Below are 93294 nucleotides of genomic sequence, written 5' to 3'. Positions count from 1 at the left end.
GGATGTCCAACGACGTCTGGGGCACGCCCGTCGTCGCCGACGACCTGCTCTACGTCACCTCCTTCGAGGTGCACGCGCTGGACGTGGCCTCCGGCCGCCGCCGTTTCAAGACGCGCGACGTCGCCTGGGCGATGTCCGTCTCGGACGGCCGCATCCACGCCTCGGACGGCCCGACGCTGTACTCGCTCGACGCCAAGGACGGCTCCGAGCTGTGGCGCAAGCCCACCGAGGGCTGGGCGTACACGCTGCGCACCGACCACGGCACGGTCCTGACCGCCACCCGCGGCGGCGGCGTACAGGCGTGGGAAGCGGGCAACGGCGAGCGGCTGTGGGAACTGACCGGCGCCCAGACCGACTTCGAGACGCCGGAGTCGGGCCCGCAGCTCCACGACGGCGTGGTCTACGTCTGGGCGGACGGACGGCTCCGCGCCCACGAGGCGCGCACCGGCGCCGAGCGCTGGTCGTACCCGGTGGGCGACGCGGCGTCCTGCGGCGGTGTGCCGGTGCGGCTGCTGGCCGCGCCGGACGGCGTCACATACGTCTGCGCCGGCACCCGGGTGCTGGCGATCGACACCGCACGCGGGGACGTGTGCTGGCGCTTCGAGGCGCCCGCCGCCTTCCTCAGCCCGCCCGCCTTCGCGCCGGGGCCCGCGGTGACGGGCGGCGGCGTCTACGTCGCCGACTATCTCGGCACGGTCTACGCCCTGGACCCCGCCGACGGGCGCGACCGCTGGCGGATCGCCACCGAGTCCCGGCAGTCGATCGCGCCGGTGCTCGTCGCGGACGGCTCGGTGCACGCGGGCAGCGGCAGCGCGCTCTACACCCTCGACGCGGTGACCGGCACCCCGAAGTGGCGCTTCGCCGCGCAGGGCGAGGTGATCGGGGCGCCCGTCGTCGCGGACGGCCGGGTGCACTTCGGGTCGGCGGACCACTGCCTCTACACGCTGGACGCGGGCGGCGGGCAACTGCGCTGGAAGCTGGCGACGGGCGGGGAGATCACCGGCAGCCCGGTGGCGGTGAACGGTGTCGTCTACGCCTGCAGCAAGGACCGGTGCGTGTACGCGCTGGACGCCCTCAAGGGCACCGGGCAGGCCCGCCCGCCTAGGTGACCCGCCCCGGGCTCTCCCCGGGTGCCCCGGACGCCGCCGGGACCGCGCAGGTGGGCCCGGTGGCGTGGCCTGTGACAAGGCTGTGACGGGCCGGTCCCCGGAGCATGACCACCGGCCCGTGCCCCGTTGTTAATGTGACGCGCACTCATCAAGTCGGCCGTTTCCGGCCGTTCTCGTCATCGGGGGATCACCATATGAAGCTTCGCCATGCCCGCGCCGTCGCCGTCTGCGCCGTGGCACTCGTCGCGCTCACCGGAGCCCGCGGTTCCGGTGGCGGAGGATGCGACGGCGGCAGCAGTTCCAGCAGCAGCGGTTCCCACCGGGACAGCGACGACGGTACGGACAGCACGTCCGGCGGCAGCACCGGCGTCACCACGGGAGGCGGCAGCGGGGGCAACAGCGCGCTGCGCGACGTGAAGATCAAGGAGTGCGGCTTCGACGCCGCCGGGAAGAACATGACCGCCACGCTGACCGTGGAGAACGACAGCGCCCTGACGGACTACGAGTACGACATCACGGTCGCGTTCAAGGGCACGGCCGGAGACACCGGCTCCGCCACGGCGACGGCCGGGACCGCGACGGTCACCGACTTCCCGGTGCCGTCCGGCGAGAAGGCCGAGACGGAGGCGACGACGCCGTACACCGGGACGGGCGACGGCTCGGAGGTCACCCGCTGCGAGGTCCGCAGGGCCGGCAGGACCAGCACGGGCTGACGGCCCACAGGAGATGCCGACAGCTCAGCGCTCGCGAGCGCTGAGCTGTCGGCATAAGCCATGCATTCCCATCAGGCTGTGCTGCCTATGGCTAGCACGAAGTCAACGGAAAGCCAGCAAATGCTTCGCGCATGCCGTGCCCGCCTCACTTGGGGAGGGGAACGGGGCGGCTACGGAGTATCGCCGGTCTGGTGGTTGTCCAGAGGCCTAACGTCCCCACCAGTCTGGTGGTTGTCTGCCATCGCTGGAGCAGCAGATCCCAGGGCTGCTGCGATTACGGCCAAGGTGACAACGGTACGCCTGTTCGCGTCATTCCAGCTCCACTTTCCGATCGTTGGGCTCTTGCAGTAATGACTTTACTGATACACGATTCGGCGCACGCAAGCTTCTGGCTGATAACGAACAACATTCGGCGAAATCGCGTAGCGTAAATGGGACTCAGTCCAGATTCGCCACCTTGAGTCAAATTGATATATCGGGCAAGTCGACCAAGAAGTGTCAGAAACACCAGTGACTGACCGTCCACGGCCTTCATGGCGCAGCCTCCGTCGACCTGACAGCCTCGAAGCTGGTCACGTTGTCACTAGCCGTCGGCGCATCTTCCAAGACCGGGAGTCACACCGAACGACGCACAATCCCAAGGGCGCTGATCAGCCTTGACGGGCGGTGACAGTAGTGGCTGCGGAAGGGAGCCTTCGACCGGCGTGCAGGGCTGCGCGATCAGGCCGTGAGCCAGTGCAGTCTGTCCCGCCAAGGCGGGACAGACTGCACTGGCATAGAACAGCCGCAGAGCGTGCGAAGGAGCAGTTTGGGCAAGTCTCTATCTGCACCATCGCGCGGTACGGATGATCACCGGGTACGGCAGGAGTGCGCCCTCGGGTGGGCTACAGTGACAGCGGCCGCCGTAGAGGGCGGAATCAGGTCCTTGCACGATCGCAGGTTGCAGATTTGCAAGCCGTCCACCCACCACCGGATTAACCGATGAGACCGGCTGCGTTCAGCTCTGCCAAGCGGAGACCGTACCGGTGATCGCCTGTCCCGTCCGTTGCCACCGCTCCAGCCCTGTCAGCAAATCCGTCCGAGATTTCCTCAACGAAGCAGCGCAAGGCTACGTACCCGCAAGACGTACAGGACACCACCCTGCGGGTACAGCTGGTTCTGCATCAGCCGTGCGAACTCGGCAGATCCAGGCCCAAGCCAAGCTGGGTCACCACATCGATCACGCTTCAACAGGCGGTGGCATCGCATCGAGTTACAAGCTGTCGCCTAGCTCTGCCGTTCCCGCTACTCCGCTGTTGTCGGAAGGGCTGCGCGGTCAGCAGGCTCGCTGGTGACGTGATGGTCCTGCGTCGAGACATTTTCCGCTGACCCGGAGGGCGGGCCGGCCATCGCGACGGGCATCGCCAAGGCTGACGCGGCTATCGCCACAGCGGCAGTTGCGAGTATTTTCTTGGCGCGAGACAAAGGGACTCCCAGGCGAAGGTCGGAGAACGGTTCCGTGCGGGCAAGCGGATGACTTCCGTCCGGATTGCGCCCAGTGTACGGAAGCCTCCGGATAATGACGTGATTTCCCGATGATCCGGATGCCAAACGGCCGCGGCGGCTCCCCTCCTCGCCGCCGCGGCCACGTTCCCCCTCGTGTCGGCTCAGGGCCTCTCGGTCGTGGCGTGGTGGTCCTGCGTGGTGATCCCCTCCGCGGAGCCTCCGGTGGCGTGGTGGTCCTCGGGGTCGAGGTCCCCACCCGTCGCGTGGTGGTCCCCCTGCGTGGCGAGCTTCTTGACGGTCCCGCCGGTGGCGTGGTGGTCCTCGGGCGTGAAGATGTCGGGCTCACCGGTGGTGGGCGTGGACTTCTCAGTCATGTTCGTTCTCCTGTGGCCGGTTTGGGAGCCGATCAGAAACCGTCCGGCGGCTCCCCCGTGGGCCGCCGGACGAACTCTGCGGGCCGTCACCTTAGTGGCCCGGTGTACTGCCGGATCCGCTAGCCCCCCGACGCGGCGGATCGACAACATGAGAGTGCCGGTTACCGATAAACAACTGATGAACGTCCACGGGACGGCTCAGGCGGCCTGGGCGGGCTCCAGCAGCGACCGGACTTCTGCGGCCTCCGGGGCATTCTCTCGCTCATGGATCACCAGCGCGTCCGACCAGCACGCACGGGCACGGTCCGCCTGACCGAGGCAGGACAGCGCCTTCCCGAGCACGGTGAGGACGTTGCCCCGCCGCCACTCCCCGCCGATGTTGCGCAGTTGCGCCAGCGCCTGCTCGGAATGGGCCGCGGCCTCGGCGGGCCGGCTGGCGGCCAGATGGGCCTCCGCGAGCCGGAAGAGAGTCATGCCCTCCCACAGGCGCTGCCGGTTCTCCCTGAACAGCACCAGGGCCTGGGTGAGCTGGTGCAGCGCCTCGTCGTGCCGGCTCAGCTTGGTCAGCGCAAGCCCGAGCGCGTACTGACCGTTCGCCAGCCGCAGTGAGACGCCGAGGTCCCGGTATATGTCGAGGGCCTGCTGCGCCAGTTCGGCGGCGGCGGTCGCCCTGCCCATGTTGAGCTGCACCCGGGAGAGATTGCTCAGCGCGCTCGCTTCGCCGGGCCGGTTGCTGTCGGCACGAAAGGCGTCGAGGGCTTGGCTCAGGTAGGCCTCGGCGTCCTTGTGCCGTCCCTGGTAGATGGCGATGATGCCACGGTCGTTGGGCGCGAAGCAGAGCGGGAACGGATCCTCCACGCTCTGCCCGATCAGGAAGGCCCGTTTGGCCTCCGCGTCGGCCTCACCGAACCGGCCGGCCACACTGTGGCCATGGGTCAGCACGGTGCGGGCCCGGCCTTCGGCCCTGGCGTCCTCAACTGCGCGAGCGGCGGTGATCACCGTCCGGGCGACCTGTTCGTACTGGTGCGAGAAGGCGCCCGACTCGGCGAGGTCCTGGGTGGCCACCAACAAATCGGCAGCTCTGCGCAGGGTGCTCCGTTCGGAGGCCGTTTGTCGCGCCGTGGCGAGAAGGCTCGCGGCCTCCGAGAAGAGCCAGTCCAGCGCCGAGCCGCTGTCCGCGAACGACAGACCGGTCCGGTGGGTGGGCGACAAGTGATCGACAACCCGGTCGCCGGGCCTCTCCAGCGCGTAGATGCCCGCGGCCGTCGCCAGGTAGAAGTCCAGCAGCCGCGACATCGCGGCATCCCGCTCCGACGGCGGCTGTTCGTCGCGCTCGGCGCACGCACGCGCGTAGAGGCGCACCAGGTCGTGGAAGCGGTACCGGCCCGGCGCGGCGGACTCCAGCAGGGAGGTGTCGACCAGCGACTCCAGCAGCTCCTCCGTCTCGTAGGGGTCCAGGTCCAGCACCGCGGCGGCGGCCGCCAGCGAGATGTCGGGGCCGTCGGCAAGGCCCAGCAGCCGGAAGGCACGCGCCTGCTGCGGCTCCAGCTGGGCGTAGCCGAGTTCGAAGGTGGCGCGGACCGCCAGGTCGCCCGCCTGCAGCTCGTCCAGCCGGCGGCGCTCGTCGGCGAGCTTGGCCGCCAGCACCGAGACCGTCCAGGTGCGGCGCGAGGCCAGGCGGGAGGCGGCGATGCGGATGGCGAGCGGCAGGAAACCGCAGGCGCCGACCACGTCGAGCGCGGCTTCGCGCTCGGAGGCCACCCGCTCCACTCCTACGATCTTGCTGAAGAGCTGGAGTGCCTCCTCGGGACTCATCACGTCCAGGTCGACGAGATGCGCGCCGGCCAGGTCCACCATCCGGGCCCGGCTGGTGACCAGGGCCGCACAGCCCTCGGTGCCCGGGAGCAGCGGGCGGACCTGGGCAGCGTCGCGCGCGTTGTCCAGCAGGACGAGGATGCGGCGGCCGTCCAGGACCGAGCGGTACAGCGCCGCGCGCTCATCAAGGGTGTCGGGGATGGAGGCATCGGCGGTGCCCAGGGCGCGCAGGAAGGCACCGAGAACGGCCTCCGGCTCGGCGACGCGCGAACCCGCACCTTGCAGGTCGACGTAGAGCTGGCCGTCGGGGAAGCGGTCCCGGGCGGCGTGCGCGACGTGCACGGCGAGTGTCGTCTTGCCGACGCCGCCGATGCCCGCGACGGCGGAGACGGCCATCACCCGGCCCTCGGCGGTGGCCAGCTGATCGCTCAGTTCGTTCACGAAGGCGGCACGCCCGGTGAAGTCTGAGACGGTGGCGGGCAGTTGGGCCGGACGGACCAGCGTGAGGGCGCTCTCACCCGTCGGCCCCTCGCTGGGCACGGCGAGCCCGGCGTCACCCTGGAGGATGCCCTGGTGCAGCTCCTTGAGTTCGGTGGAGGGGTCCACGCCCAGCTCGTCGGCGAGCAGCCGCCGGGTGTCGGCGTAGACGGCGAGGGCCTCGGCCTGCCGGCCGCTGCGGTAGAGCGCGAGCATCAGCTGGCCGCGCAGCCGTTCGCGCAACGGGTGGGCGGCGGTGAGGGCGGTCAGCTCGGAGACGGCCTCCGCGTGCGCGCCGGTCTCCAGGTCGAGGTCGAGACGCGATTCGAGGAGCTGGAGCCGCCATTCGGCCAGCCGGTTGCGCTGCGTCTCGGCATACGGTCCGGGAACGCCCGCGAGCGGTTCGCCGTCCCACAGCCCCAGGGCGGCGCCGAGCAGGTCGCGGGCGGAGCGCCGGTCGCCGTTGTGGCGGGCCTTCTCCGCCTTGTGCACGTACTCCTCGGCGATCGCGAGGTCGAACATGCCGTCGCGGGTTCGCAGGGCGTAGCCGCCGGACTCGCTCAGGAGGGTCGTCGAGGCGTCCGGGCCGAAGGACTTCCGCAGCCGGGAGGCGTAGGTGCGCAGCGCGGCGAGCGCGGCGTCCGGCGGCTCCTCCCCCCAGAGCGCGTCGACGAGTTCGGACGCCGTGGCCGTGCGTCCCTGCCGCAGCAGCAGCGCCGCCAGAAGCGCGCGCTGTTGCGGGGAGCCGGTGGGCAACTGCTCGTCGCCGCGCCGGATCCGTACGGGACCGAGCACCGTGAAATACAGTGCGCCCGGTCCGCTGCCACCGTCCATCGCTGCCCCCTGCTGTCGGATACCTCTCGCGCACAGGCCAGTTTGCCTTGCCGGTGACTTCGGCGTCAGTAGTGCCACCTTGTCTCCACAAGGCCCGTACAGGCGTCAACTGTCCGGGCAGGGTCGAGGCTACGTCGGATCGCGGCCCCGGTCTGTGCCATGGCGAGCATTCGTAGGGCGAAAACCGGTCGCACCCGGAACGGGCCCGACCGGATCGTGACACGGGATGCCGTACCGGGGTCTGATGGGGCGTATGAGCGGACTCAGGCGCGAGGGATACGACGGCACCGGACCGGGGGCGTTCACGCCCGACGGGTGCGCGGTGGAGGTCTACGTGCGGATGCCGGCGGGCGACGAGCCGGACATCGTGGAACGGGCGGTGCCCGCCGGTGCGGGCATTCTCGAACTGGGCTGCGGTGCCGGCCGTGTGACGCGTCCGCTGCTGGAGCGCGGCTTCACGGTGACGGCCGTGGACGAGTCGCCCGAGATGCTGGAGCACGTGCGGGGCGCGCGGACGGTGTGCGCGCCGATCGAGACCCTGGATCTGGGCGGTGAGCGCTTCGACGTGGTGATGCTCGCCTCGTTCCTCGTGCACACCGCGGACCCGGAGGTCCGCCGGGGGATGCTGGGCGCCTGCCGCCGCCATGTCGCGGACGACGGAGTCGTGCTGATCCAGCGGGAGCCCGCGGACGCGCACGACAACGTGCCCCGGGAGCGGAAGGTGGCCGGCGGCACCGTCCGGATCGTGTCCGCCGACCCCGTCGCCCCCGGGGTGAACGCGGTCGTCTGCGAGTACGACTTTCCCGACGGCCGGTGGACTCAGACGTTCCGGTCCCGTCCGCTGACCGCGGAGGCGTTCGAGCGGGCGCTGGCGGACGCGGGGCTGGCCGTCGAGTCGTATCTGACCGGGGACCGCACGTGGGTCCGGGCGGTCCCGGTACCGGTGGCGGGTGGCCGGGGTCCCGTCCCGGGCGGCCAAGGTCCCGTTCCGGGCGGCGCGGGTCCGGGCGGGGTTGCGGGCGGCCCGGGCGGCGCCGGGGGCGGGGACGCCTAGCGGCCCGGCAGGGACACCTTCCGGGTGACGGACCGCCTGCGGGCCGGTCCCGTCGCCCGGGCGGTGCGGCGGACCAGGACGGCGTCCCGGCGGGCCCGCTGCGCGGCGTGCTGGGCGGCGTGCTGGGCGCGCCAGTTCAGCGAGGGCTTGCCCCCGGTGTCGGCGGCGGCGATCAGCAGACCGCCGAGCAGGGAAGCGTTCTTGAAGAAGTGGATCTGCTGCTGGGCACGCTCCCCCGGGTCCTCCGCCTCCCAGAACCGGTGCCCCGCGAGGGTCGTGGGGACCAGCGTCACGGCGAGGGCGAGCGCGGACAGCCGCGGCAGCCTGCCGAGCGCGAGCAGGCCGCCCGCGACGACATGGACGGCCGCGTTGATCCGTACGGCCTGCTCGGTGTTCTCGAGGGAGGGCGAGACCCGCTCCGCGATCGGTGCGACCACGGATTCGGCGGAGTCCGCAACGGCTTCGGGATTACGCAGCGTCTGGGCGCCGCCGGAGATGAACACGGAGGCCAGCAGGGGCCGGGCGATCCGTCGCAGTGCAGTCATGCGCTACCCGGTGCCCACGATCGGGCACCTCATGCCCGGGAGGGGCGCGCCCGGCCCGTGCGGCTGGTCCGTGCGGGTGAACGGACGGGGCGGGCGGACGGAGCGGGCGGGCGGCTGGCACGGACGGGTGCACGGGACGGGCGGGTGCACGGGACGGGCGGGTGCACGGGACGGGCGGGTGCACGGGACGGACGGGGTTGCCCCGGACGGGCGGGGTGGGCGGGCGAACGGGGTGAGGCGGGACGGCCGGGACCGCCGGCCCGTGCGATGTGCGGGCGGGTGGACAGGCCGGCCCGTGCGGCGTGCCGGCGGGTGCGGACGAAGTGGGCAGGCCGGCCCGTGCGGCGCGCGGGCGAAGTGGGCAGCCGGGTCCTTACGGCCCACGGGCCGGTCCGTACGCCGTGCAGGCCGGTCCGTACGCCCTACGGGCCGGTCCGTACGGCGTACGGACCGGCCCACCCGCCGTGGCTCCGGGCCCCGGTCAGTCGTCGCCGCCGAGGAACACCGGGTTCGTCATGGCCGCCATCGCCCCCGGCAGGCCGGAGGCGCCGCCGTCCGCCGGGGCGTGCCGCACCTCGGCCCGTACGTACGCCGCGTAGCGGGGCGTGGTCCGCCACTCGGCGGTGCCCTCACCCGATGCGGGCAGCTCCGTGGCGTACAGCTGCCCCTGGTCGGTGACGAACCGTACCGAGCAGCCCGGCGCGCCGGAGACCTCCAGCCGCACCGTCACCGGCTCGTCCCGCTCCGCCCGCAGCCGGCCGCCGATGCCCGCGTGCCGTCCCGGCCCGCCCACGGCGGAGAAGGACAGGCCGACGCGCGAGGACTCCGCGATCCAGCTGCGCCCGGCCCGCAGCCCCTCCAGTACGGACTGCCGCGACAGGTCGTCGGCCAGTACGACGGTCTGCGGCAGGCCGACGTCCTGTCCCTCCCGGTGCGCGTCGCTGTTGCCCATGGCGGGCAGCCAGCTTCCGGGGCGGCTGCCCGCGCGGGCAGCCGCGACGAGGGTGTTGTCCCACTCGGCGATCGAGACCTCGTCGTCCGGGGTGTACGGGCCGTTCCAGACCTCGACGGCGTCGGCGTCGTTCAGGCCGAACTTCCAGTTGCAGCCGATGCAGGTGGCGTGCGGGTGCGCCGGGACGACGAGGCCGCCGGCCCGCCGGATCCGCCGCGCGTAGCGGCCGAAGGCGTTGTCGCGGGCCCGGTAGCGCCAGTCGACGAAGGTGCCGGGGTCGGTGCCGAGGGCCAGCACGTGGCCGTTGCGGGTGGTGACCTCCTCACCGGCGAGCACCAGCAGGTCGTCGCCCCACAGCCCCTCCCAGGCGGCGTGCCCGGAGGACGTGTTGTGCTCGGTGGTGACGATGAAGTCCAGCCCGGCGGCGCGGGCCGCCTCGGCGACCTCGGCGGGGGTGCGCCGGCCGTCGGAGTGCACGGTGTGCAGATGGCAGTCGCCCCGGTACCAGGCCCGGCCCCGGCCGCGCGCCCGCTCCGGCGGGTACACCGGCTCCGGCGTCTCGCCGCCCGCGCCGTACCGCAGGGTGACCGTGACCTCGTAGTCGAGGCCGCGCGGTGCGACGGTGTACGGCGCGACGACCACGTGCCAGGTGCCGGCGCGCACCGGCCCCGCCAGGTAGCCGGGCGTGGCCCGCTCGGCGCTGATGGCGAACTCGGTGCGGAAACCGCCCGACCAGCCCCGGAAGCCGGGACCGCCCAGTTCGGTGCCGCGTTCGTCGAAGATGCCGATGTCCAGGGCGTTGCCCTGGGTGCCGGGCGGCACCTGCGGCTTGTCGTAGCTGTAGGACACGACGATCTCGCGGACGCCTCGCGGGATCTCGACCGGCAGGTACACGTAGTCCGGTGACCCGGTCGGCAGGTGCCCGCGCAGGACCTGCGTCTTCTCGTCGCCGTCGGCGGCCTCCGCGAATCCCACACCGTTCAGTGTGAGCGCGGCGGCGGCGCCCGTCATCAGCAGTCCGCGCCGGCCGAGGGGTCGGTCCATGGCAGGTCTCCCGGGGTCGGGTTCGGGTGGCGGTGCGGACGCTATTGAGGCGCGGTCGCCGCGACAAGGGAAAAGTGGGAGACGTCCGGGTGGCCGGGAGACGTCGCGGGGGCGGGGCGACGCCGTCCGGCACGGCGGTGGGCTGCCCGGCGTCCTGAGCCCGGCGTGGGGCCGCCGGACTCCCGGCCGCGGTGCCGTCACCACCCGCTCACGGAGCACCGTCACCGCCCTGACGCGGAGCACCGTCACCACCCGGCTGCGGAGTGCCGTCACCACCAGCTCACGGAGCACCGTCACCGCCCGGACGCGGAGTGCCGTCACCGCCCGGACGCGCGGCCGCCCGCACGGGTGTCCGGGCGCCCCCGCGCCCCTGTCCCCGGGCGGCGGGACGATACCCTCATGGTCATGCACATGACCGACAACACCCTTACGTCCCCCGTGTACGTCATAGGCGGTGGCCCGGGCGGTCTCGCCACGGCCGCGGCGCTCGGCCGGCTGGGCGTGCGCGCCGTGGTGCTGGAGAAGTCGGACGCTGTCGGCGCCTCCTGGCGCAGGCACTACGACCGGCTGGAGCTGCACACCACCCGCCGGCTCTCCGCCCTGCCGGGCCTGCCGGTCCCGCGCCGGTACGGGCGCTGGCTCGGCCGGGACGACGTCGTCCGCTATCTGGAGGAGTACGCGGAGCACCACCGGCTGGAGACGGTGACGGGTGTCGAGGTGTCCCGGGTGGAGCCGGTCGAACGTGCCGGTGTGCCCGGCTGGCTGCTGCGTGCCACCGGCGGCCGCGAACTGCTCGCCCGGGCGGTGGTCGTCGCCACGGGCTACAACCACACTCCGTACGTCCCGGACTGGGCCGGCCGCGACGCCTGGGGCGGCGAACTGCTGCACGCCGGGCACTACCGCAACGCCGAGCCGTACGCGGGCCGGGACGTGCTGGTCGTGGGCGTCGGCAACACGGGCGCCGACATAGCGGTCGACCTGGCCGAGGGCGGCGCGTCCCGGGTACGGCTCGCGGTCCGCACGCCGCCGCACATCGTGCGCCGCAGCACTGCGGGATGGCCCGCACAGCGCAGCGGCATCCTGGTGCGCAGGCTGCCGCGGCCGGTGGTGGACCGGGTGGCGCGGGTCATGTGCAGGCTGTCGGTGCCGGACCTGGCGGAACACGGGCTGCCGCGCCCCGAGAAGGGCCTGTACACCCGGGTCCGGGAGGGCGCGATCCCGGTGCAGGACGTCGGGCTGGTGGAGGCGGTCCGCTCGGGCGCCGTGGAGCCGGTGGCGGCCGTGGACTCCTTCGAGGACGGCAAGGTGGTGCTGACCGACGGCAGCCGCATCGCGCCGGACGCCGTGATAGCGGCCACCGGATACCGCCGGGGCCTGACCGAACTGGTCGGGCACCTGGGCGTACTGGACGAACGGGGCCGGCCCCGCGCCCACGGCCGGCGCACGCTGCCCGGGGCACCCGGCCTCCACTTCACCGGCTACACCAACCCGATCAGCGGCACGCTCCGCGAAATCGCCCTGGACGCCCACCGGATCGCGAAGGCGGTGGCCCGTACGACGGGCACGGCACGCTGACGTCCGGCCTGCGGGCCGCCACCGGGGCGGGACGCCGACACCAGGACGGCACGCCGCCACCCGGGCCGCACTCTGAACCCCGGCCGGGGCGCCGACACCGGGACGGCACACCGACTCCCGGGCTGCACGCCGAACCCCGGCCGGGGCGCCGACACCGGGACGGCACACCGACATCCGGGGCGCACCCTGACAGCCGGGGCGCACGCTGACACCCGGCCGGCGGGCCGCCACCGGGGCGGCACACCAACACCCGGACGGCACACCGACACCTCCCGGCCTGCGGGCCGCCACCGGGACGGCACACCGACACCCGAGCCGCACGCCGACACCCGGACGGCAGCCCCGGCTCCGGGGCCACGGGGGCGGCGCCCGAGTGGCGGCTCCGGTCCGGCGAGGCGGGCCGGGGTCCGGATCTCCCCCCGCGAGACCCGGACCCCGGCGGCAGCGCCCTCGCTGCCCCGGAGGCAATGTCGCCGCCGCCCCGGAGGAGGCGTCCTCACCGCCCCGGAGGAGGCGACCTACCCGGCCGGCCAACCATCCCCGGCCGGAGGGCGACGTACCGTCCCGAACGGGCCGCCCGGACCGGAAGGCGACGGCACCGGCCCGGACACGGGGCCCTGGCAGGGCGCGGCACCGGACCGGGCGACGGTCCCGACCGGACGGCGGGCCCGACCGGACGACGGTCCCGACCGGACGGCGGGCCCGGCCGGAGGCTCGCCCGAGCCGGACGACGGTCCGGAGCCGACGGCATGCCCGGACCCGACGGCACGCCCGGACCCCACGGTGCCCCGGGGCCGAGCAGCGATCCGGGCGGCCGCCGCACCCGGGCGCCGGGCGGGGCCGGACCGGTGGCGCGGCCACCGGCCCGGCCCCGCGGTACCCGTCAGCAGTCCGGGATGCCCTCGATCTTCTGGCCGCCCTCGAGATAGAGGTTGCTGATCCAGAGGGTGTCGCTGCCACCCGGCTTCTCGACCTGCGTCCACCAGTTGTTGGAACCGACGGCCGGGTCGTTCACCAGGTCGCCCTGCGTCTGGCAGAAGCCGATCAGCGTCTCCGGGCCGACCTTCGCGGGGCTGGGGGCGTTCAGCTCGGGCTCGACGCGGACGTTGACCCCACTGGCCCAGACGTAGACCTCCTTGGCGGCGGCCCGCTCCGTCCCGGCGGCGGCCGGCCCGGTCCCGGCGGCCGCCCGCGCCGGAGCGGCGCCGCTGTCCGCCCGTGCGACCGGGCCGGTCGTGAGGGCCAGGCCGGCGACGGCGATCAGCGCGGCGGCGGTCCTGGTGGCGTTGCGCAGTTTCATGTTGCTCCCCGTGTCTCGTTCTCGGTGTTCCGGCGCCGGTACCGCGCCGGTGTGATGGGCCGGGGGCCGGGCAGGGCCCCCGGAACCGCGGTTGCGGACGTCACGCTCAGGCGCCGCAGACCGGGACGCCCGGCAGCTGGTCCTCGGCGACGTCGACGTAGTGGCTCGCGACAAAGCCGCGGCTGTCGCCGATCGAGGCGTAGACCCACCACGGGTTGCCGCCGACCGGCTCGCCCTGCTTCTGACAGGCGGCCTCGAAGCGGTCGCCGGGCTGCAACTGTCCGGCCACGACCGGGCAGTTGGCGACCGACGGGTGGCTGTCGCAGCGGGCCGGGTCGCCCGGGTTGTCCCGCATGTTGACGTCGGTCGCCCAGACCGTGAAGCTCGCCGCGGCCTTCACCGGGCCGCTGGTCACGGCCTTCGCCGAAGCCGTGGCCGGCGCCGCGGGCGCCGTGGCGTCAGCGGCGGCGCCCGAAACGGCGTCAGAGGCAGCGCCTGAGGCGGCGTTCGCCGTCCCGGCGACGCCTCCGGCCGTCAGTGCGGTCGCGGCCAGGGCGGCGGCAAGCAGGGCACGTACGCGCATGGTGGTTCTCCCCGTTGTCGTGTGGCGTGCGGTCCTTTCACCCGGCACACGACCGGCGGCACCCCGCTGTACGACACCGCGACGGGTGACCTGTGTCACACCACGGGATCAGCCCGTGCCCCGCCGCCGGGACTCCTCGGCCGTACACGTGCGGACCTCGGCCGTGTTGCGGGTGCGCACGCCCGGCAGCCAGCCCTCGACGCCGTTCTCCGACACCAGATACCAGCGGCTCGACGAGACCCCCTCCTCGTCCTCGACCAGCGTGCCGTCGGCGACCACGCAGAGCGCCGTCATGCTGTCCCCGTGCCACACCCGGCCCGCCCGGTTCCCCTCGGCCGCGTAGACCGCGTACGGATCCTTCGCCAGCCGCAGGGAGCACTCGACGGTGCGCAGTTCGCGGCACGCCTCCTCGGCGTTGTGCACCGTGACGGTCACCGGTCCCGGCCCGGCCGGCGGCCCGTCCGCCCGGTCCGGACGCGCGAGCCACCAGGTGCCGAGGACGACCAGCGCCACCAGCACCGCGGCGGCACCCGCCACCAGCGGCGGCAACCGGCGCGGCAGGGATGGCCGCCGGACCGGGGCGGCCGGGGCGGTGGCGCCGACCCGGTCCCACAGGCCCGCCGGTGTCCCGATGGACTCGTCGGCGGCGCGGAGCCGTTCGCGCAGTGCCGCCGCGGTCTCCTCGTCCGGCAGGTCACCCCTCATGACGCCTCTCCTTCGGAGTTCCGGTCGGCCCGGGCCGGCGCGGACGGTGCGCCGAGTTCCGCGCGCAGCTTGCCGAGGGCCCGCGCCCGGTGCCGGGCGGCGGTCCCCCGGTGCACGCGCAGGATGTCCGCGGCCTGGTCGATCGTGTAACCGTCCAGGTCGACGAGGATCACGACTCCGGCCTGCCGGGGCGTCAGCCGCCGCAGCAGCCGTACGGTTTCCAGCTCCGCGCGCCGGTCCTCCATTCCGCCGTCCCAGTGCCCTCCGCCGGGCGCGGCAGCGGGGGCGGAGCCGTCCACGTCCTCGACCAGCACCTGGCGCCGCTCGCGCCGGTGGGCGTCCCGGAAGACGCTCACCAGCGCGTTGAAGGCGTAGGCGTACGGCTCGGGATGTGCCAGGAAGCGGCGCGGGCGGCGCGCGAGCTTGAGATAGGCGTCGTGCACCACGTCCTCGGCCGACTGTCTGCCACCGGTGAGCATGACGGCCCGCCGGTAGAGTCTCGGCAACAGCGCGCAGAACACCTCGTCGATCGGCGAACCCGTCTGCGCGTCAGGCGCGTGGTCCACTGAGTGCTTTCCCTCCCGGACGACCGGCGGCCAGGGTAACCGCCCGCTTCCGGACGACGATCACGGGCCGCACGGAACCGGTGCCCCGCCGAACGGACGGCCCGAACGCAGGGCCTTACACGCGGCCGTACGCACGGCCGAACACGCGACCGTACGCGCGACCGAACGAACTGCCGGGTTGACGGGCCCGCACGGCGGGTTGGCCGGCGGACCGGCGACCGGGTGACGGGCCGGGCGGCCGGTCCGCGGACGGGCGGCCTGGCGAGCCGACCGGCCGACGGGACGGACGGGGGAGCCGGACGGCGGATGACGGACGGCCGGGCGGTGGACGGCCGAGCGGTGGACGGCCGGGCGGACACAGGGCGGCCGTCGGGCGAACGGACGGACGGACCCCGGCGCCGCCGCCCTCACCCGTGGAACGCCGCCGCCCTCACCCGTGGAGCGCCGCCGTCCGCTCCGGGCTCCGCCGGATGACCAGTGCCATGAGCGCCGCCACCGCGCACAGCGCCCCGGACGTGTACCAGGCCGTGTCGTAGGAGCCGGTGACGTCGCGCACCAGACCGGTCAGGAAGGCCACCAGGCCCGCCCCGACCTGGTGGGCCGCGAGCACCCAGCCGAAGACGATCGCCCCGTCCGCGCCGAAGTGCTTGCGGCACAGCGCGACGGTCGGCGGCACGGTCGCCACCCAGTCCAGTCCGTAGAAGACGATGAAGAACAGCATCGGCGGCTGCACGGAGCCGACCAGCAGCAGCGGCAGGAACAGCAGCGAGACGCCGCGCAGCCCGTAGTAGACGGCGAGCAGCCCGCGGGGGTCGAAGCGGTCGGTGAACCATCCGGAGGCGATCGTGCCGACCAGGTCGAAGACACCGATGACGGCGAGCAGCCCCGCGGCGGTGGTCACCGGCATGCCGTGGTCGTGCGCGGCGGGTACGAAGTGGGTGCCGATCAGCCCGTTGGTGGAGGCACCGCAGATCGCGAAGGTACCGGCGAGCAGCCAGAAGGCCTTCGTACGGGAGGCGTCGCGAAGGGCACCGAGGGCCCGGGCCGCCGCACCGCCGCCAGGTACGGGAACGACCGGGCCGCCGGCTCCGGAGACGGCCACCGGCCGTGCATGCCGCGGGTCGTGCGCCTCCTGCGGATCGTGCACCTGCCGTGCGTCGTGCGCCCGCTTCGCGTTGGACGCGTTGTCGGGGCTGTGCGCGCGCTGAGAGACGTGCACGGGCGGGGCACCGGGCGCGGACCGGGAGTCGGGCTCGTGCTGCGGGTTGGGCCCGTGTTGCGGAGTGGGCCCGTGCCGCGGGTTGGACTCGTGCTGCGGGGTGTGTACGTCCCGCGCGTCCCCGTCGTGGCCGCTCGCGCCGTAGCGGGTGGTGCCGACGTCCTCCGGCCGGTCGCGCAGCAGCCACAGCACCAGGGGGACGACGGCCAGTGCCGCGAAGGTGACGGACAGGGTGGCGGGCCGCCAGCCGTGGCGCTCGGTGAGCCAGGCGACCAGCGGCAGGAAGACCAGTTGGCCCGCCGCGCCACCCGCGGTGAGGACCCCGGTGACCAGACCCTGCCGGGCGTCGAACCAGCGCCCCACCACCGTGGCGACGAACGCGAGCGCCATGGACCCGGTGCCGAGCCCCACCAGCACGCCCCAGCAGAGGATCAGCTGCCAGGAGGCGTTCATGAAGACGGTCAGTCCGCTGCCCGCCGCGACCAGCAGCAGGGCGGAGGCCACCACCTTGCGCATCCCGAAGCGCTCCATCAGCGCGGCGGCGAAGGGCGCGGTCAGTCCGTAGAGCACGAGATTGACCGAGACGGCCGCGGAGATCGTGCCGCGCGACCAGCCGAACTCCGTGTGCAGCGGATCGATCAGCACGCTTGGAGCGGCCCGGAAGGCGGCGGCGCCGACGAGCGCGACGAAGGCGACCGCTGCCACCCACCAGGCGCGGTGCACCCGGCCGGGGCGCCGGGGTGCCGGGACGGACGATGGCTGCTCCGACGCGGGCGGGGCGGCGGGCGGGACGGGCGCCGGGGTACCGGAAGTCTGGGTCACCGCTCCAGTCTCGGGGGCGGGCATTGCCTGTTCGAGTGGCCCGGAGGACACTGTTCGCCAGGATCGGGCCATGGGCTCCGCGCGCCGGCCCGGTTCCTCCGGCGGACACGGTGACGACCCGGACCGGCGGACACCCCGCCGACCGGACGACGGCCGGCAGACGAGAGACACGGCACGCGGCGGGAACAGCACGCGAGACGAACGGCAAGCGGCAGGAGCACAGCGACGGGAACGGAGCCCGGGCGAAGCGGCGCACGGGCGGACCGGCGCGGCGGGCGGACCGGCGCGGCGGACGGACCGGCGCGCGGACGACGGCGGACGGGAGCAGGCGATGAGGACGGACGGAAACGAGCCGTGACGGCGCACAGCGAAACGGACGGGGCCGACGGCAACCACCGGACCAACGGCACCCACCCGACCGACGGCGGCCGCAAAGGCAACGACGCACCGGCCGGACGCCGAAGACCGGCCGGAGGCCAGGAACAAGAACAGGAACAGGAACCAGCCGAGGGCCACGGACCGGCCGGAGACCCCGGACCGCCCGGAGGCAACAGACCGCCCGCAAGCCGCCGACCCGCCGGCGGCCGCGGATCACCCGGAGGCCCCGGCCCCATCGGAGGCCGCACTCCCACCGGAGGCCGGAGCGTCCCGCACCGTGTCGTCGTGCTGGCACTCGCCGGGGTGATCCCCTTCGAACTCGGCATCCCGCACCGGATCTTCGGCAAGGCCCGCTCCCCCGGCGGCCAACGGCTGTACGAGGTCGTCACCTGCGGCACCGGAGCGGACCCGGTGCGGACCGACGCCGACTTCTCGGTCACCTTCACGCACGGCCCGGAAGCGCTCGCCACGGCCGACACGGTCGTGATCCCGGCGTCGTACGAACTGGGGCCGGTGCACGAGGAGGGCAGGCTGAGCGAGCCGATCGCCCGGGCCCTGGCGCTCGTACGGCCCGGCACCCGCATGGTGTCCATCTGCACCGGCTCGTACGTCCTGGCGGCCGCCGGGCTGCTCGACGGCCGGCCCGCCACCACCCACTGGAGCAGCACCGACCACTTCCAGCGTCTCTTCCCGCGGATCAGGGTCGACCCGGACGTGCTCTTCGTCGACGACGGGGACGTGCTGACCTCCGCCGGCGTGTCCTCCGGGATTGACCTGTGCCTGCACATCGTGCGGCGCGACCACGGCGCCGCCGTCGCGAACGCGGTCGCCCGGCGCAGTCTCGTACCGCCGCACCGGGACGGCGGCCAGGCGCAGTACGTCGAGCGGCCGGTGCCGGAGCCGCAGCTGTCGTCGACCACCGCGGCGCGCGCCTGGGCGCTGGGGCGGCTGGAACAGCCCATCCAACTGCGGGACATGGCGGAACGGGAGTCGATGAGCGTGCGCACCTTCACCCGGCGGTTCCGCGAGGAGACGGGCGTCAGCCCCGGCCAGTGGCTGACCCGGCAGCGGGTGGAACTGGCCCGGAGCCTGCTGGAGGACACGGATCTGCCGGTCGAACGGGTGGCCAGGGACTCGGGGTTCGGATCGCCCGCGTCGATGCGGCAGCATCTGCAGGCGGCGCTGGGGGTCTCGCCGACGGCCTACCGGCGGACCTTCCGCGCCACTTCGGGCGGCCCCGCCACCGGAGCGCGGCAGTCCTGAACACGCGGGCCCCCAGGACGGGCCGGGGCGGAAACGGGCCGGATCCGGGGCGGGCCGGAAGCAGCCGGGGCGGGCTCCGGGAACGCCCGCACCGCGCCGGCGGGCGGACCGGGGCAGTTTCCCCGACGGGTGGCGGTGCACTCGTACGCACCCCGAGCGCGGCGCAGCGGACCGCCACCCGGCTCCGGCGGGCAGCGTCCAGGCCGCGTCACCGGATCGCGACCCGCGCTCGTCAAGGGCATCGGCAGCCGGGCCCTCGGCGTCCCCTCACAAACGAATCGCTCGCCCCAAGAGTGATCAGTTGAATACGGGACGTCAATACCTGGTCCAGGCTTTGTCATTTATGCCGGATTTGTCACCGCGCATTGGGGTTCACACGGCGTCGCCGCCGCCACCGGGGGCTTCCGGTCGACCTCGCACCAGATGCTCTTCCCGGCGCCCTCCGCCTGCCAGCCCCAGCGGTCCGCGAGCAGGGCGACCAGGTCCAGCCCGCGTCCGCCGGTGTCACAGCCCCCGGAGTGCCGCCTGCGGGGCGGCCGGGGACTGCCGTCGGCCACCTCGACCCGTACGATCTCCGGCCCGGCGCCCGGGACCGGAGCGCCCACCGCCGCGGCGGCCGGGGGAGCCGGCAGCCGCATCCGCAGCACGGCCGGGCAGTCGGCGTGCACCACGGCGTTCGTGACGAGCTCCGAGACCAGGAGAATCAGCGTCTCCGCAACCGGCTCGTCAGCCGCTATGCCGTGGCCCGCGAGCCGCGACCGCGCCCATCTCCGGGCCCGTCCCACCTCTTGCGGCTCGGGCCGTACCTCCAGCTGAACCTGATGCACCTGCACCGCTCACACCATCCGAACCGGCGGGACAACGCGCATACCGCCTCCATACGATCACGGACCGTGACCCCGACGGATGACAGCATGCTCGTTGCGCAGTCACCCAACAAGCGCTTCGGGCATATTCCGGCGCAAAGGAGTACCCGTGCTCCATACTGTGCGACGCACTCGGCCGGGAGTCGAACACCGGCGCTCAACGCGCTTGCCCGGGGCGCGAGTTGCAGGTCCGCGCGCCCCCTTCAGCCGCGGCCGCCCCGGCGGACCGATGAGCGCCGGGGCGCGTGAGCAGCCCGGGTGAGCGGGAGAAGGGGCGGCCGCGGAGCCGGCCCGGCAGCGCGACGGGCGGCCCCACGGGCCGCGCCCGGAGACCGCCCGCCGAACACGTTCAGTGATGGTTTGCCGTGGCGTCATCCGCCGTTTCCGGGGCGGGTGTCGTGTAGTAGGCGGCGAAAGCGGTCAGCAGTTCCTGCTCCGAGACGACGCCGTCACCGTCGCCGTCCAGGGCCGCGGCGGCCGTGGCCCGGGTGTCCTCGTCCACGCCCAGGGCCCGCAGCACGCGCTCGGTCTCCCCGGTGGTCACGGAGCCGTCGGCGTCGGCGTCGGCGATCGCCACGACCGCGCGCAGGAACGGCCGGGCGATCTCGGCGAAGCCGTCCGGGTTGTCCCGCAGCCGCTTCACCGCACCGTGGACGAACTCCTCACGGGTGATCCGCTGGTCGCCGTCGTGGTCCGCCATGCCCGCCATGCCCTGCCAGAAGGCCTCGGCGGCCCCGTACAGGGACTGGCCCGCGGAGGAGCGGGCGGTCACGTCGAACTCGCGCAGCACGGCGGCGGCAGCGGCCGCGAAGTCCTCCCGTGAGATGTAGCCGTTGCCGTCCTGGTCGAAGCCGGCGAAACGGGAGGCGATCTTGCGTTCGTAGGCGGAGGAGTCCACGGTGACCTCGGGTGTCTCGGAGCAGTGGCCGGTTCGGATGATACGTACGTCCGGCGCCCGCGCGCAGTTCGGTCGCGGGAACGCCGGAGCCCCGGGGGAACGGGGCGGCGCCGGAGGAGTCGGGAGGGGTCCGGAGGATCCGGAGGAGTCGGGAGGGGGCCGGAGGTGCGGGGCGGCGCCCCGGGGGATCCGGAGGCACGGGGCGGCGTCGCAGGGGCCGCCGGGAGCACGGAAGGACGGGCCGGAACCGGGCGGGGCGCACGCCGCCGGGCGTCCGGCCGGCCGGGCGCGCGGCGCACGGCGGCGGGTGGCCGGGACGGTCAGGCCGAGAGCGGCCGGACGCTGTCGTCCACGGCCGACACGACGTCCGGGTAGACGTCGAAGAGACGGCGCACGCCGAGCGCCGTGAGCACGCGGTTCACATGGGAGCCGTCCTCGGCGCCCCGGGCCGGCAGGATCAGCCGCAGCCGGCCCTGGCAGGAACGCAGCAGCCGGCGGGAGGCGATGAGGACACCGACACCGCTGGAGTCGCAGAACCGGACTCCGGAGAGGTCCAGCACCAGGCTGCGGCGCCCGTCGGCCACCGCGTCGTGCACGTGCTGGCGCACCGCGGGCGAGGTCACGAGATCCATCTCGCCCGAGACCCGCAGCACGGCCCACTCTCCTTGCTCGTCCTCCATCACCTTCAACGTCACGCGCTCGAAGTCCCTTCACTATCCGGATCCGGAAGCAGTCCTTCCTGAAGCGGCTGCCCGACCGGCTTCCGACGAAACACCGGACGTCACGCACCTCTCCACGCGACCCTACGCACACCGACCACCCTCGGGGCCAGTTGATTCGGTCAAAGTGACGAGATCTATACCATCCCCGCACGGCCGAGGGGCGCACATTGCCACAAAGGGGCGTGCACGGCCAGGATTGCCTACTACATTCGGCGTGGAGGACGATCGGAAAACCGGTTCGGAAATCCGGCCGCGGAATCCGGTGCGGGCCCCCTGCGGGTTCGGTGCCGCATTTCCGTGGAACGGCCCGGCGCACCCAGCGGCCGGGCAGGCGACGGCACGAATGGGGGCCGTATGGCGAACGACGCGTCACCGCGGTGGGACCGCAGGATGCAGCAGCGTCTGTCCCGCGGCGAGGCCGCCGCGCTCGGTGAGCTGTACGACCGTTTCGCCTCCCTCGTGCACGGCATCGCGCACCGCGTCCTGGGCGACGAGGAGGCCGCCGACCGGGTCACCCGCGACGTCTTCGGCCGGATCTGGGAGGACCCCGGCGCCTACGACCCCCGGCACGGTCCCCTCCGCTCCTGGCTCGCCTCCGCCGCCCACCGGCAGGCCGTGCACCGGCTGCGTGTGACCGAGGCCGAGCTGGTGCGGGCCGGCGGCACCACCCCCGAGCAGGTGGAGGAGAAGGTGCGCGCCGCGTCGGCGGCAGCCCGCGCCGACTACATCGTCACCGCCATGCCGGGCCCGCTGCGCGAGGCGCTGGAACTGGCCTACTTCAAGCGCCGGAACTACCGGCAGGCCGCCGAGGACCTGGGCGTCACCGCGGACGAGGCCCGTCGCCGGCTCCGGCTGGGCCTCCAGCTGCTGTCCAGCGCCAACACCGTCGGCGGCCCCACACCGCCGGGACGGCCGCCGCACGGGAGACCCCGGTGAACGGCCCCGCCGGGCCCGGGCTGCCGGAGCCCGGGAGCGACCGGTGGCACGACCGGCCGCGCATACCGCCGCCGCGCTCCGCGCCGGACGACGGGGTTCCGGCCGCGGACCAGGACCCGCACGGCCTCCGCCACGACCGGGGCGAAGCCCCGGATCGCCCGGACCACGCCGACCGGCCGACTCCCGGTACCGACCGGCCGACTCCCGAGACCGACCGGCCGACGTCCGGGACCGACCGGCCGACTCCCGAGACCGACCGGCCGACGTCCGGGACCGACCGGCCGACTCCCGAGACCGACCGGCCGACATCCGGGACCGACCGGCCGACTCCCAAGACCGACCGGCCGACTCCCGAGACCGACCGGCCGACTCCCGAGACCGACCGGCCGACGTCCGGGACCGACCGCCCGTCCCCCGGGCAGGATCGCTCCTTCCCCGGGCAGGACCGCCCCTCCTCCCCCGGCCAGTCGCCCGCCGACCGTCCGCCACCCCCGCCGGAGTCCCCGCCTGAGCCTCCGCGTGCCGCCGTCCCCCGTCTCGGCCACGGGGTGCTGAAGTCGCTGCTCGGCGCCTGGGCCCTCGCGGCCTGCTCGGCCGAGGAGACCGCCGCCGTCGAGGAACACCTGACCGACTGCGCGCCCTGCGCCGACGAGGCGCTGCGGCTGCGCGACGCGGTCCGCCTGCTGCACCCGGAGGACAACCTCGATCTCGATCCGCTGCTGCGCTCCCGCGTGCTGGAGGGCTGCCTCGGCCGCCGCCCGGCCCGCATCCCCGTGCCCGGCTGGGCCGCCCCGTACGACGCGGAGACGGCGCGGCTCGACGCCCTGCTCAACGACATGGGCGAGGCCGAATGGCGCGCGCCGGTGCGGCTGACCTGGTACGACGGTCGGCAGGAGCGCAGCCGGGACGTCACCGTCGCCGGGGTCGTCGGGCATCTGATGACCGTGGACGGAATGGTGGCGACCGCCCTCGGGCTCGGTGACCCGCTCGGTGACGCGACCCCCGCGGACGGCCCGGCCACCCCGACCGGCCGCACCGAGGCCTACTGGCACCGGAACGCCGACGCCCCACCGGGCGAGGTCCGCGAGCGGTGGCGCGAGCAGTCGCACACACTGGTGCGCACCGTGTCGTTCGCCGGCGGTGCCGGCACGGAGCGCACGGTGCCGTACGGCCCGGTGTCGCTGCCGCTCAGCGACGCCTTCCTGGACCGCGCCTTCGGCTGCTGGGTGCACGCCGGAGACATCGCGGACGCGGTGGACTACCCGTACGAGCCGCCGGCTCCGGCCCATCTCCACCGCATGATCGACCTGGCCGTCCGGGTGCTGCCGGAAGCGCTCGCCGCGCGCCGCCGGAAGGGACTGGCCGGGCCGCCGCGGGAGTTGGTTACCGCGGGCTCACCCGGCCGCACCCTGCACCTGGAGGTGGAGGGCAGCGGCGGCGGCCACTGGTACGTCGCGCTGGACTCGCCCGCGGCCGTGCCGTCGCCCGAGCACGCGGTCGCGCACGTGGCGCTGGACGGTGCCGAGTTCTGCAGGCTGGCGGCGGGCCATGTGCCGCCGGAGGAGGCCGCGGCGGGCCAGGACGGCGACCGCGAGGCCATCCGGGACGTGCTGTCCGCGGCGGCCTCGCTGTCCCGGCTCTGACTTTTCCGGCTCTGTTCCCGGACAGTTCCGGACCGAGTTCCGGGCCCGGGCCCCGCTCCGGATCCCCGCCCCGGGTCCCCGCCCGGTCTCAGGTGAAGACGACGGTCCTGCTGCCGTTCAGCAGCACCCGGTGTTCGCTGTGCCACTTCACCGCGCGGGCGAGGGCCTGGCACTCCACGTCCCGGCCGACCGCGACGAGCTGCTGCGGGGTGACCTCGTGCCCGACCCGCTCGACCTCCTGCTCGATGATCGGGCCCTCGTCGAGGTCCGCCGTCACGTAGTGCGCGGTCGCGCCGATCAGCTTCACCCCGCGCGCGTGCGCCTGGTGGTAGGGCTTGGCGCCCTTGAAACTCGGCAGGAAGGAGTGGTGGATGTTGATGATCCGCCCGGACAACTGCTTGCACAGGTCGTCGGAGAGCACCTGCATGTAGCGCGCCAGCACCACCAGCTCGACCCGCTCCTCGCGCACCAGCTCCAGCAGCGCGGCCTCGGCCTCCGCCTTGTTGTCCTTGGTCACCGGGATGTGGTGGAAGGGCAGGCCGTAGGACTCGACGAGTTCGCGGAAGTCGGTGTGGTTCGACACCACGGCGGCGATCTCGACCGGCAGCGCGCCGATCCGGGAACGGAACAGCAGGTCGTTCAGGCAGTGCCCGAACTTGCTGACCATGAGGACGATCCGCATCCGCTCGTCGGCCCGGTGGATCTGCCAGTCCATCCGGAAGGAGTCGCCGATCGCGGCGAAGCTCGCCCGCAGCTTCTCCAGCGTGACGTCCCCGCTGAAGTGCACCCGCATGAAGAACAGCCCGGTGTCGTGGTCGCCGAACTGCTGACTGTCCTCGATGTTGCAGCCGGTCATGAACAGATAGCTGGACACGGCGTGCACGATGCCCTGCTTGTCCGGGCACGACAGGGTGAGGACGTACTGCTCGGGGGACTGCTCGGCGGGCTGCGCGGGAGTCTGCCCGGAGGTGGCGGCCTGGGAATCGCTCATGACCCCATAGCGTCCCACACCGGGCCCCGCGGCGGCGCGGCGGCCGTGCGGCCCGCGCCGCGGGGCGCCGCGCCGCGAGACGGAACACGAGGAGACGGACGACGCGGACAGACCACGCGGACGGACCACGCGGAAGGGAAACGCGGAAGGGAAACGCGGGCGGAAGACGCCGAGGGGCGCCGAGGCGGCCGCGGGTGCCGGCGGCCGCCGTTCCGCGGCGGGGTCAGACGGCCCGGTTCACCAGAGCCAGCTCGTGCAGGGAGCGCGGCGGCACGTCCGGGGTCTCCCCGTCGTTCTGCGCCAGCCGGACATGCGCCTCGCGTGCCGCCCGCACCGCCTCGGGCCAGCCGTGGTGTTCGAGATAGGCGGCGACGGGGGCGTCCGCGCCGACCTGGTGCATGATCCGCAGCACCCGCAGCACGGCGACGTCGACGAGAGCCGCCTCCTGGGAGTCCCGGAAGATCGTTCCGACGTACTTCTCGGCCGACCAGTTGTCGAGCCAGGTGTCCTCGACCAGGCGGTAGACGGCGTCGGTGACGTCACCGTAGCCGTCGATGCCGGCGAGCCAGCACTCCTGCTGGAAGGCGGGGTCGGAGAGCATGTGCAGCGCGGAACGCACGTTGCTGCGCCAGCGCCACCACGGCATGTCGTTGAGTGGCATGCCGCCCATGGTGGTCGAGCGGGGGCCGCGACGGGAAGTCTTCTCCGAACCTTGCACAGTAAGGGATCGTACGTTCCCCGCCCGCGACGGCACGGCGTGCCCCCGTTGTTCACCTCGAAGTCACTGCTCGTTGGGTGGTCATCACCACGCCGTTACCGGTGTGGCGGAATCGTCTCGTGCCATGACCGGACGGCGACGCTCCTCCTCGTTCCGCTCCATCCGCACCGCCGTGGCCTGCGCCGCGGCCATGACGGCCACCGGGTCGCTGCTCTCCGGTTGCGGTCTGGTCCCCAGCGCGTCCGGCGCCACCAAGGACCCGGTGACCGTGATGACGTGGGCACCGGAGGGCACCTCGGCGACCAATATGCCCGGTATGCCCGCCATGGCCGAGGCATACGCCCGCTGGGTCAACAAGCAGGGCGGCATCAACGGCCGCGAGCTGAACGTCATCACCTGCAACGAGCGCAACGACACGGTGAGCGCCGGCCGGTGCGCCCGGCGGGCCGTCAAGGAGGACGTCGCGGCGGTCGTCGGCTCGTACAGCCAGCACGGCCGGTCCTTCATGTCCCGCCTGGAGGGCGCCGGGATTCCGTACATCGGGGGCTACGGGGCGAGCGACGAGGAGTTCACCAGCCCGCACTCGTACCCCGTCAACGGGGGCAACGCGGCGCTGGTCGCGGGCAGCGGGCGCCAGCTCTCCTCCGGGTGCGAACGCGTCGCCCTGGTCCGTCCCGACACCATCAGCGGCGACCAGATGCCCTCGCTGCTCGACGCCGGGCTGGCGCACGGCGACAAGCCGCACGCCGTCGACGTACGGGCCCCGGAGGACGCCACCCAGTACACCGAGCACGCCGAACTCGCCCTGGCCGGGGCCACGGGTTCGGCGGACGGCACGGGCACCGTCTCCGGCGCCTGCGTCACCGCCGCGCTCGGCGACCGCACCGACACCTTCTTCGACTCCTTCCGGCGTCTGGAGAGTGCCGGCGAGCACATCCGCATCGCCTCCGTCCTCGGCAGCGTCCAGCAGTCGCTGGTGGACCGCACCGGCGGCGCGGACAGTCCCTTCGAGGGCGCCCTGGTCACCGGCTGGTATCCGCCGGCCAACGACCCCGCCTGGGAACCCATGCGGGAGGTCGTCCGCGAACACGCCTTCGGGGACAACGACGTCGATGTCACCGATCCCGGCGTCCAGACCACCTGGATCGCCTACACCGTGCTGCGGCAGGTCATCGAGTCCCTCGGCGACGAGCCCGTCACCGGGCACACGCTGCGACAGGCGCTCGACGACGGCGTCGGCGGCAAGGGCATCGACACCGGCGGCCTCACCCCGCCGCTGAGCTGGCACTACGAGGACCTGCTCGCCGTCCGGGACTTCCCGCGCACGGCCAACGCCATGGTCACCTTCCAGCAGGTGCGGGACGGCCGGCTGGTGCCGGTGCGCGAGGGCTTCGTGAACGTGGCGCAGTCCCTCGAGGAGCGTTACGCGGACGACTGAGCAGCGGGGGACCAAGGCCTCCGGCTTCAGCCCCGGGTCCGGGAACGACTCCTCCGGGACCGCAACGTCGGCCCCGGATCCCGGAAAATCCCGGAACGACTGCTCCAAGACCGCCCACCCAGCCCGTCCAGCCCGCCCCCGGGGACCCGCGGGGCGTCCGGCGTGGTCAGAGCTGGATGTACTGCCGCTCGGTGAGGCCGTACTTCTTCGCGATCGGGTTCCACAGGCCCGCGGCCTTCTTCTTCGCGGTGGTCGCCTCGCCGCTGGCCTTGTTGCCGGCCGCGGTCCGCCCGGTGTGCTTGGCCTTGCCCTTCTTGCAGCCGTTCTTCCCGGCGGCCTGGTCCGCCCACGCCGCGTAGTGGCTGTCGGCCGCGGCGGACGCCTTCCAGGCGCTGTTGAGGGAGGCGGTCAGCTCCTCGTGCCCGGGCAGTTCGTCCACCGAGATCTCGGAGAGCCGCGTCACCAGGCCGTTCCGCTGCTCGGCGGCCTCCCGCAGATCGGTGGCGGCCTGTCCGAGGTTCTTGCACGCGCCGATGTTCTTGACCGCGTTGATCACCGCGGACCGGCTGTCGTTGCTGTCGGCGAGCAGCGCGTCCAGGTCCTTCGCCTGCTTCTCCGCCGGATCGGCGGCCGGGGTCGCGGAGTCGCTCGCCGCCTCGCTCGCGGCGACCGGCTTCTTGTCGTCACCGGGTTCGTCGTCCTCGCCGCCGCTCATGGCCGCTCCGGCGCCGAGCCCCGCCACGATGCACCCGGCGATCACCATGCCGGCGACCGCGAGCGGGGACAGCCGCCGCCGCTCGGCGCTCCGCCGGGCGGCCCGGCCCTGCGGTTCGTCGTACGGGTACGGGCCGCCCTGCGGGTACCCGGGCCCGTGGGGCAGGCCCGGGCCGCCCTGCGGGTGACCGTGCGGGCCGCCCTGCGGGGCGCCGTGCGGCGGCTGCCCGTCGAACCGGGGCAACTGCTGCGTGGAGTCGGCTCCGGCCGCCGGACCGCCCGGGCCCTGCCGGAACAGGTCGTCGAACTCTGCGGGCGGCTGCCGTTCACCGGGCGCACCGGGACGGATGCCGAAGGGCGCGCGGCCCGGCGGCGGCGGTGCGGGCGCGGGCTGCGGCTGAGCCTGCGGCTGCGCGGGCACCGGAGGTATGTACTGGGTGGGGTCCGCGTCGGGGCCGCCGGGGGCGCCCGGGTGGCCGCCCTGCGCGTTCACCGGCGGCAGCGGCGCCCCGTGCCGCGCCCGGTCCGGGCGGAGGCCGAGGAACTGCGTCGAGTCTCCGGGCTCCTCGGCGGGCAGCAGACCGCCCGCGACCGGCGGGATGTACTGGGTCGCGTCGGAGTCGCCGGGCGCGGCCGGGGCCGGCAGCACCTGTGTCTCCTCGGACGGCGGCGGCAGCGGCTGGTGCCGGTCCCGGGGCGCGTCGTAGGGCTGCGGCGGGGCCCCGTGCCGGCCGTGCGGCTGCCCGGACCCGGGCTCCGGCGCGGCGGGCGGCAGCCCCGGGGCCGCGGACTGCCTGCGCAGCTCCGGCAGCTGCTGCCCGTCCTGCTGCGGCGGCAGCCCGTACCCGGCGTCCTGCTGCTGGGGCAGCCCGTGTCCGCCGCCCTGCTGCTGCGGCTCGTACCGCCCGTGCTGCGGCTGCCCGTACGGGTCCCGGCGCGGCTCTCCGTACGGCTCCGGGAGCGCCTGCGGCTGCTGGTACGGCGCGCCGTGCCCCGGCTGCTCCGGCTCGTCGTCCGGGAGGTAGGGCTCCGGAACGTACACCGGCGGCTCCGGCCGCTCCTGCCGCGTGCCCTGCGGGTCCTGCTGCTGGGCGTCCGGGCCCCACGGCTGCCCCCACGGCTGCCCGGCCGCGGGGGTGGCCTGCTGCCCGGGCACCCACGGCTCACCGCTCGCGGGCAGCACGACGCCCTCGTGGGCGTGGGGCTGCGGCTCGTTGCCCTGTCCGCTGTGCGACACCCGGACTCCTTGGCTGTGCGGAACTGACCGAATCGTCAGCTCACGCTACCGGGTTCCCGCCGCGCACGGCCACGGCCCTGCCACAGCACCCAACTCGCACCCCGCGACCTGCGGTTACGCCGCCTGGAGCTCCGCGCGGGCGCCGAACTCCCGCACCGCCGGTTCGGCGGCGTACGGCTCCAGGCGCTGCCGGAAGTCCTCCAGATACTCGGCGCCCCGGTTCGAGCGCAGCCCGGTGAGCAGTTCGACGGCCCGGGTGCCGGTGTGGCAGGCCTCCTCGACCTCGCGCTGCTCCAGCTGCGCCGTCGCGAGCAGCACCAGCCCGATCGCGCGCCGCCGGGCGCGGCTCTCCGGGTGGCCCGCCAGGGACTCCTCGGCGCAGCGGCGCGCGTGGTCCGGCCGGCCGAGGTCGCGGTGGCAGTGCGCCAGCTCGTCGGCCAGATAGGCGCTGTCGAAGTGCGCGATCCAGGGCGGGTCGTCGCCGGTCCCGCCGTCCGGTCCGCCGGGCTCGCCGGCCCGCTCCATCGCGGCCTCGGCCCGTGCCGCCACCGTCTCGAAGGCCCGGCTGTCGCCCATCAGGGCGTGCCCGCGCGCCTCGGCGGCGAAGAACATCGCCTCGGCCCGCGGCGTGACCTGCCCGCGGGCGCCCTCCTGCGCGGCCCGCGCGAGCTGGGCGATCTCGCGGGGGTTGCCGAGCGAGGCCGCGAGGTGGCTCATGCTCGCGGCGAGGACGTACCCGCCGTAGCCGCGGTCCCCGGCGGCCTGGGCGAGCCGCAGGGCCTGGATGTAGTACCGCTGCGCGAGACCGGGCTGGCCGGTGTCGACGGCCATGTAGCCGGCCAGCTCCGTCAGCCGGGCCACGGTCGCGAACAGCTCGCGGCCCACCGCGTCCCGGTACGAGCCGGCCAGCAGCCCGGACACCACGCTGTTCAGGTAGTGCACGACGACCGGCCGGACATGGCCGCTGCCGAACCGGTGGTCCATCTCCACCAGCGCCTGCGTCATGGCCCGTACCGCTTCGACGTCGGCCATCCCGACCCGCGCCCCGGCCGTGCGCGCCACCTGCGGGTCGGCGCCGGTGATCAGCCAGTCGCGGCTGGGTTCCACCAGTGCGGAGGAGGCCACCGTCGAACCGGAGAGGAAGTCGCGCCGCCCCACGTCGCTGCGCCACAGCTCGCACACCTGCTCGATCGCCCCGGGCACGGTGGGCGAGAACTGGAGTCCGACCCCGGAGGCGAGGTTCTTGCCGTCGGCCATGCCGATCTCGTCGATCGTGACCGTGCGCCCCAGCTTGCGGCCCAGCGCCTCCGCGATGACGGCCGGCGCGCGGCCCCGCGGCTGCTGGCCGCGCAGCCAGCGGGCGACCGAGGTCTTGTCGTAGCGCAGATCGAGGCCGTGCTCGGCGCCGCACATGTTGACCCGGCGGGCGAGACCGGCGTTGGAACAGGCGGCTTCCTGGATGAGCGCCTGGAGCCGTTCGTTCGGCTGGCGCGCTACGAGTGGCCTGGCGGCCATGGCTGTACCCCCTAGGTAGTCCTGTGTCGCGGTCCCGGGCTCCCCGTGGACGCCCGGGACCGGCCGGCCGGATCAGGTGCTGCCGGCCCCCGAATGGACGGGCAATTCGGGTGATGTCGGTTGATCATCACCTTCCGAGCGATTCAGCGGGTGACTCTCGCGCAAGTTGCCGCAGTACGGACTACCCGCCCAGAAGGCGCTGTTCGCCGCGCGCCCCCGCCAGTGCACCCATGCGCCCCGCGTGCGGGAACGATGCGCCGGGTTCATGACAGCCGAGGCCGTAACCAGGGCTCGCACGGAGAGTTGTGATGGGCGTGGAAGAGACCATTCGAGTGAACAGCACGTCGGATCGGATCCCGCGGCAGCGTGGCGAGCAACTGCCCGACGCCGCGGTGCGGTACGCGGAGGAGCGCCATTGGGACGTGACACCCGGCAGCTGGCTGGTGACGGAGGACGGTACGGCGCGCTGCTCGTGCGGCGACCCCGCCTGCCCCGCGCCGGGCGTGCACCCGGCCGGACCGGACTGGGCCGCCCGGTCCTCCGCGAGCCCCGGTGAGGTGCGCCGGCTCTGGCAGGAGCGGCCGAGAGCGGGGATCCTGCTGCCGACGGGGCGGGACTTCGACGCGCTGGACGTGCCGGAGGGCGCCGGGTGCCTGGCGCTGGCGCGGATGGAGCGGATGGAGCTGACGCCGGGCCCGGTGATCTCCACCCCGATGCGCCGGATGATCTTCCTGGTGCGTCCGGGGGCGAGCCTGAAGGTGCCCGGCATGGTGCGGCGGCTGGGCTGGCTGCCGAGTTCGCTGGGCATGGTGGCGCGCGGCGACGGCGACTGGGTGGTGGCACCGCCGACCCGGTTCGGCGCGGGCGGCGCGGCGCAGTGGGCCAGGCGCCCGACCCCGGAGAACCGCTGGCTGCCGGAGGCGGAGGAGTTGATCGCGCCGCTGGCGTACGCCTGTGCCCGGCAGCCGGAGAGCGGGCCGGGGGCGCGGCCCGGGGCCGGGAGCGGGACGGCGCGGGCCCGGGAGCGGGGGGCGCCGCGGCGGGCACCGGTCCGCGGACGCTGACGGGCGCCGGCCGGCGGTTGCCGCTCCGGACCGGTCCCGGCCCCCGGTGGCACAGTTCAGCACAGCCCAGCCCACCCCAGCCCGGACCGGACCGGACCGGCGGCAGCCCGCCCCGCTCCGGATCGGACCGGACCGGACCCGACCGGCGATTGCCCGCTCCGGACCGTACAGCCGTTCGCCGTCGACCCCGTATCGTGCTCGCCGGGGAGCACGACCCGCTCCCACGGGGACGAGGAAGGGCGTAACGGGTGGCACAGCAGCCGGAGGAGAGCGTGGCCGGGAGCCCGGAGGAAGACGTGACCGGGAGCGCCGGGGGCACGGTCCCGGCCGCGGTGGGCGTACGGGGCCTGTGGAAGCGCTTCGGCGACCAGGTGGCCGTCGCGGGGATCGATCTGGAGCTGCCCGCCGGGCAGTTCGTGGGGCTCGTCGGGCCGAACGGCGCCGGCAAGACCACGACACTGTCCATGGTGACCGGGCTGCTGCGGCCCGACTCCGGGCGGATCCTGGTCGCCGGACACGACGTGTGGGCCGATCCGGTCGCCGTGAAGTCCCGGATCGGCATCCTCCCGGAGGGCCTGCGGCTCTTCGAACGGCTCTCCGGGCGCGAACTCCTCGCCTACACCGGCAGACTCCGCGGCCTGCCGGGCGAGGAGGTCGACCAGCGGGCGACGCAGCTCCTGGACGTGCTCGACCTGGCCGGCGCGCAGCACAAGCTGGTCGTCGACTACTCGACCGGCATGCGCAAGAAGATCGGGCTGGCGACGGCGCTGCTGCACAACCCGGAAGTGCTCTTCCTCGACGAGCCGTTCGAAGGCGTGGACCCGGTGTCCGCGCAGACCATCCGCGGCGTGCTGGAGCGCTACACCGCATCCGGGGCCACCGTGGTGTTCTCCAGCCATGTGATGGAGCTGGTCGAGAGCCTCTGCGACTGGGTCGCGGTGATGGCGGCCGGACGCATCCGGGCGCACGGGCCGCTCGCGGAGGTCCGCGGCGCGGCTCCGTCGCTCCAGGCCGCCTTCCTGGAACTGGTCGGCGCGCACGGCCGGGACGACGGCCAGAGCCTCGACTGGCTGGGCGGAGGCGCCCGGTGAGCGCCGTGACCTCGCCGCCGGGCGGTGCGCCGTCCCCGGCCGGCACACCGCGCGGAACCGCGCCGGCCGCCGCCACCACGGCCGTCTTCGTACGGATCAAGCTCGCCCTGCTGCGCAACGGGCTGCGGCAGTCCACCGGGCGCAAGGCCGCCTACATCGCCTCGATGGTGGTGACGGCGCTGTTCGCGGCGCTGCAACTGCTCGGCCTGATCGCGCTGCGCGGACATCCGCAGGCCGCCGTGGTCGTCGTCCCGGCGATCGCGCTGGTCGCGCTCGGCTGGGCGGTCATGCCGCTGTTCTTCGCCAGCGGTGACGAGACCCTGGACCCGACACGGCTGGTGATGCTTCCGCTGCGGCCGGGCGCGGTGGTCGGCTCGCTGCTGGTGTCCTCGCTGATCGGCATCGGTCCGGCGTTCACGCTGGTGCTGGCCGTCGGCTCGGTGGTCGCGCTCGGGCACGGGGCCGCGGGCCTGTCGGCGGGGATCGTCGCCGTGCCGCTGGTGCTGCTGGTGTGCGTCGCGCTGTCGCGCGCCGTGGCCGCGGCCAACATCCGGCTGCTGACCAGCCGCAGGGGGCGTGATCTGGCGCTGCTGAGCGGCTTGTTCATCGCGGTCGGCGCGCAACTGCTCAACCTCGGCGTGCAGAAGCTGTCCGAACCGGGCGGCCTGCGCTTCCTGGAGCCCGCCGCCGACGTGCTGCGGCTGCTTCCGCCGGCCTCCGCGCTGGACGCCGTACGGGCCGCGGGCGACGGGGCGTACGCAGCCGCGGCGGCCCAGCTCGCGCTGAACGGCGCGGCGCTCGTGCTGCTGCTGTGGTGGTGGCGCGCGAGCCTCACCCGGCTGATGACCGCTCCCGACGGTTCCACCCTGCAGGCCGCGGCCGGCCCCGACCGGAAGCCCGGCGGCGAGTCCTCCCGGCTCGCCGCGCTGCTCCCCGCGGACCGCACCGGCACCGTCGCGCTGCGGACGCTGCGCTACGCCTGGCGCGAGCCGAAGTCGAAGGCCGCGTGGGTGACCGCGCTCGCCATCGGCCTGCTGCTGCCCGTCGTCTACGCGGTGCAGGGCAACGGCAGCCCGTACTGGGCCTGTTTCGCGGCGGGCATGCTCGGGCTCCAGATGTACAACCAGTTCGGCCAGGACACCTCGGCCTTCTGGCTCGTCGCCCAGACCATCTCGTCACCGCGCGACGCGTATCTCGAACTCCGCGGCCGGGCCGTGGCCCTGGCGTTCGTCGCGCTGCCGTACGTCACCCTGGTCACCCTCGGCTTCGTGGCCGTCCTGGACCGCTGGGACGCCTTCGCCGAGTCCCTGGGCCTGTCCTTCGGCCTGCTGGGCGCCTTCCTGGCGACGGGCACCCTGGCGTCGGTGCTGTACCCGTACTCCATCCCGCAGGACAGCGGCTTCAAGAACGTCGCCCCGGGCCAGACCGGCCAGGCCTGGATCGGCATCGTCGGCGGCATGCTGGCGTCCGCGGTCCTGGCCGCGCCGCTCCTCGCCGTCACCGTGTGGATGCATGTCGCGGACGCGCACGACTGGCTCTGGCTGCTCCTCCCGGCGGGCGCGGCCTACGGCTGGGCGGCCGCCGAAACGGCGCTGCGCGTGGGCGCCCCGCGCATGGCGTCGCGGCTGCCGGAAATCCTGACGGCGGTCAGCAGGGCCTGAGCGGGCGCGGGGCGGGCCCGTTGGAGTGCCTGCCGAAGGGCCTTGTCGGAGTGACGGTCCCGGGGCGGCCCGGGGGCGGTCCGGGGGTCCGGCGGTCCGGGAGGAAGGGCCGGGGATCCCAGAGTCGGCCCGGTCGGCGGCCAGGGGCGGTGGTGCGGGTGGATGGCACTCCGGGGCGGCGGGGCAGGCGAGCGGCACGGTGGGGCGGCGGACGGGGCGAGCGGCTCGGCGGGGCAGCCGACCGGGCGGACGGCACTCAGGGACGGGGCGCCGGACGGGGCAGGCGGCACGGCGGGGCGCCGGACCGGGCAGGCGGGGCGGCGGACCGCCGTCCGCTTGCCGCTGACAGCCACCGCCCGCGCTGCCGCTGAGCACCTCGGCCCGCGTTGCCGCTGGGCACCTGGCCCGCGACTCGATGCGCCCACCGTCCACAGCCTCAGCCGGCCCTCCTTCCGACTCCCCTGCCGCCGCCGTTCCGGCGTTCCCGGCGTTCCCGGCGTTCCCGGCGTCGCCGTGCGTGCGGCCCCCGGCAGTGGCGCCACCGCGGACACGGCAGCCACCACAGCCCGGGACCGGCTCCGCCGCGTCGCGTCCCGTGCGCACGCGAGAGCCCACCCGAGCGGCAGAGGACGCCGGATCACGGCCGACTCCCGTGGCGGAGCGGCCGGATGCGCGCCCGGCTTCAGTTGGCGGCGGCCAGCTCCGTACGCCAGCTCGGCAGCAGCTCGTCCAGCAGGGCCTCCGTACGCGGCGGCAGACCGCGGCTGCCGCCGTTCAGCGCGTGGTTGCGGGCGATCAGGGCTTCGGCGGTGGAGCCGAGCAGAGCCGTGTCGCCGGTCGCGTGGACCGCGCGCAGCAGCTCGTTCCACAGGCGCTCGTCCGCCGGTGCCGATATCAGCGAGGTGTTCAGCGTCTCGATGGCCGTCTCGGGCCGGCCCGCCTCCAGGTGGTGCGCGGAGAGGGCCAGCGCCACATCGGCGACCAGCAGCGGCAGCTGGGCCTCGATGATCTCGTGGGACAGCCAGCCGTAGCGCCCCGCCGGGCGGTCCGCGAGGAGCGGGCCGCGGGCCAGGGCGAGGGCGTCGGTCAGCAGCCGTTCGCGGACGGACGACCTGCTCGCGCCACGGCCCTGCGTCGCCTCGTGGTGCAGGGTGCGGAGCACGTCCAGGTCGGAGACGACGGACTCGGCCAGCGTCAGCCGCCCGGTCTCGTCCGTGCGCAGCCGCGGGGAGCCGTCCTCGGCGTCGTTGCCGAGCCAGAGCCGGAGCCGTTCGATCAGGGCGTCGCGGACGTCGTCGGTGACGCCGCGCGGCCACAGCCCGGAGGCGAGCACGCGCGGGTGCACGCCCTCGCGGTGCAGCAGCAGCATGGCCAGGGCCTCGTGCAGCAGCGGGCTGCGCTCGCCGTCGGGGTCGTCGAGGCCGATGACCTCGTACGGGCCGACGAGGCGTGCGTACACCGCCGGCCGGCCGCGTTCGCTGATGTCCACCATGAACGGCTGGTCGTCGGGGTCCCGCGGGGCTCCGGCGGCGGGCTCGCCGTCGATGTCGGCGAACAGCCGGACCACCGCTTCGTGCTGGGCGCGCGGCAGGGTCTGGGCCTTGAGTTCGAGGCGGAGCAGCGGGGCGAGCAGCCGTCCGTCGCCCGTGATCTCGAACTCCCAGCTCGCGCCGGGCAGGCCGTTCTCCGCGGCGCCGACGAGATAGCCGATGCCGAGGCGGCCGGAGTCGGCGGCCAGCTCGGCGAGATGGACGGCCTGCTCCTCGTTGGGCTGGTCACCGATCAGCACCAGGTGCGGCGCCCACTGGGCGTGCTGCGCGGGGCCCGTGCGGCCGGTGAGCACCGAGTCGTGGCCCGCGTTCCCCAGGGCGCGGCGGCGCTGGCCGGTCTCCACGTCCATGGTCTCCAGCAGCGCTTCGACGTCGTCGACATGCCGGATGCGGGTGGGGGCGAGCGCCGTCAGGTCCTCGCCGAAGCCGACCAGGGTGACGGTCAGCCGGTCGGACCAGCCGCTGGTGCCCAGCTCTGCGGCGACGGAGGAGAGGACGGCGGTGCGGTCCTCCCGGGCACCGGCCAGCGACACGATGCCGGGCACCGCCTCCAGGTTGAGCAGCAGCCGGGCGTTGTCCAACGTGCCGAGGCTGACCAGGCCCGGATACGGCGCGACGCCCGCGTCGCCCTCGTACGGCTGGATGTCCCGCCGCCGCACCCGCCAGAACGTCTGGTCCTGGCCGAGCTGCCACGGCGCGGGCGGCTGCCCGGCGGGGTGCCCGAGCTGGAGGTTGATGTCGCTGTCGGTGAGCCACGCGGCGTACGCGGTGGGCAGGGTGCGGGACTCGTCGGCGAGGGCGTCGGCGAGGCCGCGCAGGGCGCTGTCCAGGTCCCGTACGGCGTCGGGGTCGGCGCCGACGAGCAGCGCGTCCTGCGCGTCGGCGGCGGCGCCGGTCGGGGTGACGGGGTCGGGGGTGCGCCCGGAGCCGCCGACGACGCCCATCGCGGACTGCCACAGCGCGGCGCGCCGGCGGCGGCCGAGCGCGGCGAGCACTCCGGCGGCGAGCAGCGGGGCACCGATGAGGGCTTCGGAGAGCCCGAACGAGGAAGCGTCGGAGGCCGGCGTCGCCGTCTGCTCGGGCACGGGCCCGGGGTCGTCGGCGGTGCGCCGCTCCTGGCCGCCGGCGCCACCGGCCTCGGCGGGCCGGTCGGGGCCGAGGGAGATGGTGTCGGCGCGCCCGGCGCCCGTACCGCCGCCCTCGGCGCGGTCGCCACCGCCCGCGTCCGCGTGCGCGGGGCTGGAACGGTCGTAGTCGTGGATCTGCTCGACGACGTTCTCCGGGACGTCCGGGGCGGCGTCGGGCATCTCGACCAGCTCGCCGCCGTGCGCGTCCGCCGGCATCTCCATGATCCAGCCGGGGCGGATGAGGCTGGCCTGCGAGAGCCGTGAACCGTCGGGCTGGATGCGGTCCTTGTTGAGCTGGTAGATCTCCTTGTACCGGCGGCCGTCGTCGAGATGCCGCTCGGCTATCTCCCACAGCGAGTCGTGGTGGCGGCCCTCGGGCGGCTGGATCCGGTAGAACTTGGTCGAATCCTCCTGCACCCGCGCCTCGGCGGCCCCCTGCGCCTCCAGCTGCCGCTCGGAGCCGGCCCGGGCGGCGCGGTCCGCGGCCTGCTGCTGCGCCTCGGCGGCGGCCTGCTGGCCGGGCGCCTGCTGGGCGGCGGCGACGGTCGGCCGGGCGTTGTTCTCCAGGTGCTGGCCGAGCTGGGAGATTCCCGGCGCGAAGCTGGCCGCGGTGGCGCCCACCAGCAGGACGGCGGCGACCAGTTGCCGCGCCAGCATCTGGCTCGGCCCGGCCCCCGGGATCCGCGAGGGCACCCCGACGCCCGACAGCTCGGCCTTGGCCTCGACCAGCACGCAGGCCGTGAACTGAGCCCAGGCCAGCCAGACCACGACCGTCAGCACCTTCACGAAGACCGTGGTGGTGATCTCCTGCTGGAGGGTGTCGAGCGACGGCATGGAGCGCGGCAGCGGCCACCCCACGAAGTACGCGAGCGCGCCGGGCACGCCGACCAGCAGCACGACCAGCACGAGGAAGGCGAGGAACGCCTTGAGGAAGTCACCGGCGGTACGGCGGCCCCGGGGCAGCGTCTGCGTACGCGGACCCGGGTCGGTGGTGGGAGTTCTGCGCGCCATCACGGGGTTCCTATGCCTTTGCCTTCAGTGGTGACCTGGTGGGGAGTCGGGGACGGGATGCCATGAGCCTAGCCAGTCGGTACGACAGGATCGACCCGGTGGTCCGGGGCCGCGGCCGGGCCGGCGGGCTGTCCGCGCCGCGGCAGCGCCGGCGTCGTCGGGCACCCCCCTTCGTGATCAGCCGACGTGGGACTCCGCCACGGCCGTGCCGTGGACGGTGATCGGGCGGTCGTAGAAGAGGCCGCTCAGCATCGGCCGGTAGGTGAGCCTGATCTGCACCTCGACCGCCTGCGCGTTGGCGGCGAGGCAGCCCGACGCGGCCGTGTCCGGGCCCGACATGCCGGCCTCGGCCGCGAAGGCCTTGACCCGGGCATCGCAGTTCTCGTAGTTGATCGGGGCGTTCGTGCCGTTGCTCTCGCGCAGCTCGGCCTCGTCGATGTCCTGGGCCGCGTAACGGGCGGCCTGCTCGGCGATGTCGGCGGCGCGTTCGCGCTGGGAGATGGACAGGCCGCCGTCGATGACGAACGCGGCCAGTGCCATGAAGAGAACGGCGAAGATGATGACGGCCGCGGCTCCGGATCCGCGGTCGTCGAGGCGGCCCCGGAGTCGTTCCCCGAAGCGGCCCGCGAGTCCGGCGCGCACGCGGGCACCGGGGCGGGCCGGGACGGCGCCGGGCACCCGGTTCCGTACGGCCGCGTCGTCCTTCGGCCGTGTTCCGGCGGTCGCGCGGATCATGCCGCCCTCCGGTACGGGTCGATCGGTGAGCTGGCCGTGCCGGTGAGGGTGCTGGTGACGTTCAGTCCGAGCATGCCCAGGCCGCGCACCTCGCAGCTGACCTCGACGGTGAAGAACCCGCCCGGCTCGAAGCCGCTGGTCCGGCGGATCTGCACGGTGCCGCCGATGCAGACGCCCTCCAGGTCGGCTTCGGCGGCGGCCCGCGCCTCGCTCATCGCGACGCCCGAGTCGTGCTGGATCGAACCGGCGCGCGCCGCGTCCCGGGCCGCCCCGTCGACGGCGCCGCGGCCGTCCACGAGTTGTCCGAACGCGACCAGCACCAGGATGAAGAGGATCATCACCGGCGCGAGGATGACGACTTCGATGGTGGAGATCCCGGAGTCGGCGGTACGCACCGCCTCGTGCTCTCCGGCGGGCCCGGCGTCGGCACGGGTTCCGGTACGGGTTCCGGTACGGGTTCCGGTACGGGTTCCGGGCCCGGTGTCCGTCTGCCTTCCGGCTCCGGCGCCTGCACGGCTGCGGGCTCCGAGGTACGCCCGGGCTCCGATGTGCGCCGGGAATCCGTTCCGGGTCCCGTTCTCGTTCCTGATCCCGCTCTGGGTCCCGTTCTCGGTCTCGGTCTCGGTCAACGGTTCACCCCACGTCCTCGACGAACCGCTCCACCGGTCCCTGCGACTCCGCCTGCACGCTCATGTCCAGTCCCGGGAAGACCGACGGCACCCGGGCCGTGATCTCCACACCGACCGTCTCCCCGTCCGGCTGGAGCAGGGTCACCCGCGGCGCCAGCAGCAGCGTCGGCCCCAGCTGCTGGATGTAACTGTCGGCCGTCTCGCGGGCCTTGCCCCGCCAGCCGCCCGGGTTCTCGTCCGCCTCGGCGCGCGCCTTGCGCGCGCCCGCCTGCGCCGCCGCCTGGGCGACGTGGTCCGCGAAGAAGTACAGGGCGAACTGCACCGTAGCGAAGATCATGAAGAAGAGGACCGGCGTCAGCACGACGAACTCGATCGCGGACATGCCGCGGTCACTGCCCGCGATCCCGCGACTCTCCGATGCCCGGCGGCCCGGGGCCGCGCGGTCGCCGACCCCGCTGTCGCCGTGCACGGCGTCCAGCCTGCGGCGTACGGCGCGCGCCAGCGCCCCGGTGCGTCTGCGTGTCATCCTGCGATCGGTCCCCGTGGGTGAGTGGTTCCTCGGTACGTGCGATACGTGAAGTGCGTGCGATACGTGCGGTACGCGAAGTGCGTGCGGTCGGCGAAGGCGTGGTACGGACTCGGGGAACCTCTGCGCAGGGCCTGCCCGGACGGAACGCCTCCGCACGAACACCCCCGCACGGAACGTCCTCCGCACGGACCGTCCCCGAACGAAACGTCTCCGAACAAAACGTCTCCGAACAAAACGTCTCCGAACGGAACGCCCGCACGGAACATCCCCGCACGAGCCCCGGACGGACCGCTCCCCTGCCGAGCGCCCGTGGCCGCCGCCCCTCCGTGGCGGGACGTCACCCGCCACGGCCTCGGCCGCGCCCGGCCGCGCACCGGCGCGCCGCCTCCACACCGGTGCGGCACGTCCGTCACCTGCCACGCCCCGGAATCGGGCTCAAGCCCGGGCTCAAGCCCCGGCTCCGGCTCGGACTCGGGTTCGGACGTCGGCCGCACCGCCGCGGCGGCCCCCGCCGAAGCGGCTCCCGGCCGCCTCAGCAGGTTCCGCTCGCGCTCGCGCCCTCGATGCAGTCGCCGACCTTCTCCGCGCCCCCCTTGAGCGCCTGGTTGATGACCGCGGCCACCACACCCACGATCGCGACCACGACCGCCGAGATGATCACCCACTCGACGGCCGAGGTGCCCCGGTCCGTCTCCTCCGAGCGGGCCTTCTCGATGCGCCCCTGCAGGAACACCATCAGGAAGTCCACCGCGGGGTGGCTCACCCTTTTCCGCAACTTCTCCATGTCCTCAGTCCCTTTCGCTCTCTCTTCCGGTTCTTCCGGTTGCGCCAACGATGACGAAGACGCCGTCCGGGACAACCCCCGGCGGCAGCCGGTCAGACCTGGAACACCCTCATGGCCGCCGGGAAGATCAGGAAGACCAGGAAGCCCGCGCACAGCAGCAGCTGCGCCACGAGCATCGACTGGGACTTCTCCCCCGCGCTGCCCTCGATCTCCGCCAGCTCCCGGTGCCGCATGGTCTCCGCCCGGGACGCCAGCGACTCGCGCACCTTCGCGCCGTCGTCCGCGACCAGCGCCAGCGACGCCGAAAGATCCTTCAGCTCCTCCACCCCCAGCTCCTCACCGAGCCGGCCGAGCGCCGACCACTGGCTGGTGCCGGTGATCCGGGCGTCCGCCAGGCAGTTCCGCACCTTGCGCAGCGCCCAGCCGTCGCTGACCTCCGCGGCGGCCATCAGCGCCTCCGGGAGGCCCCGGCCGCCGGCGAGGTTCATCGCGACGAGGTCGAGATACGCCCCGATGACGCGCCGCAGGTCCCGCCGCTTCTCCGCGGCGTCCTTGCGGACCTCCAGGTCCGGCAGCATGAAGAAGACACCGGCGAACACCAGCGCCAGCCAGATCGGGATCACCGGCCCGCTGCCCAGCCCGATCGTCCACACGATGACGAAGACCATCGGGCCGAAGACCAGCCCGGCCGCGCCGAGCAGCACCTTCGTCGCCAGGAACGACTCCCAGCTGCGGTCCAGCACCGCCAGGTCGGCCCGGAGCGACCGCTGCTCCCAGCCCTGCTGGAGGTAGAGGTCCGCGACCCGGCGGCCGACCCGGGAGCGCACCGTGCCGAAGCGGCTGTTCCCGGCGTCCTTCGCGGCCCGGTCGGAGGCCGATCCGTAGGAGGCGCCGCGCGCACGCAGCGCGTCGATCTGCGCGACCGTGGCGACCGGGCTGCGCTTGGACGGCACGAGGGCCCGCACGAGCACGTAGAGACCGAGGCCGAAGACGGCCCCGATGAGCACACTGGCGGTCATCGGTGCGCCACCTCTTCCTGGACTTCCTGCGGGGACCGCGGCCGGACGAAGGTGACCGACGGCTCGTCGCGGGTGAGGAAACGGTCCGGGGTCTCGATGCTGGACAGCTTTCGCAGCCACCAGAAGCCCATCGCGAACAGACCGCACACACAGCCGAGCACGAGCTGCCCGAGCGGCGTTCCGTACGGGGCCACGAAGTCGCGGTTGAAGACGGCGAGGCCCAGCACGAAGGCGACGCTGACGCCGATGACGATCTGCACGCTGCGCCGGGTGCTGGCGCGCTGCGACATCACGCGCTGCCGCATGTCGACCTCCTCGCGGGCGGACTTGGCGAGCGCGCCCAGCACTTCGCGCAGACCGGGGCCGCGCAGCCGCGAGTTGAGGATGAGGGCCGCGACGATGATGTCGGCGGACGCGTCGTCGATCTCGTCGGCGAGGACCTGGAGCGCGTCGGGCAGCGGCGTACGCGAACGCAGCCGGTCCACCAGCGCGTCGAGGTGCGGGCGGAGCGCGGGCGCGGCGGCGCGCGCCGAAGCCGGGATGGCCTGCTCCAGGCCGACGGCTCCGGCGATGGTGTCGCGCAGCGACTCCGTCCACGCGGCGAGCGCCTCGACCCGGCGCATCGCGGCGCGTTCCTCGGCGGCGCCGCCGAACAGCCGGTCCCAGGCGAAGACGAGGATGCCCGCCGCGGCGCCCGCGACGATCCAGCGGGTGAAGAGCAGCACGACCAGGCCGACACAGATGGCGATCGAGCCGCGGCGGCCGACGAAGCGCACCAGCTCCTGCGCCCGCTCCCCGGCCCTGGCCTTCTCGTGCGCGGGCTTCGCGGGCAGCCCGCGGACGGCGACGATCAGCAGCGCGAGACCGCCGCCGACGCCGATGCCGCTCAGCAGCGCGTACAGCACGGGCAGCGAGAAGATGCCGCCGCCCGTCGAGAGTCCGTTCATGCGGTCCTCCTCACCCCCAGTTCCCGGACGGCCGGTAGCCGTGGACGGTCAGATCCTCGATGCAGGCGACGGGGGCGTGCGGCACGACCCGCCCGTCGGGGGTCTCCGCGAAGACCTCGCTGGAGAGCACGCGGCCGTCGACACCGTTGACCTCACGGATGGAGGTGACGCTGCGGCTGAGCCGGCCGCCGCTCTGGTAGTTGTTGCGGCGCTCGACGAAGACGACGAAGTTGACGGCGCCGGCGACCAGCATCTGGCTGGCCTCGATGGGCAGCCGCTCGTTGGCCTGGAGGGCGTACGTCGAGATGCGGCTGAAGACCTCGGCCGAGCTGTTGGCGTGGATCGTGGACAGCGAGCCGTCGTTGCCCTGCGACATGGCGTTCAGCATGGTGACGATCTCGTCGCCGAGGACCTCGCCGACGATGACGCGGGAGGGGTTCATGCGCAGCGAGCGGCGCACCAGCTCGGCCATGCTGATCGCGCCGTGGCCCTCGGAGTTCGGCAGCCGCTCCTCGAACGCGACGACGTTGGGGTGCAGTTCGGGGAACTGGTCGAGGCCCAGCTCCAGCGCGCGTTCGACGGTGATGAGCCGCTCGTGCGGCGGGATCTCGTTGGCGAGGGCGCGCAGCAGCGTCGTCTTGCCAGCGTTCGTCGCCCCCGCGATCATGATGTTCTTGCGGGCCCGGACGGCGCAGGCGAGGAAGTTGCCGATCTCCGGGGTCAGGGTGCCGTTGCCGACGAGGTCGGATATGAACACCTTGCCGAGGCGCGCGCGGCGGATGGAGAGCGCGGGCCGCCGGGTGACGTCCATGACGGCGGAAAGCCGGGAACCGTCCGGGAGACGCAGGTCGAGCTGCGGGTTCGCGGAGTCGAACGGCCGGGAGGAGAGACCGGAGTAGGCGCCGAGGATCTGGATCAGCTCGACCAGTTCCTCGTCGGTCTCGGCGACCGGGTCGCCGACGGCCTCGCGGCCGTCGGAGTAGCCGATGAAGACCTGGTCGCAACCGTTGATGTCGATGTTCTCGACGTCCGGGTCGTCCAGCAGCGGCTGGAGCCGTCCGACACCGAAGAGCGCGGCGTGCACGGCGGCCGCGTACGCCTCCTCGGTCTCGGCGTCGAGCGGCGTGCGGCCGTAGCTGATCTCGGAGCGGGCGTGCTCCTCGAGTATCTGCGCGATGACGGCGCGGGCGTAGTGCCGCTCGTCCTCGGTGGACATCGGGGTGACGCCGGAGGCCTGGTCGAGCCGCCGCTGCTCGGCGATGCGGTCACCGGCCTCCTGCCGGAACCGCTTGACGAGCCCGTGGTCGACGCTGCTCATCGGCCGGCTCCCGGAGCGCCCGCGCCGGGAGCACCCGCGCCGTACGTGCCCTGCGTGCCGTGCGTGTCGTGTGACTGCTGGGGGCCCTGCTGCGGATAGCCGTAACCCGACGGGCCGGGCTGCTGCGCCCGGCCCTGCTGCGGGTAGCCGTAACCGGACGGCCCCGGCTGCTGGGCGTGGCCCTGCTGCTGCGGGAGCGGCGCGGCCGGCTGCGGCATGGGCATGCCGTGCTGAGGGGCGGGTGCGGGCCCGGCCCAGGCGGCGCCGAACTGCTGGTGCAGATCGCTGACGACCTTGCGGGCGGAGCGGATCAGCAGCGACTTCTCCAGCCTGCCCCGTTTGCGGCCCGCGAGCTGGTCGGAACCGGCCGGGTCCAGCGCGAGCGTGCCGAGCACGCGTGCGCCGCACTGCGAGGCGACGAGCATGTCGTTGACCTGGCCCGCCGTCTTCGCGGCGCTGCCGGAGTCGGTGACGAGGAGCACGCCGATGAGCGGCATGCCGATCTGCGCGGCACCGCGCTGGGGCCCGTGCAGCCTGGCGGACAGCGCGGCCGCCCTGTCCCGTACGCGGGCGAGGTGCTCGGGCTCCGTACGGGAGACCAGTATCACGAGCGCGGCGTGCTGGAACATCTCGACCGCCGCGGAGTCCGCACCGATCCGGCCGCAGTCCGCGACGACGTCGGCTGCGCCGTGCGGCGACTCGGCGAGGCCGGAGAAGGCACGGCCGAGCGTGGGCCACAGCCCGGCGAGTCCGGCGGCCTGCTCCGAACTCCCCAGCCCGACCAGCACGTCGAGGCCGCCGGCCATCGGCTGCGCGTGGTCCCAGAGCTGCTCGGCGACGAGGCCGCGGCGGGCGGTGGCGGCGACGGACAGCATGCCGGTGTTGGGGTCCAGCGGCCCGCCGTGCGCGGCGGCACTGCGGTAGACCAGATCGCCGCCGGCCTGGTCGGCCTCCGCCAGCAGCACGCGGCGCGGCCAGACGGCGGACAGGGCGACCGCGGCGGTGGTGACACCGGGCGAACCCTTGTCGGCGGCGAGTGCGATGAGCGCCATATCTTTACGTCCCCAGATCCCCGTTAGACCCCCGGTGCAGCGTAGTTCAGTTGGCGGCGGCGTCGGCGCTGCCCGACGGCACCTGCACGACGGCGACCTCACCGGCGGCGGCGGCCTGCGTGAGCGCCTCGGCCTCCTCCTGGCTCACGAGGACGGAGACCGGAAGATCACCGCTGCTGATGGTCTCGTCGCTGCCCGTGGTGACCTCGCGTACGGTCGCCTGCTGCACGAGGAGGTTGTTCCCGGAAGTCGCGCCGCCGGAACCGGTTTCGGAGTCCCCGGCGTCGCCGGTGTCGGTGCCGACGCGGAAAGCGGAGACGGTGTCGCCGGACTTGATGCCCTTGTAGAACTGCCCGCCCTTGAGCGAGAGGCCGACGACGACCTTGCCCTCGGGGAGGCCGCTCTCGTCGGTCAGCATCGAGCCGACGAGGAGGGACCCTTCGACGAGCGGGGTCGCGGTCCGGTATTTCTCCGTGACCAGATCCTTCTGGGCCCACTTCACATAGTCCACACCGGAATCCTGCGCGACCATCACGGATTCCATCGCGGAAGCAGGCACCGGCTTGCCGACCGGCACCTCCTCCGTGATTTTCACGACCTCGATCCGCTCGCCGGCCCGCAGCACGAGCACGGTGGCGCCGAGCGCCCCGACCAGGATCAGCAGCACCGCGAGCGCGGCCAGCGCCGGCTTGCGCTCACGCGGTGCGGATGGAAGCCTCTCGCCGACCGGCTGCGCGGATCCACCCGCCCTGCCGCCCCCAGACGCCGTGCGCTCCTGAGTCTTCACGCAACTGTCCCCGCAAGTCCTGTCCGATTCTGGGCGTTTGAGGCTGACATGCCCTCCGCCTCGTCGATCGGCGGCAGACCAGGGCTGTCAAGCCTCCGCACCGTATCAGCAGCGCAGAAGGCCCCTCAAGGCTCGTTGTGGACCGTGGAAAGCACGTGGCAGGGCTGTGACGGAACGCCGACACGGACGTGCCGGGACGGCCTTGCGACGTGCCGTCCGGGGGCGCCCGGGGCATCGCCGCCGGCACTGCTCGGCATGCTCCGGACGACCGGTCCGGCATGCTCCGGACGATCCGCTCCGGGCCGCTCCGGACGACCCGCTCAGGGCCGCTGCGACACGCTCCGCACGGACAGCCGCGAGGTGACTCGTCCGGGGAGGGGGCGGGCGCGGCCCCGGCCGCCCACCGGTTTGCTGCTGCCCACCGGTCCGCCGCTGCCCACCGGGACGGCCGGCGTCCGGCCTCGGCGGAGCCGGAGGGGAAGACCGTCCGGCACGCCGGCGTTCGAGCGGGCTTCCCGGACGGGCCACTGCTCCGCACCGACGACCGTAAAGTTGGCGCGGCGGGAGAGCGCAGGACGACACCACAGCAGCGGGGAGCGGACATGAGCCGGCGGACCGAGACGGAGACCGTGGAGCGCGGGGGATTCCGGATCTCCGTGCCCGACACCTGGTGGGAGTTCGACGTACGCCCCGAGTCCCGGGACGACAGCATCCGCCGCATGGTGAGCGAACGGATACGCGCGCGCCCGGAGATGGCCGAGCACCGGGACGTGCTGACGTCCTTCCTGCGGAAGTCCGCGCGCGACGCCTACGACTCGGGCGCCGTGTACTGCGGCTGCATGGCCGAGAGCTTCGGCGGCGATACGCCGATCACCGCGTCCGTCACCGTGTCGCTGGTGGGGGCGCGCACGGTGGAGGGAACGATCCTGCCGACCGACCCCGCCGCCATCGTGAGCCAGCTCAAGGAGCGCACCGCCAAGCGCGAGGGCGACACCTGGCGGAAGGTGTCGACCGTCGAGATCCCGGAAGTCGGGCTCGCGGCGCGGACGCACGGGATCGAGGACATCGAGATCCCCGGCGACGGGCTCAAGCGGTCGGTGCGGGTGGTGCTGATGCAGACCTTCATCCCGGTGCCGGACGACGAGCACGGGGAAGGCCGGGTGGCGCTGGTCGCGGGCAGCAGCCAGGTGCTGGACCTCGCCGATTCGTTCTTCGACGTGTTCGACGCGGTCACGTCCACGTTCCGGCCGGCGTGAGGCCCGTCCGTCGCCCGCAGGCGTACGAGACGCGTACGCCTCCCCGCCCTCACCCGGACACGTACGCCTCCCCGCCCTCACCCGGACACGTACGCCTCCCCCGGCGCTTGATACGCGTACGCCTCCCGGTCGGCGCCCGAAACGCGTACGCCTCCCGGTGCCGGTGCACAGACGCATCCGCGTCCCGGCCGGTACCGCCGACCGGCCCGCGGTCCGGCGGCACGAGGCACCCCGCACCCGACGTGGCCGGGAAGTCCTGCTGTACGGGCGAGCCGTGGCGGCATACTGAACGGGTGCTGATTACTGGACGGGGGAGGTCGGACACATGGGGAAGCCGGACTTCGCTATTCCGCTGAGTGAACTCGAGGGCTTCGGCGGCAGGCTTCGGTCGATCAAGACACGTATGAACGGCACCAAGAAGATGTTCGAGAGCTATCGCGACGACATCGGGGACGGCGGGGTCGTCGACAAGCTGAACGACTTCGAGTCCAACTGGGAGGACGGCCGCGAGGACATCGGCCAGCAGTTGGGCGGGCTGGCGGACATGGCGGACGCCGTGGTGCGCGAGGTGCGCAAGACCGACAAGGAGCTGGAGAAGGAGCTCGAGAAGAACACCAAGAAGGACGGCGGCGGAGGCGAGGGCCGCAAGGAAGGGTCGCACGGCACGCAGAAGGCGACCTGAACTCCGCGGGCGCCCGCGGCCCGGCACGCGTACGGTGCGGCGCGATGCGCGGCAGACGCGGTATGCGGCAGCCCGGGCCCCGCGAAGGCCCGCCCGCACCGGCAGGCCCGGCCATCCGGCGACGGCGGGAACACACGGCGCGTCCGGCCGCCGCCGTCCGGGAACCGTGCGCCACCCCGGTCACCGCCGCCCGCGCCCGGCACCGGATCGCCGCGAGCCGCGCGGGTCAGCGTGAGCGCACCCGGCCGCCGTGAGCCGCCCGGCACCGGGCCGGGATACACCTCGGTGCCAGGCCGGCTCTGCCACCGGCCGGGCCGGTGAACGGCGTTACTTCTTCAGGCCGCCCTCCAGCTCGGTGTCCAGGTTGCGGAAGGCGCTGGCGGCGGACTTCAGGAACTGGCCCATGCCGTCCATGCCCTCCATCATCTCCGTGGCGCCCTTGCTGAACTCCTCGTAGGACTCGTCGAACTTCTTCGAGGCCTTCTCGGTGACGAAGCCGTCGTTCACCAGGCTCTTGATGAACTTCTGGGCCTGGCCGAGCTGCCGCTGGATGTCCTCCTTGTGCTCCTTGAGCTTCCCAGCGGCGTCCTCCATGTCCTGGTAAGTCAGATTCACATCGTTCTTGCCGCCCATAGGGGCCCTCCTTGAAGAATCCGTCCGTGCCGCAGGGACGCCCCCGTGGCTCCGAGCAGGCGCATGGTCCTACCATCCGCTGATGCGCCAGCTTAAGGGTGGGGACGCGGGGACCACATCCGGCCGTTCCCACATCTGTTCGCGGATCCCGACGCGGGCCGCCGTGCCACCGCCGGTGTCCGGGGCGGCGGCCGGGCCGATATCGTCCGGTGTCAGCGGCCTGCACGATGCTGGAGGCAGCCGGCCGCGCAGCACACAACGGGGAGGACGCTCGTGCGCCTGACTGTGACCGTCGTCGATCCTCTCGGCGGCGCCAACGCCGATGTCGTGCTCGACGCGGATCCCGAGTCGCCCATCGGCGACGTCGCCCAGGAGCTGGCCCAGCAGGTCGGGGTGGCGCTGCCCGTCCCGGCCGCGCCGCGGGCCGGGGACGGCGCGCAGGTCATCCCCATCACCGGTGGCGGGGCGCCCCCGCAGACGCAGCCCGCCTCCGCGCCGCTTCCCGTCTACATCGACGGGCACGCCCTCGACCCCGGCCTCACCGTCGCCGCCTCACCGCTGCGCGAGGGCGCCGTCGTCAGCCTGCACGATCCGGCGGGCTGCCTGCCCGGAGAGCCCGCGGGCCTGGTCGAGTTGCGCGTCGTGGGCGGCCCCGCGGCCGGTTCGGTGCACCGGCTGGGCCTCGGCCGGTACGACATCGGCCGCGGCCCCGCCTCGTACATCCGCGTCGACGACCCCGAACTCGCGGACCGCGCGCTGACGCTCACCGTCACGGCCGACGGGACCTGCCAGGTCGCCGTGCACCCGCAGCCGGGCGGCTCCGGCACGGACGGTGACGACGCACCCGGGGCGACCCTCGACGGCGAGAAGCTCGACGGCGACGCCTGGCCGCTCGGTGCCCAGCTCGCCGTCGGCAACAGCCTGTTCGAGATCGCGCGTTACGCCCCGCCGAACGCCGCGCTCAAGTGGTCCGACGACAGCATGGGCCTGGACTACAACCGTCCGCCGCGGCTGCGCCCGCCGGACCGCACCACCCGCTTCCGGCTGCCCAACCCGCCCTCGGAGAGCGACGCCCGGCCCATCCCCTGGCTCATGGCGCTGATGCCGCTGGTCGCGGCGGTGACCATGGCCGTGGTGATGAACCGCTGGTACTACCTGATCATGGCCGTGATGAGCCCGATCATGCTGTTCGCCAACTACTTCATGGACAAGAAGCACGGCCGGAAGTCGTACGCGAAGCAGCTGGCCGAATACAAGGAGCACAAGGCCCGGATCGAGAAGGACGCGCGGGAGGCGCTCGTCGCCGAGCGTCTCGACCGCCGGCTGGCCATGCCCGACCCGGCCACGGTGCTCACCCTCGGCACCGGTCCGCGCACCCGCCTCTGGGAGCGCCGCCGCACCGACAAGGACCATCTGCTGCTGCGCGTCGGCACCGCCGAGATGCCCTCCGAGGTCATCCTCGACGACCCCGAACAGGACGACCACCGCCGCGAGGTGGCCTGGAAGATCGCGGACTGCCCGGTCGCCCTGCCGCTCGCCAAGAACGGCGTGATGGGCTTCGCCGGCGAGGGCGACGCCGCCCGCGCCCTCGGTCGCTGGGCCGTCACCCAGGCCGCGACCCTGCACTCCCCGCTGGACGTGCAGTTCTACGTCCTCACCGAGGCGTCCGCGCAGGACAGCTGGGACTGGCTGCGCTGGCTGCCGCACGCCCGGCCGACCGGCGGCAACGACACCAACGCCCTCATAGGCACCGACGCCGAGACCGTCGGCGCCCGCGTCGGCGAGCTGACCCAGCTGCTGGAGGCGCGCCAGAAGGCCGCCACGGAAGCCGGAGCGAAGGGCGGCGCCAGCTTCTCCGACCCGGACATCGTCGTCGTCTGGGACGGTTCCCGCAGGCTCCGTTCGCTGCCCGGTGTCGTCCGGCTGCTGCGCGAGGGCCCCTCCGTCGGCATGTACGCGCTGTGCCTCGACACCGAGGAGCGCTTCCTGCCCGGCGAGTGCCAGGCGGTCGTCGTCGCCGAGCGCCGCCCCGTCGACCACGACGCGGCCGGCGGGCGCACCGCCGCGGCGATCGGCGGCGGCCCGGGTGCCGCCGCGGGCGCGCAGGACGGCGCGTTCCCCTCGTTCCAGCCCTGGCACGCCGCCTCGGCCGCCGGGGCGCACAGTCCCGAGGCGCAGACGGCGCCCGAGCTGCGGCTGCGGGTCGAGCAGGCGGGCAGCCGGCAGATCAAGGACGTACGGCCCGACTTCGTGTCGCCCGCCTGGTGCGCCCGGCTGGCCCGCTCGCTGTCGCCGCTGCGCGACATCAGCGGGGAGAGCGAGGACTCGGCGCTGCCCGGCTCCAGCAGGCTGCTGGACGTCATCGACATGGAGCCGCCGAGCGGTGACGCGGTCGCCGCGCGCTGGCGGCTCGGCGGCATGTCGACGACGGCCGTCATCGGCGAGTCGTACGACGGCCCGTTCGGCATCGACATCCGGCGGGACGGCCCGCACGGCCTGATCGCCGGAACCACCGGCTCCGGCAAGTCCGAGCTGCTCCAGACCATCGTCGCCTCGCTGGCCGTCGCCAACACCCCCGAGGCCATGACCTTCGTCCTCGTCGACTACAAGGGCGGGTCCGCGTTCAAGGACTGTGTGCAGCTGCCGCACACCGTCGGCATGGTCACCGACCTCGACGCCCACCTCGTCGAACGCGCCCTGGAATCCCTCGGCGCCGAACTCAAGCGGCGCGAACACATCCTGGCCGCCGTCGGCGCCAAGGACATCGAGGACTACCAGGACCTGATGCGCCGCGACCCCGCCGCGCACGCCCCGCTCCCCCGGCTGCTCATCGTCATCGACGAGTTCGCCTCCATGGTCCGCGACCTGCCCGACTTCGTCACCGGCCTGGTCAACATCGCGCAGCGGGGCCGTTCGCTCGGCATCCACCTGCTGCTCGCCACCCAGCGCCCCAGCGGTGTCGTCTCACCCGAGATCCGCGCCAACACCAACCTCCGGATCGCGCTGCGCGTCACCGACGGCAGCGAGTCCAGCGACGTCATCGACTCCCCCGAGGCCGGGCACATCAGCAAGTCCACCCCCGGCCGCGCCTACGTCCGCCTCGGACACGCCTCGCTCGTCCCCTTCCAGTCCGGCCGCGTCGGCGGCCGGCGGCCGGGCGCCGCCGACACACAGACCGAAGCACCGTGGGCCGGCCGCCTCGAATGGCAGGAGCTGGGCCGCGCCGCCCTCAAGCGGCCCGCGGCGGCCGCCCGCGAGGAGGAGGAGATCACCGACCTCAAGGTCCTCGTCGACGCCGTCATCGAGGCCAACGACCGGCTCGCCATCCCGCCGCAGCACAGCCCGTGGCTGCCCGCCCTCGACGACAAGCTGCTGCTGGACGACATCCCGGCCGTGCAGGGCGCCGGCGCGATGCCCCCGGCCCCGTACGGTGTCGCCGACATCCCCGCCGACCAGGCCCGGATCCCCGTCGCGATCGACTTCGCGTCCTTCGACCACCTGCTGGTCGGCGGCGCCCCGCGCAGCGGCCGCTCGCAGCTGCTCCGTACGATCGCGGGTTCCCTGGCCCGTACGCACTCCGTCGCCGACGTCCACCTCTACGGCATCGACTGCGGCAACGGCGCGCTCAACGCCCTGACCCGGCTGCCGCACTGCGGCGCGGTCGTCGGCCGCTCGCAGACCGAGCGGGCCGTACGGCTCATCGGCCGGCTCAGCTCCGAGGTCACCCGCCGGCAGGACCTCCTCGCCGAGGACGGCTACGCGGACATCGGCGAACAGCGCGCCTCGGCACCGGAGGAGCAGCGGCTGCCGCACATCGTCGTGCTGCTCGACCGCTGGGAGGGCTGGCTGCCGTCCCTCGGCGAGATGGGGCACGGCGAGCTGACGGACGAGCTGATGACGATGATGCGCGAGGGCGCCAGCGTCGGCGTGCATCTGGTGATCACCGGTGACCGGCAGCTGCTCGTCGGCCGGATCAGCGCGCTCACCGAGTCGAAGTACGCGCTGCGGCTCGCCGACCGCTCCGACTTCACGCTGATCGGTGTGCAGGCGCGCAAGGTGCCCGACGAGATCGCGCCCGGACGGGCCTTCCGGAACGAGACGGCGACGGAAACCCAGTTCGCGCTGCTCTCCGAGGACTCCAGCGGCCAGGGCCAGGCGGCCGCGGTGACGGCGATCGGCGAGGCCGCGGCGGCGCGCGACGCGGATGTGCCGCGCTCCCGGCGACCGTTCCGGGTGGACGTCCTGCCGAGCCGCCTCACCTGGCGCGACGCCTGGGAGATGCGGGACCCGGAGCTGTCGGCGTCCCCGATGTGGAGCCTGATCGGCGTCGGCGGCGACGAGCTGACCGGCTACGGCCCGGACCTCTCCCGGGGCGTACCGGCCTTCATCATCGCGGGCCCGGCGAAGTCGGGCCGCAGCACGGCGCTGATGAGCATGGCCCGCTCGTATCTGGCCCAGGGCGTACGCGTCGTCGTGGCCGCCCCGCGGCAGTCCCCGATGCGCGAACTGGACGGCACCGAGGGCGTGCTGAAGGTCATCACGGGCGACGAGATCGAGGAGGACGAGTTCAAGGAACTCATCGAGTCGATCGCGCCGACCCCGGAGAACCCGGTGGTGATCCTGATGGACGACGCCGAGTCGTACGCGGACTGCGACGCCGGCTCCCAGCTGAAGCGGATCGTGTCCCGGGGTACGGAAATGGGCATCGGCCTCGTCCTCGCGGGCGACGAGGAGGACGTCGCGGGCGGCTTCACCGGCTGGCAGGTCGACGCCAAGAAGGCCCGCCGCGGCATCCTGCTCTCCCCGCAGGACACGTCCAGCGGCGACCTGATCGGCATCCGCACGACCCGCCAGATGGTGGGCGACCCGGTGACCCCGGGCAAGGGCCTGATGCACCTCGGGGACGGGGAGTCGATGACGGTGACGGTGCCGATGTAACGGTGCCACGCGGGTGTCGGCGCGCCGGTGCTCGCGGACTGTGAGGGGTTGCTCTCAATGCGGTTACGAACACTGTGTGTTGTCAGTCGAACCGCATACGGTGATGGCCGACCACGCAGTCCAGAGTTCCAGGAGCAGCACCCGTGACCCACCGCCACCTGACCGCTGCGGCAGCGCTCACCGCCTGCACCGCCCTGCTTCTCTCAGGCTGCGGCAGCGGTGACGACCCGGAAGGCAAGTCCGACGACAAGATCGCAGGCGCGGAAGACGCTTCGTCATCTTCACCGAGCGCCTCGGCACCGGACGACAGCAAGCGCCCGTCGATCAAGCTGCCGAAGGACGATGTACTGATTTTCGAGAACCGCAAGACAGGTGACCCGAAGAAAGACGCGGTGCTCAGTGACAACGAGCAACGCCTGCGGGCCATCGACGCGGCCATCATCGAAGGTGACCCAGAATCCGAACCGGTGTACTTCTACTCCGCTCGGGACGCCGCGGTAAGTGCGGCCAAGTCCATCCAGAGTTACGTGGACGACGACCTGTCCGTCACCGGCACCGTGCGCTATTTCGACCGCTCCGTGACATTCCGGTCGGACGGCTCGGCTCGGCTCACCTACTGCAGCGACGAGACCAAGGGTTTCGCCAAGGAGCGCAAGACCGGCAAGGTGCTCCAATCTGCACCCGACGAGAACTCCTACGTCTTCTACGACACCCGGCTCGACCGCAACGAGGCAGGGGTGTGGCAGACCACCGGTGTCAAGTCACAGCGAGGTGCAGAGCAGTGCCAGCCGTGAAGCGGCAGCTGTGGTGGGGACTCGCTGTCGGCACCGTGGTCGCTTCCGTCCTCCTCCCGATCGAGGCCCACGCCGCACGCCCTGGAGACAAGGACGAGGGCGCGGTAGAGGCGGAGGGCGGCGCACAGGGCGACGAGGTCTACTCAAGAGTCCGCTTCAACCTGAAGAGAAATGCTGCGGGCCCGTCCAGCGGCCCCCTCAACGTCTCGGCTTCGACAGACTGGTCCCCTCCTCCGTGTTGGTACGAGCCGGCATACACCCCCGAAGAGCTCAAGCAGAAACACGAGGAAGCCAGAAACCAACCGCACACAAGCGGGTTGGGCGAAGCTATTCAACAGTTCGAACATCGCTACATCAACGGTAACCCTTACAAGGACTACAATCTTGCCAAAGCGGGCGAGGGGATGTGGTGGGATCGCGCCGCGTTGCCATACGAAGAAGGCGGGGACATTTTTGCCTGCATGGACCCCATCTTCTGGGTGGACAACGGCGAGCCGCCTGAGCACGAGAATGCCGTAACTCCCGAGGTGCTGGCCGGGCTGGCGTACAGCAAGATTCGTGTGCCCGACAGCGAAGTGCAACTCTCACCGGCAGCCGCAAACCAGAAAGTCAATCTGGCAACGTGGGCCTGGCTGGACAGTAGTTCCTTCAAGCCCGTCTCGGTAACGGCTTCACTGGAAGAGCTCGGTATAGAGGCGACCACGACCGCGACACCGGTCTCACTGAAGCTGGAGCCGGGCACGAAGGACGCGACCATCCACCCGCCCTCTGGAGAGTGCACACTCCGGGAGGAAGGGACCATCGGCACCCCCTACACAAGAGGGGCAGAGGATCAGGATCCCCCCTGCGGCATGACATACCTGCGGGCCAGCACAGTGTCCGGGCCATACGAAATGCGGGCGACCATCACCTGGGAGGTCGAGTGGACCGGCACCGGCGGCGCCGGCGGCGACCTGCCGGACGGCACCTTCGGTACGACACAGGACATCACCGTGCAGGAAGTCCAGGCGATCAACCGGTAAACGGGCCAGCCCAGCCCTCCCTGCCAGGAGAAAGCGGACCACGTACACATGGCCAACGACGCGGATCTCATAGTCAACATCAATCTGCTGGTGGACTCGGAGACGCTTCTCAAGGGACTCCAGAAGGAGTTCAAGAACCTCGGCAGCCGGTCCGAGGACATGCATTCCCACTGGGGCCACAGTGAGATCACGGACGCCATGGACGAATTCTTCGACAACTGGGACGACTACCGGTCAAAGATGCTCGACAGCATCGAGTCGGTGGGGAAGCTGATCGGCGGGACCATCGACAGCTTCACCGGACTGGACGCCAAGCTGGCGAAGGAACTGCGCAAGGACAAGAAGAAGTGACCCCACCCAGGACCCGGCCCCGAGACTGGCAGCCTCTCGCCGAGACCGACCCGGTACCGGGCGATCCGGAGGAGATACGGGACGAGGTCAAGCACATGAAGGGCGTCGCGAAGTCACTGCGCGACCAGGCCCGGCTGCTGCGCGGCATCGGTGACGACAACGAACTCAAGGGCAAGTACGCGACCAAGCTCCGCGAGGAGTCCGGCGTCCTCGAAAAGCACCTGCGCGAGGTCGCCGGCCGCTACGAGCGCGTCCACGGGCACCTCACCAATTGGGCGAACGACCTCGAAGGCTTCCAGAAGGAGGCCGACACCGTACTGAGCAATGCGAAGAAGGCCCACGAGGAGCACGAGGCGGAAAAGAGCAAGCAGCAGTCGGGCGACGGCAGTACGCCCACGGACTCCCCGAGGGACACGGGTGACGACCCGCTGCGCTCGTACCGCGACCAGCTCGACCGCATCAAGGGCGACCGCGACGAACGCGCCCGGCACCACGCGAGCAAGATCCGTGACCAGCTCGACGACGTCATCGAGGACAGCTGGTGGGACAACGTCAAGGGATGGGTCCACGAGAACGCGGACTGGATCAAGGTGGTAATCGATGTCCTGGGGTGGATCGCAACCTTTGTCGGAGTGATCGCCATCTTCATTCCCGGACTTAACGTGGCTGTCTTCCTGCTGGTCGCGGGCTTGCTCGTGGTCGGGACCCGACTTCTGCTGGTGGCATCGGGAGACGCCAGCTGGATGGACGTCGCCATGGACTCCGCCGGGCTTCTCACTATGGGGGCCGGACGGCTTGGCGTCGCGATGCTCAAAGGCGCGAACTCGACCACGAAGGCGGCGGCAGCCCTTTCCCGGGTCAGCAAGCTCAAAGACGGAATTCGCTCCCACTCTCGCGTCATGGACGAGTTGGGCAGAACAATCGCCACGACGTCAGATGACGCGATCCGCGCCTCCGCCAGGGAATCCCGAACCCTCCTCCGCAGGAATATCCTGGACGACGCGGGCCGCGTATCGACGGATACCGAGGTCAGCAGAGTCACCACGGCGTTCAACCTGGGCGACGACGGTGCGGCGAAGATTCGCGCGAACATCATGAAGAACGCAGCATCGTTCCCCGATGCGGTGCCCACAGGCACGCGCGTCACCGCTAACGCTGCTTACGCAACTTCGCTGACGGCCGCTTATATCGGTACGGGGGCAGACTTGACGGACAAGGCGCTCGGACAAAGCGACTCAGCTCCATGGAAGTCCTTCAATGAAGGATACAACGACTGGAAGGGAAATACATGGAGGCCTCCAGTGGATACCCATTGGTGATCTTTCGCCCCTCCGACCACAAGAAGGCGTTCTCGTGCCCAACACCAGTCGAAATTTTCCCGTGAGAGGCGGAATTATGCATCGCCTTGGCGGTGGAGTCGTGGCCGCGGCACGCCTTTGCGTCATCGCGCCGTTCGGGTCCGTACTGGTGTACATGCTTCTTTATGCCGTGAGCCCGAGTTCATTTACCACCGCATGGATGTGGCTTCAACGGGCCGTCGTCGCTGCCGGGATTCTGGGCTTGCTGTACATCTTCGTCAAAAACCCCTGGCACGCCAACCGCCCGCCGATGCTGACTCATGCCCTTGCCGTCTCTTTCATACTTGTCGTGCCGGCAACCGTCACCGGATTCTGGCCCGCGGCAGCATGTGCCATCGTGACTCCGCTTCTCGTCGCGGGCTTCTTCATCGCGGAGAGGTACCGGCGTGCCTGACGCCACTGAGGCGGAACAGTCAATTCCTGTCGGCTACACCCTCGTGCCGCCCCCGGGTTGGGACCACATTCCGCTGCGGGAGGGCACGGAGCGGGCGGTCAAGCGCATCATCGACCGGGCCATTGAGGACATGCCAGACGACATACCGAGGGACGACGTCGTCAAAGCCCGTTTGGAGCTGATGAAGCAGCTCAACAAGGCGGTGAAACAAGCCCGCAAGTCCAACGGGCTTACGCTGTACCTGCCGGTCGAGCGCATTCACGGCACGCTCATCGCCGCGTCGATCATCGTGTCCGAGATGCTTTCCGGCCCCGGCGGCAGCGCCGACAGCGGTACGGTCGTGGCCGCTCTCCTCTCCGACGGAAGCAGCAGCGAGCCGGTCACCGCCGACGGCGCGGACGGTGTGCGCGTGGACAAGACCGTCGGGGCCGACCCGGACCGGGACGTGGCGGAGGCCTCGCGCCGTATCGAGTACGTCCTTCCGGTGCCCGGCAGCTCCACTCCCCAGTGGCTGATGGTCTGTTTCAGCACCCTTGCCGACGGCGACCCTCACGGCGACTTCGCGGAGGTCCTGGTGGAACTCTTCGACGCCGTCATGACCACCTTCCGCTGGAGCTGTTCATGATTTTCATCGAGACCGATTCAAATCCAGAGGAATGGCTGCTGATGCCGTTGCGCTGGGACAGCGTCCAGGAGCGCAACGACTGGGCGCATGGCAATGCGGAACTCCTCTGGAGGCTGCACAAGAAGCGGCCGAAACGGCGGGATGTGCGAGCTCTGGCCGTGCGTCTGGACATGCTCGCCGAGGGAATTCCGGGTACGATCCCTGCCCAGCAGGTGTTTCTCTACGCTCCTGATCCCCGCGGTCTCCCCCAAGCCTTCTACGCCCTCTATTTCCCAGCCGAGGGCGACCGCATGGAAAGCCTGATGACCGCCGTCCAAGCCAACGAAGCCAGCCCCGTGCGCCCTGTTGAGGTCGACATGTTCAGCACCGACCGGCTTGGTCAGGGCCTGCGTTCCCTGCGCTACTGGAAAACCCAGGACAACGAACTGGCGGTCTCACTTAATTTCGCCTGGCGGCTGGAGAGATTCGGTTTCGACTTGTCAGTTCGAACCGTGGCCTTCGACCCCGGCTGGCTGGCCGCGCACCTGGACGAGTGCGACGACTTCATCCGGACACTGTGGGTGAGGGACCTCGAAGAGGCACAGCAGGACAGCTGAGGACCGAAATCCGGTTGGCAGCCGACCGGCTATTCCGCCCATTCACGGGCAAGCGAATCCCGCACGGCAGCGAACCGTCCCGTCATGATGCACAGGGTCACGTACAGCAGCAGCGGATGGACCAGGCGGTTCGGGGCGGTGGGTTCGTAGCGCCAACTCAGGGGCCAGGTGTGGCCCTGGAGAGCGGGGATGCCGACGTAGCAGTCACCGTGCAGCGCGTTCGCGGTCAGGCGCTGGGCGACCGTCGGCCAGGGGCGGCGGGACGTACTGCCCGGCGGTACGAGGAAGTAGACGGGGCTGTCCCCGTTGGCCTGCTCCACGATCGGACCCGGATCACCGTTGGTGAGTGTCGCCAGCCGGTCGGCCAGCTCTCGGCCGAGGGCGCCGGATACGCGGACGGCGTCGAAGTGGATTCCCGCCTTGCGCAGTTGGTACCCGGTGGCGGGCAGCCAGAGCGGAACGCCACCTTCGGGGTTACTTTCTGTGTTCACCTCGCCACTCTCCATGCCGCACGGCTAGCTTGACCAGGGTCGGAGCATCGACGCGGGTGACTGCCCAGCCTCAGCCGCCGTGCGTTGATCACGCGTTGGACCGCGTTGAGGGGGCAGCTCGTATGCCACTGGCCAAGAACAAGGAAACCGCCTCACCCGCCACCCAGTACTTCGCCGAGGTGCTGCGGAAGCTGCGCGAGCGGGCCGGGCTGACCCAGGACGAGCTCGGCTCCCGGATGAACTACACCGGGGCAGCGGTCAGCTCCGTGGAGACCTGCGCCCGTCCCGCCACGAACGAGTTCATTGCGCGGGCCGAGGAGGCGTTGGACGCCGGCGGGTTGATCGCGGCGGCTTCGAAGTATCTGCGCTTGGAGCGGTACCCCGCCTACTTTCAGGGCTTCGTGCAGCTGGAAGCTGAGGCTCTCAGCGTTTCCTCGTACTGCCCCCAGGTGCTCGAAGGACTTCTCCAGACCGAGAGCTACGCGCGTGAGCTGTTCCGATGCGACTTCCCCCCGCTCGACGAGGAAGAGGTGGAAAAACTCGTCGAGGCTCGCATGGCCCGCAAGGTGTTGTTCGACCGGCGGCCGGTGGCCGTTGTGCACGTCGTACTTGAAGAGGCTGCTCTTCGACAGAGGATCGGCGGCTCAACGGTGACCAAGGAGCAGTACCGGTACTTGATCGAGTGCGCGGCGCGGCCCAATGTCGTCCTGCAAGTGATGCCACTGGACCGGACCGGCCATGCGGGGCTGCGCGGAGCGATGAAGGTCATCGAAACTCCGGAGCACACGCCTCTCGTGTACCTGGAGGGCCAGGGCACGAGCCTTCTGGTGTCCAAGCCGGACGAGGTGAGCGTCCTCATGCGGCGGCATACGATGATTCGCACACAGGCTCTCGGGCTGACGGAGTCCGTGGCCTTCATCGAGCAGTTGGCAGGTGAGCTGTGAACGACGGCCTGACGTGGTTCAAGAGCAGTTACAGCGATTCCGGCGGCGGCGATTGCGTGGAAGTCGCCATAGCCCGGTACGACGCCGTGCGGGTGCGTGACTCCAAAAACGCAGACGGCCCCGTGCTCCGCGTCGAGCCCACCGCCTGGGCCTCCTTCGTCGGCTTCGCGGCGGATTCAGCGGACGTCTGAGCCCCCGGTCACCCGGGACCGCAGCTCAGCGATCGGACCTCCGCGGCGGCCAGGCGATGCCCGCCCGTTCCAGGATCCGTACGTACTTCACCCGCCTGCGGCGCATGTAGGCCGCCGCCAGCCAGAGGTACAGCCAAAAGCCGGCGACCACGCAGCCGCCGATCAGCGTGCCCGTCGTAGTGAAGTTGCCGGTCAGCACCAGCCCGAGCAGGACGGAGACGGGAATCACGATCGCCATCATCTTGATGCGCCCCGTGCTGGATTCGCCGTACAGATCGGTCATGATCCGGGCGTGCAGCAGGTCGACCTCCGGCCGGGCCTCCGGCAGCGGCGTCAGCCCATTGCCGGAGGGCCTCATACCGGGATACGGGCCGCCGCCGACGGCGTTGGGGTACGCGGCGGAGGTGCGGGTCGCACGCTCCTGCGCGTCGGGCAGGCGGCGGAAGCCGAAGATAGGGTGGCTGCGGCTGGTGGGGATTCCGGAGGCGAGGCCGTCGTAACGGTAGCCGTACTGTTCGGCGATATAGGCGAATGCTGCGAACTTCCGCCGCGATGCCCATGGATTCACCATGGTGTGCAGTTCCACACCCGCTCCGCCGTCCCGTAGGAGTGCGGTCAGCTGTCGTCGCAGCAGGAACATCTCGCCTCCTGGCCGGAAGTTGTGTCGGGAACCGTGTCGGCGCTCCAGTGATCCGCACACGCCGACGGGAAGAACCTTTCTATCACTCGCCCGGTGTGGAGGTCCTCGGCGCAGGCAGGTACCTTCCACAGGCAGTGGCGCGTGTCCGTGGTTCGTCAGCATTCCGGCAGACGCGGGGGCACGGGGGAGTTGTTGGAGCAGTACAGGACACGGAAAGGCACGGAGCGTAACGATGAGCTCGGACAAGTATCCGCATCTTGGCTTCGACCCGGCGCCGGGTGATCTGGAGACGGTACGGCTGCTGGTCGCCGCGGTCGGCAAGGTCAGCCGGGACGGTGGCACGGCGCAAACCCAGCTCGGCAAGATCGGCACCTCGGACGGGATATGGGTCGGCAAGTCGGCGGACGCGTTCACCGATTCCGTATCCAAGATCCCGCCGTATTTGAAGAAGGCGCTGGACTCCCTCGGTGACGCACACCGGGCGCTGGCGAGCTGGGAGACCAGCCTCGACGGTTTTCAGGCGCGCGCCCGGAAGTTGGAGGAGGAGGCCGCTACGGCCGCCAAGCAGGTCAGCAGCGCCAAGACCAGTCTGACCGGCCTGCCGGAAAACACCTCGGGCATGTCGAAGAAGGAGCTGGAGGAGCACGAGAAGGACAAGAAGGGCAAGGAGAAGGCCGTCGACACGGCCGACGCCGAACTCGAAGCCATCCGGAACCGTGCCCACACTCTGAACACCGAGTACAACACCGCGGCCGGCAACGTGGCGCGTACGGTCAGGAACGCGGCGGACGACGCCCCGCCCGAGCCCGGCTGGTTCGACGACCTGGTGAAGGCCGTCTCGGATTACATGTCGGAGGCTTGGGACACGCTCACCGACCCGAATTTCTGGAAGCTGGTCGGCGACCTTCTGGCCGACATCGCCATGGTCATCGGCGTCATCTGCCTCATCGCGCTTCCCATCGGCGGCATCGCGGGCCTGGCTCTGATCGGTCTGATCGTCGGTGCTGGAGCGCTCGCCTCGCACGGCATCGCCATGGCCGGCGGGGCCGAGGGCGTGACGTGGCAGACCCTCGCCTGGGACGCGGCGGGCGTGTTCGCAGGTGGCGTTGGCCTGGCGGGCGCCCGGTTGGCGAAGGCGGGGCGCGCTCTGGTTCAGTCCGGCCGTACGCTGCGCGCAACCCAGGGCTTCGCGGCCACACTCGGCAAGATCGGCCCGGGCAACTGGGGCGGTATCGCGAAGATACCCAGCGGTATCGCGAACTCGGCCCGCGGCTTCGCCACCGCAGCCAAGGGCTGGACCCATGTCGCAACGGGCAACGCCCTAGACTGGGGCGGGACCATCGCCGGAGCGACCTTCGCGGGCTTCTCCAACATGAACGACGGCCGCTGGACGGACGGCGACTGGAACATTTCCGACATGCCGATCGTCGGCCCGGGCAAGGGCTTCGCCGATTACTTCGGCGCTCCGGACGAGACGCAGACGGTCGCGCCGGGACCGCTCGGCCCGCAGGTCGACGCACCCACGACGCTGACGTCGTCGGGCTCCAGCTTCACGAACGGCCTCAACCCGTCGCAGTACGGGACCGCCGCATGACCGGGCCCAGGACCGGCCCCGTCGCCGACGCCCGGCCGCGTGAGGTGCCGTACACCTTCACGCACGAGGTGCCCGAGGAGTTCGTACGGTTGCCGGAGCCCACTGCCTCCGAGGGGTGGCGGGAGGCGATGGCCAAGCTGATGACGGACGCCGACGCGGAGCAGTTGGCACAGGCGAGCGAGCAACTGCGCGCCCAGTTGCCGCGGCTGTCGGGGCCGGACACGACCGTGCTCACGGCCATGTGCGTGGGCACGGAAGAGGTGGACGGCGACGAGCGGCTGTCGATGGGGCTGTTGGCGGTCACCGTGCGGCCCAGCGACCACCGGGACCGGCTGTTGGCGGCCGAGGGCATCTACCGGGCCAAGGAGAAGAGCTTCTTCGCCCACGACGGGAAGCTCCAGGAGCTGGACTTCCCGCTGGGCAAGGGTGTGCAGGGACGGCAGGACATGCTGCTGGCGGCGAAGCTGCCGTGCGGGCCGGGGGTGATGTCGACGTCGCTGCGGACGATGACGCTGCCTGTGTCCGCGGTGCCGACGACGTCCGCGGTGCCGGCGACGTCCGCCGAGACGGAGACGTCCGCTGAGACGGCGACGCCCGTCGCGGCGTCGGAGGCGTCCGTGGTGCCGCCGGATTCAGCTGCTTCCCCGGGTTCCGGGGGCACTGGCCCTGCTGGGGCTGTGACGAACCCCGCGGCGGCAGGTTCTGCCGAGACCGCGGTGCCGGACGCAGCCGGGGCAGGCGCCGGTTCTCCCGTGAGGCCGGCGGGCGCCGGTTCGTCCGCACGGCCGAGCATCGCCGTCGCTGCGCTCCAGCTGATCATCCCGGCTCCTCGGGACTACTGCGTGTACGTCACGATCTCGACGCCGTCGGTCTTTCTGCTCGACTCGTACTCGGCGCGGCTGGCGCACATCGGGCGGACGTTCTCGTTCACCTGACAAGCATTCCGGCTTCCGGCTTCCGGCTTCCGGCTTCCGGCTTCCGGCTTCCGGCTTCCGGCTTCCGGCTTCCGGCTTCCGGCTTCCGGCGAAAGACGCCTACCTTACGGGACGGTTGCCCTGCTGCGCGGACTCCTTGTGCAGCAACCGCTGATATGCCTTCTGCCGGACGAGGAGAAACCACCGGGAGGCCACCAGCAACAGCACGAGTCCGAGCGCCAGCCCGGCTCCGACCAGCAGCCCCCGGGCATCAACCTCGCCGTTCACCACCAGCATCAGGAGGATGGCGGCCGGGATACCGAGGAACCATTTCGTCAGCGGCTCCCGTCCCACCGCGGCCGCGTAGTCGACCTTGATCCGGGCGTGCAGCAGCTTCACCTCCTGCCGGGCCTCCGGGGTCGGCACCAGCCGGCCGCCCAGGGACCGCAGACCGGGCAGCCGGCCGCCGGTGAGCGCGTCGGGGTAGTCCTGGCGGACACGCCTGCTCCGCTCGCCGGCGTCCGGCAGACGGCGGAAGATGAACAGCGGAGTGTTCGACGATCCGAGGTCCGGGTCCAGTCCGGCGTAGCGGTAACCGTACTGCTCGGCGACGTAGGCGAACTTCGCGAGGCGCCACACCGACGGCGAACGGACGTCCGTCGTGTATGTCAGATCCCCCGCGGCGGCTGCCCGCATCGAAAGATCCGCCAGGTGCCGCTCGTCCTGGTCGATGTGTTGTCCCAGTTCCCCGAGCTGACGTCGCAGCCCCACAACAGCCGTCCCATGCTCAGACGGTTCCGCTCACCGGTCCCGGCGCCCGCCCACAGTGGGAAACAACGGCGCCTGCAACCGCCTGTTTACGCTTTGTCGCCCTTTTTCGCCTTCTCCAGTTCCGCGGCAAGCTTCTGGTCCAGCTTGCCGAACTCCTCCGCGGCCTTCTTCGCGAACTTCGAGACGCCCTCGGTGAGCTTGGAAAGCTGGCCGAAGCCGTAGTCCCAGGAGTCCGCGAAGTCGTCACAGGCGGACTGGAGATCGCTATGGCCGATATGCGAAGAATCCGTCCCGGCCATCTCCTTGGAGGCGCCCTTCATCCGGCCGCCGCTGGTCTCCAGCGTGCCCGCCATCTCCAGCACCTCGTCACCCGCGAACCTGAGGAAAGACACGCGGCCCCCTTCCGTGCCTCGGCCTGCAACGGCCGGCCGATCCGTCCGCTGAACGCTTTCACGGTACCGGAAGCACCCGGGTCCGGAGCCGCCCCGGCCACCGGCTCGCACGGCCAGCCCGCCCGAGCCGTTCGTGCGACTCCCCGTACATCGAAGCCTCGTCCGTGATTTGCCCGCAGCTTGTGAGGGATTGTTCTCAATACGGTCACAACACTGCCTGTTCGGAGGCCATGCGCATACGGTGATTGTCGACCTCTCAGACCCGACGGCTCCCGGGAGCAGCATCCGTGACGTACCGCCACCTGACCGCCGCGGCAGCGCTGGCCGCATGCACCGCCCTGCTCGTCACGGGCTGCGGAGGCAGCGAGGACAAGGGCAAGGACGACGACAAGATCGCCGGCGCCGAGCAGGACGACAAGAAGTCCGAGTCGCCGAGCGCGAGTGCTTCGGGGTCCGCCGAGCGGCCGGAGATCAAGCTGCCGAAGGACGTGACCTACAAGTTCACTCCCGAGCAGACCGGCGACGCGGCACAAGATGCCGCTCTGGAGGACAACAAGGAGTTCATCCGGGCCATGGACGCCGCGATCGTCGCCGGTGAACCCCGCCTGCCGGCGCTCGAGTTCTACACCGAAGGAGAAGCCGCCGCGGCAGCGCAAGAATGGGTGCAAAGCTTCATCGACGAGGGCTGGACGATCACGGGACTCGTTGAATACTACGACCGGCGCGTAAGCATCAGTTCGGGCACCAGTGCGTCAATCTCCTACTGCGCCGACGAGAGCAAGGCTTTCAACAAGGTCATCAAGACCGGAGAAGTACAGAAGACAAAACCCAGCAAGAACAGCTACATCGCTTACAACTCTGTACTCAAGAAGAACAAGGACGGGGTATGGGAAACGGTCAAGATGCATTCTCGTCGAGGCGCAGACTCATGCCAGCGTTGAACAGCGTAGTACGCGCGACCGCAGTCATCTCAGCAGTCTCGCTACTCTGCCTCAGCACATCACCCGCGTACGCCGACCGGGGAAAACCGGGCGGCAGCTTCAACACCGGAGAGACCACCGACGACGGCACACTGTCGGCAGGCGTGGGCGCGGTCGTCTACGACCACAGCAAGAATGGTTCCGGCTCGTCGGTCGGATCGCTCACGCCGCCCGCGGATTGGTCCCCACCCCCGTGCTGGTACGCCCCGAAGTACACTCCGGAACAGCTGAAGGCCGAGATGGAGCCCATTTGGGAGGCCGAGTCCACGGGCTATGAGTGGGACGCGCAGCAGCGCGACCGGTACGTGAACGGGAAGCCGTACAAGGACTTCAACGAGGAGAAATCCGGCGAGGGTTACTTCTGGGACTCCTACGTGGACGAGTCCTACCCTTCCGGGTGGGACGCGTGTGACGAGCAGCCCTTCTGGGTCGACGAGGGCGACCCGCCGCCCGCGAACATTCCCGAATCCATCACGACGGAAATGCTTGCGGAACTCGCCTACGCCGAAGTCCGTGTGCCCGGGACCGAGGTCGAGTTGTCGCCCACCCAGAACCAGAAGGTGAACCTGCCCACCTGGGCCTGGCTCGACGAGAGCACGTTCAGGCCCGTCTCCGTCACCGCGTCGATCGAGGTTCTCAACCTCTACGCCACGACGACCGCCACCCCGGTGTCGTTGAAGATCGAGCCCGGCACCAAGGACGCCGAGCTGCACCCCGGCTCCGGTGAGTGCACGATCAACGAGGACGGCAGCATCGGCACCCCGTACACCAAGGGCGCCGAGGAGAAGACCCCACCGTGCGGCCTGACCTACCTCCGTTCCTCCCGTGACGGAACCTTCCCGCTCCGGGCGACCGTCACCTGGGAGGTCGAGTGGACCGGCTCCGGAGGCACCGGGGGCGACCTGCCCGACGGCACCTTCGGTACCACCCAGGAGGTCACCGTGCAGGAAGTCCAGGCGATCAACCGCTGACGCCGCCCGCGTCACGGACGGTCAGAGTTCCACTTGTACGCCGGGCGCCCCCGCCGGGGCGCCCGGCCGGAAGAAGCTCGTGGCGGCCCGTCCCGTCACGGGTCACTCGCCCCCGGTGCCCTCCACGGAACCCCCGGCCTCCCAGCGCAGCAGATCTCCCGGCTGGCATTCCAGCACCTCGCAGAGCGCCGCCAGTGTCGCGAAGCGCACCGCCTTGGCCCGGCCGTTCTTGAGGACCGCCAGGTTGGCGGGAGTGATGCCCACCCGTTCCGCGAGTTCGCCCACGGACATCTTCCGCTTGGCCAGCATCACGTCGATGTCGACGGCGATCGGCATCAGATGACCTCTTCCAGCTCGGCCCGCATCCGCGCCGCCTCGACGTCGCGCGCCACGGCCTGGGCGAGCAGCATCCGCAGGACGAGGACGATCAGCGCGACGCCCAGGACCGCCACCACCGCTCCGCAGATCAGCAGGACGACGCCCGGGGCGACGGCCTCACCCGGAGCGAGAACGACCGCGAGCGCGAACAGCAGGGCGGCGGCCGCCGCGATGGCGCCGATCACCACATGCACGTACCGGAAGGCCGCGTGGGAGAACACGGTGCCGCGCCGCACCATCGTCACCAGCCGCCAGACGCAGACCAGGACGACCTGGGCCGCGACAAAGCCCAGGAGCACGATCAGGACGACCGGGGTGCGCACATGGGCGAGGTCCCCGTCGCCCTCGTTCAAGTCGGCGGCCAGCAGCGGCACCATGACCGCCTGCACGAACACCGAGCCGGCGAGCAGCACCACGAGCACCGCGCGCAGCGCAAGCACTGTCAGTTTTCCCATCGCCCCTCCTCATATCGAGTCACGATGGGAATCTATCGTTATTCGATAGGTTCGGGCAAGGTGCCGACACAGGCACCGAGAGTCCGGGCCGTCATGGGCTCAGCGAACGGGGAGCGCGCCTCCGTCGCCCCGAGCCGGCCCGTCCACCGCTTCGACTCGGCCCGTCCGCCGCCCCGAGCCGGCCCGTCCGCCGCCCCGAGCCGGTCCGTCCACCGCTCCAGTCAGTCCGGCAAGGTCTTGTCGAGGAACGCCCCCACCGCCGCGCGCCAGGATTCCGGCTGGTCGTGGTGCGCCAGATGCCCGGCATCGGGGATCTCCGCATACTCGCCGCGGGGCAGCACCCGCACCATCTCCTGAGCCTCGGCCCGCCCCAGCTCCCCGTCCACGCCGCGGAGCACCAGGGTCGGGCACCGCACCTGCGCCAACTCCTCCCAGTGCGCGTCGTGCACCCAGGTCTCGCGCGCCATCAGCATCTGGCGGCGGGAGAACACCGGGCGCCAGCCGTCGGGCCGTTCGGCCATCACCTCGGCGAAGAACTCGCCCCGGCTCGGCGCCGGGCGTTCGAGCCCGGGATCGTCCTCGCCGAACCACTTGCGCACGTCCGCGAGCGTGGCGAACGGCACCGGCCACGACTCGAACCACTCCTCCCACTCCCGCTGCGACCGCCCCCCGAGCGCGGAGGCCCGCATGTCACAGATGACCAGGGCACGCACCAGATCGGGGCGCCGGGCTGCGAGCTGCCACGCCGTCAGGGCTCCCATGGAGTGGCCGATCAACACGGCGGGGGCCAGACCCAGTTGCTCGATCGCCGCCTCGGCGTCGCCGACGAAGGCCTCACGGCTGTACGGCCCCTCGGCCGGCTTGTCGCTGCGGCCGTGGCCCCGCTGGTCGAGCCCGAAGGCGCGATGGCGGGCGGCGAGCCAGCGGGCGGTGTCCGCCCAGTGCGCGGCACGCCCCATCAGGCCGTGCAGTAACAGCACGCCCGGGGCCTGCTCGCCCTCCTTCCCGCCCTTCGGCGGTTCGGCGAACTCCCAGGCCGCGAGCCGCACTCCGTCCGTCCCGCTCACGTCGATACGCCGCACCATGTGATCTGGCACCCCCATTCGTTCCGGTTGCCGCTTCGGTGTGCCACGGACACGTTATCGAACTTGTATTCGAACATGCGGGTTCGAGTCGCGATTGCCGTGCAACAACGCCCGTGTGGGTGACGCCGGGGGCCGGAGCCGTCCCGGTTGGACCGGCTGTCCGGGCTGTTCGCGCCGCACCGGCTGCTTCGGGTGCGGCGGGCGCGATCGGCATCTGACCTGTCCGGCTTGCTCGTTCGGGCCGTTCGGCCCGCACCGGCGGCTCCGCCCACACCGGCTGATCGGCCCGCGTCAGCTGTTCCGCCCGCGTCAGCTGTTCCGTTTACGCCGACTGTTCCGTCCGCACCGGCTGCTCCGTTTACGCCGACTGTTCCGTCCGCACCGGCTGCTCCGTTTACGCCGACTGGTCCGTCCGCACCGGCTGCTCCGTTTACGCCGACTGTTCGGTCCGCGCCGCCCGCTCGGTTCATTCGGGCCGTCCGGTCGGTACAGCTCGTTCGGCTAGTTCGAGCGGTCCGGTCCGTTCGCGTCGCTCGAACCGTCCGGTTCCTTCCGGCTGTGCCGCCCGTTCGGTGCGTCTGAGCCGCCCGGTCCGGTTCGGTCCCCCGGTCCGTTCCGGGCGTACGGTCCGTCGCGGTCGCTTCGGTGGGCCGGGCGCGACGCCGGCGACCGCGCTGTGTCGTTTCTGCTGAGGTCCGGCGCGCCACCGACGCCGTTCCGGTTCGTCGCGCGCGTGTCCCGGTTCGGCGTCGCGCCGTCAGGACTCGGCACCGGGCACGGTGCGGTGCCTCGTGGCCCATCGCAAGCCCCCTCCCCGGTACGGCGAAAGCCCCCTCCTGCCGTACCTCCGCAACAGCGTCGCATATGCCGGGCCGTTGTGCCCCGGGGCGGGCACCGGGTGGGCCGGAAGGCGCCACCGCGTGCCCTCCCGTACCCCGTACGCGTACCCGTGCCCCGTACACGGGATGCGCCGCACGGCCGGTGGGCCGGGGCGGGTGGCCCGGTCCCTCAGGAGGCCAGGTAGTACACCGCCAGCCCCATGAACGCCACCAGGGCGGCGCTCGACTGGAGGGTCCACGGCCCGGAGGTCTCCCCGTACGACGTCTTCGGGTCCTTCAACGCCTCACGCAGCGCCTCCCGGTGGCCCAGCACCCCGGCCGGCACGGCCAGGACGAACGCGCAGTACATCGGCAGCGCCGCCGTGACGGCTCCGTACTTCACGCCGTAGAGCATCACCGGGACGAAGATCGCCACCGGTCCCGTCGCGACGCCGCGTCTGTACGCCCTCGTGGGCATGGCCGGGCACATCACGACGAGCCAGATCGCCGTACACACGGCCGCGAAGAGCCACCACACCGGAGAATCGTGCGCCACCTCGGCGCCCCCCATGCGAAGTCGGGGCGACGGGGCCCGCCCCGCCACCTCTCTGCCGGTCCCGCGCTGACGCGGTCCCCCCGCCCGCCGCGCCCCCCGGGACGCTGCGGGCGCCCGCAAGCAGTCTTCGCCATCCACCGGCCGGTTTCACTGCCACGTTCCGGCAACGAATCGGCCGGATTCGGTGCGGTCCTCTCCTCAGTCGTCCGTCCCCGGCCCCGCGGCTCGCCCGGGCCGAACAGCTCGCCCGGGCCCAGGGGCTCGCCCGGGCCGGGGGGTCGCCCCGGCCGAGAGGGTCAGCTCTTGGCGACGAAGACGTGCGACGCGATCTCCGAGTCCAGCTCGGCCGCCTCGCCGCCGCTGCCGATCAGCACGCCGCCCGCGCCGTCCGTCACGCTCACCACGGCGCCCGGCTGCACCCCGGCCCGCCGCAGCGTGTACATCAGCTGCGCGTCGGTCTGGATCGGCTCGCCGATCCGGCGCACCACGACCGTCTGCGCGTCGGCGCCCGGCTTCAGGTCCGCCAGGCTCACCATGCCCGGGTCCAGGAACGGGTCCGAGACGGTCGTCTCGCCCAGCTCCTCCAGGCCGGGGATCGGATTGCCGTACGGCGACTCCGTCGGATGCCGCAGCAGCTCCAGGACGCGGCGCTCGACCGCCTCGCTCATGACGTGCTCCCAGCGGCACGCCTCCGCGTGCACCTGCTCCCACTCCAGGCCGATCACGTCGACCAGCAGACATTCGGCGAGCCGGTGCTTGCGCATCACGCGCGTCGCCAGCCGGCGGCCTTCCTCGGTCAGCTCCAGATGGCGGTCCCCTGCCACGGTGACCAGCCCGTCCCGCTCCATCCGCGCCACTGTCTGGCTGACGGTGGGGCCGCTCTGGTCGAGCCGCTCGGCGATCCGGGCACGCATCGGGACCACACCTTCCTCCTCCAGCTCGAGGATGGTGCGGAGATACATCTCCGTTGTGTCGATGAGTCCGGACATGCGTGCCCCTCGATGAGTCGTGCGGTGGCCCTGGCCTCAATTCTGACGCATCCCGCCGACAACCGGGTCCCCGCGCGCAAGGTGGTCTTGACACGGCACTGGTCCAGACCGCACCGTGATCGCCGCGGAAACCGCCGGAAGGCACCGGAACCGGACTTCTCCCCGGGCCCGGACCGCCCGTCGTCCCCCACCGAAAGGCTCCTCGGCATGAGCGGCAGCGAGAACGGAACGGGCACCGTCAGCGGCGCCGGGAGTGGCCCCCGCGGTGTCCCGGAGGCCGGGAGCGCAGGCGGGAGTGCGGCCCGGAACACCGGCGGGAGCACGACGGGGAGCGCAGCGGGGAATGAAGCCGGGGGCGGCTTCGGCGGCGGCACCGGGAGTCCGGGCACGGGGAGCCCGGGCACGGGGAAGCTCTCCGGGCAGTTCTTCGACGCCGCCCTCGATCTCCTGCGGCGCGTCCGCGACGAGGAGGACGGCAACATCCACCGCGCCGCCGGCCTGATCGCCGACACCGTCGCCGCCGGGGGCCGCCTGTTCACCTTCGGCGCCGGGCACTCCTCCCTGCCCGCGCAGGACGTCGTCTACCGCGCGGGCGGGCTCGCGCTGATGAACCTGCTGCCCGTTCCCGGGGCCGTCGGGGTCGATGTCGTCCCGGCCACGCTCGGCAGCGCGCTGGAACGGGTCGAGGGGCTGGCGAGCGCCGTTCTGGACACCGGTCCGGTGCGGGCCGGGGACCTGCTGGTCGTCATTTCGCTGTCCGGGCGCAACACCCTGCCCGTCGAGATGGCCCGGCACGCGAAGGAACTCGGGCTCACCGTGGTCGGTGTCACCTCCGTGGCGTACGCGGAGGGCACCGCTCCGCGGAATCCCTGGGGGACCTTCCTCAAGGACCACTGCGACGTCGTCCTGGACAGCAAGATCGCCGTCGGGGACGCGGAACTCGCCGCCGACGGCATCGACGCGCCCTTCGCGCCCGCCTCCACCGTCGTCACCAGCGCCCTCATGCAGGCCGTCGTCGCCACCGCCGCGGGCGAACTCGCCGCCCGCGGCATCACCCCGCCGATGCTCCGCTCGGGCAACGTGGACGGCGGCCACGCATGGAACGCGCAGGTCATGAGCGACTACGGGGACCGGATCTTCTACCGGCGGTGAGCCCGCGCCCGCCGCCCGCCCGCGCACCACCCGCCCGCACCATCCGCCGAAAGGTTCGGCGGGCTCGACGGGGGCTCGACGGGGGCTCGACGGGCCCAACGGTGTCGGACGCGCCCAACGGGCTCGAGGGGCCAAGCGGTGTCGATCGGTTTCCCGAGCGGTGCCGCACGACACCGCTCGGAGGCGCGGTCGGGGCCACGCCGCCGACCCGGGGCCGGTCGGGGCCACGTGGCCGACCCGGGGCCGGTCGGGGCCACGCCGTCTCGGCCTCCGGCCGCCTGCCGACAGCCTCCGGCCGTGTGCCGTCGCGCGGGTGCCGTCGCGCGGGTGCCGTGTCATGTGCCGCCGTGTGCCGTCACGCCTGTGCCTGTGAAGTGTGCCGTGTGCCGTGTGCCGTCAGGCTCCCGCGGCGTCCGCCAGGTCCAGCGCCGCGGCCGTACGGATCGCGACGTCCTCCGCGTACACCGCGTCCTGCCGTTCGAACGCCCGTCTGCTCGCCGCCCGCAGGAACGTCAGCACGCCCAGCGAGCGGCCCCGGCTCCGCAGCGGCACGCACAGGGCGTGCACGGCGTCGTCCGGCCACCGGCGGGCCCGTGCCCAGCCCTCCCCGGCCGCGCCGCCCGCCGAGGCGCGCACCGCGCAGGTGCGGTCCAGCGCCTGCAACGCCGGGTGCCCGTCGGCGTACGGCACGGGCATGCCGCCCGGCCGGACCGCCGAGCAGGGCCCGCCGGAGTCGGCCGGTGTCGCCGCGGCCCGGACCAGCCTGCCCCGCCCCGGTTCACCGGCGCGGCCCGGGCGGGTCCCGAGAGCGCCGCCCGCCGGGTCGTCGTACGGGGTGTCGGCCGCCGCGTCCCCGGGGCCCGTGCGATCCGGCCGGGCGGGCGGCAGCAGGTCCAGCAGTACGTGGTCCGCGAAGCCCGCCATGGCGAAGTCCAGGTGGGCCTTCGCCGCCTCCCTCGGGTCCTCGCACTCGGCCGCCGCGAGCCCAGCCCGGTGCAGTTGGTTGCCCCGGAAGCGCAGCAGCGAACTCTCCTGCTCCAGCCGCTTGGCCTCCGTCACGTCCTGGAAGAACCAGCCGACACCCAGCGGAACGGGCTCCTCCGCCAGCGGTGACGCCAGCCGTACGAATCCACAGCGCCAGCAGCGGCGACCGCCGCCGCCCTCTTCCGGGCCGGTGCCGTCCGGGCCGGGTCCGGCGGCTCCCGGTCTGCCGCCGGGTCTCGCCCCGCCGTCGTCCCCGGGTCTGCCCCGGGCGCCTTCCGGGCCGCGTTGCCGGGCACTGTCCGAAGCGGGGCGTACGGTCACCCATATCTCGTTGGGCGCGGGCGGCGTGCCCTCGGCCAGCACGTGCTGGAGCGCGCTCTCCAGCTCCTCCACGCCGTCCGACAGCAACTCGCCCAGCGGCCGGCCCAGCAGCGCCGGGCGGGCCGTGCCGAAGGCCCGTAGGGCGTGCTTGTTCACGACCGCGGGCCGCAGGTCGGCGTCCACCAGCACCACGCCCCAGCCCGCGTCCTCGAACAGCGCCTCGCTCAGCGCGATCGAACGCTCCAGGTCGATCTGGGCGTGCGCCTCGCTGAACGCGCAGTAGACCCCGGCGGGCTCTCCGTCCGCGCTCTGCACGGCGGCGGACTGGGTGCGGACGAGCACCCGGCCACCGTCCTTCGTCAGCAGCGCGAACTCGTGGACCTGGCGTCCCGGGGCCTTCATCGCGTCCAGCAGCCGCTGTTCGATCTCCTCGGCGTCGGCGGTGCGCACCGCCCAGCCCGCGAAACCCCGGCGGCCGACCGCCTCCTCCGCCGACCAGCCGAGGACCCGCTCGGCCTCGCGGTTCCAGTGGGTGACGACCCCGTCCGCGTCGAAGGCGCAGAGCGCGGCGTCCATGCCGTCCAGCAGCGCGGCGAGGAGGTCGGAGTCCTCCGACTCGGGCGGCGGGCCGGTCGCCGGGTCCTGCGGTCCGCCGGGCACGAAGCCGCCACCGGAACCGCCACCCGAACCGCCCGGGCCACTGCCGGAGCCGGAGGTTCCGGACGGGCCGCCGGGGCCGGTACGCGCGGGATCACCCGCGCCGGTTCCGCCTCCCGGGCCGGAGCCGGTGGAACGCGCGGAACGGATGGGACCTGAGCCGGAAGGCCGAGAAGCACTCACCTGGCACCCCCATACGGGACGTGACGTCATGCGCCGCACACGGGATCATTCAACTCGAACGTGACCTGGCGCACACCGTCTTCGCCGAAATCCGTGCCTCCGCCTACGGCCGGGGAGCACCGCCCGCGGGGCCCGCACGGCACCGGGGACGGCACCGGGGACGGCACCGGAACGGTCACCCGCGAAAAGGGGTTGAGCCCGCGGCGCGGCGTGCCTAATGTCTGAGGCACACGAGAAGGGAGGTGGTTCGGCAGATGTATGACAACCGGACGCGTGAGGTGACTGCGGGCTAGCAGTCCGTCGTCGCGCTCTGCGCATCGCCGGATGCGTACGCTCCCCGAGGGGGCGTGCAGCCGGCCAATCCCAAGCAGTCACCCGACCCGCGAGCTGCCGGTACGTCCGACCGGCCCCCCTGCTTCTTCCGACGCCGGGGGTGTGGCTCGCGGGTCGTCTGCGTTCCCGGGCCCGGTTCCTGCCCGGTTCCTGCCCGGTTCCCGGTCCTCCCGGTTCCTGCCCTCCGGCCCAGCGGCTCCGGCCCGCTGCTCGCCGGCCCTCACCCGCGTCCCGGCCGGTTCCCGCGCGGCCCGTTCCTTGTCCGGTTGCCCCGCGACGGCACCCGCCCGCGCTCCTCACCGGCTCCCAACGGCTTCCACGGGTTCCACCGGCTCTCGCACGGGTTTCCCGTCGGCTCTCACCCCTCCAGCCCGCTTCCTCGTCCGGTTCCCGGCCCGCCGCCCGCCCGGCCGTGCGGCGCCGGGTGTGCCCGTAGCGCCCGGGGACGGGCTCGCGCCGTCCGCGCGCTACGGGCACAGGCGTTGCAGCGTCCACGCCTCCTTCGCGCCGGGTTCCGGCGAGCGGACGTAACGGAGGCGGTCGTGCAGCCGGTTCTCCCGGCCCTGCCAGAACTCGACGGTCTCCGGGACCACCAGGAAACCGCCCCAGCCCGGCGGCACCGGCACCTGCTCGCCCGGCGGATAGCGGTCGGCCAGTTCCGCGTACCAGCGGTCCAGCTCCTCGCGCGAGGCGACCGGCTCCGACTGGCGGCTGGCCCACGCGCCCAGCTGCGAGCCGTGCGGGCGGGTGCGGAAGTACGCGGCCGTCTCGTCCCGGCCCACCCGTTCGGCCCGGCCGCCGACCAGCACCTGGCGGGCGATCGGATGCCACGGAAAGAGCAGCGAGACGTACGGGTTCGCGGCGATCTCCCGGCCCTTGCGGGAGCCGTAGTTCGTGTAGAAGACGAAGCCGCGCTCGTCGAAGCCCTTCAGCAGCACCGTCCGCGAGCTGGGCCGGCCCTCGGCGTCGGCCGTCGAGACGACCACGGCGTTCGGTTCGTAGAGGCCGCTCTCGGCCGTCTGCCGGAACCAGCGGGCGAACTGCTCCATCGGCTCGGCCGCGAGGTCGGCCGCGGACAGGCCCTCGGACCGGTAGTGCTCGCGCATGGCAGCGGGGTCGTATACGGCTTCGGCCGGCTGCTCGGGATCCACTTCTGGCACGGGACTCATCTTGCAGCATCATCCGAAGAGCCGAACGAGCTGCTGGATTTTGCCCAGGCCGCCCGGCGCGTAACCCTCTCCCGGGAAGATCGCGGAGTGTGCCGCTTCTCACGCTTCCCCGCACCGGTCGGACCGGCCAAAATCTTGGGCCGGGCCACTGTGGACTCCGGACACCGGGATATATCGTCCGGGCTAGTGCGCAGTGCACCGCAGGACCTCCGCACCACCCCCGCAGCACCCGAAGACCCGTAGGCGACCGCCGTGACGCCGATCGCGTGAGTGCGTGACCACGCCCGCGCGGGGCACCACGGGAACAGCCGATACGGAGCGCGAGCCCCGGCCGCGCATCCGTGAGCGGCGCGCCCCCACACACCGCAGACTTCGGCACGCAGGCCACGAACCCTGTGCCGACCACATGACGAGGAGCCGCCTGATGTCCGACTTCGTACCCGGACTCGAAGGAGTCGTCGCGTTCGAGACGGAGATCGCCGAACCCGACAAGGAGGGTGGCGCCCTCCGCTACCGCGGTGTCGACATCGAGGACCTCGTCGGGCACGTGTCGTTCGGCAATGTCTGGGGGCTGCTGGTCGACGGCGCGTTCAACCCCGGGCTGCCGCCCGCCGAGCCGTTCCCCATCCCCGTCCACTCCGGTGACATCCGCGTCGACGTGCAGTCCGCGCTGGCCATGCTCGCCCCGGTGTGGGGCCTGAAACCGCTCCTCGACATCGACGAGGACGAGGCCCGGGACAATCTGGCGCGGGCCGCCGTCATGGCGCTCTCCTACGTCGCCCAGTCGGCGCGCGGGCAGGGGCTGCCGATGGTCCCGCAGAGCGAGATCGACAAGGCGGAGACCGTGGTGGAGCGCTTCATGCGGCGCTGGCGCGGCGAGCCCGACCCCAAGCACGTCAAGGCCGTCGACGCCTACTGGACCTCGGCCGCCGAGCACGGCATGAACGCCTCCACCTTCACCGCCCGGGTCATCGCCTCCACCGGCGCCGACGTGGCCGCCGCCCTGTCCGGGGCCGTCGGCGCCATGTCCGGCCCGCTGCACGGCGGCGCCCCGTCGCGGGTGCTCGGCATGATCGAGGAGATCGAACGCACCGGCGACGCCACGGCGTACGTCAAGCAGGCCCTCGACAACGGCGAGCGCCTGATGGGATTCGGTCACCGCGTGTACCGCGCCGAGGACCCGCGGGCGCGGGTGCTGCGGCGGACCGCGAAGGAGCTGGCCGCGCCGCGCTTCGAGGTCGCCGAGGCGCTGGAGAAGGCCGCGCTGGAGGAGCTGCACAACCGGCGGCCGGACCGGGTGCTCGCGACGAACGTCGAGTTCTGGGCGGCCATCGTGCTGGACTTCGCGGAGGTGCCGGCGCACATGTTCACCTCGATGTTCACCTGCGCGCGTACGGCGGGGTGGTCCGCGCACATCCTCGAGCAGAAGCGCACGGGGCGGCTGGTCCGCCCGTCGGCCCGCTATGTGGGGCCGGGCTCGCGGGACCCGCGGGAGATCTCCGGGTACGGGGACATCTCGGGCTGACCGGATACGGGCGGGGCGCGGAGCGTGGGGTTCCGGGGGCGGCTACGGGGCCGTCCTTGGGGCCGTCCCCCGGGCTGTCCTTGGGGCCGTCCCCCGGGGCCCTTGTCCGGGGCTGTCCTTGGGCCCGGCTACGGGACCGTCCCGGGGTCCGGGCTACGGGACCGTCCCGGGGCCCGGTCGGGGGGTCGGCCGTGGGGTCCGGTCCGTGGGGTCCGGTCCGTGGGGTCCGGTCCGTGGGGCGGCCCGGGAGGTTCGGGCCGTGGGGTCCGGGCCGCCGCGCCGCCTCGTCGTGTTCACCGGAGTGCCGCGTCCAGGATTCCGGCCCACCGGGCGACCACCCGTTCCCTGCGGGCGCTGTCGTCCGTGAGCAGCGTCGCCAGGCCCAGGCCGCGGGCCATGTCGAGCAGTCCCTGGATCGTCTCCCGTACCCCCGGCACCGTTTCGTCCGCGCCCAGCAGCTCCACCGCCATCCGGTGGCTCTCCCGGCCCACGCGGGCCTCCAGGGCCGTCACCCGGCTCCGAAGCGGCTCCTCGTTCGAGGCCGCCACCCACAGTTGGAGTGCCGCCCGGAACAGCGGTCCCGTGTAGAGGCCGACGATCTCCTCCACCACGGCCCGGGTGCGGTCCTCCCCAGCCGCTGCCCGACCCGGCGCGTGGTCCGGGCCGGCCGGCACCGCGCGAAGGGCCGCCGAGCGCTGCTCCGCCACGTGTTCGACCGCCGCCGTGAACAGGTCCTCGCGGGTCGGGAAGTGGTGCTGGGCCGCGCCCCGCGACACCCCGGCCCGCTCGGCGACCACGGAGACCGTGCTGCCGCTCCAACCGTGCTCGGCCAGACACGCGACGGCCGCCTCCAGCAGGCGGCGGCGGGTGGCCCGGCTGCGGTCCTGCTTGGGGTTCCGATCGGGGGTGGGGGTCCGATCGGGGGTGGGGGTCCGGTCCTGCTTGGGGGTCCGGTCGGGGTCGGGGGTGCGGTCCGGGGTGGAGGTCCGGTCCGGGGTGGAGGTCCGGTCGGCGCCCGGGGTCAGCGTGCCCATGACGGGTCCCGGCGTTCGAGGAAGGCCGTCATGCCCTCGCGGGCCTCGGACGAGGCGAAGAGACGTGCCGACTGCTCGGCGGCCGCCCGCGTGTCACGGTCGAAGGCACGCAGCGTCTCCGCCGTGAGCAGCCGCTTGGACTCCGCCAGTCCCTGCGGTGACGCCTTGCGCAGCCCCGCGAGGATCGGCACCAGCGCCGCGTCCACGTCGTCCGCCGCCGCCGTCACCAGTCCCGTACGGGCCGCTTCCGCCGCGTCGAAGCGTTCCCCCGTCAGATAATGTCGGGCCGCCGCGCGCGGGTCCATGCGCGGCAGCAGCGGAAGCGAGATCACGGCCGGTGCCAGTCCGAGCCGTGCCTCGGTGAACGCGAAACTCGCCTCCGGGCCCGCCACCGCGATGTCGCACGCGCCCACCAGTCCGAGGCCACCCGCCCGGACGTGGCCGGTGATCCGGGCCACGACCGGTTTCGGGAGTTCCACGACCGTCCGCAGCAGAGCGGCGAGGGCCCGCGGAGCGGAGGTGCCGTGCCGGTCACCCGATCCGTCCCGGTCGTCCGAGCCGTCCCGCTCGTTCAACCCGCCCCGGTCGTCCGAGCCGTCCCGCTCGTTCAACCCGTGCCGGTCACCCGATCCGTCCCGGTCGTCGGAGCCGTCCCGGTCGTTCAACCCGCCCCGGTCACCCGAGCCGTCCCGCTCGTTCGAACCGCCTCTGCCGCCCGAGCCGTCCCGCTCGTTCGGAGCGCCCCCGTCATCCGAGAGGTCCCGTTCGCCGTCCTCCCGGGCGCCGGTTATCTCCGTCAGGTCCGCCCCCGCGCAGAAGGTGCCGCCCGTGTGCGTGAGCAGCACCGCACGGGTCGCCGCATCGTCGGCCGCCTCCGCGAGCGCCGCGGACAACTCGCCGACCAGACGGGTCGAGAGCGCGTTGCGGTTGTGCGGCGAGTCCAGGGTCAGTGTCGTGATGCCGTGCTCCGCCGACCGGCGCACGAGGGGCGCGGTGGCGGGAGGCACGGGGGGTTGGCCTCGGGTCATGGGCGGGTGGAACTCCTTCCCGGGCGGTCTGCGCTCCGGTCTGCTCGGCTGCCGTGCGACGCCGGTCCGGCTCTCCGTTCCCGGCGCCGTGGCGGCCGTCCGGTCAGTACGACTTGGGCAGTCCGAGCGTCTGGTGGGACACGTAGTTGAGGATCATCTCGCGGCTCACCGGCGCGATCCGGGCGACCCTGCTGGCGGTGATCAGCTGGGCCAGACCGTACTCCTTCGTGAGACCGTTGCCGCCGAGCGTGTGCACCGCCTGGTCGACGGCCCGCGCGTTGGCCTCGGCCGCCGCGTACTTCGCCATGTTCGCCGCCTCCCCGGCTCCGGTGTCGTCGCCCTCGTCGTGGAGCCGGGCCGCCTTCTGCGTCATGAGGCGGGCCAGTTCCAGCTCGATGTGCGCCTGCGCGAGCGGGTGGGCGATCGCCTGGTGCGCGCCGATCGGTTCCTTCCAGACCGTACGGGTACGGGCGTAGTCGACCGCCTTCGCGAGCGCGTGCCGGCCCATGCCGAGCGCGAAGGCCGCGGACATGATCCGTTCCGGGTTGAGGCCGGCGAAGAGCTGGAGCAGGCCCGCGTTCTCGTCCCCGACCAGGGCCCCCGCCGGAAGCCGGATGTCGTCGAAGCTCAGCTCGAACTGCTTCTCGGCGGCGTTGAGTTCCATCTCGATCGGCCGGTACTCGAAGCCCGGGGTGTCCCGCTCCACGATGAACAGGCACGGCTTCAGCTTGCCGGTGCGGGCGTCCTCCGTACGGCCGACGATCAGCGTCGCGTCGGAGACGTCCACGCCCGAGATGAACACCTTGCGCCCGGTCAGCAGCCAGTCGCCGCTGCCGTCGGGGGCGCGGCGGGCGGTGGTCGTGATGCGGTGCGAGTTGGAACCCGCGCCGGGCTCGGTGATGCCGAACGTCATGATGCGGGAGCCGTCGGCGAGTCCGGGCAGCCACTGCCGCTTCTGTTCGTCGGTGCCGAAGCGGGCGATGACGGTGCCGGTGATGGACGGCGAGACGACGAGCAGCAGCAGCGGGCAGCCGGCGGCGCCGAGTTCCTCCAGAACGATCGCGAGTTCGGCGATGCCGCCGCCTCCGCCGCCGTACTCCTCGGGGACGCTGACGCCGAGGTAACCGAGCTTGCCGGCCTCCCGCCAGAGGGCGTCGGTGGCTTCGGGGGTGAAGAAGGTGCCGCGGTGGCGGGCCCCGAGGGCGGCCACGGCGGTGCGCAGGGCGCGGTGCTCGTCGGTTTCCAGACTGGTCACGGGGCCTCCGGGGTGGGTGCGGGTTTTGTTGGTACGGGGCGCTGGTGTGGGCTGCTGGGTGTGGGCTGCTGGGTGTGGAGGGCTGGGTGTGGAGGGCTGGGTGTGGGCGCGCGGTGCGGGTGGTGCGGTGCGGGGTGGTCTGTACGGGAGGCGCGGTTGCGGAGTGGTGCCGTTGCCGGGTGGCGCGGTGCGGGGTGACGTGGTGCGGGGTGACGTGGGGTGGGTCGGTGTGGTGTGGGTCGGTGTGGTGTGGTGCGGGTCGGTGTGGTGCGGGTGGTGCCGTTGCCGGGCACCGGGGTCGTGGTCCGGGGCCGGGGTCGGTGGCGGTGTAGCGGGGCACCGGGGTCGTGGTCCGGGGCCGGAATCGGTGGCGGTGTCGCGGGGCACCGGGGTCGTGGTCCGGGGCCGGGGCCTCCGGAGGGGGGTCCTCCACCGCATATTTACGGCCGCCTGAACGGGGTCGGTCAGGAGCCCTCTTCCGCGGCCACAAATACACGTAACTGTTCCGGACCCCCCTCCTGCGGCCCCGACCCCTACCGTCCGGATGCCGGGTTCCCGTCCGGAGACACCGGGCGCCTCGGGTCCGGTGTCCCAGGACGTCCGGATACCGGGTTCCCGTCCGCAGGCACCGGGCGCCTCGGGGCGACTCCCGGCTCCGGGCCGACCGGATGCCCGGTTCCCGTCCGGAGACACCGGGCGCCTCGGGTCCGGTGTCCCGGGCCGTCCGGATGTCGGGTTCCCGTCCGGAGACACCGGGCGCCTCGGGTCCGGTGTCCCGGGCCGTCCGGATGTCGGGTTCCCGTCCGCAGGCGCCGGGCGCCTCGGGGCGACTCCCGGCTCCGGGCCGACCGGATGCCCGGTTCCCGTCCGGAGACACCGGGCGCTTCGGATCCGGTGTCCCAGGACGTCCGGATGCCGGGTTCCCGTCCGCAGGCACCGGGCGCCTCGGGTCCGGTGTCCCGGGCCGTCCGGATGCCGGGTTCCCGTCCGCAGGCACCGGGCGCTTCGGATCCGTGTCCCGGGCCTGCCGGATGACGGGTGCCCCGTCCGCAGGCACCGGGGGACTCGGGTCCGGTTCCGGGAGCGGGTGCCGGTTCCGGGGGCGGGGCCCTCGGGGTGGTTGCCGGGGCGGGGGTGTTCGGCGTTGGGCTGCTACGGGGGGTGTTCGTCGGCCGGGGGTGTCACCACCGCCAGCACCGTGCCCGACTCGATCTGTTGGCCCGGGGTGGCGTGCAAGGTCGTCAGGGTGCCGGAGGCCGGGGCCGTGACGCGGTGTTCCATCTTCATCGCCTCCAGCCAGACGAGGGGTTGGCCCGCGGTCACCTCGTCGCCCGGTGACACCTCCGCCACGCGGACCACCGTGCCCGGCATGGGGGCCACGAGTGAGCCCGGTTCGGTGCCGGCCGACGGGTCGGGGAAGCGGGGCAGCGCGGTGAAGGTGTGGGCGGAACCGGGTGAGTCCACGTAGCGGTGCGGACCGTGGCGGGCGACCGTGAAGGTGCGGCGCAGGCCGTTCGTCTCCAGGACGACGTGGTCCGGGTGCGCCGCGACCAGGTGGACGCCCGGGTGGTCCGGGGCGTGGAGACCGTCGCGGGTGAGGGCGTAGCGGACCTCGTGGTCGGTGTGCCGGGAACGGTAGGCGCGGATCCGGGGTGCCGAGCGGACGTTGCGCCAGGCGCCGAGCGGGTGCCGGGCGTCGGCGGCGTCCGCGAGGGCGGCTGCCAGGGCGGCCAGGGGCTCGTCCGCGGGCGGGCTGACCAGCTCGGGCAGGTTGCGGTCGTAGAAGCCGGTGTCGGGGGCGGCGAAGTCCGGGTGGCGGAGGGTGCGGACCAGCAGGTCGCGGTTGGTGACCGGGCCGTGCACGCGGGCGCGGGCGAGGGCGTGTGCGAGGCGGCGGGCCGCTTCGGCCCGGGTGGGGGCGTGGACGACGGCTTTGGCGAGGAGCGGGTCGTAGTGGATGCCGATGTCGTCCCCCGGGGCGAAGCCCGTGTCGAGCCGGACCCCGGGGACGTCCAGGGCGTGCAGGCGGCCGGACTGGGGCTGCCAGTCGCGGGCCGGGTCCTCGGCGTACATGCGGGCCTCGATCGCGTGGCCGCTGGGCTCCGGCGGCCGGGGCGGGAGGGCGCGCCCCTCGGCCGTGCGGATCTGGAGGGCCACCAGGTCGAGTCCGTAGATCTCCTCGGTGACCGGGTGCTCGACCTGGAGGCGGGTGTTCATCTCCAGGAAGTACGCCCTGTCGTCGGGCGTGAGCAGGAACTCGACGGTGCCCGCGCCGGTGTAGTCGATGGCCCGCGCGGCGTCGGCGGCCGCCCGGTGGAGGGTGTCGCGCAGCGGACCGGGCAGGTTCGCGGGGGCCTCCTCCACGACCTTCTGGTGGCGGCGCTGGAGGGAGCAGTCACGGGTGCCGAGCGCCCAGACCGTGCCGTGGGTGTCGGCGAGGACCTGCACCTCGATGTGGCGGCCGTCGCGGACGTACGGCTCGGCGAAGATCTCTTCGTCGCCGAAGGCGGAGGCGGCCTCGGCGCGGGCGGCCGCCAGTTCGGCGGGGAGTTCCCGCAGGTCGTGCACGATTCGCATGCCCCGGCCGCCGCCGCCCGCGGCCGCCTTGAGCAGCAGTGGCAGATCGGCCTCGGTGACCCGGTCCGGGTCGAGAGGGCGCAGGAGGGGGACGCCGGCGCGGGACATGAGGTCCTTGGCCCGGGTCTTCGAGGCCATGGCCTCGATCGCCTCCGGTGACGGGCCGATCCAGGTGAGGCCCGCGCCGAGGACCGCCCGGGCGAAACCGGCGTTCTCGGAGAGGAAGCCGTAGCCGGGGTGGATCGCGTCGGCGCCGGCGGTCAGGGCCGCCTTCACCAGGAGGTCGCCGCGCAGATAGGTGTCGGCGGGAGCGTCGCCCGGGAGGCGTACGGCGGTGTCGGCCTCGCGGGTGTGCAGGGCGTCCGTGTCGGCGTCGGAGTGCACGGCGACGGTGGAAATGCCGAGTTCGCGGCAGGTGCGGAAGACGCGGCAGGCTATCTCGCCGCGGTTGGCGACCAGCAGGGTGTGCAGCACGGGGCTCTTGCTCCTCACATCCGGAAGACGCCGAAGCCGCGGGCGCCCTCCACCGGTGCGGTGTGGATCGCGGACAGGCACAGACCGAGGACGGTGCGGGTGTCGCGCGGGTCGATGACGCCGTCGTCGTAGAGGCGGCCGGAGAGGAAGAAGGGCAGCGACTCGGACTCGATCTGCTGCTCGACCATGGCGCGGAGCGCGGCGTCGGCCTCGTCGTCGTACGGCTGCCCCTTGGCCTCGGCCGAGGCGCGGGCCACGATCGACAGCACACCGGCGAGCTGCTGGGGGCCCATGACGGCGGACTTGGCGCTCGGCCAGGCGAAGAGGAAGCGCGGGTCGTACGCCCTGCCGCACATGCCGTAGTGGCCGGCGCCGTAGGAGGCGCCGAGGAGGACGGAGAGGTGCGGGACGGTGGAGTTGGACACCGCGTTGATCATCATGGCGCCGTGTTTGACGATGCCGCCCTGCTCGTAGTCCCTGCCGACCATGTAGCCGGTGGTGTTGTGCAGGAAGAGCAGGGGGATGTCGCGCTGGTTGGCGAGCTGGATGAACTGCGCCGCCTTCTGGGACTCCTCGCTGAACAGCACCCCGCGGGCGTTGGCGAGGACACCCACGGGGTAGCCGTGCAGCCGGGCCCAGCCGGTGGTGAGGCCCGCGCCGTAGAGCGGCTTGAACTCGTCGAAGTCGGAGGCGTCGGCGATGCGCGCGATGACCTCGCGGGGGTCGAAGGGCACCTTGAGGTCGCCGGGGACGATGCCGAGAAGCTCGTCCTCGTCGTACTTCGGTGGTTCGGCGGGCGGCGGATCCGGGTGCGCCTTGCGGTGGTTGAGGCGGGCGACGACGCGGCGGGCCCGGCGGAGGGCGTCCGGCTCGTCGGCGGCGAAGTGGTCGGCGAGGCCCGAGGTGCGGGCGTGCATCGCGGCGCCGCCGAGGGACTCCTCGTCGCTCTCCTCGCCGGTGGCCATTCTGACCAGCGGCGGACCGCCGAGGAACACCTTGGCCCGCTCCTTGACCATGATCACGTGGTCGGACATGCCGGGGATGTACGCGCCGCCGGCCGTGGAGTTTCCGAAGACGACGGCGATCGTGGGGACGCCGGCGGCCGAGAGGCGGGTGAGGTCACGGAAGAGCGCCCCGCCCGGGATGAAGATCTCCTTCTGGGAGGGCAGATCGGCGCCGCCGGACTCGACGAGGCTGATGACGGGGAGACGGTTGGCGTACGCGATCTCGTTGGCCCGCAGTGCCTTCTTCAGGGTCCACGGGTTGCTGGCGCCGCCGCGGACCGTGGGGTCGTTGGCGGTGATCACGCATTCGACGCCCTCGACCACGCCGATGCCGGTGACCAGGGAGGCACCGACCGCGTAGTCGCTGCCCCAGGCGGCGAGGGGGGAGAGTTCGAGGAAGGGCGTGTCCGGGTCGAGGAGCAGTTCGACGCGTTCGCGGGCGAGGAGCTTGCCGCGCGCGCGGTGCCGGTCGACGTACTTCTCGCCGCCGCCCGCCACCGCCTTGGCGTGCTCGGCGTCGAGGGCGGCGAGCTTGTCGAGCATCGCCGCGCGGTTCTCGGCGTAGTCGGCTCCCGCCGTGTCGAGCGCGGTGGGCAGAACGGTCACAGCAGGGCCTCCGGTATGTCCAGGTGGCGGGCGCGCAGCCACTCCCCGAGCGCCTTGGCCTGCGGATCGAAGCGGGACCGGGCGGCGGCCCCCTCGCCGAGGAGTCCGTCGATGTGGAAGTTGACGGCGCGCAGGGCCGGGAAGGTGTGGCGGGTGACGGGGAGGTTCCGGACCTCGGGCAGCAGTTCGCGGAGCCGGCCGGCGGTGAGCTGACGGGCCAGCCAGCGCCAGGCGTCGTCGGTCTCCACCCAGACGCCGACGTTGGCGCTGCCGCCCTTGTCGCCGCTGCGGGCCCCGGCGAGCAGGCCGAGCGGGGCGCGGCGGGTGCGGCCGGTGTCCGGGAGGGGTGCGGGCAGGGGCGGTTCGGGGACGGGGGCGAGGGCGCGGGAGGCGGGCGCTGGCGGGACGGTGACGCGCCGCCCGTCGGGGAGCACCGCCGTGTGCGCGAACTGCTCGACGTCCACCGAGGTGAAGACCCCGTACGGGCTGCCCTTCCCGGGCGGGGCCGTGAGCTGGAAGCCCGGGTAGCTGGCCAGGCCGAGTTCGACGGCGGCGCCGCTGACCCGCCGGCCGGCCGTCTCCGGGTCCCGGTCGCGCACGACCAGCCGCAGCAGCGCGCTCGCCTCCTCCTCCACGGGGGCGTCGGCGCGGTCGGTGCGGGCGAGGGTCCAGGTCAGCTCGCGCGGGAGGGGGGTGAGGGCGGCCTCCAGCTGCTCGCGCACCAGCGCGGCCTTGGCCTCGATGTCGAGGCCGGTCAGCACGAACACGATCTCGTTGCGCCAGCCGCCGACGCGGGTCAGGCCGGTCTTGAGGGTGGGCGGCGGCGGTTCGCCGCGCACTCCGGTGACGCGCACCCGGTCCGGTCCCGCCTGCTCCAGACGTACGGAGTCGAGCCGGGCGGTGACATCCGGGCCGGGATAGCGGGCGCCCGCGGTCTCGTAGAGCAGCTGGGCGGTGACGGTGCCGGTCGTCACGGCGCCGCCGGTGCCCGGGTGCTTGGTGATGACGCTGCTGCCGTCGGCGTGCAGTTCGGCGAGCGGGAAGCCGGGGTGCCGTACGTCGTGGCGGGTGAAGTGGGCGTAGTTGCCGCCGGTGGCCTGGGCGCCGCATTCGAGGACGTGCCCGGCGACGACGGCCCCGGCGAGCGCGTCCCAGTCGTCCGCGGCCCAGCCGAAGTGCGCCGCGGCGGGCCCGGTGACGAGGGCGGCGTCGGTGACCCGGCCGGTGACGACGACATCGGCTCCGGCGTCGAGACAGGCGGCGATTCCGGCGCCGCCCAGATAGGCGTTCGCGGTGAGTACGTCCTCGCCCCAGCCCTCGGCGGCGGCACGGTGCAGGAGGTCGTCGCCCTCGACATGGGCGACCCGGACGGGGATGCCGAGGCGGCCGGCCAGCTCGCGTACGGCGCCGGCCAGCCCGGCGGGGTTGAGGCCGCCCGCGTTGGTGACGATGCGCACCCCGCGGTCGGCGGCGAGGCCGAGGCTCTCCTCGGCTTGGCGCAGGAAGGTTGTGGCATAGCCGCGGGCGGGGTCCTTCAGCCGGTCGCGGCCGAGGACGAGCATGGTCAGCTCGGCGAGGTAGTCGCCGGTGACGACGTCGAGCGGGCCGTCCGTGAGCATCTCCCGCAGCGCGCCGAAGCGGTCGCCGTAGAAGCCGGAGGCGTTGCCGATCCGGAGCGGGGCGGTCATGCGCCGGGGCCCGGGCCGGTGCGCCCCTCGCCGGGGAGCCCGGTCGGCGGGGTCGCCGGGAGCCGCCCCTTGCCGGGCGGGCCGGCGAACGCCTGGGCGATGTCCAGCCACAGGTCGGCGTCCGCGCCCTCAGCCCGCAGCGCGAGGTCGGAGCGGTGTGCCCGCTGGGTGGCGAGCAGACAGAAGTCGAGGGCGGGGCCGGTGACGCGCTGCGCCGCGTCCCGCGGGCCGTACTCCCAGACGGACTCGCCGTCCGGGGCGGTCAGCTCCACCCGGAACTCCTCCTCCGGCGGCACCAGTCCGCGCGCCCCGAAGGCGTAGTCGCGGGCGCGCACCCCGATCCGTACGACGTGCCGCAGCCGCCCGGTGGGCTCGCGGCGCACCCCGAGCGCGTCGGCGACGTCCTGGCCGTGCGCCCAGGTCTCCATCAGCCGGCCGGTCGCCATGGAGGCGACGCTCATCGGCGGCCCGTACCAGGGCAGCCGGGCGCCGGGCGGCTGCGCGGCGAGCGCTTCGGACAGGGCGCGCCACGAGTCCCGCCAGCGGGCCCGCAGCCCGGCGGGGTCCTTCTCGTACGCCGCGACGATCTCCTCCGTGCCGTCGTCGACGAAGGTTTCCGGGGAGCTGAGGGCGCGCGCCGCGTCCCGCGCGAAGGCGGCTGGGTCGGTGGCCGAGAGCAGCGCGCGCTCGTCCGTCCAGGCCAGATGCGCGATCTGGTGCGCGACGGTCCACCCGTCGGCCGGGGTCGGCAGCGTCCACTGTCCGTACCCGGCCGTGGAGACGAGGCGGTCGAGGTCCTCCCCCTCGTCCCGCAGGTCGCCGAGAACGGCTGTCGGGTCGGCCACGGTGCGCTCCCTCGGTACGGCGGTACGACGGCGGAGTCCCACAACGGCGGTACCGGCCCGCGGGCTGACGGCCCGTCGGCGGTGCGCCGTTTCCCGAGCGTGACAGCGGGCCGAAAAACAAGCAAGCATGCTTGCATGATTTTCTGCCGGGCCCGGCGGTGCCGCCGCACGGCCCGCCGGCGGCCCCCGGCAGGTCACGGGTGCGCTATGGCGCGGGGCCCGGCGGACCGGTAGCGTCCGGCCGGTACCGCCTTGGCGGGGCCGCCCCAGGGCCGCCCCCGAGGCCCTGAGCCGTAACGAGCAGTCGCGCACCCGCCAGGGACTTCCCCCACCCCCACAGGAGTCCGAGATGCACCGACGCAAGCGGATCAGCCGCTTAATACTGGCCGTGGCCCTGCTGGCGCTGCCGGCGTCACTCCACCAGAGCGCCCAGGCCGAGCCCGCGCCCGCCCCCGCCGCGTCCCCGGCACCGGACGGCGCGGCGGGCATCCCGCTGGAGAATCTGGCCGTCACCACCACACAGGTCGCGTCCGGCCTGAAACGCCCCACCACCATCGCCACCCCCGACGACGGCAGCGGGCGGCTGTTCATCACGGAGAAGGCCGGCACCGTCCGCGTCTACCACCCGGACACCGGACTGGCCGAGGAGCCGCTGCTCGACCTGACGGGCGTGGTCAACGGCGCCGACAACGAGCGCGGCCTGCTCGGTCTCGCCACGGCCCCGGACTTCGCCGACAGCCAGGTGTTGTACGCCGCCTACACCCGGGCGTCGGACAACGCCGTCACGCTCGCCCGCGTCGACCTGGACGGCTCCGGTGAACCGGAGGAACTCCTCACCCAGGAGCACGACCAGTACAGCAACCACAACGGCGGCCAGCTGGCGTTCGGCCCCGACGGCCATCTGTACTGGGCGATCGGTGACGGCGGCGGTTCCGGCGACCCGTTCCTCAGCGGGCAGGCCGTGGACACCCTGCTCGGCAAGATCCTGCGCCTGGACGTCAGCCGGACCTGCGGCGAGCTGCCGTACTGCGTGCCCGAGGACAACCCCTTCGCGGACACCGAGGGCGCGCGCGGCGAGATCTGGGCGTACGGGCTGCGCAACCCGTGGCGGTTCTCCTTCGACAGCGCCGACGGCTCGCTGTGGATCGGCGACGTCGGCCAGGGCACCGAGGAGGAGGTCGACCACATCGCCCAGGACCAGGGCGGCGCCAACTTCGGCTGGTCCTGCCGCGAGGGCTCCGTGGTCTTCGACGAGACCCACTGCGCGGACGACGCCGACTACACCGAGCCGGTGTTCAGCTACCAGAGCTCGGTGGAGGGCTGCTCGGTGATCGGCGGCCACGTCTACCACGGCAAGGAGTCCGCGGACCTGCTCGACGGCACGTACGTCTTCACCGACTACTGCTCGTCCACGGTGTGGGCGCTGCGGCCGGGCGCCGACGGCGGCCCGTACGAGAGCGCGGTCATCGGCGAGACCCCGACCCAGGTGACCAGCTTCGGGGTGGACGTCGACGGCGAGTTCTACGTCGTCAACGACCTGCCGGGGCAGCTGCACCGGATGTCGTTCGAGGAGAAGCAGGGCTCCTGACCGGCCCTTGCGGGTCTCCGCCGCTCCGGCGGCGGGGACCCGGCCGTGCTCCGGCCCGGCGGTGTCGCGGGGCGGAGCACGGCCGGGGAGCACGGCCGGCTCGGAGCACGGCCGGGAGGCGCGGCTAGGGAGTGCGGTAGTAGATGCGGATCTCCGGGTAGAGCAGCGAGGCGTCCTTGAACACGAACTCGTTCGTCCCGGTGGCGCCCCGCCCGAGCGGGTTGTTCTTCAGGCCGGGGCTGAACACCGAGGTCCGCCCCTCCTTGAGGGTCTTGTGGTCGTCGCCGCGCTTGCTCTTGTCGTAGAGGTGAGCGGTGTTCGGGTGCCCGACCAGTCCGCGGTTCAGCAGCAGTTGCTTGGGCGGGTGCGTGGGGTCCTGGCAGTCGTAGTCACCGCAGGTCGGCTCGGGACAGCGGACGTAGGTCTGCGCCTTGGACGTGTTGTCCGCGGCGTACACGCCCTGGCCCAGCGGACCGTAGCGCGGCTTGTCGGCCGTCCCCTTGTTGGCGGACAGATCGGGCCGGTAGCCGCCGCCCTCCTGGATCAGGTCCATCACCGGCGGGGCGGTGCCGTGGACGACGAACGCCTCGCCCGCGCCGCTCGGCGGCTTGTCACCCGGCTGCGTGGGCAGCTGGGGGAATCCGGGCACCGGCGAGGTCGCCGCGGCTCCCCCCAGGTCGGGGCGTTGCCCGGTCGACCACTTGATCCGCTCGCTGCGGTCCTCCCCGGTCGCGCTGAACCCGCTTCCCTGCTTCTCGACCAGCGACTGCTGGAACAGTTGGCGGTTCGCCGTGTACTTCTTCCACAGCTCCCGGTTGGCGAACACCTTGATCGCGGTGATCTGCATGTCGCGGGAACGCGGTGGCGGCGGACCGTTCTTCTTGCCCTCCAGCAGCCGGTTCTGCAGCTTCGCCTGGCCCTGCGGGCCCATCGCACTCACCTTGTCGGGATCGGCGAGGTCGGCGCTGATCGCGCCCATCCGGGTCTTCTCACCGGCGTCCGAGGTGTAGGGGACGAGTTCCTGTGACTGACGCGCGTACTCCTCGATCGCCCGGAACACCGGGTGGCCCGGCGGGAGGAAGGCCGTGGAGACCCCCTCCTTCACCTCGGACCACTGGAGGTCCTGCCAGTAGGCGGGGACGTCCCGGCCGAGGGAGCCGTCCAGGCCGATGCCCTGCTGAGCCGGGGCCGGGGCGGGGGCGGAGCCCGCGGGCCGGCCGCCGCCCGGGGAGCGCTGGACGAAACGCCCGGGTTTCGCCGCGGCGGAGCCCGGCGGGGGCGTGCTGCGGCCCGCAGGGGAACGCTGCACGGGCGTACGGTCGGCGCCGGAGCGGTGGCCGCAGGCGTCCGAGTGCACATGCCGGTCCGCCTCCACCGCGCGGGTCGCGGCGGCGTTGCCGGCCGAGCGCTGGAGAGCCAGCAGAGCGGCCGGGTCGCGGACCGCCGCGGGAGCCTGCGGGGCGTCGGGACGGACGGTTCCGGCCGGTGGCCGGGGCGCCGGTGCCGGCCTCCGCAGGGGGGTGCGTTCGCGTTCGTGCACTTCTTCTCCCGGTTGCCTGACGGAGATTCCCGCAGTGTGCCCCGGACGGCGTTCACCAGGGCATGACCGGGAGGGCACATCACGGGGCAGTGCGGCGCGCACCGGACACCTCGGCGCCGGCCGCGGACTCGCGGAACAGGACGGGCACGCGCCTCGCCCGAGCGGCGCGGCAGCCCGTAACCTGACGGCCGGACGGCCCGGCGGGAGAGGCCGCGGCGGACGGGACGGACCGGATGGACCGGATGGACCGGATGGACCGGATGGATGGCGCGAACAGGACGAACGGGGTGGCCGGAGTGCACCAGGGGGCAGGGACGGGAGCAGCGGTGAACGGCCCCGTGGAGACCACGCTGGGCGAGCAACTGCTGCTGCTGTCACTGGACGACGCGTCGGGCAGCGAACAGGAGTCCGCGAAGACGGCCGCGGCGATTTCCGCTGCGTCGCTGGTGGAGCTGGCCCTCGCCGGGCGGATCGACGTCACCGGCGACGACGAGGTCACCGTCCTCGACCGGACCCCGCTCGGCGTGCCCGCGCTCGACGCCGCGCTCGCGGACATCACCGCCCGGGAGAAGCCGCTCGCCGCCAGGCACTGGATCGACCGCCTGAAGAAGGAGGCCGTGGCCGGGGCGAGCGAGGGCCTGCTGCGGAAGGGGCTGGTCCGCAGGGAGCGGAAGAAGATCCTCGGTCTCTTCCCGGTGGTCCGTTACCCGGAGGCCGACGGCTCGGCGGAGGCCGCCGTTCGGCAGCGGCTGGACGCGGTGGTCCTCCGGGGTGAGGAGCCCGACGAACGCACGGCGGGCCTGGTGGCCCTGCTGCACGGCGCGAAGCTGCACCGGCAGGCCTTCCCGGGCGCCGACGCCCGCCGGGTCGGGAAGGCCGTGGAGTCGATCGCACACGGCCACTGGTCGGCGGCGGCGGTACGCCATGTCGTGAAGGCGGCGGAGGACGCGCTGATGGCGATCGTGATGGTCACGGTGGTGACGACGGCCGCCGGCGGCTGACGGGGACCGGCGCCGGAGACGGTGGAACGGCCGTCTGCCGCAAACCGGAAAGGCCCGCCCGGCGCGGACCCGTCGCGTAATCTCGGCGCATCGGCGCGGCACCCGGGCCGCCGCCGACCGGTCACCGAGGGGTCTCTTTCCGTGCGCAAGCTCGTCTACTGCATCGCCTCCACCCTTGACGGTTTCATCGCGGGCCCGGACGGTGCCGACCCCACGGGACCGGCCGGTTTCTGGCCCATTCCGGAGGACTACGTCCGGCATCTCTGCGAGGAGTACCCGGAGATCCTGCCCGCCCCCGCCCGGGAGGCGCTCGGCGTCACCGCCGAGGGCACCCGCTTCGACACCGTCCTGGAGGGGCGGCGGACGTACGAGATCGGGCTGCGGGCCGGCCTCACCGACGCCTATCCGCACCTGCGGCACCTGGTGTTCTCCCGGACCCTCACGGAATCGCCGGACCCGGCGGTCGAGTTGGTGGCGGGCGATCCCGCGGCGAAGGTCCGGGAGCTGAAGCAGGAGGCCGGAAAGGACATCTGGCTGCTCGGCGGCAGCGAACTGGCCGGCTCGCTCTACGGGGAGATCGACGAACTGGTCATCAAGCTGGGCCCGCTCACCATCGGCTCGGGCATCCCGCTGTTCTCGCCGGACACGGCGTTCGACCCGCGGGTGTGGAAGATGACCGGCCACACGCTGCTGGAGAGCGGGGCGGCGTTCCTGACGTACGCCCCGGCGTCGGCAGCCGGATGACGCGCGCCGCGGGCCGGCACTCGGCGCGGGACGCACGGAGGATGGCGCACCGCTCACAACTCACGGCTCGCGGCTTACGGCTTACGGCTCTTGACTGATGGCCCACGGCTTACGGCTGGCGGCTCGCGGCGCATGGGGTACGGCGCACGGCGCGCTGACCGTGAGCCCGGCACTGGGCGCACCGGCACTGGGCGTACCGGCTCTGGGCGTACCGGCTCTGGGCGCACCGGCACTGGGCGTACCGGCTCGGGGCGCACCGGTCCCTCTGTGCCGGGCCCTCCGTACCCGGTCCTCCGAGCCGGTCCTCCGTGCCCGGCCCCGTGCCCGGCCTCCCCGTGGCCGAGCGGGGGGCGCCGGAAAATCGGGCGCCGAGGCCGGGGGCCCGCCGTAGCCTTCCGGTATGCCCGAGCCGCAGTCCGACCCGTCCCGCCCGCGCTCCCGGCCCTCGCCCCCGCCCGGGGCGGCCCCGGCCTGCCGCGAACCCGAACTCCAGCGTCTCCGCGCGGACCACGCCCCCGCCCTGCTCGCGTTCGAGCGGGAGAACCGGGCGTGGTTCGCCGCGTCGATACCGGACCGGGGCGACGCCTACTTCACCGGGTTCGCCGCCCGGCACGCGGAGTTGCTGGCCGAGCAGGACGAGGGGCTGCACCACTTCCACGTACTCGTCGGCGCCGACGGCGCGATCGTGGGACGCGTCAACCTCGTCGACGTGGCGGACGGCAGCGCCGAACTCGGCTACCGGGTCGCGGAGAAGGCCACGGGCCGGGGTCTCGCCACGGCCGCGGTGGGCCGGTTGTGCCGGCTGGCGGCCGACACGTACGGCCTGACCACCCTGCGCGCGAAAACGACGCTCGACAACGCGGGTTCTCGCGCCGTGCTGGCCCGGACCGGTTTCACCCCGGTGGGCGAAACGGTTCTGGACGGCCGCCCGGGGCTCCGTTTCGTCCGCGATCTGACCCGGCCCGCTCCGAAG

General features: G+C 72.7%; 79 protein-coding genes. 33 read left to right on the top strand and 46 right to left on the bottom strand.

Annotated elements, in window-relative coordinates:
- Both GCU69_RS32055 and GCU69_RS32050 read left to right on the top strand, forming a co-directional pair.
- A partial coding sequence (locus GCU69_RS32055) for an outer membrane protein assembly factor BamB family protein (protein ID WP_156207957.1) occupies positions 1-1109 on the top strand: 1109 nt, incomplete at its 5' end.
- 194 nt (positions 1110-1303) lie between these two features.
- Positions 1304-1822 (top strand): hypothetical protein, encoded by a 519-nt coding sequence (locus GCU69_RS32050; protein ID WP_156207956.1) that lies wholly within the window; start codon positions 1304-1306, stop codon positions 1820-1822.
- Between the two features lie 1646 nt (positions 1823-3468).
- Here the strand turns inward: GCU69_RS32050 and GCU69_RS32045 are convergent.
- Both GCU69_RS32045 and GCU69_RS32040 read right to left on the bottom strand, forming a co-directional pair.
- Positions 3469-3681, bottom strand: a complete 213-nt coding sequence (locus tag GCU69_RS32045; protein ID WP_098754710.1) for a hypothetical protein — start codon at positions 3679-3681, stop codon at positions 3469-3471.
- 198 nt (positions 3682-3879) lie between these two features.
- The gene (locus GCU69_RS32040) at positions 3880-6807 is read right to left on the bottom strand and encodes an AfsR/SARP family transcriptional regulator (protein WP_098754711.1); all 2928 of its coding nucleotides are present in this window, start codon (positions 6805-6807) and stop codon (positions 3880-3882) included.
- A 253-nt stretch (positions 6808-7060) separates the two neighbouring features.
- Between GCU69_RS32040 and GCU69_RS32035 the strand changes: the two genes are divergently transcribed.
- The gene (locus GCU69_RS32035) at positions 7061-7861 is read left to right on the top strand and encodes a class I SAM-dependent methyltransferase (protein WP_156207955.1); all 801 of its coding nucleotides are present in this window, start codon (positions 7061-7063) and stop codon (positions 7859-7861) included.
- Here the strand turns inward: GCU69_RS32035 and GCU69_RS32030 are convergent.
- Together GCU69_RS32030 and GCU69_RS32025 are read right to left on the bottom strand one after the other, a co-directional pair.
- Positions 7858-8406 (bottom strand): DoxX family protein, encoded by a 549-nt coding sequence (locus GCU69_RS32030; protein WP_098754712.1) that lies wholly within the window; start codon positions 8404-8406, stop codon positions 7858-7860. The two genes, GCU69_RS32035 and GCU69_RS32030, sit on opposite strands and share 4 nt — an antisense overlap.
- 481 nt (positions 8407-8887) lie before the next feature.
- Entirely contained in the window at positions 8888-10402 is a 1515-nt protein-coding gene (locus GCU69_RS32025) for a CehA/McbA family metallohydrolase (protein WP_156207954.1), read from the bottom strand.
- 405 nt (positions 10403-10807) lie between these two features.
- Here GCU69_RS32025 and GCU69_RS32020 point away from each other — a divergent pair, with 405 nt between their 5' ends.
- Complete coding sequence (locus tag GCU69_RS32020; protein WP_408055871.1) at positions 10808-11977, top strand: flavin-containing monooxygenase; 1170 nt, start codon at positions 10808-10810, stop codon at positions 11975-11977.
- 883 nt (positions 11978-12860) lie between these two features.
- Here the strand turns inward: GCU69_RS32020 and GCU69_RS32015 are convergent.
- The 5 genes from GCU69_RS32015 to GCU69_RS31995 form a co-directional block, all read right to left on the bottom strand.
- The gene (locus GCU69_RS32015; protein ID WP_107644926.1) at positions 12861-13277 is read right to left on the bottom strand and encodes a peptidase M23; all 417 of its coding nucleotides are present in this window, start codon (positions 13275-13277) and stop codon (positions 12861-12863) included.
- 106 nt (positions 13278-13383) lie between these two features.
- Positions 13384-13860, bottom strand: a complete 477-nt coding sequence (locus GCU69_RS32010; protein WP_098753289.1) for a hypothetical protein — start codon at positions 13858-13860, stop codon at positions 13384-13386.
- Between the two features lie 108 nt (positions 13861-13968).
- Entirely contained in the window at positions 13969-14565 is a 597-nt protein-coding gene (locus tag GCU69_RS32005) for a hypothetical protein (RefSeq protein WP_098753290.1), read from the bottom strand.
- On the bottom strand, positions 14562-15131 hold the full coding sequence (locus GCU69_RS32000) for an RNA polymerase sigma factor (RefSeq protein ID WP_235978840.1): 570 nt from the start codon (positions 15129-15131) through the stop codon (positions 14562-14564). The genes GCU69_RS32005 and GCU69_RS32000 overlap by 4 nt, the downstream gene beginning before the upstream one ends.
- A gap of 430 nt (positions 15132-15561) precedes the next feature.
- Positions 15562-17172: an MFS transporter gene (locus GCU69_RS31995; protein ID WP_156207953.1), complete on the bottom strand. Its 1611-nt coding sequence runs from the start codon at positions 17170-17172 to the stop codon at positions 15562-15564.
- Between the two features lie 663 nt (positions 17173-17835).
- On the opposite strand from GCU69_RS31995, the gene GCU69_RS31990 reads away from it, so the two are divergent.
- Positions 17836-18813 (top strand): GlxA family transcriptional regulator, encoded by a 978-nt coding sequence (locus GCU69_RS31990; RefSeq protein WP_235978839.1) that lies wholly within the window; start codon positions 17836-17838, stop codon positions 18811-18813.
- A gap of 341 nt (positions 18814-19154) precedes the next feature.
- Here the strand turns inward: GCU69_RS31990 and GCU69_RS31985 are convergent, their stop codons facing one another.
- From GCU69_RS31985 to GCU69_RS31975, 3 genes are all read right to left on the bottom strand, one after another.
- Entirely contained in the window at positions 19155-19646 is a 492-nt protein-coding gene (locus tag GCU69_RS31985; protein WP_098753292.1) for an ATP-binding protein, read from the bottom strand.
- 382 nt (positions 19647-20028) lie between these two features.
- Entirely contained in the window at positions 20029-20577 is a 549-nt protein-coding gene (locus GCU69_RS31980; protein ID WP_098753293.1) for an EF-hand domain-containing protein, read from the bottom strand.
- A 320-nt stretch (positions 20578-20897) separates the two neighbouring features.
- Positions 20898-21257 (bottom strand): STAS domain-containing protein, encoded by a 360-nt coding sequence (locus GCU69_RS31975; protein ID WP_098753285.1) that lies wholly within the window; start codon positions 21255-21257, stop codon positions 20898-20900.
- 396 nt (positions 21258-21653) lie between these two features.
- On the opposite strand from GCU69_RS31975, the gene GCU69_RS31970 reads away from it, so the two are divergent.
- Complete coding sequence (locus GCU69_RS31970; RefSeq protein WP_098753284.1) at positions 21654-22235, top strand: sigma-70 family RNA polymerase sigma factor; 582 nt, start codon at positions 21654-21656, stop codon at positions 22233-22235.
- Positions 22232-23878 carry a maleylpyruvate isomerase N-terminal domain-containing protein gene (locus GCU69_RS31965; RefSeq protein WP_235978838.1) on the top strand — a complete coding sequence of 549 codons (1647 nt, stop codon included), beginning with the start codon at positions 22232-22234 and terminating at the stop codon, positions 23876-23878. Before GCU69_RS31970 ends, GCU69_RS31965 begins: the two co-directional genes overlap by 4 nt.
- 88 nt (positions 23879-23966) lie before the next feature.
- On the opposite strand, the gene purU is transcribed toward GCU69_RS31965, so the two are convergent.
- Positions 23967-24869: a formyltetrahydrofolate deformylase gene (gene purU / locus GCU69_RS31960; protein ID WP_156207952.1), complete on the bottom strand. Its 903-nt coding sequence runs from the start codon at positions 24867-24869 to the stop codon at positions 23967-23969.
- Positions 24870-25092: 223 nt separating this feature from the next.
- Positions 25093-25539, bottom strand: coding sequence for an SCO4402 family protein (locus GCU69_RS31955; protein WP_176604692.1), 447 nt, complete (start codon positions 25537-25539; stop codon positions 25093-25095).
- A 172-nt stretch (positions 25540-25711) separates the two neighbouring features.
- Between GCU69_RS31955 and GCU69_RS31950 the strand changes: the two genes are divergently transcribed.
- Positions 25712-27025 (top strand): ABC transporter substrate-binding protein, encoded by a 1314-nt coding sequence (locus GCU69_RS31950; protein WP_098753278.1) that lies wholly within the window; start codon positions 25712-25714, stop codon positions 27023-27025.
- Between the two features lie 166 nt (positions 27026-27191).
- Here GCU69_RS31950 and GCU69_RS31945 read toward each other — a convergent pair whose 3' ends face one another.
- Both GCU69_RS31945 and GCU69_RS31940 read right to left on the bottom strand, forming a co-directional pair.
- Positions 27192-28976 (bottom strand): chromosomal replication initiator protein DnaA, encoded by a 1785-nt coding sequence (locus tag GCU69_RS31945; protein WP_156207951.1) that lies wholly within the window; start codon positions 28974-28976, stop codon positions 27192-27194.
- Positions 28977-29090: 114 nt separating this feature from the next.
- Positions 29091-30491, bottom strand: a complete 1401-nt coding sequence (locus GCU69_RS31940) for a transcriptional regulator (protein WP_156207950.1) — start codon at positions 30489-30491, stop codon at positions 29091-29093.
- 314 nt (positions 30492-30805) lie between these two features.
- Here GCU69_RS31940 and GCU69_RS31935 point away from each other — a divergent pair, with 314 nt between their 5' ends.
- The 3 genes from GCU69_RS31935 (at position 30806) to GCU69_RS31925 (ending at position 34307) form a co-directional block, all read left to right on the top strand.
- Positions 30806-31555, top strand: a complete 750-nt coding sequence (locus GCU69_RS31935; protein WP_098753282.1) for a bifunctional DNA primase/polymerase — start codon at positions 30806-30808, stop codon at positions 31553-31555.
- Between the two features lie 272 nt (positions 31556-31827).
- Positions 31828-32646, top strand: coding sequence for an ABC transporter ATP-binding protein (locus tag GCU69_RS31930; RefSeq protein ID WP_235978844.1), 819 nt, complete (start codon positions 31828-31830; stop codon positions 32644-32646).
- Complete coding sequence (locus GCU69_RS31925) at positions 32643-34307, top strand: transporter (protein WP_098753275.1); 1665 nt, start codon at positions 32643-32645, stop codon at positions 34305-34307. The genes GCU69_RS31930 and GCU69_RS31925 overlap by 4 nt, the downstream gene beginning before the upstream one ends.
- 682 nt (positions 34308-34989) lie before the next feature.
- On the opposite strand, the gene GCU69_RS31920 is transcribed toward GCU69_RS31925, so the two are convergent.
- From GCU69_RS31920 to GCU69_RS31875, 10 genes are all read right to left on the bottom strand, one after another.
- Positions 34990-37995, bottom strand: coding sequence for a BTAD domain-containing putative transcriptional regulator (locus tag GCU69_RS31920; protein WP_156207949.1), 3006 nt, complete (start codon positions 37993-37995; stop codon positions 34990-34992).
- Positions 37996-38172: 177 nt separating this feature from the next.
- Complete coding sequence (locus GCU69_RS31915) at positions 38173-38730, bottom strand: TadE/TadG family type IV pilus assembly protein (protein ID WP_156207948.1); 558 nt, start codon at positions 38728-38730, stop codon at positions 38173-38175.
- Entirely contained in the window at positions 38727-39125 is a 399-nt protein-coding gene (locus GCU69_RS34275) for a TadE/TadG family type IV pilus assembly protein (protein ID WP_257155815.1), read from the bottom strand. Before GCU69_RS34275 ends, GCU69_RS31915 begins: the two co-directional genes overlap by 4 nt.
- 238 nt (positions 39126-39363) lie before the next feature.
- Positions 39364-39885 carry a TadE family protein gene (locus GCU69_RS31905; protein WP_098753375.1) on the bottom strand — a complete coding sequence of 174 codons (522 nt, stop codon included), beginning with the start codon at positions 39883-39885 and terminating at the stop codon, positions 39364-39366.
- A 535-nt stretch (positions 39886-40420) separates the two neighbouring features.
- Entirely contained in the window at positions 40421-40672 is a 252-nt protein-coding gene (locus GCU69_RS31900; RefSeq protein WP_098753374.1) for a hypothetical protein, read from the bottom strand.
- A gap of 92 nt (positions 40673-40764) precedes the next feature.
- Entirely contained in the window at positions 40765-41691 is a 927-nt protein-coding gene (locus GCU69_RS31895; protein WP_098753373.1) for a type II secretion system F family protein, read from the bottom strand.
- Complete coding sequence (locus GCU69_RS31890) at positions 41688-42638, bottom strand: type II secretion system F family protein (protein ID WP_156207947.1); 951 nt, start codon at positions 42636-42638, stop codon at positions 41688-41690. The genes GCU69_RS31895 and GCU69_RS31890 overlap by 4 nt, the downstream gene beginning before the upstream one ends.
- Before the next feature lie 10 nt (positions 42639-42648).
- On the bottom strand, positions 42649-43956 hold the full coding sequence (locus GCU69_RS31885) for a CpaF family protein (protein WP_098753371.1): 1308 nt from the start codon (positions 43954-43956) through the stop codon (positions 42649-42651).
- Entirely contained in the window at positions 43953-45008 is a 1056-nt protein-coding gene (locus tag GCU69_RS31880; protein WP_156207946.1) for a hypothetical protein, read from the bottom strand. Before GCU69_RS31880 ends, GCU69_RS31885 begins: the two co-directional genes overlap by 4 nt.
- Positions 45009-45054: 46 nt before the next feature.
- The gene (locus GCU69_RS31875; RefSeq protein WP_156207945.1) at positions 45055-45795 is read right to left on the bottom strand and encodes a hypothetical protein; all 741 of its coding nucleotides are present in this window, start codon (positions 45793-45795) and stop codon (positions 45055-45057) included.
- Between the two features lie 602 nt (positions 45796-46397).
- Here GCU69_RS31875 and GCU69_RS31870 point away from each other — a divergent pair.
- Entirely contained in the window at positions 46398-47051 is a 654-nt protein-coding gene (locus GCU69_RS31870) for a hypothetical protein (protein ID WP_156207944.1), read from the top strand.
- Between the two features lie 325 nt (positions 47052-47376).
- Positions 47377-47733, top strand: a complete 357-nt coding sequence (locus GCU69_RS31865) for a hypothetical protein (protein WP_098753367.1) — start codon at positions 47377-47379, stop codon at positions 47731-47733.
- A 327-nt stretch (positions 47734-48060) separates the two neighbouring features.
- Here the strand turns inward: GCU69_RS31865 and GCU69_RS31860 are convergent, their stop codons facing one another.
- The gene (locus GCU69_RS31860) at positions 48061-48366 is read right to left on the bottom strand and encodes a WXG100 family type VII secretion target (protein WP_098753366.1); all 306 of its coding nucleotides are present in this window, start codon (positions 48364-48366) and stop codon (positions 48061-48063) included.
- A gap of 273 nt (positions 48367-48639) precedes the next feature.
- On the opposite strand from GCU69_RS31860, the gene GCU69_RS31855 reads away from it, so the two are divergent.
- The 8 genes from GCU69_RS31855 to GCU69_RS31820 all read left to right on the top strand — a co-directional run bounded on the left by GCU69_RS31855 (position 48640) and on the right by GCU69_RS31820 (position 58444).
- The gene (locus GCU69_RS31855) at positions 48640-53304 is read left to right on the top strand and encodes an FtsK/SpoIIIE domain-containing protein (protein ID WP_156207943.1); all 4665 of its coding nucleotides are present in this window, start codon (positions 48640-48642) and stop codon (positions 53302-53304) included.
- A 143-nt stretch (positions 53305-53447) separates the two neighbouring features.
- A complete protein-coding gene (locus tag GCU69_RS31850) occupies positions 53448-54098 on the top strand; it encodes a hypothetical protein (RefSeq protein WP_156207942.1) in 651 nt (216 codons plus the stop codon).
- A complete protein-coding gene (locus GCU69_RS31845; RefSeq protein WP_235978837.1) occupies positions 54095-55120 on the top strand; it encodes a hypothetical protein in 1026 nt (341 codons plus the stop codon). Before GCU69_RS31850 ends, GCU69_RS31845 begins: the two co-directional genes overlap by 4 nt.
- 48 nt (positions 55121-55168) lie before the next feature.
- On the top strand, positions 55169-55471 hold the full coding sequence (locus GCU69_RS31840; RefSeq protein ID WP_156207941.1) for a hypothetical protein: 303 nt from the start codon (positions 55169-55171) through the stop codon (positions 55469-55471).
- Positions 55468-56790, top strand: a complete 1323-nt coding sequence (locus GCU69_RS31835) for a DUF308 domain-containing protein (protein WP_156207940.1) — start codon at positions 55468-55470, stop codon at positions 56788-56790. The genes GCU69_RS31840 and GCU69_RS31835 overlap by 4 nt, the downstream gene beginning before the upstream one ends.
- A 34-nt stretch (positions 56791-56824) precedes the next feature.
- Positions 56825-57223, top strand: coding sequence for a hypothetical protein (locus GCU69_RS31830; RefSeq protein WP_156207939.1), 399 nt, complete (start codon positions 56825-56827; stop codon positions 57221-57223).
- On the top strand, positions 57216-57848 hold the full coding sequence (locus tag GCU69_RS31825; RefSeq protein WP_156207938.1) for a hypothetical protein: 633 nt from the start codon (positions 57216-57218) through the stop codon (positions 57846-57848). Before GCU69_RS31830 ends, GCU69_RS31825 begins: the two co-directional genes overlap by 8 nt.
- Positions 57845-58444 carry a hypothetical protein gene (locus GCU69_RS31820; protein WP_156207937.1) on the top strand — a complete coding sequence of 200 codons (600 nt, stop codon included), beginning with the start codon at positions 57845-57847 and terminating at the stop codon, positions 58442-58444. Before GCU69_RS31825 ends, GCU69_RS31820 begins: the two co-directional genes overlap by 4 nt.
- A 29-nt stretch (positions 58445-58473) precedes the next feature.
- Here the strand turns inward: GCU69_RS31820 and GCU69_RS31815 are convergent, their stop codons facing one another.
- Entirely contained in the window at positions 58474-58935 is a 462-nt protein-coding gene (locus GCU69_RS31815) for a hypothetical protein (RefSeq protein ID WP_235978836.1), read from the bottom strand.
- 122 nt (positions 58936-59057) lie between these two features.
- On the opposite strand from GCU69_RS31815, the gene GCU69_RS31810 reads away from it, so the two are divergent.
- Both GCU69_RS31810 and GCU69_RS31805 read left to right on the top strand, forming a co-directional pair.
- A complete protein-coding gene (locus GCU69_RS31810; RefSeq protein ID WP_156207936.1) occupies positions 59058-59879 on the top strand; it encodes a helix-turn-helix domain-containing protein in 822 nt (273 codons plus the stop codon).
- A complete protein-coding gene (locus GCU69_RS31805) occupies positions 59876-60070 on the top strand; it encodes a DUF397 domain-containing protein (RefSeq protein WP_156207935.1) in 195 nt (64 codons plus the stop codon). The genes GCU69_RS31810 and GCU69_RS31805 overlap by 4 nt, the downstream gene beginning before the upstream one ends.
- A 25-nt stretch (positions 60071-60095) precedes the next feature.
- On the opposite strand, the gene GCU69_RS31800 is transcribed toward GCU69_RS31805, so the two are convergent.
- Positions 60096-60710 carry a hypothetical protein gene (locus GCU69_RS31800; protein ID WP_098753355.1) on the bottom strand — a complete coding sequence of 205 codons (615 nt, stop codon included), beginning with the start codon at positions 60708-60710 and terminating at the stop codon, positions 60096-60098.
- A 232-nt stretch (positions 60711-60942) separates the two neighbouring features.
- On the opposite strand from GCU69_RS31800, the gene GCU69_RS31795 reads away from it, so the two are divergent.
- Both GCU69_RS31795 and GCU69_RS34270 read left to right on the top strand, forming a co-directional pair.
- Complete coding sequence (locus GCU69_RS31795) at positions 60943-62304, top strand: putative T7SS-secreted protein (protein WP_156207934.1); 1362 nt, start codon at positions 60943-60945, stop codon at positions 62302-62304.
- A complete protein-coding gene (locus GCU69_RS34270) occupies positions 62301-63239 on the top strand; it encodes a RodZ family helix-turn-helix domain-containing protein (RefSeq protein WP_235978835.1) in 939 nt (312 codons plus the stop codon). Before GCU69_RS31795 ends, GCU69_RS34270 begins: the two co-directional genes overlap by 4 nt.
- A gap of 99 nt (positions 63240-63338) precedes the next feature.
- Here the strand turns inward: GCU69_RS34270 and GCU69_RS31780 are convergent, their stop codons facing one another.
- Complete coding sequence (locus GCU69_RS31780; protein WP_156207932.1) at positions 63339-63989, bottom strand: hypothetical protein; 651 nt, start codon at positions 63987-63989, stop codon at positions 63339-63341.
- A gap of 86 nt (positions 63990-64075) precedes the next feature.
- Positions 64076-64381 carry a hypothetical protein gene (locus tag GCU69_RS31775; protein WP_170315994.1) on the bottom strand — a complete coding sequence of 102 codons (306 nt, stop codon included), beginning with the start codon at positions 64379-64381 and terminating at the stop codon, positions 64076-64078.
- Between the two features lie 287 nt (positions 64382-64668).
- Between GCU69_RS31775 and GCU69_RS31770 the strand changes: the two genes are divergently transcribed.
- Both GCU69_RS31770 and GCU69_RS31765 read left to right on the top strand, forming a co-directional pair.
- Positions 64669-65322 carry a hypothetical protein gene (locus tag GCU69_RS31770; protein WP_156207931.1) on the top strand — a complete coding sequence of 218 codons (654 nt, stop codon included), beginning with the start codon at positions 64669-64671 and terminating at the stop codon, positions 65320-65322.
- Entirely contained in the window at positions 65310-66332 is a 1023-nt protein-coding gene (locus tag GCU69_RS31765) for a hypothetical protein (protein ID WP_156207930.1), read from the top strand. Before GCU69_RS31770 ends, GCU69_RS31765 begins: the two co-directional genes overlap by 13 nt.
- A gap of 102 nt (positions 66333-66434) precedes the next feature.
- On the opposite strand, the gene GCU69_RS31760 is transcribed toward GCU69_RS31765, so the two are convergent.
- The 5 genes from GCU69_RS31760 to GCU69_RS31740 all read right to left on the bottom strand — a co-directional run bounded on the left by GCU69_RS31760 (position 66435) and on the right by GCU69_RS31740 (position 70613).
- Positions 66435-66668 (bottom strand): helix-turn-helix domain-containing protein, encoded by a 234-nt coding sequence (locus GCU69_RS31760; protein WP_098753350.1) that lies wholly within the window; start codon positions 66666-66668, stop codon positions 66435-66437.
- Positions 66668-67165 (bottom strand): DUF2975 domain-containing protein, encoded by a 498-nt coding sequence (locus GCU69_RS31755; RefSeq protein WP_098753349.1) that lies wholly within the window; start codon positions 67163-67165, stop codon positions 66668-66670. Before GCU69_RS31755 ends, GCU69_RS31760 begins: the two co-directional genes overlap by 1 nt.
- A 221-nt stretch (positions 67166-67386) precedes the next feature.
- Positions 67387-68250, bottom strand: a complete 864-nt coding sequence (locus GCU69_RS31750) for an alpha/beta fold hydrolase (RefSeq protein WP_156207929.1) — start codon at positions 68248-68250, stop codon at positions 67387-67389.
- Positions 68251-69258: 1008 nt separating this feature from the next.
- Positions 69259-69624: a hypothetical protein gene (locus GCU69_RS31745; RefSeq protein WP_156207928.1), complete on the bottom strand. Its 366-nt coding sequence runs from the start codon at positions 69622-69624 to the stop codon at positions 69259-69261.
- A 296-nt stretch (positions 69625-69920) separates the two neighbouring features.
- Positions 69921-70613 carry a metal-dependent transcriptional regulator gene (locus GCU69_RS31740; protein WP_098754178.1) on the bottom strand — a complete coding sequence of 231 codons (693 nt, stop codon included), beginning with the start codon at positions 70611-70613 and terminating at the stop codon, positions 69921-69923.
- 207 nt (positions 70614-70820) lie between these two features.
- Between GCU69_RS31740 and GCU69_RS31735 the strand changes: the two genes are divergently transcribed.
- Positions 70821-71765, top strand: a complete 945-nt coding sequence (locus GCU69_RS31735; protein WP_156207927.1) for an SIS domain-containing protein — start codon at positions 70821-70823, stop codon at positions 71763-71765.
- A 396-nt stretch (positions 71766-72161) separates the two neighbouring features.
- Here GCU69_RS31735 and GCU69_RS31730 read toward each other — a convergent pair whose 3' ends face one another.
- On the bottom strand, positions 72162-73730 hold the full coding sequence (locus GCU69_RS31730) for a PAS domain-containing protein (protein WP_156207926.1): 1569 nt from the start codon (positions 73728-73730) through the stop codon (positions 72162-72164).
- Between the two features lie 980 nt (positions 73731-74710).
- On the bottom strand, positions 74711-75349 hold the full coding sequence (pdxH, locus tag GCU69_RS31725; protein ID WP_156207958.1) for a pyridoxamine 5'-phosphate oxidase: 639 nt from the start codon (positions 75347-75349) through the stop codon (positions 74711-74713).
- Between the two features lie 487 nt (positions 75350-75836).
- On the opposite strand from pdxH, the gene GCU69_RS31720 reads away from it, so the two are divergent.
- Positions 75837-76937 (top strand): citrate synthase 2, encoded by a 1101-nt coding sequence (locus GCU69_RS31720; protein WP_098753273.1) that lies wholly within the window; start codon positions 75837-75839, stop codon positions 76935-76937.
- A 293-nt stretch (positions 76938-77230) separates the two neighbouring features.
- Here GCU69_RS31720 and GCU69_RS31715 read toward each other — a convergent pair whose 3' ends face one another.
- From GCU69_RS31715 to GCU69_RS31685, 7 genes are all read right to left on the bottom strand, one after another.
- Positions 77231-77971 (bottom strand): TetR/AcrR family transcriptional regulator, encoded by a 741-nt coding sequence (locus GCU69_RS31715; RefSeq protein WP_156207925.1) that lies wholly within the window; start codon positions 77969-77971, stop codon positions 77231-77233.
- Positions 77959-78999 (bottom strand): enoyl-CoA hydratase family protein, encoded by a 1041-nt coding sequence (locus GCU69_RS34920; protein ID WP_156207924.1) that lies wholly within the window; start codon positions 78997-78999, stop codon positions 77959-77961. Before GCU69_RS34920 ends, GCU69_RS31715 begins: the two co-directional genes overlap by 13 nt.
- A 103-nt stretch (positions 79000-79102) precedes the next feature.
- Complete coding sequence (locus GCU69_RS31705) at positions 79103-80254, bottom strand: acyl-CoA dehydrogenase family protein (protein ID WP_156207923.1); 1152 nt, start codon at positions 80252-80254, stop codon at positions 79103-79105.
- A gap of 1152 nt (positions 80255-81406) precedes the next feature.
- On the bottom strand, positions 81407-83305 hold the full coding sequence (locus tag GCU69_RS31700; RefSeq protein WP_156207922.1) for an acetyl/propionyl/methylcrotonyl-CoA carboxylase subunit alpha: 1899 nt from the start codon (positions 83303-83305) through the stop codon (positions 81407-81409).
- Between the two features lie 14 nt (positions 83306-83319).
- Positions 83320-84915, bottom strand: a complete 1596-nt coding sequence (locus tag GCU69_RS31695; RefSeq protein ID WP_098753268.1) for an acyl-CoA carboxylase subunit beta — start codon at positions 84913-84915, stop codon at positions 83320-83322.
- Positions 84912-86603, bottom strand: coding sequence for an acyclic terpene utilization AtuA family protein (locus GCU69_RS31690; protein ID WP_156207921.1), 1692 nt, complete (start codon positions 86601-86603; stop codon positions 84912-84914). The genes GCU69_RS31695 and GCU69_RS31690 overlap by 4 nt, the downstream gene beginning before the upstream one ends.
- A complete protein-coding gene (locus tag GCU69_RS31685; protein ID WP_156207920.1) occupies positions 86600-87448 on the bottom strand; it encodes a TIGR03084 family metal-binding protein in 849 nt (282 codons plus the stop codon). The genes GCU69_RS31690 and GCU69_RS31685 overlap by 4 nt, the downstream gene beginning before the upstream one ends.
- 349 nt (positions 87449-87797) lie before the next feature.
- Between GCU69_RS31685 and GCU69_RS31680 the strand changes: the two genes are divergently transcribed.
- Positions 87798-89036 (top strand): PQQ-dependent sugar dehydrogenase, encoded by a 1239-nt coding sequence (locus tag GCU69_RS31680; RefSeq protein WP_156207919.1) that lies wholly within the window; start codon positions 87798-87800, stop codon positions 89034-89036.
- Between the two features lie 124 nt (positions 89037-89160).
- On the opposite strand, the gene GCU69_RS32925 is transcribed toward GCU69_RS31680, so the two are convergent.
- Positions 89161-90576: a hypothetical protein gene (locus GCU69_RS32925; protein ID WP_170315993.1), complete on the bottom strand. Its 1416-nt coding sequence runs from the start codon at positions 90574-90576 to the stop codon at positions 89161-89163.
- A 326-nt stretch (positions 90577-90902) separates the two neighbouring features.
- Here GCU69_RS32925 and GCU69_RS31665 point away from each other — a divergent pair, with 326 nt between their 5' ends.
- From GCU69_RS31665 to GCU69_RS31655, 3 genes are all read left to right on the top strand, one after another.
- Complete coding sequence (locus GCU69_RS31665; protein ID WP_170315992.1) at positions 90903-91577, top strand: GOLPH3/VPS74 family protein; 675 nt, start codon at positions 90903-90905, stop codon at positions 91575-91577.
- Between the two features lie 141 nt (positions 91578-91718).
- Positions 91719-92321 (top strand): dihydrofolate reductase family protein, encoded by a 603-nt coding sequence (locus GCU69_RS31660; protein ID WP_156207917.1) that lies wholly within the window; start codon positions 91719-91721, stop codon positions 92319-92321.
- 400 nt (positions 92322-92721) lie between these two features.
- Positions 92722-93294: GNAT family N-acetyltransferase (locus GCU69_RS31655; protein WP_156207916.1), on the top strand; the 573-nt coding region annotated here is incomplete at its 3' end.

Origin of the sequence: Streptomyces lycii (assembly GCF_009735685.1) — a bacterium.
GTDB classification, from domain to species: domain Bacteria; phylum Actinomycetota; class Actinomycetes; order Streptomycetales; family Streptomycetaceae; genus Streptomyces; species Streptomyces lycii.
This window is presented reverse-complemented; position numbering and strand designations above follow the sequence as displayed.

Coding starts and splice junctions, on each gene's coding strand:
- GCU69_RS31950 (WP_098753278.1), top strand. CDS start 25,712: ATGACCGGACGGCGACGCTCCTCCTCGTTCCGCTCCATCCGCACCGCC.
- GCU69_RS31690 (WP_156207921.1), bottom strand. CDS start 86,603: ATGACCGCCCCGCTCCGGATCGGCAACGCCTCCGGCTTCTACGGCGAC.
- GCU69_RS32025 (WP_156207954.1), bottom strand. CDS start 10,402: ATGGACCGACCCCTCGGCCGGCGCGGACTGCTGATGACGGGCGCCGCC.
- GCU69_RS31720 (WP_098753273.1), top strand. CDS start 75,837: ATGTCCGACTTCGTACCCGGACTCGAAGGAGTCGTCGCGTTCGAGACG.
- GCU69_RS31905 (WP_098753375.1), bottom strand. CDS start 39,885: ATGACACGCAGACGCACCGGGGCGCTGGCGCGCGCCGTACGCCGCAGG.
- GCU69_RS31735 (WP_156207927.1), top strand. CDS start 70,821: ATGAGCGGCAGCGAGAACGGAACGGGCACCGTCAGCGGCGCCGGGAGT.
- GCU69_RS32020 (WP_408055871.1), top strand. CDS start 10,808: ATGCACATGACCGACAACACCCTTACGTCCCCCGTGTACGTCATAGGC.
- GCU69_RS31895 (WP_098753373.1), bottom strand. CDS start 41,691: ATGACCGCCAGTGTGCTCATCGGGGCCGTCTTCGGCCTCGGTCTCTAC.
- GCU69_RS31760 (WP_098753350.1), bottom strand. CDS start 66,668: ATGCCGATCGCCGTCGACATCGACGTGATGCTGGCCAAGCGGAAGATG.
- GCU69_RS31885 (WP_098753371.1), bottom strand. CDS start 43,956: ATGAGCAGCGTCGACCACGGGCTCGTCAAGCGGTTCCGGCAGGAGGCC.
- GCU69_RS31740 (WP_098754178.1), bottom strand. CDS start 70,613: ATGTCCGGACTCATCGACACAACGGAGATGTATCTCCGCACCATCCTC.
- GCU69_RS31890 (WP_156207947.1), bottom strand. CDS start 42,638: ATGAACGGACTCTCGACGGGCGGCGGCATCTTCTCGCTGCCCGTGCTG.
- GCU69_RS31865 (WP_098753367.1), top strand. CDS start 47,377: ATGGGGAAGCCGGACTTCGCTATTCCGCTGAGTGAACTCGAGGGCTTC.
- GCU69_RS31810 (WP_156207936.1), top strand. CDS start 59,058: ATGCCACTGGCCAAGAACAAGGAAACCGCCTCACCCGCCACCCAGTAC.
- GCU69_RS31915 (WP_156207948.1), bottom strand. CDS start 38,730: ATGATCCGCGCGACCGCCGGAACACGGCCGAAGGACGACGCGGCCGTA.
- GCU69_RS32040 (WP_098754711.1), bottom strand. CDS start 6,807: ATGGACGGTGGCAGCGGACCGGGCGCACTGTATTTCACGGTGCTCGGT.
- GCU69_RS32005 (WP_098753290.1), bottom strand. CDS start 14,565: ATGAGGGGTGACCTGCCGGACGAGGAGACCGCGGCGGCACTGCGCGAA.
- GCU69_RS31880 (WP_156207946.1), bottom strand. CDS start 45,008: ATGGCGCTCATCGCACTCGCCGCCGACAAGGGTTCGCCCGGTGTCACC.
- GCU69_RS34920 (WP_156207924.1), bottom strand. CDS start 78,999: ATGACCCGAGGCCAACCCCCCGTGCCTCCCGCCACCGCGCCCCTCGTG.
- GCU69_RS32030 (WP_098754712.1), bottom strand. CDS start 8,406: ATGACTGCACTGCGACGGATCGCCCGGCCCCTGCTGGCCTCCGTGTTC.
- GCU69_RS31795 (WP_156207934.1), top strand. CDS start 60,943: ATGAGCTCGGACAAGTATCCGCATCTTGGCTTCGACCCGGCGCCGGGT.
- GCU69_RS32035 (WP_156207955.1), top strand. CDS start 7,061: ATGAGCGGACTCAGGCGCGAGGGATACGACGGCACCGGACCGGGGGCG.
- pdxH (WP_156207958.1), bottom strand. CDS start 75,349: ATGCGCGAGCACTACCGGTCCGAGGGCCTGTCCGCGGCCGACCTCGCG.
- GCU69_RS31800 (WP_098753355.1), bottom strand. CDS start 60,710: ATGTTCCTGCTGCGACGACAGCTGACCGCACTCCTACGGGACGGCGGA.
- GCU69_RS31715 (WP_156207925.1), bottom strand. CDS start 77,971: ATGGGCACGCTGACCCCGGGCGCCGACCGGACCTCCACCCCGGACCGG.
- GCU69_RS31900 (WP_098753374.1), bottom strand. CDS start 40,672: ATGGAGAAGTTGCGGAAAAGGGTGAGCCACCCCGCGGTGGACTTCCTG.
- GCU69_RS32010 (WP_098753289.1), bottom strand. CDS start 13,860: ATGCGCGTACGTGCCCTGCTTGCCGCCGCCCTGGCCGCGACCGCACTG.
- GCU69_RS31975 (WP_098753285.1), bottom strand. CDS start 21,257: ATGGAGGACGAGCAAGGAGAGTGGGCCGTGCTGCGGGTCTCGGGCGAG.
- GCU69_RS31860 (WP_098753366.1), bottom strand. CDS start 48,366: ATGGGCGGCAAGAACGATGTGAATCTGACTTACCAGGACATGGAGGAC.
- GCU69_RS31755 (WP_098753349.1), bottom strand. CDS start 67,165: ATGGGAAAACTGACAGTGCTTGCGCTGCGCGCGGTGCTCGTGGTGCTG.
- GCU69_RS31940 (WP_156207950.1), bottom strand. CDS start 30,491: ATGGCCGCCAGGCCACTCGTAGCGCGCCAGCCGAACGAACGGCTCCAG.
- GCU69_RS31680 (WP_156207919.1), top strand. CDS start 87,798: ATGCACCGACGCAAGCGGATCAGCCGCTTAATACTGGCCGTGGCCCTG.
- GCU69_RS32045 (WP_098754710.1), bottom strand. CDS start 3,681: ATGACTGAGAAGTCCACGCCCACCACCGGTGAGCCCGACATCTTCACG.
- GCU69_RS32015 (WP_107644926.1), bottom strand. CDS start 13,277: ATGAAACTGCGCAACGCCACCAGGACCGCCGCCGCGCTGATCGCCGTC.
- GCU69_RS34270 (WP_235978835.1), top strand. CDS start 62,301: ATGACCGGGCCCAGGACCGGCCCCGTCGCCGACGCCCGGCCGCGTGAG.
- GCU69_RS31955 (WP_176604692.1), bottom strand. CDS start 25,539: ATGGGCGGCATGCCACTCAACGACATGCCGTGGTGGCGCTGGCGCAGC.
- GCU69_RS31870 (WP_156207944.1), top strand. CDS start 46,398: ATGAGCCGGCGGACCGAGACGGAGACCGTGGAGCGCGGGGGATTCCGG.
- purU (WP_156207952.1), bottom strand. CDS start 24,869: ATGAGCGATTCCCAGGCCGCCACCTCCGGGCAGACTCCCGCGCAGCCC.
- GCU69_RS32050 (WP_156207956.1), top strand. CDS start 1,304: ATGAAGCTTCGCCATGCCCGCGCCGTCGCCGTCTGCGCCGTGGCACTC.
- GCU69_RS31970 (WP_098753284.1), top strand. CDS start 21,654: ATGGCGAACGACGCGTCACCGCGGTGGGACCGCAGGATGCAGCAGCGT.
- GCU69_RS31840 (WP_156207941.1), top strand. CDS start 55,169: ATGGCCAACGACGCGGATCTCATAGTCAACATCAATCTGCTGGTGGAC.
- GCU69_RS31920 (WP_156207949.1), bottom strand. CDS start 37,995: ATGGCGCGCAGAACTCCCACCACCGACCCGGGTCCGCGTACGCAGACG.
- GCU69_RS31750 (WP_156207929.1), bottom strand. CDS start 68,250: ATGGTGCGGCGTATCGACGTGAGCGGGACGGACGGAGTGCGGCTCGCG.
- GCU69_RS31765 (WP_156207930.1), top strand. CDS start 65,310: ATGCCAGCGTTGAACAGCGTAGTACGCGCGACCGCAGTCATCTCAGCA.
- GCU69_RS31820 (WP_156207937.1), top strand. CDS start 57,845: ATGATTTTCATCGAGACCGATTCAAATCCAGAGGAATGGCTGCTGATG.